The organism is Limimaricola hongkongensis DSM 17492, assembly GCF_000600975.2.
In the GTDB taxonomy this organism is placed as follows: domain Bacteria; phylum Pseudomonadota; class Alphaproteobacteria; order Rhodobacterales; family Rhodobacteraceae; genus Limimaricola; species Limimaricola hongkongensis.
This window is the reverse complement of record NZ_KK088652.1, coordinates 326,798-434,539: the sequence shown is the minus strand read 5'-3', so window position 1 is coordinate 434,539 and position 107,742 is coordinate 326,798. Positions and strand designations below refer to the sequence as shown.

The following is a 107,742-nucleotide window of genomic DNA, read 5'->3' as shown; positions in this document are numbered from 1 at the left end:
TGGCGCTCGGCGTGGTGCCGCGCAGCCAGTCGGCGATGGGCGCGGGGGCGGGCGCGCCGAGCATCTGCGACAGCCCCGGCGCGCGCATGTCGAGATCGAGCAGCACGGTGCGCCGGTTCTCGTAGCGGGCCATCGCGATGGCGAGATTGGCGGCGGTGAAGGACTTGCCGCAGCCGCGGGTCGGCGAGGTGATCGCCACCCGGCTCCAGCCATGCTCGTCGAGCGCCTGCAACGTCCGGGTGCGCAGCAGGTCGAAGGCGGCATGGGCCGGGTCGCGGCGGCTCGCGGTGATGACGAGATTGTCCTCGAGCAGCGCCTCGTCGACGGGGATGCGGCGCAGATTGTTCCACGGGTCATGCAGCTGCGGCAGATGCGTGTCGGGTTCGGCATCGCCCAGCACCGCGGCGCGCAGCGCGCGCAGGGTCGGATCGGGCGGTTCGGCGGCGGGCGCGGCGGGCTTGGGCGCGGCGGGCCGTTCAAGCGCCGCGATCCGGTCGAGGATCGCCGCGCGCGCGCCCGCCCCGAGCCGCTTGCGGCCATCCCGTCTGCTGCGCTCGCCCATTTTCGCCTATCCCGTAACCGGTTCATTCGCCGCCAAGAATAGACCGAAAACCGCGGCGAGAATAAGCCCCCCATCGCGCGGTGCGGCGGCGGTGCTGGGCGCGCCTACCTGTATTCGATCAATCGCATCTCGCCGCCGCGCAGGCGGCGCAGCCGATAGGTCAGCATGCCCTGCGCGTTGGGAAATTTCGACAAGACCAGAAGCCCGGCGAGGCCGATCGCCCGGCGGTGCGATTGACCGCCGCGCCGCAGGTTTCGCGCGGCGCGCGCCCAGCTCGCCCCGTAGAGCGCCGCCGCGCCAAGCAGCGGCGCGAGCCCCCAGATTCCCGCCGCCACCAGCGTCGCGCCGGGCAGCGCCACGCCCCAAAGCCGCACCCGGCGGCGTTCGCCTGCAAAATGGCCCGGATGGCGGTCGCCGACCTCGGCAAAGCCGTGGCCCGCGCGCACCGCCCGGCGCCACCACTGGCCCAGGCGGGTCATCGCGATGTCGTGCCGCGTCATGATCCGGGGCAGCCGGTGCACGCGCAGCCCGCGCGTGCGGACCCGCAGGCACAGATCCTCGTCCTCCGAACAGATGATCGCCCCGTCGAAACCGCCCAGGCTCTCGAACAGCGCACTGCGCAGCATCATGTCGCCGCCGCAGGCCGCGATGTCGCCCGCCGGGCGGTGCCATTCCCATTCGGCCATGGCGTTGTAGAGCGTGGCGTCGGGGGTGATCTCGCGACGCCAGCCGGTGACGATGCCGATGCCGCGATCCGCGTCGAGCGCCGCCATGCCCGCGTCGAGCCAGCCCGGCTCCAGCGTGCAGTCGCCATCGACGAACTGCAAGAATTCGGGCAGGCCCTCCTCGCGCAGCGCCGCCACGCCTGCGTTGCGGGCGCGCGCGGCGGTGAAGGGGGCGGTGCGGTCCAGCTCGACGATGCGCGCGCCCGCGGCGCGGGCGATGCCGAGGCTGCCATCGGTCGAGCCGGAATCGACATAGACCGCGTGCGCCCCGCTCGCCGCGATCGAGGCGAGACAGGCGGCAAGCCGCGCGCCCTCGTTGCGGCCGATGGCGATGACGGCGACGCGGGCGTTCATGGCGCGGGCTCCGGCCGCAGGGGCCCGCCGGGGCCATCGCGCAGGAGCGCGGCCAGCCGCGCTGCCTCAAGCCGCGCATCGAAGCCCGCTTTCACCGCCGCGCGCCCCGCTTCGCCCATCGCCGCGCGGCGTGCCTGATCGCCTGCGAGCGCCGCGATCGCCTCGGCCAGCGGGGCCTCCGCGCCCGGCGGCACCAGAAGCCCCGAGCGCCCGTCCTCGACCAGTTCGGAGACGCCGCCGACGCGGGTGGCGATGACGGGCCGCGCGGCGGCCATCGCCTCCATCAACACCACCGGCACGCCTTCGGCAAAGGAGGGCAGGACAAGGATGCCGGTGTCGCGCAGCAGCGCCGCCACCTCGGACTGGCCGCGATAGCCGTGAAACCGCACCGCATCCCCGAGGCCCAGATCGCGGGCCAGCCGCTCCAGCACCGCGCGGTCCGGGCCGTCGCCCACGAGATCGAGCGTGAGGTCGGGACGCGCCTGGCGGGCTTGCGCGAAGGCCCGCAACAGCACCGGCACGCCCTTGACCGCCGACAGGCGCCCGACGAAGAGCAGCCGGTCATCGGGCGGGGGTGGCGCGTCGGCATAAAGCGCCGGATCGACGCCGCAATGCACGACATGCAGCTTGGGCCAATGCGCCGGGTCGCTGAACAGCATGGCCTGCGCCCGTGCGAAATCCGAGATGCAGGCGACAAAGCGGGCGCGGGCGATCTTTTCGCCCATGGCCCAGTGCGCGGGCGCAAAGAAGATGTCGGGGCCGTGCAACGTGAAGCTGTGCGGAATGCCCGAAATCTCGGAAGCGAGCATCGCCACCGTGCCCGACGACTTGGCGATGTGGTTGTGCAGATGGGTGATGCCGCGCGCCTTCATGCGGTGCGCCAGCACCAGCGCCTCGCCGAAATAGATCATGTTGTAGAGCCGCCCGCGCAGCCCCCTGGGCGCCGTGCGCCATGCCAGCGCCAGCGCGCGCGCAAAACGGCGCGGCTGGCGCAGCGCGGCGATCTTGGCGCGGGTGATGGCGGCCGGGTTCAACGCCCGCTCCAGCAGGTGAAAGGTGGCGGCGGCCTCGGCGCGCTGCTCGGGGCCGACGTGATGGGCGGGATCGGTGCGCCGCACCGAGGCGGTCTCGACCTTGAGGCCGAGATCGCGCAGCGCCGCCACCTCGCGCTGGATGAAGGTGTCGGTGGCGCGGGGATATTCGCCGGTGAGCCACATGACCGGGCCGGGCGCGTTCATGCGGCCCCCCGCGCGGCGGCCATCGCCGTCTCGAAATCCGCCTCGGCCCGAAAGCCCAGGCGATGCGCGTGGGCGTTGTCGTAGCGCAGCGGCATCAGCCGTGCGCGCAGGATCTCGCGGCGCAGGAGCCCCGGCAGGCGGGGGCCGAGCGGCGCCAGAACGCCTGCCGCCGCGTCGAAGCCGCGCCAGCCCAGCGGCAGGCCGCGCCGGCCCAGTGCCGCGAGAAACCGCGCCCGATCGGGGCGGTCGTCATCGAGCGCGTGGATCACCTCGACCGGGTCGGCCTGCGGCGCGGTGGCCGCCAGCAACAGGATATGCGCCGCGTGCGGCAGCCAGCACAGCGGCAGCTCGCCCGCGTGGCGCGGCCCGAGCGTGAGTGGCCCGAGCGTGATCCCCATATGCGCGTTCCACAGCCGCCCCGGCCCGAAGATCGCGCCGGGCCGCACGATGCGCAGCGCCGCGCCGTGGCGCGCGGCGAGGGCACGGGCGTCGCGTTCCTGCGCGATCTTGGCGCGGGCATAGGCGTCGCGCCGCGCCGGATGCGACTCGATCGGGGTCGTCTCGTCGATGCGCGCGAAGGGGGCGATGCCGTCGGTGCCCAGCACCGCGATGGAACCCACCAGAACCAGCCGTGCCCCCGCCCGGGCGGCCTGTTCCAGCACCATTGCGCTTGGGGCCACCGTTTCGCGGGCCTGCGCCGCGTCGTCGCCGCCCATCCGCGCGGCGGCATGGATCACCGCCGCCGCGCCGTCCAACGGCGGCACCGCGTGGGTGAGATCGGCGCGCAGCACCGCGATGCCGGGATCGGCGGCCCATGCGGCGGGCGCCTCGCCGCGCAGGATCGCGCGCACCGGGTGGCCTTCGGCGCGGGCGCGGGCCACTACGGCGCGGCCCAGAAACCCGCCCGCGCCGGTTACGGCGATCACGTCGCCCATGGCATCGGTTCCATCGGCGCGCAGCGCGTCGTCATGTCGTGCGCGCCGCCCGCCTGTACCGCCAGGGTCACCTCGGTCAGGTGCAGCGCATAGGCCCCGGCGAGGCGGCTGTCGCGCCCCTTTGCGATGGCGTCGAGCATCTCGACCGGGCCGAGCGCGAAATCCATCCGCGCCGCGCCGCGCCGTGCGGGCCGGGGCTGTGGCGCGCCCTTGATCGAAAGATCGCGCGCCACCGGGCTTTCGAGCAGGCGGCGGCGCAGCCGCATCCGGCGGCGGTAGCGCACGGGGGCGTGGTTGTCCCAGGCGCGCGCCACCTCGATCACGCCCTCGTCGCCGAAGATCCGCAACCGGTGGTCATGCGGCGCCGCGATCGAGCAGGTGAGCCGCGCCACCGGCCCGCTGTCGAAATACAGCGCCGCGACCGAGAAATCCGGCGCCGCGCGGCGCACGCCCGGCTTGTCGGGGATCACCTCGGCGGTGGCCGAGACGACGCGGCGCACCGGCCCCAGATGCGCGATCATCCACGACAGCCAGTAGCCCGCATGTTCGAGCGTGCAGCCGGTGGCGAATTCGTCCTCGGCGGGCCATGGCGCGCCGCTTTCGCTCAGCCAGTCGTGATAGGGGGCCTGCGGGATGAAGCCGTCATCGAGCTCGGCATAGATCAGCCGCGGCGTGCCGCCCACGCCCATCCGCAGCGCCCGGCCCAGCCCCTGCGCCGATTGCGACAGCACCGAGGAGGGGGCGGAGGCGAGCTGCAGCCCGCGCGACCGCGCGAGATTGTGCAGCTCCCGCGCGATCTCCATGTCGAGCACCATCGGCTTTTCCGACCAGACATGGCGGTTGGCGCGCAGGCAGCCGCGGGTGATGGTGTCGTGGCTGCGCGGATTGGTGAGGTTGAGCACCAGCCCGTCATGCGGCAGCGCCGCGCAGGCGGCGGCCGGGTCGGGCAGGGGCGGCACGCCCCAATGGCTGCAAAAGGCGGCCTGCCGGGCCGGGTCGCGGTCATGCGCGCCGACCAGCCTGATGCCGGGATGGGCCCTGAGCCCCCGCATGTAGAGATCGGCGACATAGCCGCATCCGATCAGCGCGACCTCATGCATGCCCCGGTCTCCGCCGCATCCGATCAGCGCCCCGCCGGGGGCACCACGGGCCGTATGTCGCGCGCCGGGCCGACATATCCCGATGCCCCTGTATCCTCTCACACTGCATCGATATCCGGTCGTCCCTAATTTCGCCTACAATATCCGTAGGCTTCGCAATGCGGCTCGTCTATGGGGGGCTCCCGATGACCCGGCGCCGCCGCGGGTTACATCCGGCCCGGTGCCGAAGGATCACGCGGCCGCCATGCGAAACGGCGATGGCAAACGTAACAGGAGCAGCGACAGGTCATGGATTTTTGCCTCGGCGAGCAAGCTGTCCGGGTCACCGTGCCCGCGCGGGAGACGCTTTTGACCGATGTCGGGCGCCGGCTGGAGGCGCGCGAGGGGTTCGCGCTCGCCACGCTCAATCTCGATCACATGGTCAAGCTGCGGCGCGATCCGGGCTTTCGCGATGCCTATGGCCGCCACGAGCTCGTCACGGCGGATGGCAACCCGGTGGTCTGGCTGGCGCGGTTGTCCGGGCAACGGGTCGACCTGCTGCCCGGCGCCGATCTGGTCGTGCCGCTGGCGCGGCAGGCGGCGCGCAGCGGCGCGCCGCTGGGATTGATCGGCGCGACGGAGGAGACGCTCGCCCGGGCCGCCGCCGCGATCGAGGCGGCGGCGCCGGGGGTGCGGATCGCCGCGCGGATCGCGCCGCCGATGGGGTTCGACCCCGAAAGCCCCGAGGCCGACGCGATTCTCGACCAGGCCGCGCGCGCGGGCGCGCGGCTGATCTTTCTCGCGATGGGCGCGCCGCGGCAGGAGCGGTTCGCCGCGCGGGCCCGGCTGCGCCATCCCGGGCTTGCGCTGGTCTCGATCGGGGCCGGGCTCGATTTTCTCGCCGGGGCCCAGAAGCGCGCGCCGCGGGTCGTCCGCTGGCTGGCGCTCGAATGGCTGTGGCGGATGGCGCATGACCCGGCGCGGCTGGCCGCGCGCTATGCGAGCTGCCTCGCGATCCTGCCGGGGCTGGTGATGCGCGCCTTGCATGTGCGCCTGCGCCCATAGCGACGGCTTGGCACCCATGGGGGGCGCCGCTACCTTCAGCGCGACGTGCAAAGGCGAAAGGCCCCCCATGCCCCCCATCGTGTCGGTCAAGGACCTGACCAAGACCTATCCGGGCGGCTTCACCGCCCTTAGCGGCGTCTCGCTCGACATCGAGGAGGGCGAGATCATCGCCCTGCTCGGGCCGAACGGCGCGGGCAAGACGACGCTCATCTCCGCCATCTGCGGCATCACCATGCCCTCGGGCGGCACGATCGAGGTCGGCGGCCACGACGTGGTGCGCGACTATCGCCGCGCCCGCGACCTGATCGGGCTGGTGCCGCAGGAGATCGCGCTCGAACCGTTCTCGACCGTGTGGAACAACGTCCGTTTTACCCGCGGCCTGTTCGACCGGCCCCGCGACGACGCCTATCTCGAAGGGCTGCTGCGCGACCTGTCGCTGTGGGACAAGCGCGACGCCAAGGTGATGGAGCTGTCGGGCGGCATGAAGCGCCGGGTGCTGATCGCCAAGGCGCTCAGCCACGGGCCGCGGGTGCTGTTTCTCGACGAGCCCACCGCCGGCGTCGACGTGGAGCTGCGCAAGGACATGTGGCGCGTGGTCGAACGGCTGCGCGAGGAGGGGGTGACGATCATTCTCACCACCCATTACATCGAGGAGGCCGAAGCCATCGCCGACCGGATCGGCGTCATTTCCCGTGGCCGGATCATGCTGGTCGAGCGCACCGAGGAGCTGATGCGCCGGCTCGGCAAGAAAGAGCTTCGGATCGAGCTGTCCGAACCGGTCGGGCCGCTGCCCGACGGGCTGCGCCGCGACGGGCTGGAACGGGCCGCGGATGGCCAGGCGCTGATCTATACCTACGACACCCATGCCGAGCGCACCGGCATCACCGCGCTTCTGGCCGACCTGCAGGCCTCGGGGCTGCAGCTTGCGGACCTGTCGACATCCAACAGCAGTCTCGAAGAGATCTTCGTCGGTCTCGTGAAGGAGGACGGGCAATGAATTTCGGCGCCGTATCCGCGATCTACAAGGCCGAGATGGCCCGCTTCTTCCGCACGCTGCTGCAAAGCTTCATCTCGCCCGTCATCTCCACCTCGCTTTACTTCGTGGTGTTCGGCTCGGCCATCGGCGGCCGGATCCAGGAGGTCGAGGGCATCCCCTATGCCGCCTTCATCGTGCCGGGCCTCGTGATGCTGTCGGTGATGACGCAGGCGACCTCGAATGCCAGCTTCGCGATCTATTTCCCGAAATTCATCGGCACGATGTATGAATACCTCTCGGCGCCGATCAGCTTCTTCGAGGTGACGCTGGGCTTCGTCGGCGCGGCGGCGACCAAGGCGCTGTTCATCGGGCTCGTGATTCTCGCCACCGCGACGCTGTTCGTCGACCTGACGATCCTGCACCCGGTCTCGATGCTGGCCTTCTTGATCCTGACCTGCGTCAGTTTTTCTCTGCTGGGCTTCATCATCGGCATCTGGGCCAAGAATTTCGAACAGCTGCAGCTGATCCCGCTTCTGGTGATCACGCCGCTGGTGTTCCTCGGGGGGAGCTTCTACTCGATCTCGATGCTGCCGCCGGCCTGGCAGATCGTCACCCGGTTCAACCCGGTGGTCTACCTGATTTCCGGCTTCCGCTGGTCGTTCTTCGGGCAGGCCGACGTGCCGATCGGGGTGAGCCTTCTGGCGATCTCGGGCTTCACCGCGCTGTGCCTCGGGATCATCTGGCTGATTTTCCGCACCGGCTGGCGGATCCGATCCTGACCTTGTGATGGGGCCGGGCGGGGCCTAGATGTCAGCCATGATGAACTGGCTGCCGTTCCGCCCCAAGGGCCCCGTCGTTTCCGTCATCCGCCTGCAGGGCGCCATCGGCGCCGGCGGTCGCGGGCTCGACGATGCGGGCACCGCCGCGATGATCGAAAAGGCGTTCAAGCGCGGCAAGCCCGCCGCCGTCGCCATCGAGATCAACTCGCCCGGCGGATCGCCGGTGCAATCCTCGCTGATCGCCTCGCGCATCCGCAGGTTGTCGGAGGAAAAGAACGTCCCCGTCCTCGCCTTCATCGAGGACGTGGCGGCTTCGGGCGGCTATTGGCTGGCGGCGGCGGCGGACGAGATCTTTGCCGATCGCGGCTCGATCATGGGGTCGATCGGGGTCATCTCGGCGGGCTTCGGCGCGCATGAGCTGCTGGAGCGCAATGGAATCGAGCGGCGCGTGCACACGGCCGGGAAATCCAAGAGCTTTCTCGACCCGTTCCGCCCCGAAAAACCCGAGGACGTGGCCCGGCTCGAACGCTGGCTCTCGGAGATGCACGACTATTTCATCGACCACGTGAAGACCCGGCGCGGCGCCAAGCTGGCCGAGGACCCGGATCTGTTCACCGGGGAGATCTGGATCGGGGCGCGGGCGGTCGAAAAGGGGCTCGCCGACGGGATCGGGCATCTGGTGCCGATCCTCAAGGCGCGGTTCGGCGACAAGGTGCGGCTGCGCCGCTACGCCAGGAAGCGGCCCTTGCTGTCGCGCTTCGGCGCGACGCTGGCGCAGGACGCGATGGGCGCCGTCGAGGAGCGCGCGGGCTTCGCCCGGTTCGGCCTCTAGATGCTGATCAAGATCGTCACGCTGTTTCTGGTGGGCATGATCGTGCTCGCCATGTTCGGAAAACTGCGGCTGCCCAAGGGCAGGGGGCCGAAGGGTCTCTTGGGCGGCGGCCGCTGCGCCGCCTGCGGGCGGCCGAGGATAGGCAAGGGGCCGTGCCCCTGTGGAAAGGACAGGACTTGATGGATTGGCTGATGGTGGCGGCGGGGCTGGTGCTTCTCGTCTTCGCGGGGGACGCTCTGGTGAAGGGGGCGGTGAACCTCGCCCTGCGCCTTGGCATTCCGGCGCTGATCGTGTCGCTGACGGTGGTGGCTTTCGGCACCTCGGCGCCCGAGCTGCTGGTGTCGGTCGACGCGATCCTCAAGGGCACGCCGGGCCTCGCGCTGGGCAATGTCGTGGGCTCCAACGTCGCCAACGTGCTGCTGGTGCTCGGCATCCCCGCTCTCATCACCACGCTGCACGCGAGCGGCGGCGCCGACACCCGGTCGAGCTTCTTGCAGATGATGGGCGCCACCGTGCTGTTCATGGCGCTGGCCTTCACGGGCGTGTTTTCGTGGGGCGCGGGGCTTTTGCTGCTCGCCGCGCTGGCGGCGATGCTGATCTATGCCGCCCGCGTCGCCCACAGGCATCGCAACGGCAACGGCCATGGCACCGATGACGAAGAGGTCGAGGGCGCCGATCCGAAGATGCGCGGCTGGAAGGTCGCGGCCTACCTGCTGGCCGGCGTGATCGGCCTGCCGGTGGGGGCCGATCTGCTGGTCACCGGCGCGGTCTCGATCGCCGAGACCTTCGGTGTCTCCGACACCGCCATCGGCCTGACGCTGGTTGCCATCGGCACCTCCTTGCCCGAACTTGCCACCACGGTCATGGCCGCCATCCGGCGGGAGGCCGATGTGGCAATGGGCAACGTGATCGGATCCAACATGTTCAATCTTCTCGGCATTCTCGGCGTGGCGAGCCTCGTCGGCCCGATCCCGGTGGGCGCCGATTTCCTCGGCTTCGACCTGTGGGTGATGCTGGCGGCCTCGCTGCTGCTGGTGCCCTTCGTCTATTGGGGGCGCGACGTGACGCGTGGCTGGGGCGTGGCGCTGACCGCGCTTTATGTCGGCTACGGCGTGACGGTGCTGGCATGAGGGCGCGGGCGCTCGTCACCGGCGCGGGCGCGCGGCTCGGCCGCGCCATGGCGCTCGATCTGGCCCGGCGCGGCCATGATGTGATCGTGCATTACAACACCTCGCGCGGCCCCGCCGAAGAGGTCGTGGCCGAGATCCGCGCCACGGGCCGCGAGGCGCATGCGCTCGGGGCCGACCTGCTCGACGAGGCGGCGACCCGAAACCTGATCCCGCGCGCGATTGAGGCGCTTGGCGGGCCGGTCACCTGCCTCGTCAACTCCGCCTCGATCTTCGAATATGACAGCATCGAAAGCGGCACGCGCGAGAGCTGGGACCGCGCGATGGAGAGCAACCTGCGCGCGCCCGTCGTGCTGACGCAGGCCATGGCCGCGCATATCCCCGAACCGGCGCGCGACGGGCGCGGCGAACCGGTGGCACAGGGTCTCGTGGTCAACATCATCGACCAGCGTGTGCGCAAGCTGACGCCGGATTTCATGTCCTACACCATCGCCAAGATGGGGCTGTGGGCCTTTACCCGCACCGCCGCGCAGGCGCTGGCGCCAAGGCTTCGGGTCAACGCGATCGGGCCGGGCCCGACGCTGCAGGGCGCCAACCAGTCCGACGCGCATTACGCCGCGCAGCGCGCCAACACGGTGCTGGAGCGCGGCTCCAATCCCGAGGACATCTGCGCAGCACTTGGCTATTTCCTCGACGCGCCGGGCGTCACGGGACAGCTTCTGTGCGTCGATGGCGGCCAGCATCTGGGCTGGCAGACCCCGGATGTCCAGGGCCACAACTGATCTTGCGCACAGCCCCATCCACCGCCCCATCCACCGGGGCTGTGCGCAATTCGTCCCGAACCGGGCAAGGGGTGAAGTTTTCGCACTCCGGGCCGGTTTGCGTAGGGAAAACAGGGGCCTGGCCACTGCCCAAGATTTGGGCATTTCCGTCAAGCCCCTGACTCTCCACGCTTAATCCCCGCCGTCCCGGTGCTGTCCACCCGCTTATCCCCAGAAACGGTGGACAGCTTTGCACAAAACGCCGGGACAACTAGATTGCAGGACCAGTGCCCGATGCCGATATGGACCGCATGACCGACACCCAGACCGACACGCCCGAGACCCCGCTGACCGGCCATGAGCTGATCCGCTCGCAGCTGCGGCTGATCGACGGCTCGCCCGGCGTGTACCGCATGCTCGATGCCGAAAGCCGGGTGCTCTATGTCGGCAAGGCGCGCAACCTGCGCGCCCGTGTGTCGAGCTATGCCCGGCCCACCGGCCATTCGGGGCGGATCAGCCGGATGATCCGCGAAACCGCGTCGATGATGTTTCTCACCACCCGGACGGAAACCGAGGCGCTGCTTCTGGAGCAGAACCTCATCAAGCAGCTCAAGCCGCGCTACAACGTGCTGTTGCGCGACGACAAGTCGTTCCCGAACATCCACATCTCGGATCACGAGTTTCCGCAGATCGGCAAGCATCGCGGCGCGCGCAAGGGCGCGGGTCAGTTCTTTGGCCCCTTCGCCTCCGCCGGGGCCGTGAACCGCACGCTGAACCAGCTGCAGCGGGCGTTCCTTTTGCGCAACTGCACGGATTCGGTGTTCGAGGGCCGCACGCGCCCCTGCCTGCTGCACCAGATCAAGCGCTGCTCGGCGCCCTGCACCGGCGAGATCAGCGCCGAGGATTACGCGGCCTCGGTCAAGGACGCGGTGCGGTTCTTGTCGGGCAAGTCGACTCAGGTGCAGGAGGTGCTGGGCCGCCAGATGGCCGAGGCCTCCGACGCGATGGAGTTCGAACGCGCGGCGGCGCTGCGCGACCGGATCAAGGCGCTGACGCAGGTGCAAACCGCGCAGGGCATCAACCCGCGCGGCGTGTCCGAGGCCGACGTGATCGCGCTTCATGTCGAGGGCGGTCAGGCCTGCGTGCAGGTGTTCTTCATCCGCGGCAACCAGAACTGGGGCAACCGCGACTATTACCCCCGCGTCTCGGGCGAGGAGGACCCTTCCGAGGTCATGCAGGCCTTTGTCGGGCAGTTCTATTCCGACCGCGAGCCGCCGCGGCAGATCCTGTTGAGCCACGGGCTCGACGATCCCGAGCTGATGGCCACGGCGCTGTCGGACAAGCTCGGTCGCAAGGTCGAGGTGATCGTGCCCCAGCGCGGCGAAAAGGCCGAGCTGGTCGAGGGCGCGCAGCGCAACGCGCGCGAAAGCCTTGCCCGCAAGATGAGCGAGACGGCGACCCAAGGCCGGCTGCTGCGCGGCCTGGCCGAGGCCTTCGGCCTCGACGAGGCGCCGCGGCGGATCGAGGTCTACGACAACAGCCACATCATGGGCACGGATGCCGTGGGCGGCATGATCGTCGCCGGGCCCGAGGGCTTCGAGAAGGACCAGTACCGCAAGTTCAACATCAAGGGCACCGAGATCACGCCGGGCGACGATTTCGGCATGATGAAGGAGGTGCTGACGCGCCGTTTCGCGCGGCTCCTGAAGGAAGACCCCGACCGCGAAAGCCCGGCCTGGCCCGACCTTCTTCTGATCGATGGCGGCGCGGGGCAGGTGAGCGCGGTGCAGCAGATCCTCGACGAGATGGGCATCGACGACGTGGCGATGATCGGCGTCGCCAAGGGCGTCGACCGCGACCACGGCAAGGAGGAGTTCCACCGCACCGGGATGCGGCCCTTTGCGCTGCCCAGAAACGACCCGGTTCTCTACTTCGTCCAGCGGCTGCGCGACGAGGCGCACCGATTTGCCATCGGCACGCACCGCGCCAAGCGCGCCAAGGCGGTGGGCGCCACGCCGCTCGACGAGATCGCGGGGGTGGGGGCCACGCGCAAGCGCGCGCTTCTGGCGCATTTCGGCTCCGCCAAGGCGGTGAGCCGCGCCAACCTCGCCGATCTCAAGGCGGTGCAGGGCATTTCCGAAAGCCTCGCGGAAAAGATCTACGGTCATTTCCACGAGAACGGTTGATCCCCAAGGCCAAGGCGCTCCGCCCGGAGCCTGTGGCGCGCCATGCGTATTTGCGGAATGGTGAACGGGAAGGGCGCGCGTCCATTTCACCATTCCAAAAATACGCATGTCCCGCGGCCTCCGCCGGGCGGGGCACACAATGGCCGGGCGGCTATGGCAAGACCGGGGTTGCCGCGCTATCTCTTGGCGCATGACATGGACCCTGCCCAACATCCTCACCGTCCTGCGGCTTCTGGCGGCTCCCGGCGTCGCGGTGATGTTTCTGTTCTTCATCCGGCCATGGGCCGACTGGTTCGCGCTGGTGCTGTTCGTCACCGCCGCCGTGACCGATTTTCTCGACGGCTACCTCGCGCGGGCGTGGAAGCAGGAATCGAAATTCGGCGCGATGCTCGACCCGATCGCCGACAAGGCGATGGTGATCATCGCGCTTTTGGTCATCACCGGGTTTTCGGGCATGAACCCGTGGATCCTGCTGCCCGCGACGCTGATCCTGTTCCGCGAGGTGTTCGTTTCGGGCCTGCGCGAGTTTCTGGGGTCCAAGGCGGGGCTGTTGAAGGTCACCAAGCTTGCCAAGTGGAAGACCACGGCACAGATGGTCGCCATCGCGGTGCTGTTTTCCACCGGCGCGTTCGAGCATTATTTCGTCATGGAAAGCTTCGGCATGGACGAGGCCATGGTCGCGTCGATTCTCTCGGGCGGCACCCCTGACGAGCTGGGGCTCGTGTGGAAATACTGGGGCATGATCGTCAGCTGGTGGACCGGCATCGTGCTGTTGTGGCTGGCGGCGGTCCTGACGCTGATGACCGGCTGGGATTACTTCTCAAAGGCGCTGCCATTCCTGCGCGACGCGCCCGAACCCGAAGCCGACCGGAGCCGCGCGCCATGATCGAAATCGTCTACTTCGCCTGGGTGCGCGAGCGCATCGGCCTGCCGCGCGAGCGGATCGAGACCACGGCTGCCACGGTTGCCGATCTCGTGGAGGAGCTGCGCGGCCGCGAAGAGCGGTACGCGGCGGCGTTCTCGGACGTCTCGGCGCTGCGCGTGGCGCTCGATCAGGAGCTGTCGGAGTTCGAGGCGCCCTTGTCGGGCGTGCGCGAGGTGGCCTTCTTTCCGCCGATGACCGGGGGCTGAGATGAAGATCCGCGTGCAGGAGGCGCCGTTCGACGCGGGCGCCGAACTCGATGCCTTTGCGCATGGCCGCCACGAGGTCGGCGCGGTGGTGAGCTTTACCGGCATCGTGCGCGACCGCGACGGCGGGCTGGTGCACATGCAGATCGAACACTATCCGGGCATGACCGAAAAGGCGATCACGGCCATCGCCGAAACCGCCAAGGCGCGCTGGGATCTTGCCGATCTGGTGGTGATCCACCGTTTCGGCACGCTGCCGGTGGGCCAGCCGATCATGATGGTGGCGACGGCCGCGCCGCATCGCCGCGCCGCCTTCGAGGCGGCCGAATATCTGATGGATTACCTCAAATCGCGCGCGCCCTTCTGGAAGAAGGAGGTGACGCAGGCGGGCGAACACTGGGTCGAGGCGACGCCCGAGGACGAAGACGCCCTGTCGCGCTGGTAGGTCCCGTTCACCGCACCTTAGGACGAAGGCGGCAGGGTGGCGACATCGTCACGGACAGGGGCCGCCATGTCGCCACGGACCGATCCGCCCACCGATCCCTTCGCGCAGGTGCGCGCGCTCGACGCGGCGGATATTCCGCGGCTCGTGCAAGCGGCGCTGGCCGAGCGGCGCACCGAGCTGGCCTACCAGCCCGTGATCGTGGCGCGCAGCGGCATGCCCGTCTTTCACGAGGGGCTGATCCGGCTGCGCGATCACGCGGGCCGGCTGCTTCCGGCGCGGCATTTCCTGCCCGGTGTCGAGGATACGGCGCTGGGGCGCGATCTCGACCGGGCCGCGCTGCGCGAGGGGCTGGAGGCGCTGCGCCGCGCGCCCCGGCTGCGATTGTCGATCAACATGTCGGCCCGTTCGATCGGCGACGGGCGCTGGCGCCGCGCGCTGCATGACGGGCTCGGCCGCGCGCCCGGCATGGGCGAACGGCTGATCCTCGAAATTTCGGAAAGCTCGGCCATGGCCCTGCCGGAGGTGGTCTGCCGTTTCATGGCCGAGATGCGCCCGCGCGGCGTCAGCTTCGCGCTCGACGAGTTCGGGGCGGGGCAGACGGCGTTCCGCCATTTGCGCGATTTTCTGTTCGACATGGTGAAGATCGACGCGCATTTCGTGCGCGGCATCGGGGACGACCCGGACAACCAGGTGCTGTGCGGCGCGCTCATCGCGGTGGCGCGGCAGTTCGGCATGGCCAGCGTCGCCAGCGGCGTCGAAACCGGGGCCGAGGCGCGGATGCTCGCCGGGATCGGCGCGGATTGCCTGCAGGGCTACCTCTGGGGCCGTCCGGCGCGGCAGCCCCGCGCGCCGGTCCGAATGGCGTTGCCCTGAACCGAGAGGCTGCTAGGCTCTGCCCCGATCCGGGCCCCGGCGCGTGCCGGCCCCGACTGTCAGGGAGAGTTTCATGACCAATGTCGTTATCGCCTCGGCCGCCCGCACCGCTGTCGGCAGCTTCGGCGGCGCCTTCGCCAACACCCCCGCGCACCAGCTTGGCGCGACCGTGCTTGAGGAGGTCGTGTCGCGCGCGGGCGTCGACAAGTCCGACGTGAGCGAGACCATTCTCGGCCAGGTGCTGACCGCGGCGCAGGGCCAGAACCCGGCGCGGCAGGCGCATATCCTTGCCGGTCTGCCGCAGGAGGCGGCGGCCTGGGGGCTCAACCAGGTGTGCGGCTCGGGCCTGCGCGCCGTGGCGCTCGGCGCCCAGCACATCCAGCTTGGCGATGCGAGCATCGTCTGCGCCGGCGGGCAGGAGAGCATGTCGCTCGCCCCGCATGCCCAGACCATCCGTCAGGGCCAGAAGATGGGCGACCTGAAGCTCGTCGACACGATGATCAAGGACGGGCTCTGGGACGCCTTCAACGACTACCACATGGGCACCACCGCCGAGAACGTGGCCGCCCGTCACCAGATCACCCGCGAGATGCAGGACGAATTCGCGGTCGCCTCGCAGAACAAGGCCGAGGCGGCCCAGAAGGACGGGCGCTTCCAAAATGAGATCGTTCCCTTCACCGTCAAGACGCGCAAGGGCGACATCGTCACCGACGCCGATGAATACATCCGCCACGGCGCCACCATCGACGCCATGGCCAAGCTGCGCCCGGCCTTTGCCAAGGACGGCACCGTGACGGCGGCCAACGCCTCGGGGCTCAACGACGGCGCCGCCGCCACGCTGCTGATGTCGGTCGAGGAGGCGAGCCGCCGCGGCATCACGCCGCTGGGCCGGATCGCGGCCTATGCCACCGCCGGTCTCGACCCGGCCTATATGGGCGAAGGCCCGATCTATGCCTCGAAGAAGGCGCTCGACAAGGCTGGCTGGTCGGTCGACGATCTCGACCTGATCGAGGCCAACGAGGCCTTCGCCGCGCAGGCGCTGGCGGTGAACAAGGAAATGGGCTGGGATCCGGCCAAGGTGAACGTCAATGGCGGCGCCATCGCCATCGGCCATCCGATCGGCGCGTCCGGCTGCCGCGTGCTCGTCACGCTGCTGCACGAAATGCAGCGCCGCGACGCCAAGAAGGGCCTCGCCACGCTGTGCATCGGCGGCGGCATGGGGGTCGCGCTGTGCATCGAGCGCGACTGAGATGAGCTGGACCGCGCCCCGGCAACTCGTCTTTTCGGGGGGCGGTCTGCGCTGCTTCTGGCAGGGGGGCTTCATGGAGGTCCTCGGCCAGCACGCCGCCATAGCGCCCGAGCGCATCGCCGGTGTGTCGGGCGGCGCGCTGTCGGCGGCCTGTCACGTGGCGGGGCGCGAGCGCAAGCTGCTCGACGCGATGTGCGCCGCCTTCGAGGATCAGGGCAGCAACCTCTTTGACCGCGAGGCGGGCGGCATCAGCCCGCACCAGCGGATCTATTGCGAGGTCGTCTCGGAGACGCTCGACGCGGCGGCGGCCGATAAGGTCGCGCAGGGTCCGCAGCTGCAGATCCTGATCGCGCATCCGCCGGCGGGCGGGCTGCCCAAGATCAGCGGTATCGCCGCGACGCTCGCCTACGAGGCGGAGCTGCATTTGATCAATTCGCCGCATTTCTCATGGGCCGCGAAGCTGGGGCTGGATTGCCAGCTTGTCGATGCGCGCGTGGCGGCGCAGGCGGGGCGGCTGGTCGATCTCGTCTGCGCCGCCGCCGTGATCCCGCCGGTGTTCGAGCCGCCCGACTGGGAGGGGCGGCCCGTCGTCGATGGCGGCATGGCCGATCAGGCGCCGATGCCGGAGCCCGATAAGGGCGAGACGCTGGTGCTGCTCACCCGGCGCTATCGCAAGCTGCCGCAGGTGCCGGGGCGGCGCTACGTGATGCCGTCCGGCGAAACCCCCGCCGACAAGATCGATTTCACCGATCCCGACAAGCTGCGCCGCACCTGGGATCAGGGAGCGGCCGACGCAAAGACCTTTTGCGAAGAGGTTGGGCTTGTCTGACCCGACGTGATGCGAGAGGCTTTCCGCATACCATTTCGTATAGCGAGGGAGCGAAGGCATGGCGAGAACGGCACTTGTGACGGGGGGCAGCCGGGGCATCGGCGCGGCCATTTCCAAGGCGCTCAAGGCAGAGGGCTATACGGTCGTCGCGACCTATGCGGGCAATGACGAGAAGGCCAAGGCCTTCACCGAGGAAACCGGCATCGCCACCTACAAATGGGATGTCGGCGATTACGAGGCCTGCCAGGCCGGAATCGCGCAGGTCGAGGAGGCGCATGGCCCGATCGAGGTTCTGGTGAACAATGCCGGCATCACCCGCGACGCGCCGTTCCACAAGATGACGCCACAGCAATGGCGCGAGGTGATCGACACCAACCTCACCGGCCTGTTCAACATGACCCATTGTGTCTGGCCGGGTCTGCGCGAGCGCAAGTTCGGGCGGGTCATCAACATCTCCTCGATCAACGGCCAGAAGGGCCAGTTCGCGCAGGCCAACTACGCCGCCGCCAAGGCGGGCGACATCGGTTTCACCAAGGCGCTGGCGCAGGAAGGCGCGCGCGCCGGGATCACCGTCAACGCGATCTGCCCGGGCTACATCAACACCGAGATGATGAGCACCATTCCTGAAAAGGTGATGAACGAGGTGATCCTGCCGCAAATCCCGGTGGGCCGTCTGGGCGAGCCCGAGGAGATCGCGCGCTGCGTGGTGTTCCTCGCCTCCGATGCCGGCGGTTTCGTCACCGGTTCGACGCTCTCGGCCAATGGCGGCCAATACCTCGCCTGAACGACCGCGAGACAGGGGTGGGCGGCACCGGCCTGCCCCTTTTCGACATGCGCGGGCCTTTGGCGGCGGTTTCCTTTGCCAAGGCGCGCCCTTTATCCTGTGGCCGGGATGCGCCGTGACCGAAAGAACGTGACCGAAAGAAAAAAGGCGCCCGTCGCCGTGGCGCGGGCACCTTTCGGCGGGGGCGGGGCCGGATCGCGGAACCCGGCGCCGTCCCCGGGGGGAGGACGCGCGGCGGGGCGCACCCCGGCGCGCGGCAGGTCTAGTGCGGTGTGAGCCGCGTGATTTCTTCCTTCAGCATGAGCTTGCGCTTCTTCATCTGAGCGATTTCATGGTCGCTTGTGGAAGGCGTTCTCTGGGCCACCTCCACCTCCTGCGAAAGGGTCTGGTGTTTCCGGCGCAGTTCTTCCAGATGCGATGTCAGGCTCATGAAAATACTCCCGTGTCTGGTTGCGACAGGTCCAGTCGAGCACGGTTTTGCAAATCTGTCACCTGCTCGATGCGACGGATTGATCCTTTATCCATGGCTTCGGCGAAATATCGCAAGGCGCAGGGGGTCAGATGCGCAACTTCCCCCTGTGGCGCAGGATCTCTTCCGCCTCAGGGGTGAAATCGCCGGCATCCGACACGTGCCGCGCGCCCGCATGCAGCACCAGCGGCGCGGCGAGTCGAAAGGCCGCGCGACCGCTTTGCCGGGCGGTGACGACGACCCGTTCGGCGTCGCGGCCCGCGCGCGACACCAGCGGCCGCACCGCGATCCCGCCCATCCGCCCGTAAAGCGCCGCGATGATCTCGGGCAGGCGGTCGGCGCGCTGGATCATCGTCAGCCGCCCCAGCGGCGCGACCCGGCGCGCCATGGCATCGACCCAGTCAGGCAGCGGCAGCGGCGCGCCGAAGGCGGTTTCCTTGGCGGCGTCGGGGGCGGGGCGCGAATGGGCGCGGTCGAAATAGGGCGGGTTGGCGATGACATGGTCGAAGCGCCGCGCCCGGAGCTCTGGCGGCATCGCCCGCAGGTCGGCGCCGAATATCGACGCCGCCACGCCGTTCAGCGCCGCGTTGCGCCGCGCCAGATCGGCATAGGGCGGCTGGAGCTCGACCCCCCAGAGGTCGAGCCCCGGCACCCGCGCGGCAAGGCACATCAGCGCCGCCCCCGCGCCGCAGCCCAGCTCCAGCACGCTCTGCCCCGGTTCGGCCCCGGTCGCGGCGGCCAGAAGCACCGGATCGGTTCCTGCCCGGTAGCCGCGCCGCGGCTGCATCAGCGTCACCGCGCCGCCGAGAAAGGCATCGCGGGTCAGCGCCGCGTCAGGCCAGATCGATGTCATTGTCGCGCATCGCCCGCTGTGCAGCCGTCAGGTCGGCCGCGCGCACCATCAGGCGGCGCGGCAGGATGCCGATCGATCCTTCGAGGATGCTCGTGTTTACGTCCAACTCGAAGCAGTCTATACCCTCGCCGTTCAGAAGGGCGGTGGCAAAGGCGATGACCGTCGGGTCGTTGCTGCGCAGAAGCTCTTTCATCCGCAACCAGCTAGGGCGTTCCGTCGTCCTTGTCGAGAAGACCGACGCCCATGGATCTCGCCGCCGATACCGCCAAGCCGCATGACCGCCTCTCACGGGCCCTCGCAGGGGATATGGAGGCCGTCAACGCGATGATCCGCGACCGCATGGCGTCCGAACACGCGCCCCGCATTCCCGAGGTCACCGCGCATCTGGTCGAGGCGGGGGGCAAGCGGCTGCGGCCGATGCTGACGCTCGCCGCCGCGCGGCTGTGCGGCTATGATGGCCCCTTCCACGTGCATCTCGCCGCGACGGTGGAGTTCATCCACACCGCGACGCTCTTGCATGACGACGTGGTCGACGACAGCAAGCAGCGGCGCGGGCGCCCCACCGCGAACCTTTTGTGGGACAACACGTCGTCGGTGCTGGTGGGCGATTATCTCTTTGCGCGCTCGTTCCAGCTGATGGTGGAAACCGGCTCGCTGCGCGTGCTCGACATCCTCGCCAATGCCAGCGCCACCATCGCCGAGGGCGAGGTGCTGCAGCTCACCGCGTCGCGCAATCTCGACACCACCGAGGACACCTATCTGCGCGTCGTGCGCGGCAAGACGGCGGCGCTGTTCTCGGCGGCGACCGAGGTGGGCGGCATCATCGCCGGCGCGCCGGAGGGCCGGGTGGCGGCGCTGCGCGCCTATGGCGATGCGCTCGGCATCGCGTTCCAGATCGTCGACGACCTGCTCGATTACGGCGGCACGGCGGCGATCGGCAAATCGGTGGGCGACGATTTCCGCGAAGGCAAGCTGACCCTGCCGGTGATCCGCGCCGTGGCGCGGGCCGATGCCGACGAGCGGGCCTTCTGGGCGCGCTGCATCGGCCGGGGAAGGGTCGAAGAGGGCGATCTCGACCACGCGCAGGCGCTTCTGGCGCGGCATGGCACGCTGGAAAGCACGCGGCGCACCGCGCTCGACTGGGCGGGGCGCGCGCGCGACAGCCTGCGCGACCTGCCCGATCACGACCTGCGCGAGATGCTCGAGGATCTTGCCGATTACGTGGTCGAACGGATCAGCTGACCCGGCACCGCCGCCCTAGTTGAGCAGCGGCGCGGGCGCCACCCACCAGCCCATTTCCGACAGCTGGATCGCGCGGGCGACCTGCCGCGCGCGGCCCATGTCGCGGGTGAGACCGATGCAGGTCGCGCCCGAGCCGGACATCAGCGCCAGATCGACGCCGGGCATCGCCCGAAGTCGTTTCAACGCGCGGGCGATCTCCGGCGCGATCGCCTCGGCAGGGGCCTGCAAATCGTTGCGCTGCGCGCCCAGCCATTCGACCAGCCCGGCATAGTCGAGCCCGGCGGGCACGGCGTCCATGCCGCTGTTGTCCGACCGCTCCAGCTTGTCGAAGACCCGGCCCGTCGGCACCTCGACGCCGGGATTGACCAGCACCAGCCCGCAGGAGGGCAGGGCAGGCAGCGTTTCCAGATCCTCGCCGATGCCGCGCATCCGGGCCGGGACGGGAGCGTGCAGGCAGACCGGCACATCGGCGCCCAGCTCCAGCACCTCCGGGTCCGTGGGCGCGAAGTTCTCCACCCCCCAGACCTGTGACAGGAGCCTGAGCGCCGCCGCCGCGTCCGAGGAGCCGCTGCCGATGCCTGCGGCATGCGGCAGCGTCTTGGTCAGCCTGATCTTGGCCCCCTGCGTCACGCCGCGCGCCGCCTGCAGCATCCTTGCCGCGCGCAGCACCGAGTTGCCTTCATCCACCGGCACGCCCTGGGAAAACGGTCCCGTCACCTCGATCGTCAGCTCGGCGGCGGGGAGCGCCGTGAGCTGGTCGCCCACCCCGGCAAAGGCCACGAGGCTGTCGAGCAGGTGATAGCCACCGGCGCGCAGGCCGGTGACGTGGAGCGCGAGATTGATCTTCGCGGGCGCGAGCCCCTTGTCGAGCGGCATCAACGGTTCTCCGCGACCTGCCGCAGCGGCGAGCCGCCTTCGGCCGCCAGCACCGCGTCGAGACCTTCGGCCAGCTTGCGGCGGATCCGTTCGGCAGCGGCGGGCTCGGGGCCGAAGGACAGCGCGCGCTGCCACTGGAACCGCGCTTCGATCGTCCGGCCCACGGCCCAGTAGCCGTCGCCGAGATGGTCGTTGACGATCGGGTCAGCCGGTTCGAGCGCGGCGGCGCGTTCGAGGTTGTCGACCGATTCGCGGTAACGGCCCAGCTTGAACTGGGCCCAGCCGAGGCTGTCGACGATCGCGCCGTTGTCGGGCTGGGCGCGCACCGCCAGCTCGATCATCTGCAACGCCTCGTCGAGCTTTTCGCCGCGTTCGACCAGCGAGTAGCCCAGATAGTTCAGCACCTCGGCGCGCTCCGCGTCACGGTCGAGGGCGGCGCGGAAATCGGCCTCGGCGCCGGCCCAGTCGTCCATGCCGTGACGGGTGACGCCGCGCATGTAGTAGAGCCACCAGGGCGCCGTCTCGCCCGCGATCTGGATCGCGCGGCCATAGGCGGTCTCGGCCTCGGCCGGCGCGCTTTCGGCGCGGCGCAGATCGCCCAGCGCCACCTGCACCTCGGCGAGATCGGGGGCGGTTCGGGTCAGGCGTTCGAGCACCTCGAGCGCGCGGGCCGGCTCGCCCGAGCGGCGCAGCACCTCGGCACGGCCCAGCTCGGCGGTGACATGGGCGGGGTGGGTGTCGGGGACGCGGGCATAGACCGCCTGCGCGAGATCGTCGCGCTCGACCCGTTCGAGGATCCCGGCGGCGAGCAGCAGACCGTCGACCCGGTCGGGGTCGAGCGCCATCGCGCTGCGCGCATAGAGCAGCACGTAGGAATCGGGGGCTTCGCTGCTCAGCGCGCCCGCGACCGAGATATAAAGCTCGGACAGCCCGTCGGCGGGGGCGGTGACGCAATCCCATTCGACCGGGGCGCCGGAGGCGATCTTCTCGCGCATCGCGTCGAGCACCGGCGCGCCGCGGCCCGCCGCGTCGAGCAGGGCGACGGCTTCGTCGGGGCGGTCGAGCTGCGCGAGCACCTGCGCATGGGCCAGAAGCACCGGCTCGGTCATCGGCAGGCCGTTGCCGGGCGCCTCCGACAGGATCGTGTCGGCGCCTTCGAAATCCCCCGCAGAGGCCAGCGCCAGCGCCTTGTGATAGAGGCCGAAGCCGCGCAGGCCGGGGGTTTCGATCACCTCCTCGATGGCAAAGAGCGCCTGGTCCATGCGGCCCTGGCCGATCCGCGCCCAGGCGCGGGTCAGCCCGTCGACTAGCGGCCCGACGCCGCGATCGGCTTCGAGCAGTTCGAAGATCGCGTCCCAGTCGCCGCGCTGCGCCGCATCGAGATGCAGCACCATGTTGGCGACCTGGCTGCTGGCGCCGGTCTCGCGCAGCCGTTCGGCCAGCGGCAGGGCTTCGGAGATGTCGCCGGTGGCGACAAGTCCCGCGATGGCGCCTTCGAGCAACACGGGGTTGCGCGGATCGGCGCCAAGCGCGGTCTGGAACCAGTCGGCTGCGGCGGTGTAATCCTGAGCTGACGCTGCCGCGCGTGCCGCCAGATAGGGGCCTGCATCGGTCCGAGTCGTCTGCGCGGCCACAGGGAGGGCCGCAGCGAGTCCGGTCATGAAGGCCAAGACTCGCAGCTGATGGATCACCATGAATTTGCTCCTGCCGTTCCGGTCATCACATTGGCGGGTACGCTAGTGAGCGTAACGTGACCGCGCAATGCGGGTTCCTTCGGGCAGGCGGATATCCGCGATCACATGTTCGGGTAGTTCGGCCCGTCGCCCCCCTGCGGCACCGTCCAGACGATGTTCTGGCTGGGATCCTTGATGTCGCAGGTCTTGCAGTGCACGCAGTTTTGAAAATTGATCACGAATTCGGGTCCGTCATCCTTTTCAACGACTTCGTAGACCCCCGCCGGGCAATATCGCTGCGCGGGCTCGGCAAAGACCGGCAGGTTGCGCGCGATCGGAACGCTTGGATCCCGGAGCTTGAGATGGCAGGGCTGGCTTTCCTCGTGGTTGGTCCCCGAGAAGCTGACATTGGTCAGCCGGTCGAAGCTCAGAACCCCGTCGGGCTTGGGATACGCAATCTCCACGTGATCCTTGGCCGGTTCGGTCGCCTCGGCATCCGACTTGCCATGCCCCATCGTGCCCAGAAGCGAAAAGCCCAGCGTGTTGGTCCACATGTCGAACCCGCCCAGCGCCATCGACGCGGTGAGCCCCCAGCGCGACCAGAGCGGTTTGACGTTGCGCACCTTCTTGAGATCGGCGCCGATCGCGCCTTCGCGCACCGCGGTGTCATAGCCGTCGAGCACGTCGCCGGCGCGGCCCGCGGCGATCGCCTCATGCGCGGCCTCGGCGGCGTGGATGCCCGACAGCATGGCGTTGTGGTTGCCCTTGATGCGCGGCACGTTGACCATGCCCGCCGAACAGCCCAGCAGCGCGCCGCCCGGAAAGGCGGTCTTCGGCAGCGACTGCCAGCCGCCCTCGGTGATCGCGCGGGCGCCGTAGGCCACGCGCTTGCCGCCCTTCAGAAGCTCGGCCACCACGGGGTGGTGCTTGAAGCGCTGGAATTCCTGGTAGGGGCGCAGATAGGGGTTCTTGTAGCCCAGATGCACCACGAAGCCGACATAGACCTGGTTGTTGTCGAGGTGGTAGATGAACGAGCCGCCGCCGGCGTTCTTATTCAGCGGCCAGCCCATGGTGTGCACCACGCGGCCCTCGGAATGCTTGGCCGGGTCGATCTCCCAGATCTCCTTCATGCCGAGCCCGTATTTCTGCGGCTCGCGGCCCTCGTCGAGCCCGAAGCGCTCGATCGCCTGCTTGGACAGCGAGCCGCGCACGCCTTCGCCGAGGAAGACGTATTTGCCCAGCAGCTCCATGCCCGGCTCGTAGCCCGGTCCCGGCGTGCCGTCGGGGTTGCGGCCGAATTCGCCCGCGACCACGCCCGCGACGCGGCCATCCTCGCCCCAGACGATCTCCGAACAGGCCATGCCCGGAAAGATCTCGACGCCCAGCTCCTCGGCCTTTTCGGCCATCCAGCGGCAGACATTGCCCATCGAGACGATGTAGTTGCCGTGGTTGTTCATCAGCGGCGGCATCACGGCGTTGGGGATGCGCACCGATCCGGCCTCGCCCAGCATCAGGAACTGGTCGTCCTTGACCGGCACGGTGATCGGCGCGCCCATCTCGCGCCAGTCGGGCAGCAGCCGGTCGAGCCCGCAGGGGTCGAGCACCGCGCCCGACAGGATATGGGCACCGACCTCGGAGCCCTTTTCCAGCACGACGACCGAAGTTTCGGGGTCGAGCTGCTTGAGCCGGATCGCCGCCGAGAGGCCCGCGGGCCCCGCGCCGACGATCACCACGTCGTATTCCATCGCCTCGCGCTCGGGGCGGGTTTCGGTCTGGCTGGTGGCGTCGGTCATGGTGGTGTCCCTGCTGGCTCTCCTGCTCCGCGCCAAGGCCTATCGCATGCGCCCGGCACGCACAATTGCGACCCCGCGCCATGCTGTGCGGGCGGCGATGCGGGCCGGGCGGGCTGCGTCGCCGGGCGGGTCGCCGCCGCCGCCGGGGCGCGGGCTTGACTTCGTCCCGCCCCGCGGGGTTAGAACGTCCGGTGTTGCACGGGCCCCGGACGGGGGAAAGGCTAGAGAGAATGGAAAAGATCCCGCTGACGCGCGCCGGTTTCGCCAAGATCGACGCGGAGCTGAAGCACCTGAAGACGGTCGAGCGCCCGGCGATCATCGCGGCGATCTCGGAGGCGCGCGCGCATGGCGACCTCTCGGAAAACGCCGAGTATCATTCGGCCAAGGAGAAGCAGAGCTTCATCGAGGGCCGGATCAAGGAGCTCGAAGGCGTGATCGGTCTCGCCGACGTGATCGACACCTCGAAGATGAAGGGCTCGATCAAGTTCGGCGCGACCGTGAAGCTGGTCGACGAGGACACCGACGAGGAGAAGACCTACCAGATCGTCGGCGAATACGAGGCCGACATCGAGGCGGGCCGTCTCAACATCAAGTCGCCGCTGGCGCGGTCGCTGATCGGCAAGGACGAGGGCGACAGCGTCGAGGTGCGCACGCCGGGCGGCGAGAAATCCTACGAGATCCTGAGCGTCAGCTATTCTTGAGGCCGCGGCAGCGGCCCGAAAGGGCGGTATGAGCGACGATCCTGAGGGCCACGAAGCCCGGCCCGAGCCCAGCCTTGCGACGGACAGCGCCGCCCCGTGGGAGCGGATGGGCCGTGCCGAGCGCATCGCGGCGGGCGCGAGCCTTGCCTGGGTGCTGCTGGCGGGCGGCGCCATGGCGATCGGCGGTCAGCCGCTGGTCGGGCCGGTGCTGGTGGTCGTGGTGCCCGTGGCGCTGCTCTGGATGGGGCTGTTCGCCAGCCATGCCTCGCGCACCGCGCGCGAGGAATCGCACCGGCTTCGGGCCGAGATCCAGACCCTGCAGCGCAGCCTGCGCACCCAGTCGCGCGGCGGGCTGTCGCCCGAGATCGACCGCCGCCTCGCCACCATCGAGCGCGCCGCGCGGCAGACCGAAACCGCGTTGGCGGGCTTTGGCGTCAGCCGCCCCGTGGAGCCCGACCCCGAACCCGAGCAGCCCGAAGAAGCGCCCGCCCCGCCGCCCGCCCCCGCGCTGGGCCGGGCCGAGATGGCGCGCGCGCTGAACTTTCCCGACAACGACCAGGATCTCGAGGGATTCGCGGCCCTGCGCGCGGCGCTGCGCGACACCCGCGCGCGCCAGCTGATCCAGGCCAGCCAGGACGTGCTGACGCTGCTGAGCCAGGACGGCATCTACATGGACGATCTCGCCCCGCCCGCCGTCCCGACGGAGGCATGGCGCGCGCTGGCTCGCGGCGAAAGGGGCGCCGTGCTGGCGCCGCTGTCGGAGGGGCTCGATGCCGACGGCTTTGCCGGGGTCGCGGCGGAGCGGATGGCGGCGGACACGATCTTCCGCGACACCGCGCAGCATTTCCTGCGGCTCTACGACCGGATGCTCGACGAGTATTGCGACGGGGCCGAGGACGAGGAGATCGCGCTTCTGGCCGAAACCCGCACCGGGCGGGCCTTTCGCCTGCTGGGCGCCGCGGCGGGCAATTTCGCCTGATCGGTCAGCCGAGCCTGCGAATCATCGTCGTCGCCGCGCGAAAGCCGAAGATCATCCTGAGCGGTCCCAGCGGGTGATGCTCCGCCGCCACGAAGCCGCGCCGTTCGTACAGCGCGCGGGCGCGCGGGTTCTCGTCGATCACCTCGAGCCGGATCTCGGCATGGCCGCGCATGCGGGCTTCCTGCGCCAGCGCCTCGATCAGCCGCGAGCCGACGCCGCGCCCGCGCGCCTCCGGCGCCACGAAGATCCCGTCGATCAGAAAGCGGCGGTTGTCCACATCGGTCTCCAGCAGCGCCAGAAGCCCCGCCCGCCACGTCGCCCCCACGCCGCCATAGGCGGCACGCATGCCGCGCAGCCCGCCCGAGACCAGCGCGCCATGCGCCGTCTTGAACCCCGCCACGCCCAGAAGCGTGCCGTCGGCCTCGCGCGCGCAAAGCGCATGGGCCGGATCGAGCGCCACCTCGATGAAGCGCAGCGCCCGGGGCCGCGGGCCCAGCACCCGGCCAAGCTTGGGGCCGAAGGCCTCCCAGTAAAGCGCCGCGATGCGCGGGCGCTCGGCCGCGGCGAAGCCCGGCGCGATCTTCACGCAGGGGCCTCGGGCCGCGGATCGGCGCGGGCGACATCCTCGGGCGTGTTGAGGTTGGCAAAGGGGTCCGGCGTGCCGCCGGGAAACGCCGCGCGCGCCGCCCCCTGCGACAATGCCCAGTCGCCGATGCGCCGCGCGCCTCCCGCGATGTCGGAGGCGAGCCGGTCGTGCAGCCGCACCGGCCAGAGCCCGCAGACCGGGTGCAGCCGCCCGCCGCATTCCGCCACGGCAAATCCGTCCGCTCCTTCGGCGGCCATGATCAGGCGCGGCACCAGGTCGCCCGGCAGCCACGGCGCATCGCAGGGCACGGTGAGCACCCATGCCGCGCCGCGCGCGCGCGCCCAGCCCATCGCCGCCAGCACCCCCGCCAGCGGGCCGGGATGGCCAGGCAGGGGGTCGGGGATGACATCGAGACCGAATCCCGAAAACCGGGTCGGGTCGCCATTGGCGTTGAGCGCCAGCGCCGGCACCTGCGGCGAGACGCGGTCGATGACATGTGCCAGAAGCGACCGGCCCCGCAATCGCACGAGCCCCTTGTCGCCGCCGCCCATGCGGCCCGACAGCCCCCCCGCGAGGATCACTCCCGGCGGCGCCTCGATCGGATGGTCCATCGTCTCGCTCCCGCGCCGTGTCGCCCTTGCTGCGCACATAGCGGCGATGGCGGGCGCAGGCCAGTGCCGGGGGGGCGGTTCAGCTTTCGAGCCGGCGCGCGACGGCGCGGCGGGCGTCGGTCAGGCTGTCGCTGTCGTTCTCGTTGTGCTCGGTGGTCACCACGCCGGGCAGGGCGCCGAAATCGGCCATCAGCTTGTGCGGAAACCAGGTCCGGTCGATGCCTTCGAAGCCGGGAAGCTGCGCCAGCAGCCCGGAGGTGACGCGCGTGCAATGCGCCTGCGCCACCGGCCCCGCCCCGAGCGCCAGCCGAAGCGCCCGCTCGGCGGTGGGGGCCGGCACCTCGACGACCTGCTCCACCGTCACGTAGGAGGCACGGGAATGGTAGGAGGCATAGGCGTCGACCGCCTGCGGATGCATCCCGAACAGCACGTCGTTGCGCTCGGGGATCGAGCCGTGGCCGAAGCTGCCCGCCGGGTCGAACAGCACCCGCTCGGAGGCGTTGATCAAGAGCGCGGAATGCGCGCCGTTGCCGGTGCCGAGATTGTTGACGGTGTAGAGCGTCAGCGCCGGCGGGCCGTCATGGCGGTAGCGCGCGCGGGCGACCGCCGCTTCCGGCGCCCAGACCGCCTCGCCGCTGCCGCACCCGGCAAGCGCCAGCGGCGCGGCCATGAGAAAGACGCGCCGCCGCATGGGTCAGGCGTTGACCAGCGCCAGCAGGATCAGGGCGACGATGATCGCGATGGTGCCGCGCGTCACCAGCTTCATGAAGCCGTCGAAGGTGCGTTCCTGGTCGGTGATGTCCATGCTGCCATGGACGTGGTTGTGCTGATCGTCGGCCATCTGGTGATCCTCGAAACTGGCGTATCGGGCCGTGAAGTAGACCGAATCCACCGGCTTGTCACGATGCCTCGGGCGCGGCATCGGGTCCCTGTGCCCCGCGGTCCTCTCCGGCGGGCTCTTTCTCCTTCGCTTGCCCGTCCCCGTCTTCATCCTCCAGCTCGCGCGCGAGCCGGAAGCCGATCCGTTCGGGCGGGGCCTCGGGGCGCGGGCGCGGCGCCGCGCGCAGCATCACCGATAGCTGGCTGACATGCTGGATCAGCTGGGTCTTCGCGCCCGACGGGTCGATGCCGTAGAAGGTGACGATGTCGGGGTCGAAATAGCCCATGCCCTGGATGCGCAGCACGCCCGAATGGCCGCCGGTCATCGCCATGGCGACCTCTTCGCCCGGCTCCAGCCCGTCTTCGAAGCGGGAAATGTAGTGGATCAGCCGCTCATAGGCCCAACGGGCCGGGCTCTTGCCTTCGGCGGGGCGGCGCAGCGCCGGAGGCAGGGTTTCGGGCGTGCAGGGCGCGGCGACATCGGCGCGCACCTCGTGCAGCCGGGGCAGCGCCTCGGCCTCCAGCGCCTCGGCGGCGGTGGCGATGATGTGGTCGGCCATGGCGGTCCCTCCTTGCGCGCGGGGTGCGCCGGGACAGGATGGTCCCGGCGCGCCGGGCGTCAAGCGGCGGCGGGCGAGTTGCATGGGGCCGCGGGACGCGTCATATACGGCCACGAGCAACCGCAGGGGCCTTTGCATGACCATCTACCTCGAATTCGAGAAGCCGCTCGCCGAGATCGAAGGCCAGGCCGAGGAGCTGCGCGCGCTGGCCAAGCGCAGCCCCGAGATGGATGTCGAGAAGGAGGCCGCCGCGCTCGACCGCAAGAGCCACGACATGCTGTCGCAGCTTTACGGCAGCCTGACGCCCTGGCGCAAATGCCAGGTCGCGCGCCATCCCGAGCGGCCGCATTGCAAGGATTACATCGAGCGGCTCTTCACCGAGTACACGCCGCTCGCCGGCGACCGCAACTTCGCCGACGACCACGCCGTGATGGGCGGTCTCGCGCGTCTCAATGGCCGCCCGGTGGTGGTGATCGGCCACGAGAAGGGCAACGACACCAAGAGCCGCATCGAGCGCAATTTCGGCATGGCCCGCCCCGAGGGCTACCGCAAGGCGATCCGGCTGATGGATCTGGCGCATCGCTTCGGCCTGCCCGTCGTCACCCTCGTCGACACGCCCGGCGCCTATCCGGGCAAGGGCGCGGAGGAGCGCGGCCAGTCCGAGGCGATCGCGCGTTCGACCGAGAAGTGCCTGCAGATCGAAGTGCCGCTGGTCTCGGTGATCATCGGCGAGGGCGGCTCGGGCGGGGCCGTGGCCTTTGCCACCGCCAACCGCGTCGCGATGCTGGAGCATTCGATCTACTCGGTGATCTCGCCCGAGGGCTGCGCCTCGATCCTGTGGAAGGACGCCGAGAAGATGCGCGAGGCCGCCGAGGCGCTGCGCCTGACGGCGCAGGAGCTCAAGGAGCTGGGCGTGTGCGACCGGATCGTGGCGGAGCCGCTGGGCGGCGCGCATCGCGATTCGGAGGCCGCGATCGACGCGGTGGGTCGCGAGATCGAGAAGATGCTCGGCGAGCTGGAGGGCATGGACGGTCAGGCTGTGCGCGCCGACCGCCGCAAGAAATATCTCGATCTCGGCTCGAAGGGGCTGGCCGCCTGAGCGCGGCCCCCTTCACCTCACCATTCCGAAAATACGCATGGCGCGACGGCGACGCCGGGCGCTACCACATGGTGGTCTTCGCGCGTCCCGGCCATTCGGCATCGAATGCCGCGCCGTCGAACCCGGCCTTCGCCTCCTCGATCAGCGTGCCGAGGCCGGGCAGGTCCCCGCTCTCGTCGCCGCGGCTCCACAGCCCCGAGCGCATCAGCGCCTTGGCGCATTGCGGATAGGCCTCGGCCAGTGTCACCACGATTACCGATCTGGGATGCCGTCCCTCATGGGCGAAGCGCCCCGTCAGTTCGGGATCGTCGCTGATCACGGCGCGGCCGTTGACCCGCATCACGATGGTCGACCCCGCCACCATGAACATCAGGCTCACTCGCCCGTCGCGGACGATGTTGCGCAGCGAATCCATCCGGTTGTTGCCGCGCCAGTCGGGCATCAGCAGGGTGCGCGGATCGGCGATCTCGACCACCGGGCCGTCATCGCCGCGCGGGCTGGCATCGGTGCCCTCGGGGCCGACCGTGGACAGCACGCAGAACCGCGCGGCGCCGATCCAGCGCGCCTGAGCGGGCGTCAGCCGGTCGGTCACCTTGTCGAGCGCCGCGCCCGCGGGCTTGCGCTCGTAGAGCCGCTCCAGCGCCTCGATCGTCTCGATCCGGCGCATCAGCGCGGTCCCACGGCGATCGGGAACCCGGCCTCGGCCAGCAGCCTGTCGGAGCGCGTCTCGATCTCCTGCTCCAGCCGCGCCATGAAATCGGGCGCGGCGAGCCCCGCCGGGATCTCGGGCAGGAATTCGACGATGGCGGTGCCGGGGCGACGCAGCACGCCGCGCTTGGGCCAGAACACGCCGACATTGCAGGCCACCGGCACGCAGGGCTGGCCCAGCTCGCGGTAGAGCGCGGCGGTGCCCATCTTGTAGGGCGCGGCGACGCCGGGTGCGACGCGCGTGCCCTGCGGATAGATGATCAGCTGGCCGGGATCGGCGCGCCCCGCGCGCACATCGGCCATCATCTGCTTGATGGCGGCGCCGCGCTTGCCGCGATCGACCGGCACGCAGCCCAGCCGGAGCGCGATCTGGCCGAGGATCGGCGCGTAGACCAGCTCCTTTTTCATGATGAACCGGCCACGCGGCACGGCGCCGTAGATCAGGATGATGTCGAGAAAGCTCTGATGCTTGGCCGCGATCATCACCTCGCCCTCGGGCGGCGTGCCGCGCACCTCGCAGCGCAGCCCCAGAAGCACCCGCGCCAGCCATGTCACGAAACGGCACCAGCGATGCGCCGCGGCCACCGCGCCGTCGCGATGGGCGATGGTCCATGGCAGGTAGGCCAGCCCGATCGGCAGCATCGCGGCATAGATCGTCACGCTGAAGACGAGGCTGCGCAACCAGCGCCACGCATGGGCCAGCCCGCTCACGACTGCCGCTCCAGCATGCGCCGCGCGGCGCCGCGGGTCGCGGCAAAGGCCACGGCGGCGGCGAGCGGCGGGATCAGCGGCAGCCAGAGCCAGTCGCCGCCCGAAAAGCCGATCCCGGTGAGCACGCCGCGCGCCTCGTCGGACCCGCCCGGCAACAGCGCCACAAGCACCGCGCCCGCCAGCGTGCCCGCCGCCGCCCCGGTCAGCGCCCGCAGCGTGAAACGGCGCACGAAGGCGCGGGCGATATAGGCGTCGCGCGCCCCCACTAGCCGCAGCACCCGGATCACCTGCGCGTTGGCCGAGAGCGCCGATTGCGCCGCCAGCGTGATCATCGCCGCCGTCGAGGCGCCGATCAGCACGATCGCCAGCGCGCCCAAGCCGCGCAGCCGCCCGGCGGCGGCCACCAGCGGTTCGCGCCAGCGGGTATGGTCGTCGAGCACCGCGCCGGGCACCTCGGCCTGCAGCCGGGCGCGCAGGCCGGTGGCGTCGATGCCGCGCCCTTCTTCGGTGATCTCGATCAGCTTGGGGACCGGCAGCGTGCCGAGCGGCAGGTCCGGTCCGAACCATGGTGTCAGCAAGGCCTGTTCCTCTTCCTGGGTGAGCGCGCGGGCCGTGGCGACGCCGGGCGTGGTGCGCAGCACCTCCAGCGCCGCGGCGGTCTGCGCGTCCATCTGTTCGGCGGGGGCCGAGATGCGCAGGGTCGCGGTCTGCGCCAGATCGTCCGACCAGCGCGTGGCGAGCCGCCCCGCCGCCAGCGACAGCGACAGCGCGAACACCGTGAGCAGCGCCATGGCGGCGGCGGTGAACAGCGTCAGCCGCGCGGTGAAGCCGGTGGGCGGCACGGAGCGGTCGGCCTGCGCGTCACCGGCGAGCAGCGCCAGAGCGGTGCGGATGGCGGGTCTCACAATTCGGCCCCCGCGGCGATCAGCTGCCGGTCCTTGAGCCGAAGCGTGCGCACCGCGACCTGCGCCTTGGCCGAGCGGATCAGGTTCATGTCATGCGTGGCCACCAGCACCGCCTTGCCCATGCGGTTCAGCTCCACCAGCAGCGCCAGAAGCCGCTGCGACATGTCCCAGTCGATATTGCCGGTGGGCTCGTCGGCGATGATCACTTCGGGCGACATGATCACCGCGCGGGCGAGCGCCGCACGCTGCCGTTCGCCGCCCGACAGTTCGGGCGGGCGGCGGTCGGCGTGGCGCGACAGCCCGACCCATGCCAGAAGATCCGGCAGATAGGCCTCGGCCTCGTGATGGCGGCCCGCCACCGTGAGCGGCAGCGCCACGTTGTCGCGCAAGGGCAGGTGGTCGAGAAACTGGCAATCCTGGTGCACCACGCCGATCCGGCGGCGGTTGAGCGCGAGCCCGTCGCGCGCCATGCCGGTGGTCGCCTCGTCCCACAGCGCCACCTCGCCGGAGGTCGGCACGAGATCGCCGTAGCACAGCTTCAGCAGCGTCGTCTTGCCGGCGCCGGAGGGGCCGGTCAGGAAGTGGAACGACCCCGGCGCGAGCGACAGCGACAGGCCGGAGAACAGCTCTCCTCCGCCGTAACTATAGGCCACGTCCCGAAGTTCGATCACCTGCCGATCACCCGCTGTGTTGGTCGTTCCCCTCTTCTGCCCGACCGGGGCCGTGGTTGCAATTGCAGCGCTGCATCAGCCGGGTCCGCGTGTGATGCCCGTTCTTGGCGCGCCGTCGCGGGACCGCTAGGCTGGCCCGGCAGTGGCCCTGACCGGGCGCGAGGGGATGAGACGGATGCGATTGACCTGCCCGAATTGCGGGGCGCAATACGAGGTTGCGCGCGATGCGGTGCCCGCCGCGGGGCGCGACGTGCAGTGCTCGAATTGCAGCCTCACCTGGCTCGCCTGGCCCGCGCCCGAGACCATGGCCGAAGAGACCGACAGGCCGGCCGCGCCGCGCAGCACGATCACCCCCGAGATCGCCGAGATCCTGCGCGCCGAGGCCGAGCGCGAGGCCGCCGCCCGCCGCCGGTCCGGCCCGGTCGGGCCGCAGGGCGGCACGGCAGCGGGGACGGCCGTTGCAGAAAGCGCCGGGGACGCCCCGCCCGCGCTGCCGCCAGAGACGCCGGAACGGGAAGGCGGCTCTCCTTCCATCGACGGCCGCGACACCGGGCGGGCGGAACGGGAGGAGAGTTTCGAGCCGGACGCGGCCCCGGCGCGCAGCGAAGCCGAGGCGCTCGCCCATGGGGGCGAGGCGGAGGAACCGGCTCCGCAGGCCGATGACTTCCCCGCGCCCGAGGCCAAACCGCGAGAGGCCGGCCCCGCCGGTGCGGACCCTCGCGAAGACGAGGTGTCCACTCTTGCCATGCGCCCCGATCCCGGTGCGCCCGAGGTCGATGAGGTCGATGAGGTCGATGAGGTCGATGAGGTCGATGAGGTCGATGAGGTCGATGAGGTCGATGAGGCCGGAGCCCCGGAGGCCCGCGATCCGGCCCCGCCTGCCGCCGGCAGCGCGCCGTGGGCGGCGGAGCAGGGCGAGGATCGCGAATGGGCCAGCGCAGAGGAGCCGGATGATCGCTCCGTGATGTTCGCACCGGAAGACGATGATCCCGAGGAGGACCCGTTCCGCGACGATGTCGCAGGGGATGGGGCGGATGACTGGGACGCCGCCGCCGCGCCGCAAGAGGCGGCGGCGTCTCGCGCGGGGAGGGCGGCGGACGGGCGCGATTTCGATGCGCTGGACGAGATCGACGATCTCGAGGAGGAAAGCGACCGCGACCCGTTTCGCACCGGCATGCAGGATTTGTCCGGCGACGCGCAGGACGACGCTCCCGAGGCGCAGGACGAGAGCGCGGCCTTCGGACCGGACGCGGCTTTCGATCCCGGCGCCGACGAGCGGGGGCGGGCCGGGAGGGAGCCGCGCGCACCGGTCCATGCAGAGGCAGACGCGGACCCTTTCCCTTCCGGCGACGAGGATGAGGATGGGCGGCTCTTCGCGGCGCAAGAGGACGATCCCGATGCGGATCCGTTTCACCGGCAACCGACGCTGGATCACGCGCCGCGCGCCTTTGCCGCCGAACGCGATGGCGAGGATATGGATGACGCGCGCGATGCCCCTGCGACCGGCGCCCACATGGATGACGCCGCTGCGCCCGGACCCGTCCCGTCCCATGCGCAGGACGCGGCCCTTGCCGCCCACGATACGCCGCAAGAGCCGCAGGACGATCCCTTCGTCTATGCGCCCGGCCACGATGCCGCGGGGGCGCCGACCGAGGATGCCCGCGCCAAGCAGCGGCAGGACGAGGCCTGGAGGGGCGCGACGGAGGATGAGGACTGGACCGACCCGCACGAGGATTGGGCCGACACGCATGCCGCCGCGCGGGAACGGGCGACGCTCGCCGCCGCGTCGACCGGGGCGGTGACCCGGCGCGATCTCTTGCCGGATATCGAGGAGATCAATTCCAGCCTGCGCAATGCGCCGCTGCGTGGCCAGCCGGGCAGGGCGGTCGAGAGCTCCGACAGCCGGAGGGGGCGGGGCTTTCGGCTCGGCTTTGGCGTGGCGCTGCTGTTCGCGGCGGTGCTGGCGCTGGTCTATTCACATGCCGCGCGCCTCGGCGCGATGCTGCCGCCGCTGGCGCCCCTGCTCGACAGCTATGCGGCAATGATCGACGGGCTGAGGGTCGGGCTCGACGGCTGGCTGCGCCGCCTGCTCGACGCGCTGGGCTAGGCGCGCCGCCCGGGATCAGAACAGGTCAAGCAGCCGTTCGAGGTAGTCGCGCTCGGCGCGGGGCCGCTCGCGCTCCGCGGCCCGGCGGCGGATTTCGCCCAGCAGCTCCTCGGCGCGGCGCGCCGGGTCGGTGCCGTCGAGCATCGTCTCGTCGCTGCCCGAGCCGCCCCGCTCGGCCGGTGTCGCGGCCCAGCGGGTCGCGCTGGCCCGCCCCGGCGCCGCGCCGGTCGCCATCGCCGGGTCGGTCGGTCTCTTCCGCCTCGCCGCGCGCCAGCGCTTCGCCCAGTTCGCGCGCCGCCCCGCGCAGCGCCTCGGTCGGCCTCGGCCTGCCGGTCGATGGCGCCCGCGAGGTCGTCGCGCCGAAGCGCCTCTTCGGCACCATCCATGGCGCGGCCCGCCCGGTCGAGCGCCTCGGCCGCCCGCTCCGCCGCCTCGCCGTCGAGCCGGGGCAGGGCGCCGCGCTGGCGGTCCAGCTCTTCGCGCAGCGCCCGCTGGCGATCCGCGAGGCTGCGTTCGTCGCCGGGCGATGGCGGCGCCGTGCCGTCGGGCTGGCCTTGCCCCTGACTCTGACCCTGGCCCTGACCCTGCCGTTGTCCCGGATCGCGGCCATTGAAGCGGTCCTGCAGGTCGCGGAACGCCTCGTCCGAGAGATCCTGCTGATCGCGCAGCGAATCCTGAAGGTCCTGCATCGATTGCTGGCCCGGCGTGCGCGGGCCGCTGCCGCCTTCGCCCTGCGCCACCTGCAAATTCTCCATCATGCGGTTGAGCTGCTCCATCAGCTCGGCGGCCTCGGCCATGCGGCCCTCTTCCATCAGCTCCTGGATCCGGTCCATCAGCGCCTGAAGCTCGTCCGGCGTGACCTGCATGCTCTCGCCGCCGCCGGTCTGCGGTTCGTCTATTCCGCTTTCGCCCGGTTCGGCGTTCTCGGCCAGCATGCGCAGGTAGTCGTCGGTCGCGGCGCGCAGCTCGTCCATCAGCTCGGCGATCTCGTCGGGGCTGGCGCCGTCGCGCATCGCCTGCGCCAGCCGCTCCTGCGCCCGGCGCAGCCGCTCGCGCGCATCCGCGAGCGTGCCATCCTCGAGCTGCACGGCGAGATCCCACAGCGCCTTGGCGATTTCTTCCTGCGCGGCCTGCGACAGCCCGCCGGGGGCGCGGCGCAGCGTGTCGAGACGGCGCAGCGCCACGCGCAGGCGCAGATAGGTGGTCTGGTTCGGAAACACCTCCTGCGGCCGGTGCGAGACGGCGCGCAGCAGGTCGACCACGCGGGCCGCGTTGTCGCGGCTCCACAGCAGGTCGCGGCGCTGCTCGGCCACGACGCGGGCCATCGGCTGGAAGAAACGGCGGCCGGGCAGGGTGGTCGGATAGGGCTCGGCGGCGCCGCTCTGACCGGCGGCGTCGGTCACTTCAAGCGTGATCCGCACCGGCATGTTGGCGAAGGGGTGCTCAGAGAACTCGCCCGCGAGGATCTCCTCGATCTCGGCGCGGTCGCCGGTGAAGGGCACCGGCAGATCGACCGTGAGCGCCGGGCGCGGATCGGGATCGGTGGCAAGACCATGCTGCCGTTCCACCGCCTGGGTGTCGCGCGCGATGGTGGCGGTGCCGGAGACGACGCCGTGATCGTCAATGGCGCGGAAAGGCAGGGCCATCTGCCCCGGCCCGGTGGTGTCCATCGGGCCCGAGACCGACACTTGCGGGGCCATGTCCGGGATCACCTCGACCTGCCACGCGGCGCCGCCCGGCCCGTCGATCTCGATCCGCCCGTCGCGCGTCACCTCGAAGCTCTGCCGCGGCTCGGAGGCGGCGGGCAGCTCGCCGGTGCGGCCCGACACGGTCTCGGCCAGCGTCAGTGCCCCGACCTCGCCGTAAAGCCGCACGGTGATGGTGCTGCCGACCGGCACCGAAAGCGGGCCGGGCGGCTGGTCGGCGAGGTAGAGCACCGGCGCCCCGGTATGGGCGGGCGGCTCGATCCAGCCTTCCCAGACCGGGCCCTGCGCCAGCGCCGTGCCGCCGCCGGGCGCAAGGCCCGTGACGCTGCCCAGCCGCCAGACCGAGCCGAACATCAGCGCCGTCAGCAGCAACAGCAAGGCGATATAGCGCAGCCCGAACGGGTCGCGGGCGGCGAGCCGCAGGTTCGGCCGGGCCGGCGGGGCGTTTTCGCTGCGCGCCCGCATCCGCGCCTGATGCGCGGCCCAGAGCGCCTCGGAGCCCATGTCGCCGCGCCCCGTCGCCTGCGCGTCGCGCAGCGCCGAGACCGGGCGGCCCGGCAGGCTGCGATCAAGCCGGTCGAGCGCGTCCGCGCGCGACGGCCAGCGAAACCGCCACAGCCCCCAGCCCAGCCCCGCGACCGCGCCGAGGATCGCCAGCACCGCCCAGCCCCAGAACGCCTCGACCGGCAGCCGGTCCTGCCAGCCCGCGATCAGCGGCGCGAGGGCCAGCGCGACCACGCACCACAGCGGCCAGAAGGCGCGCAGCACGCGTTCGGCGATCATCCCGGCGCGGGTCAGCGCGACGGGGCGTTTCAGGTGCGACAGGGGATCGCGGGTCTCGGTCAGGGTGCCGGTGCTCCGTGTGCTCCGTGCGGCGGGGTGTGGCGCGGTGGGGCCGTCTCCATCATAGCCATTCGGGGATGCTATCGCGCGCGATCATTTCCTCATAGCTGGGCCTGCGGCGGATAACCGCGAATTGATCGCCGCTGACAAGCACTTCGGGCACCAGAGGCCGGGCGTTGTACTCGCTCGCCATCACCGCGCCATACGCCCCGGCCGAGCGGAAGGCGACGAAATCGCCCTCGGCCACGGGCGGCAGTTCGCGTTCCCGCGCGAAGGTGTCGCCGGTCTCGCAGACCGGGCCGACGATGTCCCACGGCTTCGTCTCGACGCCGGCCTCGGGCTCGGCCACCGGGATGATGTCGTGATGGGCGTCATACATGGAGGGGCGCACGAGATCGTTCATCGCGGCGTCGAGGATCAGGAAATCGCGGCCCTCGCCGGATTTGGCATAGGTGACGCGGCTGACCAGAAGGCCCGCATTGCCCGCCACGAGCCGGCCCGGCTCGATCTCGATCTCGCAGCCCAGATGCCCGACCGTGCGCCGGATCAGCGCGCCGTAATCGAAGGGCAGCGGCGGCGCCTCGTTGATCCGCTCATAGGGGATGCCAAGCCCGCCGCCGAGATCGAGTCGACGGATGTCGTGGCCGTCGGCGCGCAGGCTTTCGGTCAGCTCGGCCACCTTGGTGAAGGCCGCCTCGAAGGGCGCAAGCTCGGTCAGCTGGCTGCCGATATGCACGTCGACGCCGATCACCTCGATGCCGGGCAGCTTGGCGGCCATGGCATAGACGTCGCGGGCGCGGGCGATCGGGATGCCGAACTTGTTCTCGGATTTGCCGGTGGCGATCTTGGCGTGGGTCTTGGCGTCCACGTCCGGGTTGACGCGGATGGTGATCGGCGCGGCCTTGCCAAGGCTGCTCGCCACATCGGAGAGCGCGTGCAGCTCGGGCTCGCTTTCGACGTTGAATTGGCGGATGCCGCCTTCGAGCGCCATGCGCATCTCTTCGCGGGTCTTGCCGACGCCGGAAAACACGATCCGCTCGCCGGGCACGCCGGCGGCGCGGGCGCGGGCGTATTCGCCGCCCGACACGATATCCATGCCGGCCCCGGCTTCGCCCAGCAGCTTGAGCACCGCGACATTGCCGAGCGATTTCACCGCGAAGCACACCAGATGCGGCAGCCCGTCGAGCGCGTCCTCGAACAGCTTCAGGTGCCGCAGCAGGGTCGCGGCGGAATAGACATAGACCGGCGTGCCGGTCTCGGCGACGATCTCGGAGATGGCGACGTCCTCGGCCATGAGCTGGCCGCCGCGATAGAGGAAGTGGTCCAAGGTCTCGCTCCGCTGATAGGTCCGCGCCGCGTCTTAGCAGATCGCGGCGCGATCCCAAGCCCCGCGTTGTCGCAGGATCAACCGAGCGGGCGGGTGCGCAGAAACAGAAACAGCGGCAACCCGCAGCCGACGCCGATCAGCAAGGTCGCCGGGATCGCCGCCAGCGCCTCCCAGTTGCGGCGCACGCGCACCTCGGAGATCACCCAGACCGTCAGCGCCACGGCGGCGATGGTGGCGTCCCACATCAGCCCGGTGGTGGCCGGGTTGGCGCGCCACGCGGCAAAGAGACCGTCCCACGAATAGCCGTTCTGCGCGAACCACGCGATGAACCAGCGCGCCGGGTGCAGCGCGCCCCAGACCGCCAGCGCCAGCCAGACCCATCTCACTGCGCGGTCCCGAGCCGTCGGCCGGTGTCGGTTTCGCCGTAAGTCAAGCGCGCGTCGGGCGCCTGCGGCGCGCCGCCCGCGCCGCAGCCTGCCAGAAACACGAGAGCCAGCAGCGCCAGCCTCACTTCAGCGCGTCCCGCCAGCGCGCGATCTGCGCGCGCACATTGTCGGGGGCGGTGCCACCATAGGCGGTGCGCGAGGCGACCGAATTCTCGACCGTCAGCACGCCGAACACGTCCTCGGTGATGCCGTCATGCACGGCCTTCATGTCGTCGAGCGTCAGGTCGGGCAGGTCGCAGCCCTTTTCCTCGGCCCGCGCCACCAGCGACCCGGTGACGTGATGCGCGTCGCGGAACGGCAGGCCGAGCGCGCGCACCAGCCAGTCGGCAAGATCGGTCGCGGTGGAAAAACCCGAAGCCGCGGCGGCGCGCAGATTGTCGGGCTGGGCGGTCATGTCGGCCACCATGCCGGTCATCGCGGCCAGGCTCAGCATCAGGTTGTCGGCGGCATCGAAAACCTGCTCCTTGTCCTCCTGCATGTCCTTGCCATAGGCGAGCGGCAGGCCCTTCATCACCGTGAGCAGCGCGACGTTGGCGCCAAGGATCCTGCCGATCTTGGCGCGGATCAGCTCGGCGGCGTCGGGGTTGCGCTTTTGCGGCATGATCGAGGAGCCGGTCGACCAGCGGTCCGACATGGCCACGAAGCGGAACTGCGCCGAGGACCAGATCACCAGCTCCTCGGACAGCCGCGACAGGTGCATCGCGCAGATCGTCGCCGCCGACAGGAATTCGAGCGCGAAATCGCGGTCCGACACGGCGTCGAGGCTGTTGGCCATCGGCCGGTCGAAGCCGAGCGCCTGCGCCGTCGCCTCGCGGTCGATCGGGAAGGATGTGCCCGCGAGTGCTGCGGCGCCGAGCGGGCTTTCGTTCATCAGCTTGCGCGCATTGGCGAAACGCGCGCGATCGCGGGCGAACATCTCGACATAGGCCATCATGTGATGGCCCCATGTGACGGGCTGCGCGGTCTGCAGGTGGGTGAAGCCCGGCATGACCCAGTCGGCGCCCGCCTCGGCTTGGCCCAGAAGCGCCTCGATCAACGCCTTGAGCGCCGCGTCGGTGGCGTCGCACTGGTCGCGCACCCACAGCCGCAAATCGGTCGCGACCTGGTCGTTGCGCGAACGGCCCGTGTGCAGCCGGCCCGCGGGCTCGCCGATCAGCTGCTTGAGCCGGGCCTCCACGTTCATGTGGATGTCTTCCAGCGCGGTGGAGAATTCGAACGTGCCGCCTTCGATCTCTGACAAGACCGTGAGAAGGCCTTTTCTGATCTCTTCCGCGTCTTTAGCGTCGATGATGCCCTGCGCCGCCAGCATCGCGGCATGGGCGCGGGAGCCTTCGATGTCCTGTGGCGCGAGGCGCCGGTCGTAGCCGATCGAGGCGTTGATCGCCTCCATGATCGCATCCGGCCCGGCGGCGAAACGGCCGCCCCACATCGCGTTGGAGCTCTCGGTCATCTTTTGGTCCTTGAAGGAAATCACATGCGCAGCGTCGTTCTCATCGGTCTTTACATGGCGGCAACCGGCCTTGCAAACGCCGCCCCCGCCGAGCTGGAGGCGCTGCGCGAAGGCGACATGCGCAAGCTCGCCATCCATGCCGAGCCGCAGCGCGGCTCGGACGTCGCTTTCGAAAGCGAGGCGGGCGGCGAGATCACGCTCGCGCAATACGAGGGCAAGCCGGTTCTGGTGAATTTCTGGGCGACGTGGTGCGCGCCCTGCCGGGTCGAAATGCCCCAGCTCGCGGCGCTGCAGGGCGAATATGGCGGCGAGGATTTCGAGGTCGTCACCATCGCCACGGGGCGCAACGATCCGGCGGGGATGGAGCGGTTCCTCGCGGAGATCGGCGCCGAGAGCCTGCCGCGCCACAAGGACCCGCGCCAGGCTCTGGCGCGCGATCTGGGCGTGCTGGGCCTGCCGGTGACGCTGATCCTCGATGCCGAAGGCCAGGAGATCGGGCGGCTGCAGGGCGAGGCGGACTGGTCGTCGGACAGCGCGCGCGCCATCGTCGAGGCGCTGATCGCCGACGCGCGGGACGGCTGAAGCGACGGGATTTGCGTATTTGAAGAACAAAGTGGCCATCGCGCGCGCCATGGCCACTTTGTTCCGAAAATACGCAGGACGACCGGGCGGGGCCGGGCGACCGCTCGAAGGTCGGTCAGGCGGTGCCGGAGGTCGGCGACAGGCTCAGCGGATCGATGCCGAGCCCCTTGAGCGCCGCCGACCATTTGTGCTCGTTGGCCCGTCCGAAGACGACGGCGTGCTGCGCCTCGCCGATCAGCCAGCCATTCTGCGCCAGCTCGCTTTCGAGCTGGCCCGGCCCCCAGCCCGCATAGCCGAGCGCCAGCAGCGAGGATTTCGGCCCGCGCCCATGCGCGATTTCCTCGAGCACGTCGAGCGTCGCGGTCATCGCCGTGCCCTCGTCGACCTGCAGCGTGCCCTGGTCCGAGGTGTAGTCGGTGGTGTGCAGCACGAAGCCACGGCTTTCCTCGACCGGGCCGCCGACATGCACGCGGATGTCGCGGATGCCCGGGTCGGCGGTGATCTCGAGCTGCTCCAGCAGGTCGGAGAACCGGACCTCGGTCGCGGGCTTGTTGACGATCAGCCCCATCGCGCCTTCTTCGGAATGGGCGCAGACGAAGATCACGGCGTGATCGAAACGCGGATCGCCCATGCCGGGCATCGCGATGAGGAGCTTGCCGCTCAGGTCGGGGTTCATGGCTTCCATCTCTCAAGAATGTGTCGCGCGGCGCGCACGATCAAGGGGGCGGGTGCGGCTCTCTCGCGCCGACGTGACTTTCCTTCCGCCCGCGGCGGGGTCATCACTACGGCCATGATGTGCCGATCGCCCCTTGCCCCGCTCGCCCTGCTTGCCGTTCTTGCCCTGCCGGGGGCGGCGATGGCGGGGCCTGTCGACGATATCGTGCGGCTCGACCTGCTGCCGGGCTGGCGCGCGGCGGACGGCACGCAGATGGCGGGGTTCCGGGTCACGCTCGCGCCGGGATGGAAGACCTATTGGCGCGCGCCGGGCGATGCGGGCATCCCGCCGCAGGTCGACTGGACCGGCTCCGACAACGTCGCCGGGGCGGCGTTCCGCTGGCCGGTGCCGGAGGTGTTCGAGGTCGGCGGCTACGAGACCTATGGCTATTCCGAGCAGGTGGTGCTGCCGGTCGCGGTGATGCCGGCGCAGCACGGCGCGCCGGTGCGGGTCGAAGGACGGCTGGAGATCGGCGTGTGCCGTGATGTCTGCGTGCCGGTCTCGCTCGATTTCGCGGCCGATCTGCCGCAGCAGGACGGGCGCGACCCGGCTCTGGCGCTGGCGCTGGCGAACCGGGCGCAGACCCCCGCCGAGGCCGGGGTGGAGGGCGCGCGCTGCGCCGTGTCGCCGACGGAGGGCGGGGTCGCGCTCACCGCCGCGCTGCCGCTCGTCGACGGCACGCAGGCCGTGGTGGTCGAAACCGGCGACCCGGCGCTCTGGGCCGCGCCGGTGACGCTGCGCCGCGAGGGCGACAAGCTGCTGGCGAGCACCCGGATCTCGCATGTCGCGAAAGGGCCGGTGGCGCTTGATCGATCGGCGCTGGTGCTGACGATGATCGGCGATGGCGAAGCGGTCGAGTTCAGAGGCTGCGCCCCGGCCTAGATCCGGCCCGGGTCACTTGCGCCGCAGATGCTCGTCGAGCCGCGGCAGGATTTCCACGAAATTGCAGGGCCGGTGGCGGTAGTCGAGCTGCTTCACGAGGATCTCGTCCCAGGCATCGCGGCAGGCGGAGGGCGAGCCGGGCAAGGCGAAGAGATAGGTGCCCTGCGCCACGCCGCCGGTGGCGCGGCTTTGCACCGCGCTGGTGCCGATCTTGTTCATCGAGACGATGGTGAACACCGTGCCGAAGGCGTCGATCTCCTTTTCATAGACGTCGCGATGCGCCTCGACCGTCACGTCGCGGCCCGTGAGCCCGGTGCCCCCGGTCGAGATCACCACGTCGATCTGCGGATCGGCGCACCAGCCCCGGAGCCGCTCCGCGATGGCCGCGCGGTCGTCGCGCAGGATGTCGCGCGCGGCGAGGACATGCCCCGCCGCCTCGATCCGGTCGGCCAGCGTGTCGCCGGAGCGGTCGTCCGCGGCATCGCGGCTGTCGCTCACGGTCAGCACGGCGATGCGCACGGGAAGGAAGTCACGGTCCATGGTCAGGCTTTCTGCAAGAGGGCGAGGCGCAGCGCGAGGCCCGCGAAGATCGTGGCTGAGACGCGGCCCAGCCAGCGGTTGAAGGTGGCCGATCCCGCCAGCCGGCGCCCGACGCCGCCCGCGAAGACGCCGACCGCGCCGTTGACCAAGAGCCCGCCAAGGCTCAGCACCGCGCCGAGCGCGAGAAACTGCGGCAGCACCGGGCGCGCGGGATCGGTGAATTGCGGCAGGAAGGCCAGCACGAACAGGATTACCTTGGGATTGGTGAGGTTGACGACGAGACCCTGCCGGAAGGCGCGGGCGGGCCGCACCGCCGGGATGTCGCCCGCCGCCGTGCCGCCGCGCAGCGCCGTGATGGCGAGCCACGACAGATAGGCCACGCCGAGCCAGCGGATCGCGTCGAACAGCCATGGCATCGCGGCGACGGCGGCGCCGAGCCCGAGCCCGGCCAGCATCACGTGACCCATGATCGCCAGCGCGATGCCCGCATCGGCGGCGAGCGCCGCGCGCGGCCCGCCGCGCAGGCCTTGGCCAAGGCAGAACATCATGTCCGCGCCGGGCGTGAGGTTGAGCGCCAGCGCCGCGGGCGCGAAGGCGAGCAGGACGAGCGGGTCGATCATGCCCCATCCTCCAGCCGCGCCCGGAGCGCCAGCAGGTCGGCCCAGGCCTCGCGCTTGGCGGCGGGGGTGGCCATCAGATGCGCGGGCGAAAAGATCGGCAGGGCGGGGCGGCCCAGCAGCTTGTCCCAGCGGCCCGCGCAGCCGGTGCAGCCCGCCGCCCTTCATCAGCGCCGAACAGGCGACCGAGCCCATCACCACCAGAATGTCGGGATCGGCCAGTTCGACATGCCGGTCGAGAAAGGGCCGCATCATGGCGAGATCCTTGGGGTCGGGGGCGCGGTCGCCGGGCATGCGCCATGGCAGAACGGGGGCCATGTAGACCGAACGCTCCGCGTCGGGGGTGTCGGTGGACAGCCCGATCGCCGCGAGCATCCGCTCCAGCAGGACGGCCGCGCCGCCGGCCACCGGCGTCCCGGCCCGGTCCTCCTCGCGGCGCGGCGGATCGAGCAGCAGCATGACCCGCGCGCCGGGGCGTCCGCCCGAAAAGACGAAGCTGCGCGCGCCCCGCCCCAGATCGCAATGCTCGAAACGCTCCATCGCGACGGCGAGGCTGTCGAGATCCGCCGCCGCCTCGGCGGCGGCGCGGGCGACCGCGACCGGGTCGGGCTCTTCGAGCCGCACCGGAGCGGGGGCGGCCGCGGCGCCCGGCGCCGGCGTCATGGCCGGGCGGGCATCGGTGAGCGTGTAGCGGTCGAGGCCCGCGTCGAGCATCGCCTCGTCCGCGCCCATCTCGATCTGCCAGTCGAGCAGCGCGCGCGCGCGCCAGTAATCCAGTGCCGATTCCATGCGCCGCAGGCTATGCCGGATCGCACCGGGATGGCAGGGGGCGATTGGGGATGAAAGGCGCGCCGCCCCCTTTCACCATTCCCCAAATACGCATTGCGCCCGGCCCGCCACCGGCGCGCCGGTGCGGGCTACGGGGGCGGGATCAGCCGACGTTATGACGCTCGATCCAGCCGCGCAGCTCCTCGGCCTCGTGGCGCGATTCGCGCAAGGCCTCCATCGCGGCGCGCAGCTCGGCTTCGGATTGCTTGAGCTGGCCGGTCAGCTCGGCCTCGCGCTCCTCGGCATAGGAGATCGCCTGGTCGCGGGTTTCCTCCGCCTCGTGCAGCGCCTGCGCCATGCGGTCCAGCTCGCCGATATCGGCGCGGGTGACACGGGTGAAGCGGTTCACCAGCCAGCTGGCGAACCAGCCCAGCGCGAAGGCGGCAAAGAGGATGACCGCCGTGGCGATGATGAACTCGGTTCTGTTCACGTCCCTGTCCTTACTCGTCGTCCTCCGAGGGCCGGGCCCTCGGGCCCGTTCCGGGCTTGTCCATTGCTTGCGGCGCGTCGGCGTCGATTTCCGTCGCCTCTTCGGCCTCGCCTTGCGCGTCCTCTCCGGTTCCGGCGCTCTGTTCGGCGCTGTCGGCCTGCGCCCCCGTGAGCCGGAACTCGATCCGGCGGTTGGCCTCGCGGCCCGCGCTGGTGCCGTTATCGGCGATCGGGTCGGCCTCGCCATAGCCGACGGGGGTGAAGCCCGCCACCGGCACGCGGCTGCGGCGCAGCGCCTCGACCACCGCGTCGGCGCGCTTCTGGCTCAGATCGAGGTTCATCTCGTCGCGGCCCTGGCTGTCGGTATAGCCCGCCACCTCGATCTCCAGCTCCGGGCAGCGGCGCACGATCTCGGCGATGTCGTCGACCACGGGGCGCGCCTCGGCGGTGATCGAGGCCGAGCCGGGATCGAAGGTGATCTTGGTGTCGGCGGTGACATAGGCGATCTGGCGCAGGCATTCCTCGGGGGTCGGCAGGCCCGCGATCGGGTCGAGCGATTCCTCGTAGGTCACGTCGATGTCGAAGCTGGCGCCCTGGCCGAGTTTGTCGGCCATCAGGCGGGCGATGTCGGCGCTGGCGCTCTTGTGGCCGGTCAGGCCTTCGATCGCGACGTCGTCCGGGCCAACGGTGAGCTGCCCCTCGGACAAAAGCGACAGCCCTTCGAGCCCGGCCAGCACCCGCATCGACCAGTTGCCCGGCAGCCCCTCCGTCACCCGCGTCGCCATGGTGACGTCGCTGCCGAAGCGGGCGCGGGCGAAGGTTTCGACCGTGGTGCCGGCGAGCGGATCGGGCAGGCGGCCCGACAGCCGCACGCCGCCTTCTTCGGAGAGCCGGGCGATGAATTCGGGCGCGCCTTCGGGGCGGGCCTCGGGCGCTTCGGGCAGCACCGCTTCGAGCGCGAAGAAATCCGGCAGGTCGTTCTCGAGCCGCCCGACCGCGCGGCCGAAGGCTTCGGCATCGCTGCCCTGCGCGGCGACCAGCGAGACGTCGGCATCCGAGAAGGTGATGCTGCCGCGCCCGATCTCGGCCAGCGCCGCGATGCCGCGCGCCACCGCCTCGCCCCATTGGCCGGTCGGCACGCCGAGACCGAGCGTGCAGTCGAGATCGCCCTCGGCGCCCGCCTCCGCGGCGGCGGCGGTGATGGCGCTCTGCGCCTCGGGCGTGTCGGCCGAGCAGGCGTCGAAACGCGCACCCGCGCCGTCGATGACGAAGCGGGCGGTAAAGGGGGTGATGACCGGGCGCGGCGCGCTGACGCGCATCGTGAGCCGCACCGTGTCGGGCTTGAGCCGGGTCAGCGTGGATTCCAGCGCGCGCTGCGCCTCGGGGCTGTCCGAGATCGCCTCGATGCGGACCCGGCCGGGCCGCACCGAGAGCTTGGAATGCGGCAGGGTTTCGAGCGCGCGGGTCGCGTAGCGCAGCGCCGCGGACCAGTGATCGGGGACCGGGTGGTCGGCCATGTCGAGCAAATCGGTCACCGGCAGCCCGTCGGCGGCGTCCTCCAGCCGGGCGATCAGCGCGTCGCGGTCGGTGCCCGCCGGGATCAGCCCGATCAGCGACACGCCGCTGTCGTTGCGCAGGATCTCGATCGCGAAATCGGGCGGCGGCGGCAGCTCGGCCTCGACCACCCGCATGTTGTCGATCACCCGGCTGGCATCGACGATGCCGCCCGCCACCGACATGGCGCGAAAGCGCATCGCCTCGGTCGGGGCCGCGCCTTCGAGGATCACCTGCAGCCCGTCGGCCTGCACTTCGGCCCAGTCATGGCCCTGCGCGGCGAGCGCGGCGCGGACCTCGGTGAGCGAGACGTCCTCGACCACGGCGACGGCGGTGCGCGCGGCGATGACCGAGGCGCCGCCGGCGACGGCGAAGGCGGCGAGAGCGGCGGCGAAGGGCGGAAGGCGCATCCTGGGGTCCGGGGCTGTTGCGACCTGCGCCTTCTAGGGCGCGGGGGGCTTGGGATCAATCACAGCGCCAGCGCGGCGGCGGAAAACAGCACGGGCAGAAGCCCCGCATCGCGGTTGGAGCGGAACAGCCGCAACAGCCCGGCATCGTCCGCGGGATCGAAACGCGACAGCTGCCACGCCATGTGCCAGCCGATCGCCCATGGCCCGCCAAGGGCCACGACCAGCGACAGCACCGAGCGGTCGCGCGCCGCCAGCAGCACCGCGATCCCCATCAGCAGCACCGTGGCGACGAGAAAACCGCGCAGCCATGTCCTGGAGCGGTCGCCGAACAGCCGCGCGGTCGATTTCACGCCGATCAGCGCGTCGTCCTCGGCGTCCTGATGGGCATAGATCGTGTCGTAGAACAGCGTCCATGCGATGCCCGCGAGATAAAGCACCAGCGGCGCCCATGACAGCGACCCCGCCAGCGCCGCCCAGGCCAGGAGCGCACCCCAGTTGAAGGCCAGCCCGAGGAACACCTGCGGCCACCACGTGAACCGCTTGGCAAAGGGATAGATCGCCACCGGCAGCAGTGACAGCACGCCGAGCCAGATCGCGGCCCAGTCGAAAGTGAGCAGGATCACCAGCGAAACCAGCGATTGCGCCGCCATCCAGATCAGCGCCTGCACCACCCGCACCTGCCCCGACGGGATCGGCCGCGAGCGGGTGCGCGCCACCGAGCCGTCGATATGCCGGTCGGTCACGTCGTTCCAGGTGCAGCCCGCGCCGCGCATCAGGAACGCGCCAAGCGCGCAGCCGATGGCGATCCATGCGCCGGTGAGGCCGAAGCCGTCGGTCGAAAGCGCCGCCAGAAGCAGCCCCCACCAGCAGGGCAGCAGCAACAACCACGTGCCGATCGGCCGGTCGGCCCGGCTCAGCCGCAGATAAGGGCGCGCGGGGCGGGGCGCGTAGCGGTCCACCCAGTTGCCCGCCACCGCGTCGGCGACGCCTTCGTCTTCCGCCTCTGGCATCCGCTTCGCCGCTTTCATATGGTCCGCCCCATGGCATCCAAGGTCCGGCTGTTTGTAGATCACCCTCTGGCCGAAGGGCAAACCGTTCCGCTGGAGGCGGCGCAGGCGCATTACCTCTCGGGGGTGATGCGCCTGCCCGCGGGCAGCGTCATCTCCGTCTTCGACGGGCAATCGGGCGAATTCGACGCGCGTCTCGCGCAGGCGAACAAGCGCGGCGGGACATTGGAGATCGGCGCGCAGACGCGGCCGCTGCAACCGCCGCCCGATCTCTGGCTGTGCTTCGCGCCGATCAAGAAGGCGCGCACCGATTTCATCGTCGAGAAGGCCGCCGAGATGGGCGCGGCGCGGATCGTGCCTGTCCTGACCGAGTTCACCAATTCCGAACGCGTGCGGGTGGACCGGCTGCAGGCCCATGCGGTCGAGGCCGCCGAGCAATGCGGCGGCACCTATGTCCCGCAGGTGGCCGAGCCGGTGAAGCTGGCAAAGCTGCTCGATGGCTGGCCCGATGAGCGCAGCCTGATGTTCTGCGACGAGACACTGGTCGGCGAAACCGGGCGGCTGCCCGACATGCCGGGGCCTTGGGCGGTGCTGATCGGGCCCGAGGGCGGGTTCTCCGACCGCGAGCGGGGGCGGTTGCGCGGGCTGGAGCGCGCCCATCCCGTCAGCCTCGGGCCGCGGATCCTGCGCGCCGACACGGCGGCCGTCGCGGCCTTGACGCTGTGGCAGACCACGCTCGGGGACTGGCGGTGAGCCGCCCGGCCCCCGCGCGCCCGACCGTGGCCGGGTCTGCGTATTTGGGGAATAGTGAAAGGCAGGGGCATGGCTGAACTGCTGCGCCCGCAGGCGCGCGCGGCGCTGTGGCGCGGGCGCGAGGTGATCGCCGGGATCGGCGTCGCCGGGCTCGGGCTGTGGTGGGCGCTGACCAGCTTCGGCATCCTGCAATGGCTGGGCTGGGGGGCTCGCGGCGCTGGGCGCGGGGCTGGTGCTGGGCGGCGTGCAGCGCTGGCGCTTCCGGCAGGCCGGGCGCGGGCCCGGCATTCTCAGGATCGACGAGGGGCGCGTGGCCTATATGGGGCCGCTCACCGGCGGCACCGCCGATCTCGACGCGGTGCGCAGGCTCAGGCTCGACCGACGTGGCAGGCCGGCGCACTGGCTGCTGGAAACCGGCGACGAGGTGCTGGCCATCCCCGTCACCGCCGAAGGGGCGGAGGCGCTGTTCGATGCCTTCGTGGCGCTGCCGGGGCTCAAACGCGGGCGGATGATCGAGCTTCTCAACGGGGACGCTCGCGACGTCGTGACCGTCTGGACCCGGCCCGCGCGGCTCACCGTGGTGTAGACCGCCTTTGCGCCGTTCTGTGCGCCGATGCGGATCACCCCCGCGCGAAACCGCGCGCGCCCTCCATTGACTTATGCCCCCATGCGCGACACCTGTAGCCCCGCCTCGCACGATAGGAGCCAGCGCCATGTCCATCCCTCAATCCGGCGGCGGGCCGATCGAGCATCACTCCCAGCTCGCCGAATACCTCGCACAGGGCTGCAAGCCCGAAGCCGACTGGCGCATCGGGACCGAGCACGAGAAATTCGGCTATTGCCGCGACAGCCTCAAGCCGCTGCCCTATGACGGGCCGCGCTCGATCCGCGCGATGCTCGAAGGGCTGCGCGACCGCTTTGGCTGGAGCCCGGTCGAGGAGCAGGGCAAGCTGATCGGGCTGGAGCGCGACGGCGCCAACATCTCGCTGGAGCCGGGCGGACAGTTCGAATTGTCGGGCGCGCCCTTGGAGACGATCCACCAGACCTGCGACGAGGTGAACAGCCACCTCGCCGAGGTGAAGGAGATCGCCGACGAGATCGGCGTGGGCTTCATCGGGCTCGGCGCGGCACCCGAATGGTCCGAAAGCCAGATGCCGATGATGCCCAAGGGGCGCTACCGGTTGATGACCGACTACATGGACCGTGTCGGCACCCACGGGAAACAGATGATGTACCGCACCTGCACGGTGCAGGTGAATCTCGACTTCTCCTCCGAGGCCGACATGGTCAAGAAGCTGCGCGTGGCGCTGGCGCTGCAGCCGGTGGCCACCGCGCTTTTCGCCAATTCGCCCTTCTTCGACGGCAAGCCCAACGGCATGAAGTCGTGGCGTTCGCGCATCTGGCGGGGTTTGGACAATTCGCGCACCGGCATGCTGCCCTTCGCCTTCGAGGACGGCATGGGCTTCGAGCGCTATGTCGACTGGGTGCTCGATGTGCCGATGTACTTCGTCTACCGCGACGGGAAATACATCGACGCGCTGGGCCAGTCCTTCCGCGATTTCCTCAAGGGCGAGCTGCCGGCCCTGCCGGGCGAGAAGCCGACGCTCTCGGACTGGGCCGATCACCTGACCACGGTGTTCCCCGAGGCCCGGGTCAAGAAGTTCATCGAGATGCGCGGCGCCGATGGCGGCCCGTGGCGCAGGCTCTGCGCGCTGCCGGCCTTCTGGGTCGGGCTGACCTATGACCAGGGCGCGCTCGACGCGGCGTGGGACATGGTCAAGGGCTGGGACGCCGAGACCCGCGAGGCGCTGCGCGTCGCCGCCGCCGAGCAGGGGCTGCAGGGGCGGGTCGGCGATATCTCCATGCATGACCTGGCGCGCGAGGCGGTCGGGATCGCCGAGGCCGGGCTCAAGGCCCGCGCGCGCCCCGGCAATGGCGGGCTGGTGCCCGACGAGACGCATTTTCTCGCCGCGCTCAAGGAAAGCGTCGAGACCGGGCGCACCCCCGCAGACGAGCTTCTGGCCGAGTATCACGGCGATTGGGGCGGCGATCTGCGTCGGATCTACGCCGCACATTCCTACTGAGCCGAGGCTGCCGGGGGCATGACGCGCCCCCGGCGTCAGCTCAGCATCGGGAAACCATGCGAGCGGCTGCGATGCTCGATGTCGCGGCGCCGGTCGAGCAGGTCGTTATGGCGGCGGATCATGGCGGGAATCCGCGGCAGGTCGATCATCAGCCACACCACCGTCACCAGCAGCCCGACGATGGTGACCGCCAGCATCAGCATCATCGCCGCCGACCCCTTGCGCCCCATGTAGAAGCGGTGCGCGCCGAACGGGCCGAGAAACAGCGCCAGCAGCATCGCCGTCGACAGGCTCTTGGTCCCGGCGGGCGCTGTATCTGGCTGTTGCGGTGTGTCGGGCATGGTGGGGTCGATCCGCAGGCATGTTGACGCGCCACGCGGGCCGCGCGGTGCGTCGACAATCGCCGCATCGCGGCCCGGATGCAATTCACCGCCTGGAAACAGGCTATTTCGCGCCGATCTTCGGCTCCGTCCCGGCCCGAAGCCGCGCGATGTTGGCCGCGTGGCGCGCATAGAGGATGAGCGCGAGCACGATGCTCAGGATCGCGATCCGCCCGTCGCCCAGAAGCAGCGACCACAAGGGCGCGAGCCCCGCGGCAAGCAGGGCGGCGAGCGAGGAGTAGCGGAACGCGAAGGCGGCGGCGAGCCATGTCGCGCAGGCGGCGAGACCCACGGGCCAGCTCAGCGCGATCAGCAGGCCCAGATTGGTCGCCACCCCCTTGCCGCCGCGAAACCGCAGCCAGACCGGGTAGCAATGCCCGGCAAAGGCCGCGGCCCCCGCGATCTGCGCCGCGTCCTCGGCGGCGAAGATCCGCGCGAGAATGACGGCGGCGATCGCCTTGCCCGCATCGAGCAGCAGCGTCGCGACAGCCGCCGGTTTCGAGCCGGTGCGCAGCACGTTGGTCGCGCCGATATTGCCCGAGCCGATGGCGCGCACGTCGCCCAGTCCCATGGCGCGGGTGATCAATATGCCGAATGGGATGGAGCCCAGCAAATAGCCGATCACCGCCCAGAGGATCAGCAGGGCGGTCGTGGTCTCCATCAGCGGCATCAGGCGGTCTCCGTCACGCTCCGACCTGCAATCCAGGTCCCGAGGACCTTGCCCTCCAGCCGGGCCCCGTCAAAGGGGGTGTTACGCGATTTCGAGCGGAGTGTGGCCCGATCGAGCACGAAGGGCGCGTCCGGGTCGAACCAGACCAGATCGGCAGGCGCGCCCTTGGACAGCCGCCCAGTTTCAAGCCCCAGCCGCTTCGACGGGTTGAGCGACAGCGCCCGGAACAGGCCGGGCAGGTCGATCACCCCGCCATGCACCAGCCGCATCGAGGCGGGCAGCAGGGTTTCGAGCCCGACCGCGCCCGAGGCCGCCTCCTCGAAGGGCAGGCGCTTGCTCTCCTCGTCCTGCGGCGTGTGCATCGAGCACAGGATGTCGATCAGGCCGGAGGCCAGCGCCTCGCCCACGGCCTGCCGGTCCTCTTCGGACCGCAGGGGGGGCTTGAGCTTGAAGAAGCTGCGGTAGTCGGCGACGTCGAGCTCGTTCAGCGTCAGGTGATGCACCGAAACCCCCGCCGTGATGTCGAGCCCGTTGCGCTTGGCCCGCTCCAGCGCCGGCAGCGCCCGCGCGGTGGTGATCTGGTCGGCGTGGTAACGCGCGCCCGTCATCTCCAGAAGCGCGATGTCGCGGTCGAGCGCCATGCGCTCGGCCATCGGCGACACGCCCGGCAGGCCGCGCAGCGAGGCGAACTTGCCCGATGTCACGACCGCGCCCCTCGACAGGCCCGGCTCCTGCACATGCGCCATGACGAGCGCATCGAGCGAACGGGCATAGGAGAGCGCGCGGCTGAACACCTTGGTGTCGGTGGCGACCCGGTCGCAATCGGTGAAGGCGACGGCGCCGGCGTCCTTCAGAAACCCGATCTCGGTCATCTCGCGCCCGTCGCGGCCCTTGGTCAGCGCCGCCATCGGCAGCACGCGCACGGGGCTGTCCTCGCGGGCGCGGCGGACGACGAATTCCAGCGTTTCGGGCGTGTCGATGGCCGGGGTGGTGTCGGGGCGGGTGACGATGGTGGTGACGCCACCGGCGGCGGCGGCGCGCCCGGCGGAGGCAAAGCTTTCCTTGTGGCGCTCGCCCGGCTCGGAGACCTTGACCCCGAGATCGACGATGCCCGGGGCGAGGCATTTGCCCCGGCAATCGATCACCTCGGCCGCCTGCGGCAGCTCGCCGCTTTCGATCACGGCACTGACGCGACCATTCTCGATCAGCAGCGCGCCGCGTTTTTCCCCGGCCTCGGGGTCGATCAGCCGGGCATTGGTGAAAAGCGTGCTCATGCCGTCACTCCGGTCTCTTGGCGGGCGTCGCGGGCGTTGCGCGCCAGAAGGTCCATCGCCGCCATGCGCACCGCGACGCCCATTTCGACCTGCTCCTGGATCACGGAGCGGTTGATGTCGTCGGCGATGGTGCCGTCGATCTCGACGCCGCGGTTCATCGGCCCCGGATGCATCACGATGGCGTCTTCCTTGGCGTGGGCGAGCTTGGCGGCATCGAGCCCGTAGCGGTGGAAATATTCGCGCTCCGACGGGATGAAGCCGCCATCCATGCGCTCTTTCTGCAGTCGCAGCATCATCACCACGTCGACGTCGCGCAGCCCCTCTTCCATGTCGTCGAACACCTCGACGCCGAACTCGGCCACGCCCGACGGCATCAGGGTCGGCGGCGCGATCAGGCGGATGCGGTTCTCCATCTTGCCCAGGAGCATGATGTTGGAGCGCGCGACCCGGCTATGCGCGATGTCGCCGCAGATCGCGATCGACAGCCGGTGCAGCCGCCCCTTGGCACGGCGGATGGTCAGCCCGTCCAGAAGCGCCTGCGTCGGATGCTCGTGCCGCCCGTCGCCGGCGTTCAGCACCGCGCAGTTGACCTTCTGCGCGAGCAGGTCGACCGCGCCGGAATTGGGGTGGCGCACCACCAGAAGGTCGGGGCGCATCGCGTTGAGCGTCAGCGCCGTGTCGATCAGCGTCTCGCCCTTCTTCACCGAGCTGGCCTGCATCGCCATGTTCATCACGTCGGCCCCGAGCCGCTTGCCGGCGATCTCGAAGCTGGCCTGCGTGCGGGTCGAGTTCTCGAAGAACATGTTGATCTGGGTGAGCCCGGCCAGCACGTCGCGCGGGGCGCGGCCCTGCCGGTTCAGCTCGGCGTAATGCTGGGCGGTGTCGAGAAGCTCGGTGATCTCGGTGGGGTGCAGGGGCTCGATCCCGAGCAGGTGGCGGGCGCGGAAGGTCATGGGCAAGGCTCCGGGATGCTGCGCGCGCCTTATAGGGCGCGGGCGCGGTGCGGGTAAAGCCGGGCGGCCGGTCCAAAACCCTTGCAAGGGTTTTAGCGAATTCCTTGCAAGGAATTCGTCAGTCGCGCGGGGCGGCGGCCCGTCTCAGCCGGTCGTTGATCGCCCGGCCCAGACCGTGATCGGGGATCGGCGCCACCGCGATCCGGGTCGCCCCCATCGCGTCGAGCCGGTGCAGGCAGTCGAACAGCTTCGACGCCGCTTCCACCAGGTCGCCCGTGGGCGACAGGTTCAGATCCGCTCCCAGCGCGCCGAAGCCGAGATAGGTCTCGCCCGGTTCGGTCTCGGTCGCGTCGAGCCGCACGGTGCCGCGCGGCGCGTAATGCGACACGAGCTGGCCCGGCGCGCTGGGCGCGCTCGCAGGGGCCACGGGGCCCGGCGCCAAGGGCGCGCCGAGGCAGGCCTCGATCGCCTCCGCCGGCAGGCCGCCCGCGCGCAACAGCGCCGGTGTGTCGCCGCTGCAGTCGAGGATCGTCGATTCCAGCCCGACCCCACAGGCGCCGCCATCGAGCACCGCCTCGATCCGCCCCGCGAGGCCCGAAAGCACGTGCTGCACCGTTGTCGGGCTGACCCGTCCCGAGGGGTTGGCCGAAGGGGCGGCGATGGGCCGCGCCGTCTCGCGCAGCAGCGCCTGCGCGAGCGGATGGTCCGGCACCCGCACCGCCAGCGTGTCGAGCCCCGCCGTCACCAGCTTCGAGATCCCCGCATAGGGCCGGATCGGCAGCACCAGCGTCAGCGCGCCGGGCCAGAAGGTGGCGGCGAGACGGCGCGCGGTGTCGTTCATCACGCAATAGGCCTCGACCGCCTCGGCATCGGGCAGGTGCACGATCAGCGGGTTGAAGCTGGGCCGGCCCTTGGCTTCGAAGATCCGCGCCACCGCCGCGTCGTCGGTGGCGTCGCCGCCAAGGCCATAGACGGTTTCCGTGGGAAAGGAGACGAGCCCGCCCCGGCGCAGCATTTCGGCGGCGCGCCTGAGGCCGGTCTCGTCGGGATCGAGGTGTCGGGTCATGACGTGGCGTCCGGGCTTGCGAGATCGGGGGTCGGTGGATCAGGCTGCGGATGCAGCGGCGTCCGACCCCCGGAATGCCATGCGCCGGAGGAGACCCGCAATGCCCTTTCACGCCCCTGTCGAGGATTTTCGGTTCATTCTGGACAAGGTGATCGGGTTTTCCGACATCGCCGCGACCGGGCGCCACGCCGAGATGACCCCCGATGTCACGGATGCGATCCTGACCGAGGCGGGGCGGATGTGCGACGAGATCATCGCCCCGCTCAACCGCGCGGGCGACCTGACGCCGGCCCGGCTCGACAACGGCGTGGTGCGCACCTCGCCGGGCTATGCGGGCGGCTACCGCGCCATCGCGCAGGGCGGCTGGGTCGGCATGGCGGCGGGGCCGGATCACGGCGGCATGGGGCTGCCGATGGCGCTCGTCACCTGCGTCAACGAAATGATGGGCGGGGCCTGCCTCGCGCTGCAGCTCAACCCTTTGATGACACAGGCCGAGATCGAGGCGCTGGAGGCGCATGCCAGCCCCGATCTGCAGGCGCTCTATCTGCCCAAGCTGATCTCGGGCGAATGGTGCGGCACGATGAACCTGACCGAGCCGCAGGCCGGGTCGGATGTCGGCGCGCTCAAGGCCCGCGCCGAGCCCGCCGGCGACGGCACCTACCGGATCAGCGGCCAGAAGATCTATATCACCTGGGCCGACAATGATTTCTCGGACAACGTGGTGCACATGGTGCTGGCGCGGCTGCCCGACGCGGTGGAGGGCACCAAGGGGATCAGCCTGTTCCTCGTGCCGAAATACATCCCCGACGCCGACGGCAAGCCGGGCGAGACAAACTCCCTGCGCGTGGTCAGCCTCGAGCACAAGCTCGGCATCCACGGCTCGCCCACCGCGGTGATGGACTATGACGGGGCCACCGGCTGGCTCGTGGGGGAGCCGCATGCCGGGATGGCGGCGATGTTCACCATGATGAACACCGCCCGGCTCGGCGTGGGCAGCCAGGCGGTGGGCGTGGCCGAGGCGGCGACGCAGGCGGCGCTGGCCTATGCCAAGGAGCGCCGGCAGGGCCGCGCGGGCGGCTCGGGCGCGATCGTCGAACATGCGGATGTGCGCGCCATGCTGGCCCGGATGCGGGCCGAGACCTTTGCCGCCCGCGCCATCACGCTGGCCTGCGCCCGCGCGATCGACATGGGCCGCGAGGGCCACGCCGCCGAGCAGGCGCGCGCGGCGCTGCTGACGCCGATCGCCAAGACCTTCGGCACCGAAACGGGTATCAACGTCGCCGATCTGGGCATCCAGGTGCATGGTGGCATGGGCTTCATCGAGGAGACGGGTGCGGCGCAATTCCTGCGCGACGCCCGGATCACCGCGATCTACGAGGGCACCAACGGCATCCAGGCGATGGATCTGGTGGGGCGCAAGATGATGGATGGCGGCGAGGCGGCCTTTGCGCTGATCGACGAGATCGAGGCGGGGGCGGAGGCCGCGCGCGCCGAGGCGCCCGAGCTTGCCGGGCCGGTCTGGCAGGCCGCCGAATCGATGCGCGAGGCGACCGAGCGGCTCGTCGCCCAGCCGGTGACCGAACGCTTCGCGGGCGCGATGCCCTATCTGCGGGCCTTTGCGCGGCTTCTGGGCGCGCATTACCACCTGCGCGCGGCGCGGGCGGGCGATGGCCGCCGCCGCCGGCTTGCCGCCTTCTACATCCAGCGGATGCTGCCCGAGCAGGCGGCGCATCTGGCGGCGCTCAGGGCCGGGCCGGAGCCGGTGATGGCGCTCGATGCCGAGGATCTCGCGCCCTGACCGGCTGGACGCGGGGCCACGGCTGCGCCATCACATGACCATGACACAAAAGCTGCGCGTCCCGGATCACCCCTTTCCCGAACCGCCCGCACCCGGCACCGCGACCGAGGTCGCGCCCGGCGTGCTGTGGATGCAGCTGCCGCTACTATGGGCGCTCAACCACGTGAACGTCTATGCGCTCGACGATGGCGATGGCTGGACGGTGATCGACACCGGGCTCGACACCACGAAGATCCGCGAGGTCTGGGAGACGCTTCTGGCGGGCCCCCTGGGGGGGCGACCGCTGCGCCGCGTGGTGGTCACGCATCACCATCCCGATCATGTCGGTCTCGCGGGGTGGCTTTGCGCGAAGACCGGCGCCGGGCTGGTCATGCCGCGCACCGGCTACCTTCTGTCGCGGATGCTGCGGGCCGAGGAGCAGAGCCTGCCGCCGCGCGCGGTGGTGGAATTCTACAGGCGGGCGGGCATGGATCCCGAGCTTCTGGCGCAGCGCCGCACCGAGCGGCCCTTCAACTTCACCGATTGGGTCGCGCCGCTGCCGCTCGATTACGGGCGCATCCGCGAAGGCGACCGGGTCCGCATGGGCGGGCGCGACTGGATCGTGCGCATGGGCGAGGGGCACGCCGCCGAACACGCAACCTTCTGGCAGGAGGGCGGCGATCTGGTGATCGGCGGCGACCAGCTTCTGCCCGGCATCAGCCCCAATCTCGGCGTGCAGCCGACCGAGCCCGAGAACGACCCCGTCACCGACTGGATCGCGTCGTGCGAGCGGCTGGCCGCCTTCGCCCGGTCTGAGCAGCTCGTATTGCCCGGTCACAAGAAGCCCTATCACGGCCTGCCCGAACGGCTGGACCAGATGGCGCGCGGCCATCACGAGGCGCTCGATCGGCTTGAAAAACATCTCGCCGTGCCGCGGACGGGGGGCGATTGCTTCGCGCCGCTGTTCCGCCGCTCGGTGACGCGCGACAGCTATGGGCTCGCGCTGGCCGAGGCGCTGGGCCATCTCAACGCGCTGGTGGCGCAGGGACGGGCGATCCGCGAGATGGGCGATGACGGGGCGTGGCGCTGGAGGGCGGCGTGATCGAGGTCTTTGACGAAAGCTTCGCGCTCGCCCGCGCCTTCACCATCAGCCGCGGCTCCCGCGCGGCGGCGCAGGTGATCGCCGTGCGGATCAGCCGGGGCGGCCATGTGGGGCGCGGCGAATGCGTGCCCTATGCGCGCTATGGCGAAAGCCTCGCTGTGGTGCGCGCGCAGACCGAAGCCCTGCCCGAAGGCATCACGCGGGCCGAGCTGCAGGCGGCGCTGCCGCCGGGGGCGGCGCGCAACGCCGTCGATTGCGCGCTGTGGGATCTCGAGGCCAAGCAGGCGGGCGTGCCGGTCTGGCGGCTGGCCGGGCTCGACGCGCCGAAACCGCTGGTCACCGCCTACACGCTGTCGCTCGACGCGCCCGAGGCGATGGAGGCGCGTGCGCGCGAGGAGGCGCATCGCCCGTTGCTCAAGATCAAGCTCGGCACGCCCGACGACATGGCGCGGCTCGAGGCGGTGCGGCGCGGCGCGCCGGAAGCCACGATCATCGTCGATGCCAACGAGGGCTGGAATGCGGCGATCTATGCCGATCTCGCGCCGCATCTGGTGCGGCTCGGCGTGGCATTGGTCGAGCAGCCGCTGCCGGCGGGCGAGGACGACGCATTGATCGGTCTCGACCGGCCGGTGCCGGTCTGCGCGGATGAAAGCTGCCATGACCGCGCCTCGCTGCCCGGTCTCGCGGGCAAATACGACATGGCCAACATCAAGCTCGACAAGACCGGCGGTCTGACCGAGGCCCTCGCGCTGCGCGATGCGGCGCGGGCGGCGGGGTTCGACGTCATGGTCGGCTGCATGGTCGGCTCCTCGCTCGCCATGGCGCCGGCGCATCTGGTGGGGCAGGGCGCGAAGATCGTCGATCTCGACGGGCCGCTCCTGCTGGCCGAGGACCGCGATCCGCCGATGCGGCATGACGCGCGGGGGCTGCACCCGGCCGATCCGGCGCTCTGGGGCTGATCCCTCTGGCATCGCGCCTGTCCCTGCGGCAGAAGGGGCCCGACAGCCAACAGGAGAGCGCCATGACCCGCACCGTCTATGTCAACGGGGACTACCTGCCCGAGCACGAGGCCAAGGTCTCGGTCTTTGATCGCGGCTTCCTCATGGCCGACGGCGTCTACGAGGTCACGAGCGTGCTCGGCGGCAAGCTGATCGATTTCGAGGGCCACGCCAAGCGGCTGGAGCGCAGCCTGCACGAGCTGCAGATCCGCAAGCCGATGGAGGACGCGGCACTCCTCGAGATCCACCGCGAGCTGGTGGCCCGCAACGAGATCGAGGACGGGATGATCTATCTTCAGGTCACCCGCGGCGCGCCGGGCGACCGCGACTTCGCCTTTCCGCCCGCCGAGACCGAGCCGACGGTGGTGCTGTTCACGCAGGCCAAGCCCGGCCTCGCCGAGAGCCCGGCCGCGAAGACCGGCATCCGGATCATCTCGATCCCCGACATCCGCTGGGGCCGGCGCGACATCAAGACGGTGCAGCTTCTCTATCCGTCGATGGGCAAGATGATGGCCAAGGCGGCGGGCGTCGACGACGCGTGGATGGTCGAGGACGACCACGTCACCGAGGGCACCTCGAACAACGCCTATATCGTCAAGGGCAACACCATCGTCACCCGGCATCTCGGGACCGAGATCCTGCACGGCATCACCCGCGCCGCGGTGCTGCGCTTCGCGCAGGAGGCGCAGATGAAGGTCGAGGAGCGCGCCTTCACCATCGAGGAGGCCAAGCAGGCCGACGAGGCCTTCATCACCTCGGCCTCGACCTTCGTGATGCCGGTGGTGGAGATCGACGGCATGACATTGGGCGACGGCGCGCCCGGCCCGGTGGCCAGCCGCCTGCGCGAGATCTATATAGAGGAAAGCCGCCGCGCCGCGCTCTGACACCGGAAGGGATCGCCATGGACCACCCGTTGATCGACCTGATCGGACAGGCCATCGCCAAGGCCGAGAAGGAGGGCGCCTTCAAGGACCTGCCCGGCACGGGCAAGCCGATCCCCGATCTGCACGCGCCCGGCGACGCGGTGCTCGATCGCTTGATGCGCGAATCGGGCGCCAAGCCGCAGGCGGTCACGCTGAAGGCACAGATCGCGGAGTCCAAGGCCCGGCTGGCAAAGCTGACCGGCGAGGAGGCGCGGCGCGAAGAGATGCGCGTCCTCGCCGATCTGGAACTGCGGCTGTCGCTCGAGATGGAGGCGATGCGCCGCTACGGCTGATCTCAGCCCTCGCTCGCCTCGTGTTTCTGCGCCGCGTCGAAGGCGGCGCGCGTGGCCTCGGTGGCCTCGGTCTGGTGGGTGTCGCGCCACTGGTCGTAGGGCATGCCGTAATAGGCTTCGCGCGCCTCGTCCTTGGTCATTTCAAGGCCCCTCTCGGCGGCCGCCTCCTGCGTCCAGCGCGCGAGACAATTGCGGCAGAACCCGGCGAGGTTCATCAGGTCGATGTTCTGCACGTCGGGGCGGTCTTCCATCAGGTGCTTTTGCAGCCTGCGGAACGCCGCCGCCTCGATCTCGGTGCGGGTCGCGGCGTCGATCTCGTCCATCCTGCTCATCATCCGTCTCCTTACAGCTTCGACTCGGCAAGTATGTCGCGCAGCGCCGGTGCCAAGCGGTCGGCCCATGCGGCCTGCCCGGCCGCGTCCTCGATCAGGTCGTTGCGCACCTCGATCAGCACGTTCGGGCGGCCATGGGCGAGCGCGTGGCGGTCGATGGAATCGCCGGGCAGGTGGCCCGAATAGGGCTGGTTGTCGCCGACCGTCAGGTCGCCCTCCTCGCGCAGCCGCGCGATCAGCCGGTGCGCCAGCCGCGAATCCAGGTGGCTGTGCAGCACGCCGACCTGCCATGGCCGGGGCGGGCGGCCCCGAAGCTGCGGGGTGTAGCTGTGGATCGCCACCACCACCGTGTCGTCGCGCCGCGCCGCGAGATCGGCATAGGCCGCGTGATAGGGCCGGTGCAGCCGCGCCAGCCGCGCTTCGGTTTCCTCGGGGCCGGCATGGCGGTTGCCGGGGATGACCGAGCCGTCATAGAGCTTCATCAGCAGGGTGGGGTCGTCCTCGCCCCGGTTCGGGTCGACCACGAGGCGCGAGAATTTCGACAGGATCGCGGGCGCGTCGAGCCGTTCGGCCAGCGCCTGCGCCAGCCCGGCGGCCCCGACATCCCAGGCGATGTGGCGCGCCATGTCCGAGGCGGGCAGGCCGAGCGCGCCGCCCGAGACCCAGTCGGGCACGTGGTTGCTGGCATGGTCGCAGGTGACGAGCCAGCGGGAGCGGCGCTCCTCGCCGGTGATGCGGTAGGCTTCCGAAGTCATGTGTGCTGCTGCTCTCCCCAACGGTTCGATAACTTGTCTCAAGGGCAGTTGTGACGTAGCCCGTTTTCGGCAATAACGGCGCCCGAGCGGCGCTGGTAGCGGTAACGGAGCCGCATGCCCGCCCGAACTTATCGCGTCCATGGGGCCAGTCGAGAGGATCCACCTGATGAAGCGCCATCGCAATGTCAAAATCGTCGCCACGCTGGGGCCAGCGTCGAGCACCTACGAGGTGATCCGTGCCCTGGTCGAGGCCGGGGCGGACGTGTTCCGTCTCAACATGAGCCACGGCGCGCATGACGAGATCCGCGCCCGCCACGCCATCATCCGGCAGGTCGAGGAGGATCTCGACACGCCGATCGGCATTCTCGCCGACCTTCAGGGGCCCAAGCTGCGCGTCGGCGCCTTCGCCAATGGCGAGGAGGAGCTGGTCGCCGGTGCCGATTTCCGGCTCGATCTCGACGAGGCGGATGGCGACGCGACCCGCGTGCGCCTGCCGCACAAGGAGATCTTCGACGCGCTGGAGCCCGGCGCTTCGCTTTTGGTCAATGACGGCAAGATCCGCCTGCGGGTGAAGGATTGCGGTGCCGATTACGCCGATTGCGAAGTGGTCGTCGGCGGCACCATCTCCAACCGCAAGGGCGTGAACGTGCCCGACGTGGTGCTGCCGCTGGCGGCGCTGTCGGAAAAGGACCGCAAGGATCTCGAATTCGTCTGCGAGCTGGGCGTCGACTGGCTGGCGCTTTCCTTCGTGCAGCGCCCCGCCGATGTCGAGGAGGCGCGCAAGCTGTGCAAGGGCCGCGCCGCGATCCTGTCGAAGATCGAGAAACCCGCCGCCGTGAAGGCCTTCGACGAGATTCTCGCGGTCTCCGACGGCATCATGGTCGCGCGCGGCGATCTGGGCGTCGAGCTGCCCGTGCAGAACGTGCCGCCGATCCAGAAGCGGCTGGTGCGCCGCTGCCGCGCCGCCGCCAAGCCGGTGATCGTCGCGACCCAGATGCTCGAATCGATGATCGAGAGCCCGATGCCGACCCGCGCCGAGGTGTCGGACGTCGCCACCGCGATCTACGAGGGCGCCGACGCGATCATGCTGTCGGCCGAATCGGCCGCCGGGCAGTACCCGATCGAGGCGGTCGCCACGATGGACAACGTCGCCCACGAGGTCGAGACAGACGGCACCTATCGCGAGATCATCGAAAGCTCGCGCAAGGTGGCGCACAACTCGGTCGCCGACGGCATCGTCGCCGCGGCGCGCGAGATCGCCGAGACCACCAACGTCAAGGCGATCTGCTGCTTCTCGCAGTCGGGCACCACGGCGTCGCTGGTGGCGCGCGAGCGGCCCCGCGTGCCGATCCTCGCGCTGACCTCGATCCGCGGCACGGCGCGCCGGCTGTGCCTGACCTGGGGCACCAACTGCGTCGTGACCGGCGAGGTGGACCGCTTCAAGATGGCCGTGGTCAACGCCGCGCGCGCCGCGCGCGAGCAGGGGCTCGCCACCGAGGCCGACATGATCGTGGTCACCGCGGGCGTGCCGTTCAACACGCCGGGCACCACCAACATCCTGCGTGTCGCGCCTTGCGACGAGCGGCTGATCTTCTCGGCCGACAACGAATGAGGGCGGGGGGCGCAAGGCCCCCTTGCCATGCCCTCGCGCGCCGCTTATACGGCGCGCTCACCCCGCGCGTCCGGCCTCCTTGGCATGCCGAGGCACGCGGTCCCACCACCGTTCCGGAAGGGAGATGGAAATGCCCAAGATGAAGACGAAATCGAGCTGCAAGAAGCGGTTCAAGGTGACGGCCTCGGGCCGGATCAAGGCCGGCCAGGCGGGCAAGCGCCACGGCATGATCAAGCGCACCACCAAGTTCATCCGTGACGCCCGCGGCACCACGGTTCTGTCGAAGGCTGATGAGCAGATCATCAAGCCGATGATGCCCTACGCGCGCTAAGGAGGTCAGGACATGAGCCGCACCAAAGGTGGTACCGTCACCCATCGTCGTCACAAGAAGATCCTCGACCAGGCGAAAGGCTATTACGATCGCCGCTCGACGACCTTCAAGGTCGCCAAGCAGGCCGTCGACAAGGCCAACCAGTACGCGACCCGCGACCGCAAAAACCGCAAGCGCAACTTCCGCGCCCTGTGGATCCAGCGGATCAACGCCGGCGTCCGCGCGCATGACGAGCAGATGACCTATTCGCGCTTCATCAACGGCCTGTCGCTGGCCGGGATCGAGGTGGACCGCAAGGTTCTCGCCGATCTCGCGGTGCACGAGCCCGAGGCGTTCGGCGCGATCGTCGACAAGGCGCGCGCCGCTCTGGCCTGAGGCCAAGCGACAGACTGAATGGAAGCCGCGCCGCCCCCGTGAAGGGCCGCGCGGCTTCTTGCGTTTCGGGGCGGGGCTGCTAGTGCGGACCGATGGAAAAGGGTGACGACATGGACGATCTTCGGGACAGGTATCTGGGGCTGATCGCCGAGGCCGGCGACGAGGCCGGAATCGAGGATCTGCGCGTGCGCGCGCTGGGCAAGAAGGGCGAGATTTCCGGCCTGATGAAGACGCTGGGCGGCATGACGCCCGAGGAGCGTCAGGAAAAGGGCCCCAAGCTCAACGCGCTGAAATCCGAGATCGCGGACGCGCTCTCGGCGCGCAAGGCCTCGCTGGCCGATGCCGCGCTCGAAGAGCGGCTGAAGACCGAATGGCTCGACGTGACGCTGCCCACGCGGCCTGCGCGCCAGGGCACGATCCATCCGATCAGCCAGGTGACCGAAGAGGTCACGGCGATCTTCGCCGACATGGGCTTCGCGGTGGCCGAAGGCCCGCAGATCGAAAGCGACTGGTACAATTTCGACGCGCTGAACATCCCCGGCCACCACCCGGCCCGCGCCGAGATGGACACCTTCTACACCCACCGCGCGGCAGGCGACGACCGGCCCCCGCACGTGCTGCGCACCCACACCTCGCCGGTGCAGATCCGGTCGATGGAGCAGAATGGCGCGCCGATCCGCATCATCTGCCCGGGCCGCGTCTACCGCGCCGATTACGACCAGACCCACACCCCGATGTTCCATCAGGTCGAAGGCCTCGCCATCGGCACCGACATCACCATGGCGAACCTGAAATGGGTGCTGGAGGAGTTCCTTTCGGCCTTCTTCGGCAAGCCGGTGAAGACCCGCTTCCGCGCCTCGCATTTCCCCTTCACCGAGCCCTCGGCCGAGGTCGACATCCAGTGCTCGTGGGAAGACGGCACCGTGAAGGTGGGCGAGGGCGACGACTGGCTCGAAGTGCTCGGCTCGGGCATGGTGCACCCCAAGGTGCTCAAGAACGCCGGGATCGACCCGGAGAAGTATCAGGGCTTCGCGTTTGGTTTGGGCATCGACCGTCTGGCGATGCTGAAATACGGCATCCCGGACCTGCGCGCCTTCTTCGAGAGCGACCTGCGCTGGCTGAAGCATTACGGCTTCGCGGCGTTGGATGTGCCGACGCTGCGAGAGTGAATGCTAAATGGCGGCAAGCATTAGCGCATGTGAGAATGTATGCCAAGATTTTGGTTGGATATCAAAAATAGTGCCCATCATGGGCGATGTTGGTTCGTTCGCTGCCGGTATTGGTTTAATAATTGCTTTTATCCAATTGAGCAGATGGAGGCATGAGGCGCAATCTCGGAAAAGAGCTGAAGTGGCTGAAGAATGCTTGGTTGCCGTAAGGGGTGTCGACTATGCACTTAATAGTATTCGTCATCCCGTGCGGAGATTGGTTGAAGTAGAGCGTCTGACATCAGATTTAGTGTTTAAAGATTCGCTGAAAAAGATGGCCGATGCTGAGGGCGTGTTTCAAAAGTTGAAATCTGCGCAAGTCCGGTGTGATATTCACTTTGGAGATGCTGTCGTAACTAGCTCAATCAAAGAGCTGTTTTTTATACGAGCAAATATCATAAACGCGCTGCAAAAGTTGATCGAATTGTCAAAGGCGACTGCTAGTGTGCAAGACGAGCAGGCGGTAGAGCTGACTTCTATCGCATTTTCGTCCGCTGGGGGTGAGGATGAAATTTCTAAAAAGCAGAGCGAAGCTGTGGATGGAATTTTCAAGGTCTTGCTACCAATAGCGCAGCTAGAGAAAAGTGGAATAGTATAATGAAATTCACCCTCTCCTGGCTCAAGGACCATCTCGACACCACGGCGACCGTGGACGAGATCGCCGAGGCGCTGACCGATCTCGGGCTCGAGGTCGAAGGCATCGAAAATCCTGCCGCAGCACTCAAGAACTTCGTGCTCGGCAAGGTCGTCGCCGCCGAAAAGCACCCCGACGCCGACAAGCTGCAAATCTGCCGCGTCGAGCTGCCCGGCGGCGAGGACCAGATCATCTGCGGTGCCCCCAACGCGCGGCAGGGCATCACCGTCGTCGTCGCACGGCCCGGCACCTATGTCCCCGGCCCCGACTTCACCATCGGCGTCGGCAAGATCCGCGGCGTCGAGAGCCATGGCATGATGTGCTCCGAGCGCGAGCTGGGGCTTGGCGATGCGCATGAAGGCATCATCGAGCTGCCCTCGGGCGAGGTCGGGCAAAGCTTTGCCGACTGGCTGGCCGAGAACGATCCCGCCAAGGTCGACCCGGTGATCGAGATCGCGATCACGCCGAACCGCGGCGACGCGCTCGGCATTCGCGGCATCGCGCGCGACCTGTCGGCGCGCGGCGTCGGTACGCTGAAACCGCTGGCCGTGAATTCGGTGCAGGGCGGCTATGACAGCCCCATCGGCGTCGAGATCGCGCCCGACACCCGCGATGGCTGCCCGATCTTCGCGGGCCGCCTCATCCGCGGCGTGAAGAACGGCCCCTCGCCGGACTGGCTGCAGGACCGGCTGCGCGCCATCGGCCTGCGCCCGATCAGCTTTCTCGTCGATGTGACCAACTACGTCACCTACGACCTGAACCGCCCGCTGCATGTCTTCGACGCCGACAAGGTGGCGGGGAACCTGCGGGTGCACCGGGCGGCGGGCGGCGAAAGCTTTGCCGCGCTCGATGACAAGGAATATGCGCTCGAAAAGGGGATGATCGTCATCTCCGACGACAATGGCGTCGAAAGCCTCGCGGGCATCATGGGCGGGCTCGACACCGGTGTCACCGAGGAGACCACCAACGTCTTCGTCGAAAGCGCGCTGTGGAACCCGGTGCAGATCGCGCTGGCGGGCCGGGCGCTGCGCATCCATTCGGATGCGCGCCAGCGGTTCGAGCGCGGCATCGACACCGATTTCGTCACCACCGGCCTGCAGATCGCGGTGCGGATGATCGTCGATCACGCGGGCGGCGATGCCTCGAAGATGGTGATCGCCGGCGCCACCCCCGACAATTCCCGCGCCTATCGCCACGACCCCAAGCGCGTGACCAAGCTCGTCGGCATGGACATCCCCGCCAAGCAGCAGCGCGAGACGCTCGACCGGCTCGGCTTCCGGCTCGACGGCGACATGGCGCATGTGCCGGCGTGGCGCTCGGACATCATGGGCGAGGCGGATCTGGTGGAGGAGGTCGCGCGCGTGGCCTCCCTGTCCAAGCTCAAGGGCGTGCCGCTGCCGCGCCCCGAAGGCGTGGCCAAGCCGGTGCTGACCCCGATGCAGGCGCGGCTGTCCAAGGCGCGGCGCACGACCGCGGCGCTCGGCTACGACGAATGCGTCACCTACAGCTTCATCGACGCCGAGGCGGCGGCGCTGTTCGGCGGCGGCTCGGACGCGACGCGGCTCGAAAACCCGATCTCGTCCGAGATGAGCCACATGCGCCCCGACCTGCTGCCCGGCCTGCTGCGCGCCGCCGCGCGCAACCAGGCGCGCGGGGCCGGCGATCTGGCGCTGTTCGAGGCGGGCCACGTGTTCTTCGGCGGCGAGCCGGGCGAACAGCGGCTGGCGGTGGCCGGTCTGTTGACCGGCAAGACCGGGCCCAAGGACGTGCATGGCGCGTCGCGCCCGGTCGATCTGTTCGACGCCAAGGCCGATGCCGAAGCCGTGCTGGCCTCGATGGGCGCGCCCGCCAAGGTGCAGATCCTGCGCGGTGGCGAAGGCTGGTGGCATCCGGGCCGGCACGGGCGGATCTGCCTCGGGCCCAAGAAGGTGCTCGGCGTGTTCGGTGAGCTGCACCCCAAGGTGCTCTCGGCGCTCGACGTGAAGGGGCCTGCGGTCGCCTTCGTGCTGTTCCCCGAGGAGGTGCCGCTGCCGCGTCAGAACGGTGCGGCGCGCGCCGCCTTCACGCCGCCCTCGCTGCAACCGGTGGAGCGCGATTTCGCCTTCGTGGTCGACGCGAAGGTCGAGGCGCTGACGCTGGTGAACGCGGCGCAGGGCGCGGACAAGGCGCTGATTTCGGATGTGCGGGTGTTCGACCAGTTCCAGGGCGGCTCCTTGGGCGAAGGCCGCAAATCGGTGGCGATCACGGTGCGGCTGCAGCCCGTCGACAAGACGCTCACCGAAAAGGAGATCGAGGCCGTCGGCGCCAAGATCGTCGACAAGGTGGCCAAGGCCACGGGCGGCGAACTGCGCGGCTGATCGCGCCGGTCATGACGGGACAGGGGGCGGGCCATGCGTGGCCCGCCCCTTTTTCGTGGCCTGCGCGCCGCGCCGCGCCCGTCATTGTGCCCGCGCGGCTGCGCCCGGCCCGCGCGCCGCGCTAGGTGTGGGGCAAACCCATTCAGGAGACCCCGATGATCAAGGAATTCCGCAACTTCATCGCCAAGGGCAACGTCATGGACCTCGCGGTCGGCATCATCATCGGCGCCGCCTTCACCGCCATCGTCCAGAGCCTCGTGCATGATCTCATCAACCCGGTGATCGGGCTGATCCTGGGCGGCATCGATTTCACCTCGATGTATGTCGTGCTGTCGGGCGAGGTGGCGCCGGGCACCTCGCTCGAGGCGGCGCGCGAGAGCGGGGCCGCGATCTTCGCCTATGGCGCCTTTCTCACCGCCTGCATCAATTTCCTGATCATCGCATGGGTGGTGTTCCTGCTGGTCAAGGGCGTGAACCGGATCAAGGACGCGGCGGTGCAGCGCGGCGAGCCGGTGCCGAACGCCCCGAAGGGCCCGACGCAGGAGCAGCTGCTGACCGATATCCGCGACCTGCTGAAAGGCCGCGAGGTCTGAAGCGCGGCGCATGTCATGTGCGGGAATGACGAATTCACCGGAGCGAGGTGCGCCCTTACGTGTGGTGCATCTTCATTCCAGGGACGATCACAGATGACCATCCTGCATATCGACAGCTCCATCCTCGGCGCGAATTCGGTGTCGCGCGACCTGACCGCGGCCATCGTGGCCGAACTGACCGCGCAAGGCGACGCGCAGGTGCTGCGCCGCGACCTCGCCGACCCAAAGAGCGAGGCCGCCTTCGACGGCGACCCGGTCGACCAGCTCATGTCCGCCGACACGCTGGTGATCGGCGCGCCGATGTACAACTTCGCGATCCCGCACCAGCTCAAGGCGTGGATCGACAGCATCGCCGTGGCCGGCAAGACGTTCCACTACACCGCCGAAGGCCCGAAGGGGCTCGCGGGTGGGCGCCGGGCCATCGTGGTCTATGCCTCGGGCGGGGTGCATGACGGCACGACCGATTTCGTCGAACCCTACCTGCGGCAGGTGCTGGGCTTCATCGGCATCACCGATGTGACGGTGCTCCGGGTCGAGGGCGTGGCCTTGTCGCCCGAGGCGCGCGCCAAGGCGATCGAGGAGGCCCGCGCCAAGGTGCCGAGCCTCGTCGCCAAGGCCGCCTGATCCATCACCTTACGGACAAAAGAAAACGGCCGGCGCCATGCGCCGGCCGTTCTCGTTTTCGGCGGGCCTGTCAGCCGCGCAGCGCGTCCTGCGCCGAGATCGCCGCGCGACCCAGCCCCTCGCCGACGGCGAGGTTGGTGATCCGCCCTTGATGCACGTTGAGGCCTTCGGCCAGATGCGCGTCGTCGAGACAGGCCTGCTTCCAGCCCTTGCCCGCGATGGCGAGCACGAAGGGCATGGTCGCGTTGCCAAGCGCCAGCGTCGAGGTGCGGGCCACCGCGCCGGGCATGTTGGCCACGCAGTAATGCATGATGCCGTCGACCTCGTAGATCGGGTCCTCGTGGGTGGTCGCCTTCGAGGTTTCGAAGCAGCCGCCCTGGTCGATCGCCACGTCGACGATGGCCGCGCCCGGTTTCATGGTCGAAAGCTGCTCGCGCGTGACCAGCTTGGGGGCCGCGGCGCCGGGCACCAGCACCGCGCCGATCACCATGTCGGCCTGCGTGACGGCCTCGGCGGTGGCGCCGGCAGAGGCGTAGAGCGTGCGGAAGCTGCCGCCGAACACGTCGTCGAGATAGCGCATCCGCGGCAGCGACTTGTCGAGCACGGTGACGCGCGCGCCCATCCCGGCGGCGATCCGCGCGGCATGGGTGCCGACCACGCCGCCGCCGATGACGACGACATTGGCCGGGTTCACGCCGGGCACGCCGCCCATCAGCACGCCGCGGCCGCCATTGGCCTTCTGCAGCGTCCACGCGCCCATCTGCGGCGCGAGACGGCCCGCGACCTCGGACATCGGCGCCAGCAGCGGCAGGCCACCGGCGCGGTCGGTCACGGTTTCATAGGCGATGCAGGTCGCGCCGGAATTCACCAGATCCTCGGTCTGCGCCGGATCGGGGGCGAGGTGGAGGTAGGTGAACAGGATCTGCCCTTCGCGCAGCATCTTGCGCTCGACGGCCTGCGGCTCCTTCACCTTCACGATCATCTCGGCGCTGGCGAAGATTTCCTCGGCGGTGTCGGCGATGGCCGCGCCGGCGGCGCGGTAATCGTCATCGGTGAAGCCCGCGCCGAGACCGGCGCCGGACTGCATGGTGACGCTGTGGCCGTGGCCCACCGCTTCGCGGGCGGCGTTGGGGGTGAGACCGACGCGGAATTCCTGCGGCTTGATCTCAGTGGGGCAACCGATGTGCATGGGGGATCCTCCTTGTTTCCTCCATGCTGGCAACAGCGGCTTGCAATTGCTGACGAGATCATGGCCCCATATGGGCAATTCGTCGCAGGAATTTGCGTCTAACTCCAGAAATGCAGAAGGATCGTGCATGACCGAGATCGACCGCATCGACCGGGCCATTCTCGCGGCGTTGCAGGCCGACGGGCGGCTGTCGAACGCGCAGCTGTCGGAGAAGGTGAACCTGTCGCCATCGGCCTGCCATCGCCGGGTCAGGGCGTTGGAGCAGGTGGGGCTGATCCGGGGCTATGTCGCGCTGTTGAACCCGCGCGGGGTCGGGCGACCGGTGACGGTGTTCGTGGAAATCACCCTGTCGGGGCAGGCCGACGAGCTGCTCGATGCGTTCGAGGCGGCGGTGGCGCGGATACCGGACGTGCTGGAATGCCACCTGATGGCGGGCACGGCGGATTACCTGCTCAAGGTGGTGGCGCGCGACAGCGAGGATTTCGCGCAGATCCATCGCCGCCATCTCGCGCGGCTGCCCGGGGTGCAGACCATGCAGTCGAGCTTTGCGCTGCGCACGGTGCGTCACACCACGGCGCTGCCGATATGAGTCGCGCCGCCCCCCTTGCGGGAGGCGGCGCAACCGACGCAGCAGCATCCGTGGTCGATCAGGCGGCCATCTTGGTGCCGCGGATCGGGTAATCGTTCTCGCGGATGAAGTTCAGCCCGTTCAGCAGCCCTTCGAGGTCGGGGCGCGAGAAGGGGGCATTCGAGATGTCCGCGATGTGGACCGTGCCTCTTTCATTGATTACGAAGACGGCCGGTTCGGCGAAGGGGCGGTCGGTTTCCTGCGGCGAACGCGGCTCGGACACATACAGACCCAGCTCCAGCATCTGCGGCACGCTCAGATCGTAGGCCACCGGGGCGGAGGTGCCGGTCTCTTCGGCAAAGGCCTTGGCCTTGTGCTCGGGATCGCCCGAGACGAGCACCACGTCGATGCCGCTGTCGTGGTACTTCGACAAAAGCCCTTCGAGGCCCTCGACATATTTGTGGCAGATCGGGCAGTGCTTGCCGCGATAGACCACGACCATCTGCCAGTCGCGCCCCTCGAGCGGCTTGCCCAAGGTGATTTCGCCGCCACCGAGACGGGGCAGGGTGATCTCGGGAAGGGTGGCGTCGGGGGTCGGTTTGCCGGTCATGAAGCCTCCTTGGCGATATGGATTCACCCCACAACGCCCCATCCGCCATTGAGGTCGGCGCGATCACGCGAAGGCGACCTTGCGTGATCGCACGCTTCGGGCGGGCGTGCCGTCTGCCTCGTGACCCCCGCGCGCCTCTGGCACTTTGAATCCCGCGCGCCTCTGGCGCGACTTCAACGCGGGCGCAGGTCCGGTACGACGATCTCGACCACCTGCCGTGCGAACCCGGCCATGCCGCCGGGGCCGGAGGCGCGGTCCTTGAGGTGGATGGTGATGTCGGGCCGCCGTGCGGCGATCACGCCGACCAGCTCGCCGCGCAGCTGATCGTCGAGCCCGGCGCCGATCACCACGCAGGCGATCGCGGGCTCGGTGTCGAGCTGGCGGATGACCTCGGCGCGGTCATGCGCCCCCAGCCATTCGACCGGCAGATCCCCGAGCGCGCGGGCCACGGTCTCGACCACGCCGGGCAGCCGCCCGACGAGCAGGATAACGGGTTTCATCGCTCCCTCCATGCCATGAGGGGGCCAGTCTAGCGCGGTTTGGCATCGCGGTGGGGATCGGGCAAGAAAAAACCCCCGGAGCCGTCGCCTCGGGGGTTTCGTCGTTCGAAGGTGTCGCTTGATCTCAGAGGAGACCTTCGCGCTGGGCCTTCTTGCGGGCGAGTTTGCGCTGACGCCGGATGGCCTCGGCCTTCTCGCGCGCTTTCTTCTCGGAGGGCTTCTCGAAATGCTGCTTGAGCTTCATCTCGCGGAACACACCCTCGCGCTGCAACTTCTTCTTCAGAGCCCGGAGGGCCTGATCGACGTTGTTGTCACGAACGCTGACCTGCATGTGGTTTTCACCACCTTTCTAAGCTGGAGTTTCAAGATTGCAGGAAGCGGCCATATAGCAAAGCCCCGCCCGGTTGTCTAGGCTGGTGGCAAAGGGAGAGACGCATGACCAACCCCTATGTAGACGATCCGAAATCCCCGCCCGCCGAGGATCCGCAGATCGGCGCGCTGCTCGATGCGATTCTGCCGCATGTGGCGTTCGACGGCTGGTCCGATGCCGCGTTTCACGCCGCGATCCGCGATTCCGGCGTGACCGAGACCGAGGCGCGCGCGCTGTGCCCACGGGGCGCGATCGATCTCGCCGTGGCGCAGCACGACCGCGGCGACGCCGAGATGATGGCGGCGGTGCGCGCCGCCGATCTGGGCGAGATGCGCTACCGCGACCGCGTGGCTTTCGCGCTGCGCGCCCGGATCGAGGCGGTGCCCGACCAGGAGGCGCTGCGCCGCGCCACCACGCTGTTCGCGCTGCCGACCCATGCCGCCGAGGGCGCGCGGCTGTTGTGGCGCACCGCCGATTCGGTCTGGACCGCTCTGGGCGACAGCTCCGACGACGTGAACTGGTACACCAAGCGCGCGACCCTGTCGGGCGTCTGGGCCTCCGTGGTGCTCTATTGGCTCGGCGATGACAGCCTCGACCATCAGGCGACGTGGTCCTTCATCGACCGCCGCATCGACGACGTGATGCGCATCGAAAAGGCCAAGGCCAGCGCCAACAATTCAGTCCTGCTCAAACCGGTGACGGGGGCGTTGTCGTTCCTGCTGTCGGGCATGCACGCGCCGAACCGCAAGCCCCCCATGGATCTTCCCGGACATTGGAGCCCCCGCCGATGAACATGCGCGCCGTCGAGATCACCCGCCCCGGCGGGCCCGAAGTCCTGCGCGAAACGACCCGCCCGCGCCCCGCGCCCGGATCGGGTGAACTGCTGATCGACGTGGCCTTCGCGGGCGTGAACCGCCCCGATGCGCTGCAACGCGCGGGGGCCTATGCGCCGCCTCCCGATGCCTCCGACCTGCCGGGGCTGGAGGTGTCGGGCCATGTCGCGGCGCTGGGCGCGGGCGTCACCGGCTGGTCGGTGGGCGACGCGGTCTGCGCGCTGACCCCCGGCGGCGGCTATGCCGGGGCGGTCGCCACCCCGGCGGCGCATTGCCTGCCGGTGCCGCGAGGCATGGGGCTGAAAGAGGCCGCCTGCCTGCCGGAGACCTTCTTCACCGTCTGGTCCAACCTGTTCATGCGCGGTGGGCTGAAGGGGGGCGAACGGTTCTTGGTGCATGGCGGCTCGTCCGGCATCGGCACCACGGCGATCCAGCTGGCCCGCCATTTTGGCGCGCGGGTCTTTGCCACCGCCGGTTCGGCCGAAAAATGCGCCGCCTGCGAAGGGCTCGGCGCCGCGCGGGCGATCAACTACCGCGACGAGGATTTCGTCGAGGTGCTGCGGGCCGAGGGCGGGGCCGATGTGATCCTCGACATGGTCGGCGGCGATTACGTCGCGCGCAATCTCAAGGCGCTCGCCGATGACGGGCGGCTGGTGCAGATCGCCTTTTTGCAGGGGCCGAAGATGGAGCTGAACCTCGCGCCGCTGATGATGCGGCGGCTGACGCTGACCGGATCGACGCTGCGCCCGCAATCGGTGGCCGCCAAGGCCGCGATCGCCGCCGAGCTGCGCGCGCATGTCTGGCCGCTGCTCGAGGCCGGGCGGATCGCGCCGGTGATGGACAGCACCTTTCCGCTGGCCGAGGCGGCGGCGGCGCATGCGCGCATGGAAAGCTCCGAGCACATCGGTAAGATCGTGCTGGAGGTCGGCTAGGACGGGGGCGTCGATGCGGGCCTCATCCTGCTTGACGTGCGCGTAACGCGACGTCGCCTGCCCTGAAAGGTCGGTTTGGCCCTGTCGCGCGGGAATATCGCGCGCTACCAATCTGACGAAAGTCCGTCAGGAAAGGGTGGTTATGAAAATCCTCGTCCCCGTGAAGCGGGTGATCGATTACAACGTGAAGGTCCGTGTGAAGTCGGACGGGTCCGGTGTCGATCTTGCGAATGTGAAGATGTCGATGAACCCGTTCGACGAGATCGCGGTCGAAGAGGCGATCCGGCTGAAGGAGGCGGGCGTCGCCTCGGAGGTGGTCGCGGTCTCGATCGGCGTCAAGCAGGCGCAGGAGACGCTGCGCACCGCTCTGGCGATGGGCGCGGATCGCGCGATCCTCGTGCAGGCGGCCGACAGCCCCGATCAGGACATCGAGCCGCTGGCGGTGGCCAAGATCCTCGCCAAGGTCGTGGAGGAGGAGCAGCCGCAGATGGTGCTCTGCGGCAAGCAGGCGATCGACAACGACATGAACGCCACCGGCCAGATGCTTTCGGCGCTCTTGGGCTGGTCCCAGGCCACCTTTGCCTCGGAGGTGAAGATCGACGGCGAGCACGCGCAGGTCACCCGCGAGGTCGATGGCGGCCTGCAGACCATCTCGGTCAAGCTGCCGGCGATCGTGTCGGTGGATCTGCGCCTGAACGAGCCGCGCTATGCCTCTTTGCCGAACATCATGAAGGCCAAGAAGAAGCCCTTGGACGAGAAGACGGCGGCGGATTACGGCGTCGACGTCTCGCCCCGGCTGGAGGTGGTGAAGACCGCCGAGCCGCCGGCGCGCAAGGCGGGGATGATGGTCGGCTCGGTGGACGAGCTGGTCGAGAAGCTCAAAGATCTGGGGGTGGTGTGATGTCGGTTCTGCTTCTTGCCGAGGTGACGGATGGCGAGCTGGGCCATGACGCCACCGCCCGCGCCGTCGCCGCGATGGCGCTGCTTGGCGACGTGACGCTTTTGTGCGTCGGGGCGAGCGCGAAGGCCGCCGCCGAGGAGGCCGCGCAGATCGACGGCGTCGCAAAGGTGCTCTGCGCCGAGGACGGGCTTTACAGCCACCGGCTGGCCGAGCCGGTCGCGGCGCTGATCGCGCAGCTGGCCGAGGGGCACGATCACGTGGCCGCGCCCGCGACCACGGACGCCAAGAACATCATGCCGCGCGTGGCCGCGCTTCTGGACGTGATGATCATCCCCGACGTGCTGGCGGTGCATGAGGACGGCAGCTTCGACCGCCCGGTCTATGCCGGCAACGCGGTGCAGACGGTGCGGTCCAGGGACGCGACCAAGGTCATCACCATCCGCACCACCGGTTTCGAGCCGGCGGGCGATGGCGGCTCGGCCTCGGTCGAGGATGTGGCCGCGGCCTCCGATCCCGGCCTGTCGGCCTGGGTCGAGGACAAGCTCGCCGAGAGCGACCGGCCCGAGCTGACCAGCGCGGGCATCGTGGTGTCTGGCGGGCGCGGCGTCGGGTCCGAGGAGAACTTCGCGCTGATCGAGACGCTGGCCGACAAGCTCGGCGCCGCCGTCGGCGCCTCGCGCGCCGCGGTCGATTCGGGCTTTGCCCCGAACGACTGGCAGGTCGGCCAGACCGGCAAGGTGGTGGCGCCTGCGCTCTACGTCGCGGTCGGCATTTCCGGCGCGATCCAGCATCTTGCCGGGATGAAGGACAGCAAGGTCATCGTGGCGATCAACAAGGACGAGGAGGCGCCGATCTTCCAGGTGGCCGATTACGGCCTCGTCGCCGACCTGTTCACCGCGCTGCCCGAGCTGACCGAAAAGCTCTGACGCCGCACGACGTCAAACCGAGGCCCGGCGCGGAGCCCCGCGCCGGGTCTTTTCGTGCCCGCCTCATGGCCACTTTGTTCCTCAAATACGCAAACCGACCGGCCAGCCACGGGGGCGGCCCCAGGCCTTCATGCGCTGCTTTCAGGCGGCCTCCACCGCCTCCGGCTCGGCCTTGCGCATGCCCGGTGCGGTAATCCGCATCCGCCCCCTGATCCAGCCTGAAAGCCCGTCGATGCCGAGCGTCAGCAGCGCCGAGACCACGAGCAGCAGCACCGCGCGGTCGGTGCGCAGCTCCTGCACCGCCGCATCGACGTAGAAGCCGAGCGTGGCGATGCCCAGAAGCCCGAGGATGGCGCTGTCGCGGACGATGATTTCCCAGCGATACAGGCAGAGCGCGAAGAAATTGCCCGACAGGCGCGGCATGAGCTCCCACGCCGCGAGCCGAAGTCCGCGCGGCGCATCGGGGCGCAGCCGGGCGGTCATCGCGTCGCCCTGCCGTCCCATCAGATGCGCGATGATCGCGCCGTTGTGCAGCCCGAGCGCGAGGATCGCGGGCAGCATCGAGGGGCCGGTGACCTGCAGGATCAAAAAGGCCAGCATGTAGTCGGGGACCGAGCGGGCCAGCACCAGCACGAGATGACCGGCAAGCGCGCCCGCCCGGCCCGTCACGCGGGTCACGATCAGCGGAAACCCGGTGACGGCGATGGCGGCGGCGAGCGCCAGCGCGACCTGCGACAGGATCAGCGTGGCGACGATGCCGGGCAGGGCCTGCTCGCCGAGCATGCGTCCCAGCCATGGCCCCAGACCGGCCCAGTCGCCCGCCCGGATCGGCGCGGGCACCGCGTCCGACAGAAACCGCAACAAGGCGCCGTCGCCCATCGGCGGCGCCGGGTGACGCGCGAGCAGCCAGACCGAGGCGCCGAGCCAGAGCGGCGCGAGACGCAGCCGCATCCAGTGCCGGATCGGCAGGATCAGGGCGAGATAGACCGCGAGCGAGGCCGCCGCCGCGCCGTAATGCGCCTGCCGGAAATCGGTCTCCAGCAAATAGCCCAGCGTCGGCAGCCCGACGAAGCCGAGCACGGCGGAGGAGCGCAGCCCGCATTCGAGCCGGTAGAGCGTGTAGGCGCCAAGCTCTGGCAGCGCCAGCGGCAGGCGGCTCCATAGAAGGCGCGACAGCGGCGGGGTGCGGCGCGGCAGGGCGCGGGCGGCGGCGGGATCGGCCTCGGCGAGGTATTCGGCAAAGACCTTGGCGAAGATGCCCGCATAGGGCAGGGCGATGGCGAGAACGCCGGTCAGCGGGCCAAGCCCGGTGATGCCGAGCAGCAGCAGCGCCCAGAACAGCTCGTGCACCGACCGTACCGCGATGCACAGGCCCCGGACGGGCCCCCAGGCATAGCCGAAGCTGAGCACGAAGCCCGAGACCGCCCCGGCAAAGACGCCGCAGATCGCGAAGGCCACGGTGAGCGCCGCGGCATAGGCCAGCGCGCCGGGATCGCCGAAATCGGGCGCGGCGAGCCCCGCGCCGATCCGGCGCAGCGTCAGCCACGGGTCGGGATGCGCAAGCTCCAGATCGGCGAGGATCAGCGCCACGAGCGTGGCGAGGCCGAACCCCGCCAGCACGCGAGAGGCCCGCAGGCGGCGGGGGCGCGCGGCCATCTCAGCCCTCGTAGAGCGCGTGCAGATCGGCGAGCGACAGCGCCGATGCCGGGCGGTCGATGGCGATCCGCCCGGCGGCCACGCCGATGATCCTCGTGCCGAGCGCCAGCGCGCGGGCCGGGTCGTGCAGCGCCAGAACCATGGTGTCGAAGCGGTCGGCGAGCGCCGCGAGAAGATCGCCCGACTGGCGCGGATCGACCGCCGAAACCGGTTCGTCCGCGATCAGCACCTCGCCGCCGCGCAGCAGCGCGCGGGCCAGCGCCGTGCGCTGTTTCTGCCCGCCCGAAAGCGAGGCGACGCGCCGCCGCTCAAGCCCCGTCAGCCCGACGCGGGCGATGGCGGGGGCGGCGCGGTCGCGTTCGATGCGCGAGGGACGCAGCAGCACCCGCAGCCCGCGCGCCGCCGAATGATCGTCGAGCCGGCCCATCCAGACATTGTGAAACACCGACAGCTGCGGCACGAGGCCGGGATCCTGCGGCACCAGCGCGAGACGCGGCGCGGGCCGTGCCGCCTCCAGCCGGAGCCGGATCGCGTTGAGCAGCGTGCTCTTGCCCGATCCGCTGCGCCCCAGCAGGACCAGCCGTTCGCCGCGCGACAGCGCCAGCGTCACTTGCTCCAGCACGGCCATGCCGTCCCATGAGAGCGTCTCGTCCTCGAAGCGCAAAAGCGGCGCGGGCGGCATCAGTCGATCAGGTCGAGCTCTCGCGCCGTCTCCTCGATCGGCGCATAGAGCGCGTTCTCGGAGGCGATGAAGGCGCTGCGCGGAAAGCTGGCGAGAAGCTCGGCGTCGTCGATCCCGATCAGCGCCGCCTGCACCCGGTCGGCAAAGCCGTCGCCCCAGCGCGCGTCGACATCGCCGCGGATGGTCCAGTTGTAGTCGGGGTAGGGCGGCGAACGCCAGATCACGTCGGTGGTTTCGGTTTCCGCCGCCGCTTCGGCCACCGCCGTGTCGTAGACGCTGTAGTTCAGCGCGCCGAGATCATAGGCGCCGGAGGCCACGAGCCGCATCGTCTGGCCGTGATCGCCCGAATAGCCGATATCCGAGAAGATCTCGTCCGGCGCCTTGCCGGTGATCTCGCGCAGGAAATATTCCGGCATCAAGCGCCCCGAGGTCGAGCCCTGCGCGCCGAAGGTGAAGCTGCGCCCGCCGATCGCTTCGGGCAGGTCGCCATTGCCGGTGGCGGTGATGCCGGTGCCGGTGTTGGCGATGATGTAGCTGATGAAATATTCGTCCTCGGCGCCTTGGGCGATGGCGCGGCTGCCCGGCACCAGCCGGCGCGCCTGCACGCCCGAAAGCCCGCCGAACCATGCCAGCTGGATCTGGTCGTTGCGGAACGCGGTGACCGAGGCGGCGTAATCCTTGACCGGGACATAGTCCACCGGCACGCCGAGCGTCTCTTCGAGATAGTCCGCGACCTTGTCGAATCGCTCTTCCAGCTTGGTCTCGTCATCGTCGGGGATGGCCGAGAAATAGAGCGTCGGCGCGTCCTGCGCGGTGGCGGGCAGGGCCGCCGCGATCAGGAGGCCGAGCGCGAGGGCGCTGTGGCTGAGGCGGATCGTCATGAAGCTGTCTCCGGTGCTGTCCCCCCCTTCTAGGCGCTGCAGCGCGGGTGGCAAGACAGCAGGCGGCGGGCCGGCGGCGGCGCGGCGGCTCTGGTCGGCGGCAGGAGCGCGGTCTAGCTTCGGGGAACATGGGCGCAGCCGACAGCGAGGAGAGAACGAGATGGGCATGGCGAGCAGAACCTTCGGGCGCACCGGGCGGACGGTCGGCGAGATCGGCTTCGGCGCCTGGGCGATCGGCGGCACATGGGGCGAGGTGAGCGAGGCGGATGCCCGCGCGGCGCTGCACGCCGCGCTCGATGCGGGCGTGAATTTCATCGACACGGCGGATGTCTATGGCGATGGGCGCTCGGAACGGATCATCGGGGCGGTGATCGCCGAGCGCGGTGGCGAGGCCCCCTTCGTGGCGACCAAGCTGGGCCGCAGGCTCGATCCGCACGTGGCCGATGGCTACACCGCGCAGGCGATGGAGAACTTCGTCGATCGTAGCCTGACCAATCTGGGCACCGACACGCTCGACCTCGTGCAGCTGCACTGCCCGCCATGGGAGGTCTATTACCGCCCCGAGGTGTTCGGTGCGCTCGACGACCTGGTGTCGCGCGGCAAGATCCGCCGCTACGGCGTGTCGGTCGAGAAGGTCGAGGAGGGGCTGAAGGCGATCGAATACGACAATGTCGATTCGGTGCAGATCATCTACAACATGTTCCGCCAGCGCCCGGCGGAGCTGTTCTTTCCGCAGGCCCGCGCGCGCCACAAGGCGGTGATCGTGCGGGTGCCGCTGGCTTCGGGGCTGCTCACCGGCAAGATGGGCCGCGACACCCGTTTTGCCGAGGACGACCACCGCCATTTCAACCGCGACGGCGCCGCCTTCGACAAGGGCGAGACCTTCGCGGGCGTGCCCTTCGATGTCGCGCTCGACGCGGTGGAGGCGATCCGCGACCTGATGCCGGCCGAGGCGAACATGGCGCAGGTGGCGCTGCGCTGGATCCTGATGCAAGAGGCGGTGACGGTGGTGATCCCCGGCGCGAAGACCCCCGATCAGGCCAATTCCAACGCCGCCGCGAGCGGGCTGCCGGTGATCCCGCAGGAGCTGATGGACGGCGTGCGCGAGATCTACGAGGCGCGCATCCGCCCGCATGTGCACGACCGCTGGTAGGCGCCACGCGAAAAGGCCCGCCCGCGCGATGCGCGGACGGGCCCCGGTCGTGCCGTCGGGCGCGGTCTTCGATCAGGCGTCGAGCAGCTTCAGAAGCTCTTTCGCCGCGCCCTCGGACGAGGCCGGGTTCTGGCCGGTGACCAGCTTGCCGTCGGTGACCACGAAGGGCCCCCAATCCTCGCCTTTGCGGTAATCGCCGCCCTTTTCCTTGAGCATGTCCTCGAGCAGGAAGGGCACGACATCGGTGAGACCGACGCCCTCTTCCTCGCCATTGGTGAAACCGGTGACCTTGCGGCCCTCGACCAGCGGCGCGCCGGCTTCGGTCTCGGTGTGGCGGAAGATGGCGGGCGCGTGGCAGACCGCGCCGAGCGGGCGGTCATTGTTCACGAAGGCCTCGATGATGCGGCGGCTGTCGGCGTTCTCGGCGAGATCCCACATCGGGCCGTGGCCGCCGGGATAGAACACGGCGTCGTATTGCGTCGGATAGATCTCGTCGAGCCGCTCGGTCGCGGCAAGCTGTTCCTGCGCGTCCTTGTCGTCCTTGAAGCGGCGGGTGGCGTCGGTCTGGAAATCCTCGGCGTCGCTCTTGGGGTCGAGCGGCGGCTGGCCGCCCTGCGGCGAGGCGAGCGTGATCTCCGCGCCCGCATCCTTGAAGACATAGTAGGGGGCCGCGAACTCCTCGAGCCAGAAGCCGGTTTTCTCGCCGGTGTCGCCAAGGCGGTCATGCGAGGTGAGGATCATCAAAATCTTGGTCATGGGGTCTTTCCTTTGAATTCCGGGGGCGGTGCCGTTCAGGCGACGCGGATCACGCGCTTGCCGAAGGCTTCGCCGCGCAGCAGGCCAACGAAAGCCTCGGGCGCCTGTTCCAGACCGTCGATCATCTCCTCGCGGTACTTGATGCGGCCCTCTTGGACCCAGGGGCCGACCTCGCGGGCGAAGTCCTGGTAAAGATGACCGAAATCGTCAAAGATGATGAAGCCGCGCATGGTGATCCGCTTGCGCAGGATCAGCCCCATCAGCCAGTTCATCCGGTCCGGCCCCTCGGGCAGCGCGGTGGCGTTGTACTGGGAGATCAGGCCGCAGACCGGCACGCGGGCGTTGGAGTTGAGCTGCGGGATCACCGCGTCGAGCACCTTGCCGCCGACATTTTCGAAATAGATGTCGATGCCGTCGGGCGTCTCGCGCGCGAGATCCTCGGCGAAGCTGTCGGATTTGTGGTCGACGCAGGCGTCGAAGCCGAGCGTGTCGACCGCATGGGCGCATTTCTCCGCCCCGCCGGCGACGCCGACCACGCGCAGGCCGAGGATCTTGCCGATCTGGCCGACGGTCGCGCCGACCGGGCCGGTCGCCCCGGCGACGACGAGCGTCTCACCCTCTTTCGGCTGGCCGATCTGTGTCAGGCCCGCCCATGCGGTGAAGCCGGGCATGCCGAGCACGCCGAGCGCCCAGGACGGCTCGGGCATGTTCGCGTCGAGCTTGATCAGCCCGGTGCCGTCGGAGACGGCGTAATCCTGCCAGCCCGAAAAGCTGACCACGCGGTCGCCCTCGGCGAAGTTGTCGTTCTTCGAGGCCGCGACGCGGGCCACGGTGCCGCCGACCATCACCTGGTCGATCTCGACCGGGGCGGCATAGGAGGGCGCGTCGCTCATCCGGCCGCGCATGTAGGGGTCGAGCGACAGGAATTCGGTGCGCAGCAGCACCTCGCCATCCTTGGGCTCGGGCACCTCGGCGGTCTCGAGCCGCAGCGTGTCGTCGTTCGGCTCGCCCTTGGGGCGCTCGGCCAGAACCCAGCGGCGGTTGGTGTCCTTGGTCTGCGGCATCTGTGGTCTCCTTCAGTGATGATGGTCGAGCAGCCGGGCGGTCGTCGCCTCGGCGCTGTCGAACGGGGTGGCGTCATGCGAGAGCGCGGCCATCAGGCTCGCACCCAGCCAGATCTGGTAGAGCGCCGTGGCGATCCGGTCCGGCTCGGCATGGCGCGGCAGCGAGCCATCCTCGGCGCCGTCGCGCACCGCGCGGGCGAGGCGGGAGATGATCTCCGACACGCCGCGGTCGAGAATGTCGCGCATCCCCGGCGAAAGATCGGCGATCTCGGCCGAGAGCTTCACCACGAGGCAGCGGGCCTCGGGTGCGCCGCCGGTCTGGTTGGCGCGCCAGCGGGCAAAATAGGCCATCAGCCGGTCGCGCGCGGGCAGGTCCGGCGCGTAGAGCGTCTGGCCCAGATCGGCGCCATAGCCCTCGACGAAGCCTTCGAGCAGCGCGCAGCCGAAGGCCTCCTTCGATTTAAAGTAATGGTAGAAGCTGCCCTTGGGCACGCCCGCCTCGGCCAGAAGCTCGGACAGGCCCACCGCGGTATAGCCGCGCTGGGCCGCGAGGCGGCGGCCGGTGTCGATGATGTGCTGTCGCGTCTCGGTCATGGGCCCCAGATGGGGGTCACTAGACCGGTCGTCTAGGGGCGCTGACGCCAAGGCAGCCCGAAGGCTGCCCCAAGACGTTCAGAGTTTGGCGAAGCGCCCGGTGCGGGCCAGCACCTCGATCTGGTAGCCATCGGGGTCGGCCACGAAGAAGAACTTGGCGACCACTTCGCCGCCGGGCTGGAACTCGACGATGCTGCGCGGCTGGTGGCCCAGCTCGGTCAGCTTGTGGTGCAGCGGCTCCAGCTCGGCCGCCTCCACCGACACGGCGAGATGGCCATAGCCATCGCCGAGATCGTAATCCTTCGGTTCGCCCTTGTTGACGGTCAGCTCCAGCTCGAAGCTCGTCTCGTCATTCGCGAGATAGATCAGCGCGAAATCGTCGAAATCGAGCTTGTCGGCGACCTTGAGGCCGAATGCCTTGTCATAGAATTCGAGCGACCGCGCCTCGTCCTTCACGCGGATCATCGAATGGATCATCTTGGCCATCCCGGCCTCCTCTGTCGGAACACGTCTGCGTCAACCGAATGCCAAAGCCCCCCGGCGGGGTCCAGCGACCTCTCGACACGGGGGGCATGGCGGGCGAGTGTCGCGGCCCGGACGCAGGAGGCGGCATGACGGATCGGATCAGGCAACACGGCGACGGAACGAATGGGGTGTTTTCGTTCCGAATGGCGCGAAATCCCCTTATGCGCCGGGGGAGCGCATGACCGCGGCGACCGCGGGTCCCCTCGCGCCGGGCCGCTGGCGCGCGCTGGCGCTGATCTGCGCGGGCGTGGTCTGCGCGATGACGAGCTGGTTCTCGGCCACCGCGATCCTGCCCGATCTGGTGCGCGACTGGGATCTCGGCGCGAGCGCGCAGGCCTGGCTGACCAACGCGGTGCAGCTCGGCTTCGTCGCGGGGGCGGTGATGGCAAGCCTCGTCAATCTGCCCGACATCGTGGCGCTGCCGCGTCTCATGGCGGTGTCGGCGCTGGTCGCGGCGCTGGCCAACGCGGTGCTGCTCTTGGAGCCGGGGGCGGGCATGGCGATCGCGGCACGGGCGCTCACCGGCGCGGCGCTGGCCGGGGTCTATCCGCCCGCGATCAAGCTGATGGCGACGTGGTTCACCCGCGGGCGGGGTCTGGCGCTCGGCTTTCTGATCGGGGCGTTGACGCTCGGCTCCTCGATGCCGCATCTGCTGCGCGCGCTGACCGAGGGGCTCGACTGGCGCGCGGTGGTGATCGGCACCACGGCGGCCACGGGGCTGGCGGCGGCGCTGTTCGGGCTTGGGCTCACGGAGGGGCCGCATGGCTTCGGGCGCGCCACGTTCGATCCGCGGCAAAGCCTTGCGGTGCTGCGCGACCGGGGCGTGATGCTCGCCAATCTCGGCTATTTCGGCCACATGTGGGAGCTTTACGCCATGTGGGCGTGGTTTCTTGCCTTCGCGACGGCGGCAGAGGCGGAAATCATCCCGTTTCCAACGGGTTCCGCGTCGATGCTCACCTTTCTCGTGGTGGCGTCAGGCGCCGTGGGATGCGTGCTCGCCGGGGCCTTGTCGGATCGAATCGGGCGGTGTGCGACGACGGCGTGGATGATGGGCCTGTCGGGCGCCTCGGCGCTTGCCATCGGGTTTGCCTTCGACGGGCCGGGCTGGCTGCTCGCGCTGGTGGCGCTTGTCTGGGGGATCACCGTGGTTGCCGACAGCGCGCAATTCTCGGCCGCCGTGACCGAGCTGGCCAAGCCGCAGCTGGTCGGCACCTCCGTGACGCTGCAGCTCGGCATCGGCTTTGCGCTCACGGTCGTGGCGATCCAGATCATGCCATGGGTGGCGCAGGCGATGGGGGGCTGGCGCTGGGCGTTTCTCGTGCTCGTGCCGGGGCCGGTGATCGGCGCGGGCGCGATGCTGTGGCTGCGCCGCCTGCCGGAGGCGGCGCAGCTGGCGGGCGGGCGGCGCTAGGCCGCCCGCCCCAGATCAGAAGACGCGGGTCTCGACGCCGTCCTTGCGCACCCATGTGCCGAGGCCGATCTCGCTCAGCACCTTGAGGAACGGCTTGGGGTCCATCTCCTCGACATTGCGCATTTCCTTGGCGTCCCACTCGCCGGTGGCGATCAGCATCGCCGCGGCGACGGGCGGCACGCCCGCGGTATAGGAGATGCCCTGCGACCCGACCTCTTCATAGGCCTCCTTGTGGTCGGCCACGTTGTAGACGAAGACCTCGACCTCTTCGCCGCCCTTGGTGCCCTTCACCAGATCACCGATGCAGGTCTTGCCGGTGTAGTCGGGCGCCAGGCTCGACGGGTCGGGCAGGCAGGCCTTCACCACCTTGAGCGGCACGACCTCCTGGCCCTCGGCCAGCTTGACCGGCTGCTCGGAGAGAAGCCCGATGTTCTTCAGCACGGTGAAGACGTTGATGTAATGCTCGCCGAAACCCATCCAGAAGCGCACGTCGGCCTGCGGGTAGTTCGCGGCGAGCGAATGCACCTCGTCATGGCCCGACATGTAGGCGCGCTGGGTGCCGACGACGGGCAGGTCCCAGTCATGGCCCACCTCGAACATCTCGTTCGAGGTCCATTCGCCGTTCTGCCACGCATAGACCGTGCCGGTGAACTCGCGAAAGTTGATCTCCGGGTCGAAGTTCGTGGCGAAGTACTTGCCGTGGCTGCCGGCGTTGATGTCGACGATGTCGATGGACTTCACCTCGTCCATGTACTCGTCGATGGCATAGCGGGCATAGGCGTTGACCACGCCCGGATCGAAGCCCGCGCCGAGGATCGCGGTGACGCCCTTTTCGGCGCAGCGCTCGCGGCGCTTCCATTCATAGTTGCCGTACCACGGCGGGGTTTCGCAGATCTTGTCGGGCTCTTCGTGGATCGCCGTGTCGATATAGGCCACGCCGGTCTCGATGCAGGCTTCGAGCACGTGCATGTTCACGAAGGCCGAGGCGACGTTGATGACGATCTGCGCGCCGGTCTTGTCGATCAGCGCGGCGACCGCGCGGCTGTCGGTCGCGTCGACCTCGTGGGCCATCAGGGCGCCGTCGGTCTTGTGGGCCCCCTTGTCACGGACCGATGCGAGGATCGCCTCGCATTTCGCCTGCGTGCGCGAAGCGATGTGGATGTCTCCGAGCAGGTCGGCGTTCTGCGCGCATTTATGCGCCACGACCTGGGCGACGCCACCGGCGCCGATGATGAGGACGTTCTTTTTCAAGACCCTCGAGCCTCCTTTCATGTGTTGCCGCACCTCAGGACAGGGCGGCTTCGAAGTCACCATAACCGAATTCGCGCACCGTGCGCACCGTGCCGTCGAGATCGCGTACCGCGATGGCGGGCATGCGCACGCCGTTGAACCAGTTCTTCTTGACCATCGTGTAGCCCGCCGCATCGCGGATCGACACGCGGTCGCCGGGTTTCAGGGGCTGCTCGAAACGGAATTCGCCAAAGATATCACCCGCAAGGCAGCTGTTGCCGCAGACCATCCATTCGTGATCGCCGGTGTTCGGCGCGACCTTCGCGCTTTCGCGGTAGATCAGCAGGTCGAGCATGTGCGCCTCGATCGAGCTGTCGACGATGGCGAGGTTCTTGCCATTGTCGAGCGTGTCGAGCACGGTCAGCTCCAGCGTGGTCGAATTGGTGATCGCCGCTTCGCCGGGTTCGAGATAGACCTGCACGCCGTACTCGTCCGAGAAGCGTTTCAGCCGCTCGGCCAGCTTTTCCAGCGGGTAGCCTTCGCCGGTGAAATGGATGCCGCCGCCGAGGCTGATCCACTCCATGCGGGCGATCAGATGGCCGAAGCGCTGCTCGATCTGGCCCAGCATCGCGTCGAAGCGGTCGAAATCCGCGTTCTCGCAATTGTTGTGGAACATGAAACCGGTAACGCGGTCGCAGACGGTCTCGATCCGGGCCGGGTCATGTTCGCCCAGCCGCGAAAACGGGCGGGCCGGGTCGGCGATGTCGAACGAGGACGAGCTGATGCCGGGGTTCACGCGCAACCCGCGCACGTGGTCCTTCGCGGCCTCGCCGAACCGCTCCAGCTGGCCGATCGTGTTGAAGATGATCTTGTCGGAGTTTTCGAGCACCTCCGCCATGTCCGCCTCGTCCCAGGCGACCGAGTAGGCGTGGGTCTCGCCGGGGAAATGGCTGCGCCCGAGCTTGACCTCGAAGGGCGACGACGAGGTCGTGCCGTCCATGTACTCGCTCATCAGGTCGAACACCGACCACGAGGCGAAACATTTCAGCGCCAGCAGCGACTTGGCCCCCGAAAGCTCGCGCAGGCGGGCGATCTTTTCGAGATTGGGCAGCAGCGCCTGCTTGTCGATCAGGTAGTAGGGCGTTCTCGGCGACATCAAAGCTCCCTCGCGCGTCGGGCCACGGGCGGGTGGCGCGAGGGGCATATAGACATCGGCGGCGGCAGGCTCAACAGGAGCCGTTCCGTTCAACCGTCGCGGCCCCAGCGCAAAAGCACCATCTCGTCGGTCTCCGCGGCCTCGCGCGCCCGCGCGTCGCGCAGCTTGCGCAGCCGGGCGCGCGCGGCGACCGTGGCCACCGTCTTCATCTCGCGGAACCCCTCGCGCATCGCCTCTTCCAGCGCCTCGGCCTGCGGCTCCAGCTCCTGCCGCGCGCGGTCGAGCGCGCCGATCTGGGCGCGGGCATCGCGGATATAGGCGCCGACATAGGGCGCGGATTCGATGCTGGTGATGCGCCCGTCGCGCGCCAGCGCCTCGGCGGTCTCGCTGCTCTGGCGCTCCAGATCGGCCATGCGGTCGCGCAGCGCGCCAAGCTCGACCGCGCGCGCCTCGACCTCGATCCGGTGCAGCCGCTCGATCAGCCCGAGCGCGCGGTCGCGCCTATCGGCCATCGCGGGCCTGCTCCAGCGCCTTGAGCGCCTCGCGCATCCTCGCGAGGATCTCGGGCGGAAAGGCGTTGGCCTGCTCGGGCGGCAGCAGCGCATAGGGGGCAGGCGGGGCGCCGGGGACGGGCGCGGGCTCTTCTTCCTTCGCGGGTTCGGCCGGCCCCGCAGCGACGGCAGGCCCGGCCAGAAGCGTCAGCAGGAAGGCCGCGCGGATCATGCCGCCGGAAGCTCCTTCTGCGCGGCCTCGACGCGGTAGAAATCGGGCTGTTTGGAGGTGGGGATGTTGCCGCGGCCGATCTCGACGCAGATGTTCGGCGGGTGGTTGGCGACCATGGCGACGAAGATGTCGCGGATGATCATGTAAAAGGCGCCGTCCTCGTCCTCGATCTGCTTCAGCCGCCCCGAGATCGGCTGTACCATGCAATAGGCGAGGAACACGCCGAGGAAGGTGCCGACCAGCGCGCCGCCGATCATCTTGCCCAGCACCTCTGGCGGCTGGTCGATCGAGGACATGGTCTTGATCACGCCGAGCACGGCGGCGACGATGCCGATCGCGGGCAGGCCGTCGGCCATGGTCTGGATCGCGCCCGCCGCACCCAGCGCCTCGTGGTGGTGCTTCTTGATCTTGCGGTTGATCACGTCCTCGGTCTGGTACTTGTCATCGAACTGCATCGCCAGCATGCGAAAGCTGTCGGTGATCAGCTCGGTGGCGAAGTGATCCTTAAGGATGGTCGGGTAGCGCTGGAAGATCGCGCTGTCCTTGGGGGTTTCGATATGCTCGTCGAGCGCGAGGATGCCCTTCTGCTTGTAGAGCCGGCTCAGCTCGAACATCAGGTTCAGCAGCGCCTCGTAATCCGAGGCCTTCCATTTCGGCCCCTTCATCACCTTGCCGATGCCCTTCATGGCGCTCTTGATGACGGTCATGGAGTTGGCGATCACGAAGGCGCCGAGCGCCGCGCCGCCGATCATCATGCCTTCATAGGGCAGCGCGTAGAGCACGATGTCCATGTTGCCGCCCGACAGCATGAAGCCGCCGAAGACGAGCCCGAAGACCATGACAAGTCCGAGGATTAGGGTCATCGCAGCCCTCCGAAAACCTTGCGCCCGCGACACAGCATCGCGACTTTCCGCCCAAATCGGATAAGGATAATTGACACCATTTCAAGCATAAACAAGGATAGTTCCCAAGTTTGCCGCAAGGGTGTTTGAAATGAGCAGCGTCGAGACACTCGCCTATTTCCTCGAGGAAGACAGCCTGCGCGGCGTGCTGCGCGGCTGGCCCGACGGCATGCAGCTCATGGTGCGGCTCGACGGGTCGGGGCGCTGCGAGCTGATGGTGCATCACCGCGACGAGGCGGGGCGCGTGCTCGACACGCTGCGCGAGAGCCTTGGCGAGATGGCCGACACCCTTGCCGTTGTGCCGCAGGTCGAAGGCCATGCCACGCGCCGCGTGCGGTTTTCCGAGGAACAACAGCTTCTTGCGCTGGCCGCCTCGACCGAGGGGCTGAGCGAGAGCGCGCAGGATTACGCGATCAACTACCGCTTTGCCCGCGAGGAGGGGCTCGACCCCGAAACGGTGATCGGGCGCGATGCGCGCCGCTTTGCCGACGAGATCGAAAGCGACCTGCCGCAGGTCAGCGAACGCCGCGGCCCGCGCCGCGCCGCGCCGCCGCCCGCGCCGCGACTGTTTCCCGAAGGCTTCGAGGCCGCCGACGACCCGGCGCGGCGCGAATGCGCGCTGGTTTCGGCGCATCTGCACGGGCAGGGCGCGCGGGTGCGGCTGACGCTGGAGCCCGAGGCGGCGCAGGGCTCGGAGCTGCCGCTCACGGTCGGCAATGTCGGCCATAGCGAGGATTTCGGCTGCTTCGTGTTGCCGCGCGGCGCTCTGGCCGGCTGGAAACCCGGCATGCCGCTGGTGATCGACATGCCGCAGGAGCAGTTCCCCGAGGCCTGGGCCGCGCGGTTCCGCCGCCAGACCCACAACGCGCAGGTTTCGATCACCGCGGGCGGGGTCTTCGTGCGGCCGCTGCTGCCGGCCATGACCACACCGCCCGAAGCGCCGATGGTGCAGGTCGAGGAGGGCTGGAGCCTCGGGCGGCCGCTGCGTGCGGCGCTGCTGGTGGCCGGCGTGGCTCTTGCCGGAAGTTCGCTGATGATCGGCTGGAACCCGTTCGCCGTCGCCGAGGACGCGGCCGGCGCGCTGCAACCGGCGCGGGCCGGTCTCGCCGCGCTGGCGAATGCCGCGGGGGCGGGGCCATGAGCGCCGCCGCCGGATCAGGTCGCCCGCCACAACCTCCGGCGGTGCCGATCGAATCCAGCGTCACCCCCGACTACATCATCTGCCTCGAAACCGGCCGCAAGCTGGTGCTGCTGCGCCGTCACCTGCGCGAAACGCTGCACCTGACCCCCGACGAGTACCGCGCCCGCTGGGGTCTGCCGCCGGAATATCCGATGACGGCGCCGAACTATCGGCGCGCCCGGGCGCTCTGCCTGGCGCGGGGGGCAGGCAGTTGTTGATTGTTCTTGGAATGCATGCAAGGATAGAAACAGTGCTGTCGAAGAATTCGACCCGCCGCCTTCCGTGGCGGCCCGGCCCGTGGGGCCGGTATGCGCCGGTTGCGCGCATACCCTGATCGAAAGGGCGAACATGACCACACCGAATTCGAAGAGCGAACTTCTGAGCACTATCGTCGCCTCCTATGCCGCCCGCCCCGATGTCGGGTCGGATGACATCGTCGCGCTCGTCGCCAAGCTGCGCCGGGAGCTGGGACTCGGGGACGCCGCCGTGGCGGCGGCGCAGCCCGAAGCGCCGGTCACGGGCGGCCTGACGCCGGCGCTGCCGGTGTCGCGCGCGGTGACCCCCGACAAGGTGTTCTGCCTGTGCTGCGGCAAGGGGTTCAAGATGCTCAAACGGCATCTGGGCGCCGAGCACGGCATGACCGAGGCCGAATACCGCGCCGCCTTCGGCCTGTCCGAAGACATGCCGCTGGTCGCGCCGAGCTATTCGCAGCGCAAGGCGAACTATGCCCGCAAGGTTGGGTTCGGGCGCTACAGCCGCGATGCGGCGCGGCAGGGCGACGAAACCGTAAGCTGACCGGCACGGCGCCGGCTGCCGCCTTTTCATCCCCATGATCGCAACGACGCGGCCCCGGCGACGGGCCGCGCCATCGGGCGGCGCGCCGGGCGCCGCTGGCAGGAGAGACACGCATGGCCGCCGGTCAGACCATCATCATCAAGAAGATCGAAGACGACGGGCATGACGACCATCACGGCGGCGGCTGGAAGGTGGCCTATGCCGACTTCATGACGGCGATGATGGCGTTCTTCCTGCTGCTGTGGATCCTCGCGGCGAGCGAGGAGGAAACGCTTCAGGGTCTGGCCGAGTATTTCACGCCCTCGATGTCGGCGCTGCAGGGCGGCGGCTCCGAAGGCATCATGCGCGGGCAGGTGGTCGAGATGGCCGGCGACATGGCCGCCTCCGAGGGCGCGCCGCCCAACGACGCGCCGGACCTGCCCGATTTCGGCGCCGAAAGCCCGCTCGAGGTGTTCGACAGCCGGTTGCGCGACAAGCCGCCGGAGGTGGTGGTCGAATACCTGCCCGCCGACGCCGCCCCGCCCAGCGCCGAGGAGATCGCGGCCCGGCAGATGGCCGATGCCGCCGCACAGCTGCAGGCCCGGATCGACCGCCGCGACGCCGCGCTCGACGCGATCGAGGCCGAGATCGCCGCGCGGGTCGCCGCCATGCCGTCGCTGGCGGATATGGGCGACAACCTGCGGCTCGACCGCACGCCCGAGGGGCTGTTGATGCAGATCCTCGACGAAGAGGAGCGGCCGATGTTCGCCACCGGCTCGGCCCGCGTCGTGCCGCAGACCAAGGCGCTGATCGAGATCGTCGGCGAGACGATCCGCGACATGCCGCAGGAGCTGGCGATCTCGGGACACACGGATTCGCTGCCCTTTGCGAAACAGGACGGCTATGGCAACTGGGAACTGTCGTCGGATCGTGCGAATGCGACGCGCAGGGCCTTGATCGACGCGGGTTTTCCAGCCGAACGCATCAGCCGGGTCAGCGGTCTGGCCGACACCGTGCCGCTGTTCGAGGATCGCCCCGAAGCCCCGCAGAACAGGCGGATCGGGCTGCTGCTCGAATACCCCGAGCCGACCATGCCGCCCGCGCCGGAGCCGCGTTGAACCGGCCCGGTGCGCCGGGCGCGCCATGATGCACAATGGCCACGTTCATGGCCGGGTTGCGGCGATCGGCGGAACTTCGCCCCAAATCGGCCTCAATCTGATACGATCATGAATACGCCCCGACAGGCACCGCGGACAGGCCCGCGGCGGGGTGGTGACCAAAAGGCCCGGGCGAACCGCAAAGCGGCGCTGGGGCGGGACCAACGACCAGACCCGGTAACAGGGCGGATTGATGCAGAGCAGTGACCTTCTCGAAGCCATCTGGCGGGGCGATATCGCCTGCGCGGGCTCCAGTGACACCGAGGCGCGTTTTGGCCTCATTCTCGACGCGATGCTGCCGATGCGGCGCATCGCCCTGCAGCGGGGCGACCGCAGGGGCGGGCAGGTCCTGCCCGAGCAGACCGAGCTTCTGCCCGCGCTCGCGCTGGGCGACGTGATCGAAGAGGAGCTGGAGCTGGCCGCGCCGCATGGCGCGCTGGTGGTGATCCTCGACCGCGCCGCGCTGCGGCCGGGCGCGGGCGATGCCGCGCGCTCGCAGCTCGTCGGCCGTCTGGTCGGCGAGCTGCTGGTCGATACCGTGCAGCGCGGCGTCTTCGCCACCGACCGGGAAACCGATGCGCTCTACCTGATGGCGCAGGCCTATGACGCGCTGGCCCGCACGCCGCGCCTGCGGCGGCTGGGCCTGGTGGCGGCGTCGTTCCGCGCCGGGCTGGCGTCGGTGCTGGCGAGCCTGTGGACCGGCGCGGCGGTGCCCGGATCAGAGGCCGACAGGCTGCTGAACGGGCCGCTGTTCTTGTCCTGCGAACGGCTGCGCGCCTATCTCGCCACGCTCGATGCCTGTTTTACCGCGCCAAGCGCCGGGCTGGCCGGGGCCGGGCTGGTGGGCTTTGCCGAGGCCGGGCGCGGCCATGACGGCTGGCTGCGCGACATCGGCGGACGGCTTGACGCCATCCTGCGCGACAGCTCGACCGCGCAGGGCGAAACCGCCGACAGGGGCTGATGGGCCGCGGATGAACATTCTTCTTGCCTCGACGGTCTCGCAGGCGGCCCCGGGAACAGCGGTTCCCGGGGGCGCATCGCGTCAGGGCCCGCCGGGCGGGACCGGCTTCGCGGCGCTTGTCATGGCACAGCAGGATCAGGGCGCAGGGCAGGCGGGACCACCCGCCGCCGCAAGCTCCGCCGCCGCCTCGCCGCTCGACCGCCTGCTGGCCGCGGCAGGACAGATTTTGCGCGACGGTGCCGCGGGGCTGCGGGCCGCGGGCGACGCGCCAGAGGCCGGGGCCGCGATCCTGGCCGAAACGCAAACCGCATTGCAGGAGATGATCGCAGGCTTCGACGTCGCGCAGGGCACCGATCTGGGCGCCGGTGTCGCGGCGCTGCTGTCGGGCGGGCAGGGCGCCGATCCGGGCGCCGGGGTCGAGATGGCCGGGACGGTCGGGATGGCGGGCGCCACCATCGCCGCGATCGTCACGGCCATCGCCGATGCGTCCGGCGGCACGGTCGAGAGCGTCGTGGCGGCCATGAAGCTCGACGCGCCTGCTCCGGGCGCCGTGCCGGTCATGATGGCGGCGCCCGCGGGGCGCGAAGCCGCCGCGCGCCCGGCCCCGGCCCTCATGGCGCCGCTCGCCGCGCCTGCGGCCCCCCCCGCCTCAAAGGGCGCGATGCCGGGCGAGGCGGTGCAGGGGCTTTTGACGCGCGGCGCAGGACAGGCCCCCGGTGCCGTGACCCCGGCCGGGCCCGACACCATGGCCGCGCCCGGTCTTGCCCTGCCGGGCGGCGTCGGAGCGGGGCGGCCCCCCGAGGGTGTCGCGCAGGCGGCGGCCCCGGCGGCCCCGACGGTCCCGGCGGGGACGGGGTCAGAGACTGCATGGCCCGGCGCAGCCGCCCCCGCCGGCGCACCGCAGGCCGAGACGCCGGGCGCGCCGCGCGGCTTTGCCGCGCTGATCGGCGAGGCCATCGCCAGAAGCGCGGAGGCCGCGCCCGAAGCGCCCGTCTCCGGCACCGATGCCGCCGCGCGCGAAACGGAGCTGCCGGGTGGCGCCACGGCATCGCGGCCGCAGGAGGCCGTGCCCGGCCCGCGCGCGGCCATGCTGCCGCCCCCCGTGCCCGCCCCCGCACCCGCGCCGCCATCGCATGGCTTCGCGCGCGCCCTGACCGGGCAGATCAAGGGCACCGTCTTTGCCGAAGGGCGCACGCGGATCGCGCTGACCCCCGGCGGGCTGGGCGAGATCGAGATCGACCTGACGCAGGAGGCCGGTCAGCTTCGGGTGGTGATCCGGGCCGAGAACCAGGCCGTGCTGCAGGCGCTGCGCGACGATCGTGACGGGCTGGCGGCGCTGCTTGGCGAAGCCGGGGCCGGGGTCGATGACGACCGGCTGAGCTTCGACTCCTTCGAGCGGCGCGACGACGCGCCGCCGCGCCGCGACCGCCCCGGCGGATCGTCCGCCATCCTGACCGATGCCGCGCCAGAAGAGGCGGCAGCGCCCGACCCGGCGCAAGGCCCCGTTTCGCAAGGCGGCGAAGGCCGTCTCGACATGTTCACCTGATATCCCCGGAGCCCGCCATGGAAACGCTGTCCCCGCTCAACACCGCGACCGCCGCGACCGCGAAGACCGGCGGCGCGCGCGAAAAGCTCTCCACCGATTACGACAGCTTCCTGACGCTGCTGGTCGCGCAGGTGTCCAACCAGGACCCGCTGGAGCCGATGGATTCGACCGCCTTCGTGTCGCAGCTCGCGCAGCTGACGCAGGTGGAGCAGTCGATCACCTCGAACGAGACGCTCGACAAGATCTCTTCGCAGCTGAGCACCAGCGGCGCGCGCTCGGACGTGATGCTGCTCGGACATGACGTGCTGGTGCCGACCGACCAGTTGTCGCTGCTCGACGGCGAAGCGCGGTTCTCCTATGCGCTCGATGCGGCGGCCTCCAAGGTGTCGGCCCGCATTCTCGGCGAAGACGGCGTCGAGCTGCGCCGCATCGACAACCTGCCGCTGGGCGCCGAGGCGCGGCACGAGGTGGTCTGGGACGGGCACGATTCCGAAGGGCTGCCGGTGCCGTCGGGCAATTTCCGGGTCGAGATCACCGCCCTTGATGCCGAGGACGAACCGGTCTTTCACTCCACCTACGCCTCGGGCGTGGTCGAGCGGGTGGCCTTCCGCGACGGCTGGCCGATGCTCGGGCTCGACACCGGCGCCGAGGTGTCGCCCGACAGCGTCATCAGCGTGCGCTGACCGCGCGGGGGCCGCGCGCCCCGCCATCATTCTGCCTCAATGCGTGACGATCTGCGGCTCGGGTGCTGCGGGCTCTGCCGCGGCGCTGCGCTGCGGGATGTCCTGTCGCGCCACGTCCTGCTTGAACATGTTGGGAAACAGCACCTCGTCCACCGGCATGCCGATCGCCCTGAGATCGCCCAGCACCCGGGCCGAGAGCGCCTCGGTGTCGATGGTGGGGCCCGACATGGCCGGTGTGGTCGCCGCCTCGGTGAGCGAGGCAAGCACCGCGTCGCGCATCCGCAGCAGCGTCTCGGGCGTCTGTTCGACCTGCTTGACCAGATCCGCCTCCGGCATCGCCAGGGCGATGTCGGCCACGACGTAGGTGATGCTGCGGGTCTTGAGCACCGGCACCGTCAGCCGCCCGACCTGCAGGAGCGGCGCGGCCGGGGCGGCCTTGGCGTCGCCATACCCCTTGGCCGTCTCTGGCGCGGGGGCGCCGGCTTCGGGGTCGACGGGCGCGGGCGGAATGCCGAGCGCGGCCTGGTCGCCGGGCTGCCCCGGCGCCGCGTCGGTGAGGGTCGCGGGGTCGGCCGAGGCCACGCGGGTCTCGGCCGGGACAAGATACATCCCGGCGCCGTAACCGCCCGCGAGGCAGGCCAGCGGCAGGGAAATCATGAGGATCGTGGATTTCATCGGACCATCGCGTCGGTTGCGTTCGGTCCCTGTATCGCCGCGCATCGTGGCGGCAATTGCGTGTCAGTAGGGCAAGATGATGTCCATTGCGTCTTCGCCGTAGCCGCGCTCTTGCGTGCGCGACAGCTGGCCGCGCCCGCCATAGGTGATGCGCGCCTCGGCGATCTTCTCGTAGGGGATGGTGTTGTCCATCTGGATGTCCTGCGGCCGGATGATGCCCGCCACGCGCAGCTCGCGCAGCTCCTGGTTCACCTTGACCTCTTGCCGGCCCGCGATGACGAGGTTGCCGTTGGGCAGCATCTGCACCACCAGCGCCGCCACTTTCAGCTCGATCGATTCGTTGCGGGTGATCGAGCCCGAGCCCGCCACGTCGGTGGTCGAGCCGATATCGACGATGTCGCCCTGCGGCAGATCCTCGGGGCCGACGCCGGGCAGGATCCTGTCGATCTGCGTGCCGTAGCCGAACAGCGTCGGAAAGGCGATCGTGCTCTGCCCGTCGCGCGAGCGCTGGCCCGCATTGCGCAGCTGGGCGCGGTCGTCGATGCGGATGTCGACGGTGAGGATGTCGCCCACCTGGCTGGCGCGCTGGTCGGCGAAGAAGCCGCCCGATCCGCCGCGCTCCCACAGCGAGGCGGCCTCGGCGCGCTGGAAGACGCGCGGCGGGGCGGGGGGCGGCATCGGCACCGACACGGCGGCGGCCTCGGGGATCGTCACCGGGTTCACGGCGATCGCCGTGGTCTGCGGGTCGCGGTCGAAACGGTCGCGCACCCCGCCGCAGCCGGAGACGAGCGCCGCCCCCAGCATCAGGACGGGCAGGGGGCGCAGATGGGTGCGGCTCAACGAAAGACCTCCACGATGCCCTCGGCGGTCGCGATACCGGTGAGGGTGGTGTTGCTGGATGTGTTGACGATGCGGACGTCCTGCCCGCGATGCGCGTCCGACAGCGCCCGGCCCGGCGCCTTGAGCCGGAGCGCGCCATCGGCGAAATGGATGCTGACCTCGTCGCCGCGCTCGATCACCAGCGGCTGCATCACCGACTGCACCATGACCGGGCGTCCCTCGGGCAGCATCCGGCGCACCTGCATGCCGATCACCGCCTCGGGATCGATCACCGCATAGGCGCCGAGCCGGGCCTGCGGCAGCCGCAGCTCGTCGAGATCGCTCTCGGCGACGATCTCGCCGGGCATCAGGCGCCGGTTCGGCACCGGCAGCGGCACCATCACCGATGCCAGCCCGCTGACCCGGTGCAGCCCGCCGCCATCGTCGATGGCGTTGGCCACGAAGCGCCCCGAGGCCGGGTCCATCCAGAACTCGGCGATCAGCGCCGCCTCGCCGGGCGGGTTGCCGGCAAAGCCGATCTCGAACTCGGCCCGGTCGGGCAGGGTCGGCCCGAGATGGTCGCGCGCGCGCTCCTCCACCAGAAGCGGCAACGGCGCGGCGGCGGCGGCCAACGGCGCCGCGAAGGCGATGAAAAGGGCGGCGAAGCGCATCACTTGATCTGGTTGGCGGCGGTCATCATCTGGTCGGCGGTCTCCAGCGACTTGGAGTTCATCTCGTAGGCGCGCTGCGCCGAGATCAGGTCGGTGATCTGCTGGATGATGTTGACGTTGGAGTTCTCCAGGTAGCCCTGCCGCAGGATGCCGATGCCCGGATCGCCGGGATTGGCGGGGACCGCATCGCCCGAGGCGGTGGTCGCCTGCAACAGGTTGCCGCCAAGCTGGCGCATGCCCGCCTCGTTGGTGAAGGTCGCCATGGTGATCCGGCCCAGCTCCACCGGCACCGGGTCCTGGCCGACAAAGGCCATGACCACGCCCTGCTCGGAGATCTCGACCTGCGTGGTGTTCTCGGGCACGACGAGACCGGGATCGAGCTCGTAGCCCTGCAGGGTGACGAGCTGGCCCTCGGCCGACAGCTGAAACGCGCCGTCGCGGGTGAAGGCCTGGCCGCCATCGGGCAGGTTCACGGTGAAGAAGCCGCGCCCGTCGATCGCCAGATCGAGCTGGTTCTCGGTCGCCATCAGCCCGCCTTGGGTGTTGAGCCGCACGGTGCCCGCCGTCTCGACGCCGAAGCCGATATCGATGCCGGTGGGCCGCATCGTGCCCGCCTCGGAGGTGAGCGCGCCCTCGCGGCGGACGGTTTCGTAGATCAGGTCCTGGAACGCCGCGCGGCTCGACTTGAAGCCGGTGGTGTTGGCGTTGGCGATGTTGTTGGAGATGACATCCACGTTGGTCTGCTGCGCCAGCATGCCGGTGGCGGCGATTCCGAGGGCTTTCATGGTCGGGCTCCTGTGTCGGGTCCGGGAAAAGAGGTCAGGTCTGGCTGCCGATGCGGCGCAGCATGTCGCGGGTCAGGTCGTCCTTGCTGCTCACCAGCTTGAGCGCGCGCTCATAGGCCTGCTGGATCGCCATCAGTCGGGTCATTTCGACCACCGGCTGCACGTTGCTGCCCTCGACCGCGCCCTGCACGACGCGGGTGCCGTCAGCCGCGGCCCGGGCGGTGTCGCCGGCCTCGGGCGCGACGAACATGCCCGCGCCGATGCGCTCATAGCCCTGCAGGTCGGGCAGCTCGAACAGGCCGACCCGCCCGATCACACCGCCGCCCAGCGTCGAGATGGTGCCATCTTCGGAAATCGTCACGTCGCCGCCGATATCGGGCGGCAGCGCGATCGGCGCGCCGCCGGGATCGAGCACCCGCGCCCCCGACAGCGTTACCAGCGCGCCCTCGGGATCGAGCGCGAAGCGCCCGTCGCGGCCATAGGCGGTGCCGTTGTCGGTCTCGTAGCCGAACCAGCCATCGCCCTGCAGCGCCAGATCGAGCGGGTTGCCGGTCCGGCTCATCGCGCCCTGGTTGGGGTCCATGTAGGAGCCCTGGTCGATCAGGAAATCGGTTTCGTGGTTCTGTTGCGTGCCGCTGGCGCGGTGCAGGTAGCTGTCGAACACCACGCGCTCGCCCTTGAACCCGGCGGTGTTGGCGTTGGCGATGTTGTTCGCGGTCACGTCGAGCGCGTTGCGCATCGCCGTGGCGAGGGACAATGAAACATAGGTGCTGTTGTCCATCCCGGCCTGTCTCCCGATTCCCACGATTCCCGACGCTTGCACATCGTTGTTGCGACTGTTGTTGCGCCGTTGCGGAAACCGATCAAGGATAGTCTAGATCAATTCATGGGGTCGTGGCGGATTTGCCAAGATTAATGAGCATATGTCTGGGGGTTGCCCTGCTGGGTGACGTCGCTGCCGCCGAGGCGCCGGTGACGGCGCCCGCGCCCGTGGCGGCGCATGAGGCGGGCGGGGGCTACATCGACCGGCGCGCGGCGTTGATCGAAACGCTCGCCATGGCCTCAGACGAAGGGACCCGCGCCGGGCTGCTGCTCGATCTGGCCGCGCTCTCGGCCGATCACGCGCTCGGGCCGGAGGCGCTGTCTTTCCTGTCGGGCCTGCCCGGGACAGGCAAGGCCGGGCTTGCCCCCGCGCTTGCCGCGCGGCGCGACCGGATCGCGCTCGCGGCATGGGGCCTGTCCGGCGACGAGACCCCGCCCGAACCGCTGCGCGCGCTGATCGAAGGTCGGGGTGACACGGCAAGCGGCTGGGTCGAAGCCCCGCTCTGGCGGGCGTTGGCGCAGGCGCGCGCGGGCGATGTGGAGCGCGCGGCCGAGCACCTGCCGCATCTGGACGCGGCGCTCGACGCGATGGCCCCGGCGCTGGCCGCAGCGCTGTTGCCCGAGCTGCTGGAGGCCGCGATCGAGGCGGGCCTTTGGGACGCCGCGCATGGCCTCGCGCAGCGGTTCGACCGGCACCCCGAGCTGCGCGGCGGCAGCGCCTACCGGTTCCTGCTGGGCCGGGCCGCGCAGTCGGGCGGCAACCCGGTCATGGCCTTCGACAGCTATGCCATGGCCGCGGGGGGCGGTGATGTCTGGGCACAGCGGGCGCGGCTGGCGCTGATCGATCTGGGCCGCGCCACCGGCACCCTGCCGCCCGAGGACGCCGCCGTGCTGCTGCGCCAGAGCTGGCGGCTGTGGCGCGGCGACGCGCTCGAGGTGGCGACGCTGGAGCGGCTGGCCGAGGTTGAATACGGGCGCGGCGAGATCGAAGCCGCGATCACCGCCCTGACCGAGGTGCAAAGACGCCACCCGCGCAGCGATGCCGCCCGCCAGTCCGGCGACCGGCTCGACCAGATGATCGCCGATCTCTACGCGCAGGGCGCCTCCGGCGCGCTGCCGATCGCCGAATTCGTCGCCGCGCACCGGCACCTGTCGCCCGAGCTGACATTTCGCCCCGGCTTTGCCGCGCAGGCCGAACGGCTGGCGGGGCGGCTTCTGGAGATCGGCGCCACCGACGCGGCGGCGCGCGAATACGCCGCGATCCGCGACCAGCTCGCGGTGATGCATGATCTCGAGCTCGAAGAGGTGCCGCCGGGCCGGATCGACGCGCTGCGGCTGGCGCAGGCCGAGGCGCTGCTGCGCGGCGGCCAGGTCGCGGCGGCGGCGCGGGCGCTGGGCACGGCGCCCGCCTCGGTGCCCGAATTGCGCGACCGGCTGGCGCTGTTGCAGGCCCGGCTGTCGAGCGCGACGGGGGATGGCGACGGGGTGATCGCCACGCGCATGGAAATCCCGTCCGAAGGTTATCTGCGGCTGCGCGCCGAGGCGCTGTTCGACCGGGGCGAATGGGGGGCCGCGCGCGATGCCTATGTGTCGCTGTGGCGCGATCTGGGGCCGGATCTGGGCACCGCCGGGACGATCCGGCTGCTTCTGGCGGCGCATCGCGCCAATGATGCGGCGCTGGTGGCCGAGCTGCTCGACCGGCTGCCGATGCTGGCGGGCAGCCCCGAGCTGGCGGAGGTGGCCCGCTCGCTGGCGCCGGTGGCGCCCTTGTCGCTGCCGATCGGCCAGAAATCCGCCACGGACCGGATGCAGGGGGCCGATGCCGCGCTGCGCCGTCTCGAAACCGTCACGGGAGATGGGTGATGACCATGCCCGTTCACCACCGGCCTTGGCCGGACATCACGACCGGCCGGGGCGCCAAGACTCCCGGTGAAATCAATAACGAGGGACAGGCAGGATGAGCATTTCCTACGCGATGCAGACCGGTGTGAGCGGTCTGCGGGCGAACTCCACGGCGGTGGGCCGGATTTCGGAGAACATCGCCAACGCCAACACCGACGGCTACCGGCGCAGCTTCGTGCAGATGGTGACGACCAGCACGCTGAGCGACAATGCCGGGATCTCGCCTTCGGGGGTGCGCGCCTTCCAGAGCGCCGATGTCAGCACCGAGGGCGCGGTGCGCGCCACCAATTCGGCCACCGACATGGCGATCGGCGGGCAGGGGTTCTTCGTGGTCAGCGCCCAGCCCAACGAGACCAATGAAAGCAACTTCTTCCTGACCCGCGCGGGCTCGTTCCTGCCCGATGAGAACGGCGACCTGCGCAACGCGGCGGGCTATTACCTCGCCGGGTTTCCCTATGACCAGACCGCCTCGATCGGCAATGTCGACCGCAACCAGTTCGGCGATCTGAAGACCGTCAATCTCGGCAGCCTGTCGCAGACCGGCTCGCCGACCAAGGAGATGACCGTCAGCGGCAACATCCCCGCCCAGCAGACCGGCCTGGCCACGCCGGGCGAGCCGTTTCTCAGCTCGGCGGAGTATTTCTCGCCGCTGGGCGAGGCCGAGCGGATGCAGTTCTCGTGGCAGCCGACCGCGACGGCCAGCCAGTGGACGCTGAGCATCGCCGACGCGGATGGCACGCAATACGGCGACGTGACGGTGGATTTCCACGACAGCGGCCCGCTGGCCGGGGCGCCGCGGCTCTATTCCAACCCGGTTTCGACCGCCACGGCGCCGGCGGGCTTCGCCTTCGATCCGGCGACCGGCACCGCGACGCTGACCGTCGACAACGGCGCCGTGCCGCAGGTCATCGAGCTGGCGATCGGCGAGCCCGACACGCATGGCGGCATGACCCAGTTCGCGGGCGACTACTCGCCGCTCAAGACGGCGTCGGACGGGGCCGAGAGCGGCGTTCTGGTGCGCACCGAGATCGACGAGCGCGGCGATGTCTACGGCGTGTTCAACAATGGCAACCGCAAGCCGCTCTACAACATCCCGCTGGCCGAGGTGGCCAATCCCGACGGGCTTTTGAAGGCCGACGGCAACGCCTATGCGCTATCGCGCGGATCGGGCAAATACAGCCTGAACCAGGCCGGCCAAGGCTCGGCCGGGGCACTGACGGCGGGGGCGCTGGAAAGCTCCAACGTCGAGATCGCGCAGGAGCTGACCGAGCTGATCAGCACCCAGAGGGCCTATTCCTCGAACGCCAAGATCGTCACCACCGTCGACGAGATGCTCGACGAGACGATGCGCCTGAAGCGCTGATCGCGGCAAAGGGGGCGGGCCTGTCCTGTCCCCGATGAAGTGTTCCCCCCGCCGGTGATCCGGCGGGCGGTGGCGTTCGGTGCGGGTGAGGCGGCCCCGCGACATGCCGCGCATCCTTCGCGATGGCATGAGAGGCGCACCGGCCACCGGGAGCGTGGCGCTGCCCCCTGAAGGCAGGGCCACGCTGCAGATTTCGCGGGTGGGCGCCATGTGGCCCATCACTCTCGGAAGCGCCCGGATCGGGGCGCAATTCGCGGGGTGGCCGGCAGCCTAACCGATCGTTTCCCATATGGCGGGTTTTACCCCACGACGCTGTGGGTTCGCCGTGAATGTCGGGTATTCAGGCGTCGTTTTGGTAGGCCCGGAGGGACTAACGCCCATGATTTTCCGTCCTTCTTTACAATGCGTTGCGGGGCGCGTGGGGTAGTTTTTGCGGCGTGGGGTAGTTTATAGGTCGAGCCCGCCCATCCTCGAGGTCAGCAATTCCGCGATCTCACCCCGCTTTGCGTTCGCCACGTAGACCTGCGATTCCGCGCTTCCCATCCGGTGCCCGAGCAGCACGTCGATCTCGTAGCTCGACGCGCCGAGCTGCGGCAGGATGGACGAGAGCCCCTTACGGACGCCGTGCAGCGAGCCCTTCACGCCTGCCTCATCGAGCCACGCGCGCACTGCGTTGCCGATCCCGCCGTGGGTATAGAGCCTGCCCCAAGCGTTGAGCAGGTAGGGTCCGCCCGTGTGGCCTTCCAGCTCGCGCTGGAGCGTCGGCAGCATCGGGATCTCGACATAATCGTGCGGCGGTTTCGACTGCCTCCAGCGCAACCAGACGATGCCCTTGTGAATAGCCCCGTGTCTTGTGGACGCCTTCTTCGCTAATTTTGAGGCAAGGAGGCCATGATGAGCAGCAGCAAGTTCAGCGACGAGTTCAAGCGGGACGCGGTCGCGCAGATCACCGAGCGAGGCTACCCGGTCAGGGAGGTGTCGCAGCGGCTTGGGGTCAGCCCGTATTCGCTCTACGCTTGGAAGAAGAAGTTCGCGAAGAACTCTTCGGGCGAGGTGGAGAAGGACACCGAGATCCGGCGCCTCAAGAAGGAGCTGGCGCGGGTTTCGGAGGAGCGCGACATCTTAAAAAAGGGCGAGCCATTGTCCGCCATCGGTCCGAGGACGATGGCGAGCGCGTATTTCGCCAGGGATGCAAAGTGAGATACGCGTTCGTGGCCCGGCTGGACAGTCGCAAGCCTCAACGCGACCTTGGGCACCAAGGCTTATGGCTTCGTCGGCAGCGTCGAGGGAAACACGACGGATACCGGCATCGCGAACGCCTTCGGATTCACGGCAGCCGATATCCCCTCGGGCGCCACCATCGACGGCATCGAGATCCGCACCCAGGTCGGTTCGCAGCACGGCACCCGGTCTGTCCGCACGCTCTCTGCCTTTCTGACCAAGGATGGCGGCGCCACGGCTGTCGGCATGTCCCAGGCCAACCAAACCGAGGTGTCCGGCTCCGGGCAACTCCTCGTGCACGGCGGTGCGGCGAACCTCTGGGGCGCTGCGCTGACGCAGGCTGATGTCGTGTCGAGCGGCTTCGGCGTCCGGCTGGTCTTCGAGCGCTTCTTCGGGGTGGCAGGCGGCAACAACACCGCTGCACAGGTCGATAGCGTCGAGATGCGTGTCCACTACACCGAGGGCGGTGGGGGCGGCGTCACCGGGGCGGGTTCTGGCGGGTTCGATGCCGGGGCTACGGCCACGGGCGAGGTAGCTGCCTCCGGGCAAGCCTCGGGCGGCTTCGGCCTCGATGGGGAGGCTGCGGGCGCTGTCGGCGTCACCGGCTCCGCATCCGGCGGGTTCGACGCGGACGCCACTGGCAGCGGTGACGCGCCCATCACCGGCACGGGCGCGGGCGGCTTTGCCACGGGCGTCACGTCCGAAGGCTCTGCGCAGCAAACGGGCGGCGGCTCGGCGGCGGGATCGTTCACGACCACGGCGGGCGGCACGGGCGAGGTTGCTGCCGCGGGGCAGGGTGATGCGGGCTTTGCGTCTGCCGCTTCCGCCTCCGGCAGCTCCGCCGTTTCCGGTGTTGCGGCAGGGGGGGTCTCGACCGAGGGCGGGGCTACCGGACAGGTGGCGACAGCCGGACAGGGGGCAGGCGCGTTTTCGACCTCGAGCAGCGCTACGGATGGGGCCGCGATCTCCGGCAGCGGATCCGGAGCATTCGAGCCCTCAGCATCCGGCGTAGGGATCATCGGAGGCGATATCGCCCCGCGCGCGCCCATCGCAGCGCACATCGCCAGCCATCCGGCTGAGACACGCATCACCAGACATCCCGCGGAAAGCCGCATTACGAGGAAAAGCGCATGAACTGGCCGAACAAAGACCCCGACGACATCCTCGATTACGGCCGCGACTTCTCTGACGAGTTCCCCGCCGCGACCATCACGGCGGCGCGCAGGGCGTCGAAGTCCGCGAGGATGGTGGTCAGCTTGGCGCGGCCGTAGCGGAGGGGTTCGACAGTCACGGCGCCACCCCCACGGCCCGATCATGAGTTCCGACATTCACCAATCGTTCTTGGTATGTCTGGGGGCTCGTTCCGACGCTAAGGGCTGATTTAGCGAGGGTTTTAACCGGATTTGCAATCCGCAGCATAACTTTGATCGTAGCCGAGCTATCCCGTGAAAGTCTGAAGAACGTACAAGTCGGGTGCTGTGCATTAAGCACAATATTTACATATTTCCTCCTTATAGATGTCAAATTCGGTCGCAGATATATCCTTAAAGTACAAGAGGGTCAGTGATTTACAACCATAGAAAGTCAATGCGAATTTGGCTTGCTGGAAGGAGTAAATTATGGCGACGTTCGAAGGCGACAACTCTGGCAACATCCTCCCACCTCTTTTGGGAGTGCCCTTTGCTCTCGGAAACGATTGGCTGTACGGCTACGGCGGAGACGATCTGCTAGCTGGCTATGCCGGAGATGATACATTGGAAGGAGGGACTGGTTCCGACGTTTTGATCGGTGGCAGTCTCGACATTGTCGGTGGTCTGGGAACCACGAGCCTCGCAGGCACAGACACCGCATCCTATGTATTTTCCAGTGCGGGAGTCGGGGTAGATCTCTCCAACACCACCGATGTCGTCAGTCTCAGTCTTTTGGGTATCGATCTTCAACTTCTAAACGCAGCTGAAGGTCAGGGCGGAGACGCAGCCGGAGACTTGCTTGTAGGAATAACGAACCTTACGGGTTCAGATTACGCAGATGTTCTCACAGGCAATATTGAAGGAAACACTCTGATAGGTAGCGGAGGAAGCGACAATATCCGGGGTCTGGGTGGCAGTGACACGCTGCTAGGCGGCGAGGATGTCGATCGGCTCGATGGTGGGGCTGGCAACGACCATCTTTTTGGAGGATCGCATCGAGACAAATTGATCGGAGGGCTCGGCGATGATCTTCTCGATGGTGGCAGCGGGCAGGATCAGGCCATCTATCACAGCCTCGGTGCTAGCGTGGTGATAAATCTCGAACATGGCACAGCGAGCGGAGGTGGAGGAGAAGATGTTCTGCTGAGCATCGAGGATGTTTTCGGATCGGCATTCGATGATGTCATTTACGGCAGCAATGAAAGCAGCAATGTCTTGCAAGGATCTTTTGGAAATGACAGTATCTACGGCTTGGCTGGAGACGACGATCTGTACGGGGATGATGGCGACGATGTTGTTAAAGGCGGTGATGGAGGGGACAATGTATATGGCGGCCTAGGCCAAGATGTTCTGCATGGAAATGATGGACGCGATTTCATAGTCGGTGGTTCCGGCAATGATATTGCGCATGGCGGAAATGACGTCGACTACTTGTATGGCGGCACTGGCGATGACATGCTGTATGGAGGCGGTGGCACAGACTTCCTCTATGGCGGCTCTGGCGCTGATAAGTTTGTGTTTACTCAGGCTTCCGACACGGGGGTTGGTCAGTACTTCAGAGACGAGATCCGAGATTTTAGTAGCTCTGAGGGTGATGTCATCGATTTGACGCTACTAAGCGAAGGAAATATCAAGTTCGCTGGTTCCACTTTCACCGGGCGCGCTGACGAGTTCATTCTGAATAGTTACGAACGCATCGACGCAAGATTTTCGATCGCATCTCTCGATTTCGACGGGGACGCCAAAGTCGACGCGCAAATATATATCGAGACAGATCTAGTTAGCGCGTCGGATTTCATTTTGTAATGTCCCGACAATATCCAATCTGGACATAGCAGCAGAGTGCCAGTGATCGTGTGAATGTCACTGGCATTTTGGCGAGCGCGCGGAGTTTGTTTCTGTCTCGCTTCCACGTTACAATACGGGGGCCGCGCCTATCGGGTCGAGAAGGCGATCGGACAGGGCTCCAATGCGAACATTCTGAATTGCGCGGCCCTTCGTTTGCATAACCAACTCGGTTGCAGCTCAAAGCGAAGATACGACATTCCAAGTTTCATGTCGGTCACTTGATGGTGCACAATGCGGTGCACATGATGGTGCATAGTTGGCGGAGCATGCATAACTTATCAGTTGCTTGCGAAGAATCTCGTTGCGCAGGTAATCCCTCTCGCTCCGCCACTTCCATGATTCCGGCGCAGCGGCAAGGGTTGCCCTGCTCGGGCGAACCCTTGGGCAACGCGCAGTCTTCGAAGGGCTCCGCCTCTGGACAATCGCGGGTCCCCACGTCTTGGATGCGGCCGCAGGCATTGCAGCGGTCCATGAGGATCTTGCTGTCGCAGAGGCGGGTGGTGATCATGTCGCGCGAGCCGCAACCGCCGCAGCGGCCAGCTTCGTCACCTTCGTGGTCAGGGCACATGGCGGCCTCCTTGGTCGCAGAGTGGGGGTGCGTTTTCCGGCGCAGCTGGCCCCAGCAGGATCGCGTCTAGCTGCTCCTGATTGCGAGGCATGTCTCGGCCGGGCTCAGACTCGCGCCAGGCGGCGACGCGACGCAGGGCATCGCACCGCGCGATCCACCGGCCATGGGCGATACCGGCAGCATAACGTCTCGTCGTGAGCCGCCTGAGCTTCGTCGAGTCGAGCGCGGAGGCGGA

General features: G+C 69.3%; 118 protein-coding genes and 3 pseudogenes (2 of these 121 only partly in view). 58 read left to right on the top strand and 63 right to left on the bottom strand.

The genetic code is table 11. The features are described from left to right. From LOKHON_RS10475 to LOKHON_RS10455, 5 genes are all read right to left on the bottom strand, one after another. On the bottom strand, positions 1-562 hold the 5' portion of the coding sequence (locus LOKHON_RS10475; RefSeq protein WP_017929611.1) for a CpsD/CapB family tyrosine-protein kinase. Its footprint begins 362 nt before the window's first position; the window shows 562 of its 924 coding nt (coding positions 1-562); its start codon is at positions 560-562; its stop codon lies beyond the left edge, outside the window. A gap of 104 nt (positions 563-666) precedes the next feature. Next, the gene (locus LOKHON_RS10470; RefSeq protein WP_017929610.1) at positions 667-1,641 is read right to left on the bottom strand and encodes a glycosyltransferase family 2 protein; all 975 of its coding nucleotides are present in this window, start codon (positions 1,639-1,641) and stop codon (positions 667-669) included. Further along, positions 1,638-2,879: a glycosyltransferase gene (locus LOKHON_RS10465; protein ID WP_017929609.1), complete on the bottom strand. Its 1,242-nt coding sequence runs from the start codon at positions 2,877-2,879 to the stop codon at positions 1,638-1,640. Before LOKHON_RS10465 ends, LOKHON_RS10470 begins: the two co-directional genes overlap by 4 nt. Further along, a complete protein-coding gene (locus LOKHON_RS10460; protein WP_017929608.1) occupies positions 2,876-3,814 on the bottom strand; it encodes an NAD-dependent epimerase/dehydratase family protein in 939 nt (312 codons plus the stop codon). The genes LOKHON_RS10465 and LOKHON_RS10460 overlap by 4 nt, the downstream gene beginning before the upstream one ends. Next, positions 3,802-4,914, bottom strand: a complete 1,113-nt coding sequence (locus LOKHON_RS10455) for a Gfo/Idh/MocA family protein (RefSeq protein WP_017929607.1) — start codon at positions 4,912-4,914, stop codon at positions 3,802-3,804. The genes LOKHON_RS10460 and LOKHON_RS10455 overlap by 13 nt, the downstream gene beginning before the upstream one ends. A gap of 288 nt (positions 4,915-5,202) precedes the next feature. On the opposite strand from LOKHON_RS10455, the gene LOKHON_RS10450 reads away from it, so the two are divergent. From LOKHON_RS10450 to phbB, 15 genes are all read left to right on the top strand, one after another. Then, entirely contained in the window at positions 5,203-5,958 is a 756-nt protein-coding gene (locus LOKHON_RS10450; RefSeq protein WP_017929606.1) for a WecB/TagA/CpsF family glycosyltransferase, read from the top strand. 67 nt (positions 5,959-6,025) lie between these two features. Further along, on the top strand, positions 6,026-6,955 hold the full coding sequence (locus tag LOKHON_RS10445) for an ABC transporter ATP-binding protein (RefSeq protein WP_017929605.1): 930 nt from the start codon (positions 6,026-6,028) through the stop codon (positions 6,953-6,955). Continuing rightward, positions 6,952-7,713 carry an ABC transporter permease gene (locus LOKHON_RS10440; RefSeq protein WP_017929604.1) on the top strand — a complete coding sequence of 254 codons (762 nt, stop codon included), beginning with the start codon at positions 6,952-6,954 and terminating at the stop codon, positions 7,711-7,713. The genes LOKHON_RS10445 and LOKHON_RS10440 overlap by 4 nt, the downstream gene beginning before the upstream one ends. A gap of 37 nt (positions 7,714-7,750) precedes the next feature. After that, a complete protein-coding gene (locus tag LOKHON_RS10435) occupies positions 7,751-8,545 on the top strand; it encodes a S49 family peptidase (RefSeq protein ID WP_017929603.1) in 795 nt (264 codons plus the stop codon). Beyond that, on the top strand, positions 8,546-8,725 hold the full coding sequence (locus tag LOKHON_RS10430; protein WP_017929602.1) for a hypothetical protein: 180 nt from the start codon (positions 8,546-8,548) through the stop codon (positions 8,723-8,725). It abuts the gene before it with no gap. After that, positions 8,725-9,675 carry a calcium/sodium antiporter gene (locus LOKHON_RS10425; RefSeq protein WP_017929601.1) on the top strand — a complete coding sequence of 317 codons (951 nt, stop codon included), beginning with the start codon at positions 8,725-8,727 and terminating at the stop codon, positions 9,673-9,675. Before LOKHON_RS10430 ends, LOKHON_RS10425 begins: the two co-directional genes overlap by 1 nt. Continuing rightward, positions 9,672-10,454: an SDR family oxidoreductase gene (locus LOKHON_RS10420; RefSeq protein ID WP_017929600.1), complete on the top strand. Its 783-nt coding sequence runs from the start codon at positions 9,672-9,674 to the stop codon at positions 10,452-10,454. Before LOKHON_RS10425 ends, LOKHON_RS10420 begins: the two co-directional genes overlap by 4 nt. A gap of 290 nt (positions 10,455-10,744) precedes the next feature. Next, positions 10,745-12,619, top strand: coding sequence for an excinuclease ABC subunit UvrC (gene uvrC / locus LOKHON_RS10415; RefSeq protein ID WP_026147613.1), 1,875 nt, complete (start codon positions 10,745-10,747; stop codon positions 12,617-12,619). 190 nt (positions 12,620-12,809) lie between these two features. Beyond that, positions 12,810-13,505 carry a CDP-diacylglycerol--glycerol-3-phosphate 3-phosphatidyltransferase gene (pgsA, locus tag LOKHON_RS10410; RefSeq protein ID WP_017929598.1) on the top strand — a complete coding sequence of 232 codons (696 nt, stop codon included), beginning with the start codon at positions 12,810-12,812 and terminating at the stop codon, positions 13,503-13,505. Then, positions 13,502-13,750 (top strand): molybdopterin converting factor subunit 1, encoded by a 249-nt coding sequence (gene moaD, locus LOKHON_RS10405; RefSeq protein ID WP_017929597.1) that lies wholly within the window; start codon positions 13,502-13,504, stop codon positions 13,748-13,750. The genes pgsA and moaD overlap by 4 nt, the downstream gene beginning before the upstream one ends. 1 nt (position 13,751) lies before the next feature. Beyond that, positions 13,752-14,192: a molybdenum cofactor biosynthesis protein MoaE gene (locus LOKHON_RS10400; protein WP_017929596.1), complete on the top strand. Its 441-nt coding sequence runs from the start codon at positions 13,752-13,754 to the stop codon at positions 14,190-14,192. Positions 14,193-14,258: 66 nt separating this feature from the next. Beyond that, positions 14,259-15,065: an EAL domain-containing protein gene (locus LOKHON_RS10395; RefSeq protein WP_017929595.1), complete on the top strand. Its 807-nt coding sequence runs from the start codon at positions 14,259-14,261 to the stop codon at positions 15,063-15,065. 73 nt (positions 15,066-15,138) lie between these two features. Next, positions 15,139-16,314: an acetyl-CoA C-acetyltransferase gene (locus LOKHON_RS10390; protein ID WP_017929594.1), complete on the top strand. Its 1,176-nt coding sequence runs from the start codon at positions 15,139-15,141 to the stop codon at positions 16,312-16,314. A gap of 1 nt (position 16,315) precedes the next feature. After that, positions 16,316-17,143 carry a patatin-like phospholipase family protein gene (locus LOKHON_RS10385; RefSeq protein ID WP_017929593.1) on the top strand — a complete coding sequence of 276 codons (828 nt, stop codon included), beginning with the start codon at positions 16,316-16,318 and terminating at the stop codon, positions 17,141-17,143. Between the two features lie 58 nt (positions 17,144-17,201). After that, the gene (phbB, locus tag LOKHON_RS10380; protein ID WP_017929592.1) at positions 17,202-17,927 is read left to right on the top strand and encodes an acetoacetyl-CoA reductase; all 726 of its coding nucleotides are present in this window, start codon (positions 17,202-17,204) and stop codon (positions 17,925-17,927) included. A 262-nt stretch (positions 17,928-18,189) separates the two neighbouring features. Here the strand turns inward: phbB and LOKHON_RS15535 are convergent, their stop codons facing one another. The 3 genes from LOKHON_RS15535 to LOKHON_RS10370 all read right to left on the bottom strand — a co-directional run bounded on the left by LOKHON_RS15535 (position 18,190) and on the right by LOKHON_RS10370 (position 19,442). Further along, complete coding sequence (locus LOKHON_RS15535) at positions 18,190-18,357, bottom strand: YdcH family protein (protein WP_017929591.1); 168 nt, start codon at positions 18,355-18,357, stop codon at positions 18,190-18,192. A 127-nt stretch (positions 18,358-18,484) separates the two neighbouring features. Beyond that, entirely contained in the window at positions 18,485-19,249 is a 765-nt protein-coding gene (locus LOKHON_RS10375; protein ID WP_017929590.1) for a tRNA1(Val) (adenine(37)-N6)-methyltransferase, read from the bottom strand. Next, a complete protein-coding gene (locus tag LOKHON_RS10370) occupies positions 19,230-19,442 on the bottom strand; it encodes a putative signal transducing protein (RefSeq protein WP_017929589.1) in 213 nt (70 codons plus the stop codon). Before LOKHON_RS10370 ends, LOKHON_RS10375 begins: the two co-directional genes overlap by 20 nt. 50 nt (positions 19,443-19,492) lie before the next feature. Between LOKHON_RS10370 and LOKHON_RS10365 the strand changes: the two genes are divergently transcribed. Beyond that, the gene (locus tag LOKHON_RS10365; RefSeq protein WP_017929588.1) at positions 19,493-20,491 is read left to right on the top strand and encodes a polyprenyl synthetase family protein; all 999 of its coding nucleotides are present in this window, start codon (positions 19,493-19,495) and stop codon (positions 20,489-20,491) included. Positions 20,492-20,506: 15 nt separating this feature from the next. On the opposite strand, the gene LOKHON_RS10360 is transcribed toward LOKHON_RS10365, so the two are convergent. The 3 genes from LOKHON_RS10360 to LOKHON_RS10350 form a co-directional block, all read right to left on the bottom strand. Continuing rightward, the gene (locus LOKHON_RS10360) at positions 20,507-21,367 is read right to left on the bottom strand and encodes a 4-(cytidine 5'-diphospho)-2-C-methyl-D-erythritol kinase (protein ID WP_017929587.1); all 861 of its coding nucleotides are present in this window, start codon (positions 21,365-21,367) and stop codon (positions 20,507-20,509) included. Beyond that, positions 21,367-23,028: a tetratricopeptide repeat protein gene (locus LOKHON_RS10355; RefSeq protein WP_033315674.1), complete on the bottom strand. Its 1,662-nt coding sequence runs from the start codon at positions 23,026-23,028 to the stop codon at positions 21,367-21,369. Before LOKHON_RS10355 ends, LOKHON_RS10360 begins: the two co-directional genes overlap by 1 nt. A 134-nt stretch (positions 23,029-23,162) precedes the next feature. Beyond that, the gene (locus LOKHON_RS10350) at positions 23,163-24,833 is read right to left on the bottom strand and encodes an electron transfer flavoprotein-ubiquinone oxidoreductase (protein WP_017929585.1); all 1,671 of its coding nucleotides are present in this window, start codon (positions 24,831-24,833) and stop codon (positions 23,163-23,165) included. Between the two features lie 230 nt (positions 24,834-25,063). Here LOKHON_RS10350 and greA point away from each other — a divergent pair, with 230 nt between their 5' ends. Next, entirely contained in the window at positions 25,064-25,534 is a 471-nt protein-coding gene (gene greA / locus LOKHON_RS10345; RefSeq protein ID WP_017929584.1) for a transcription elongation factor GreA, read from the top strand. Between the two features lie 28 nt (positions 25,535-25,562). Further along, the gene (locus tag LOKHON_RS10340; RefSeq protein ID WP_026147610.1) at positions 25,563-26,513 is read left to right on the top strand and encodes a hypothetical protein; all 951 of its coding nucleotides are present in this window, start codon (positions 25,563-25,565) and stop codon (positions 26,511-26,513) included. Positions 26,514-26,517: 4 nt separating this feature from the next. On the opposite strand, the gene LOKHON_RS10335 is transcribed toward LOKHON_RS10340, so the two are convergent. The 5 genes from LOKHON_RS10335 to LOKHON_RS10315 all read right to left on the bottom strand — a co-directional run bounded on the left by LOKHON_RS10335 (position 26,518) and on the right by LOKHON_RS10315 (position 29,149). Next, entirely contained in the window at positions 26,518-27,099 is a 582-nt protein-coding gene (locus LOKHON_RS10335; protein WP_017929582.1) for a GNAT family N-acetyltransferase, read from the bottom strand. Continuing rightward, positions 27,096-27,710: a molybdenum cofactor guanylyltransferase MobA gene (mobA, locus tag LOKHON_RS10330; protein ID WP_017929581.1), complete on the bottom strand. Its 615-nt coding sequence runs from the start codon at positions 27,708-27,710 to the stop codon at positions 27,096-27,098. The genes LOKHON_RS10335 and mobA overlap by 4 nt, the downstream gene beginning before the upstream one ends. Before the next feature lie 79 nt (positions 27,711-27,789). Further along, entirely contained in the window at positions 27,790-28,401 is a 612-nt protein-coding gene (locus tag LOKHON_RS10325) for a hypothetical protein (RefSeq protein WP_017929580.1), read from the bottom strand. A gap of 3 nt (positions 28,402-28,404) precedes the next feature. Then, complete coding sequence (locus LOKHON_RS10320) at positions 28,405-28,602, bottom strand: aa3-type cytochrome c oxidase subunit IV (RefSeq protein WP_425412389.1); 198 nt, start codon at positions 28,600-28,602, stop codon at positions 28,405-28,407. 7 nt (positions 28,603-28,609) lie between these two features. Beyond that, on the bottom strand, positions 28,610-29,149 hold the full coding sequence (locus LOKHON_RS10315; protein ID WP_017929578.1) for a hypothetical protein: 540 nt from the start codon (positions 29,147-29,149) through the stop codon (positions 28,610-28,612). A 136-nt stretch (positions 29,150-29,285) separates the two neighbouring features. On the opposite strand from LOKHON_RS10315, the gene LOKHON_RS10310 reads away from it, so the two are divergent. Next, a complete protein-coding gene (locus tag LOKHON_RS10310) occupies positions 29,286-30,248 on the top strand; it encodes an acetyl-CoA carboxylase carboxyltransferase subunit alpha (protein WP_017929577.1) in 963 nt (320 codons plus the stop codon). 61 nt (positions 30,249-30,309) lie between these two features. On the opposite strand, the gene LOKHON_RS10305 is transcribed toward LOKHON_RS10310, so the two are convergent. The 4 genes from LOKHON_RS10305 to LOKHON_RS10290 are packed head-to-tail and all read right to left on the bottom strand — an operon-like array spanning position 30,310 to position 33,243. Further along, positions 30,310-30,915, bottom strand: a complete 606-nt coding sequence (locus LOKHON_RS10305; protein WP_017929576.1) for a pyridoxamine 5'-phosphate oxidase family protein — start codon at positions 30,913-30,915, stop codon at positions 30,310-30,312. Next, entirely contained in the window at positions 30,915-31,667 is a 753-nt protein-coding gene (locus LOKHON_RS10300) for a lysophospholipid acyltransferase family protein (RefSeq protein WP_017929575.1), read from the bottom strand. Before LOKHON_RS10300 ends, LOKHON_RS10305 begins: the two co-directional genes overlap by 1 nt. Then, positions 31,664-32,572 (bottom strand): cell division protein FtsX, encoded by a 909-nt coding sequence (locus tag LOKHON_RS10295; protein ID WP_017929574.1) that lies wholly within the window; start codon positions 32,570-32,572, stop codon positions 31,664-31,666. Before LOKHON_RS10295 ends, LOKHON_RS10300 begins: the two co-directional genes overlap by 4 nt. Further along, a complete protein-coding gene (locus tag LOKHON_RS10290; RefSeq protein ID WP_017929573.1) occupies positions 32,569-33,243 on the bottom strand; it encodes a cell division ATP-binding protein FtsE in 675 nt (224 codons plus the stop codon). Before LOKHON_RS10290 ends, LOKHON_RS10295 begins: the two co-directional genes overlap by 4 nt. A 175-nt stretch (positions 33,244-33,418) precedes the next feature. On the opposite strand from LOKHON_RS10290, the gene LOKHON_RS16345 reads away from it, so the two are divergent. Then, positions 33,419-35,350 carry a zinc-ribbon domain-containing protein gene (locus LOKHON_RS16345; RefSeq protein ID WP_017929572.1) on the top strand — a complete coding sequence of 644 codons (1,932 nt, stop codon included), beginning with the start codon at positions 33,419-33,421 and terminating at the stop codon, positions 35,348-35,350. 15 nt (positions 35,351-35,365) lie between these two features. Here the strand turns inward: LOKHON_RS16345 and LOKHON_RS16640 are convergent, their stop codons facing one another. The 5 genes and pseudogenes from LOKHON_RS16640 to argH form a co-directional block, all read right to left on the bottom strand. Beyond that, positions 35,366-35,494, bottom strand: a complete 129-nt coding sequence (locus LOKHON_RS16640; protein ID WP_342670100.1) for a DUF4175 family protein — start codon at positions 35,492-35,494, stop codon at positions 35,366-35,368. A gap of 188 nt (positions 35,495-35,682) precedes the next feature. Then, positions 35,683-37,839, bottom strand: a pseudogene (locus tag LOKHON_RS10280) (DUF4175 domain-containing protein); the annotation flags it as partial. Positions 37,840-37,960: 121 nt separating this feature from the next. After that, the gene (gene lysA, locus LOKHON_RS10275) at positions 37,961-39,226 is read right to left on the bottom strand and encodes a diaminopimelate decarboxylase (protein WP_017929570.1); all 1,266 of its coding nucleotides are present in this window, start codon (positions 39,224-39,226) and stop codon (positions 37,961-37,963) included. A 77-nt stretch (positions 39,227-39,303) separates the two neighbouring features. Next, a complete protein-coding gene (locus tag LOKHON_RS10270; RefSeq protein ID WP_017929569.1) occupies positions 39,304-39,612 on the bottom strand; it encodes a DUF2834 domain-containing protein in 309 nt (102 codons plus the stop codon). A gap of 121 nt (positions 39,613-39,733) precedes the next feature. Beyond that, entirely contained in the window at positions 39,734-41,122 is a 1,389-nt protein-coding gene (argH, locus tag LOKHON_RS10265) for an argininosuccinate lyase (protein WP_026147606.1), read from the bottom strand. A 24-nt stretch (positions 41,123-41,146) separates the two neighbouring features. Between argH and LOKHON_RS10260 the strand changes: the two genes are divergently transcribed. Continuing rightward, on the top strand, positions 41,147-41,704 hold the full coding sequence (locus tag LOKHON_RS10260) for a TlpA family protein disulfide reductase (protein ID WP_017929566.1): 558 nt from the start codon (positions 41,147-41,149) through the stop codon (positions 41,702-41,704). Between the two features lie 115 nt (positions 41,705-41,819). Here LOKHON_RS10260 and LOKHON_RS10255 read toward each other — a convergent pair whose 3' ends face one another. After that, on the bottom strand, positions 41,820-42,389 hold the full coding sequence (locus LOKHON_RS10255) for a YqgE/AlgH family protein (protein ID WP_026147605.1): 570 nt from the start codon (positions 42,387-42,389) through the stop codon (positions 41,820-41,822). 108 nt (positions 42,390-42,497) lie between these two features. On the opposite strand from LOKHON_RS10255, the gene LOKHON_RS10250 reads away from it, so the two are divergent. Then, complete coding sequence (locus tag LOKHON_RS10250) at positions 42,498-43,301, top strand: protein-disulfide reductase DsbD domain-containing protein (protein WP_026147604.1); 804 nt, start codon at positions 42,498-42,500, stop codon at positions 43,299-43,301. Between the two features lie 12 nt (positions 43,302-43,313). Here the strand turns inward: LOKHON_RS10250 and moaB are convergent, their stop codons facing one another. The 6 genes and pseudogenes from moaB to ubiA form a co-directional block, all read right to left on the bottom strand. After that, the gene (gene moaB, locus LOKHON_RS10245; protein ID WP_017929563.1) at positions 43,314-43,841 is read right to left on the bottom strand and encodes a molybdenum cofactor biosynthesis protein B; all 528 of its coding nucleotides are present in this window, start codon (positions 43,839-43,841) and stop codon (positions 43,314-43,316) included. 2 nt (positions 43,842-43,843) lie between these two features. After that, on the bottom strand, positions 43,844-44,461 hold the full coding sequence (locus tag LOKHON_RS10240) for a LysE family translocator (protein WP_017929562.1): 618 nt from the start codon (positions 44,459-44,461) through the stop codon (positions 43,844-43,846). Then, positions 44,458-45,247 (bottom strand): annotated as a pseudogene (locus LOKHON_RS15690) (uracil-DNA glycosylase). The gene LOKHON_RS10240 and the pseudogene LOKHON_RS15690 overlap by 4 nt, the downstream one beginning before the upstream one ends. A 142-nt stretch (positions 45,248-45,389) precedes the next feature. Further along, positions 45,390-45,716, bottom strand: coding sequence for a hypothetical protein (locus LOKHON_RS10235; protein ID WP_017929560.1), 327 nt, complete (start codon positions 45,714-45,716; stop codon positions 45,390-45,392). 10 nt (positions 45,717-45,726) lie between these two features. Next, on the bottom strand, positions 45,727-47,679 hold the full coding sequence (locus LOKHON_RS10230) for an OmpA family protein (RefSeq protein ID WP_017929559.1): 1,953 nt from the start codon (positions 47,677-47,679) through the stop codon (positions 45,727-45,729). Between the two features lie 59 nt (positions 47,680-47,738). Next, positions 47,739-48,707, bottom strand: a complete 969-nt coding sequence (ubiA, locus tag LOKHON_RS10225; protein ID WP_017929558.1) for a 4-hydroxybenzoate octaprenyltransferase — start codon at positions 48,705-48,707, stop codon at positions 47,739-47,741. A 12-nt stretch (positions 48,708-48,719) separates the two neighbouring features. On the opposite strand from ubiA, the gene LOKHON_RS10220 reads away from it, so the two are divergent. The 3 genes from LOKHON_RS10220 (at position 48,720) to LOKHON_RS10210 (ending at position 51,523) form a co-directional block, all read left to right on the top strand. Further along, positions 48,720-49,439 carry a 16S rRNA (uracil(1498)-N(3))-methyltransferase gene (locus LOKHON_RS10220; RefSeq protein WP_017929557.1) on the top strand — a complete coding sequence of 240 codons (720 nt, stop codon included), beginning with the start codon at positions 48,720-48,722 and terminating at the stop codon, positions 49,437-49,439. A gap of 244 nt (positions 49,440-49,683) precedes the next feature. After that, positions 49,684-50,025, top strand: coding sequence for a hypothetical protein (locus LOKHON_RS10215; protein ID WP_245631454.1), 342 nt, complete (start codon positions 49,684-49,686; stop codon positions 50,023-50,025). A gap of 127 nt (positions 50,026-50,152) precedes the next feature. Then, entirely contained in the window at positions 50,153-51,523 is a 1,371-nt protein-coding gene (locus LOKHON_RS10210; protein WP_017929555.1) for a glutamate--cysteine ligase, read from the top strand. Between the two features lie 35 nt (positions 51,524-51,558). On the opposite strand, the gene LOKHON_RS10205 is transcribed toward LOKHON_RS10210, so the two are convergent. From LOKHON_RS10205 to LOKHON_RS10185, 5 genes are all read right to left on the bottom strand, one after another. Continuing rightward, a complete protein-coding gene (locus LOKHON_RS10205) occupies positions 51,559-51,864 on the bottom strand; it encodes a TM2 domain-containing protein (protein WP_064483979.1) in 306 nt (101 codons plus the stop codon). Positions 51,865-51,967: 103 nt separating this feature from the next. Next, positions 51,968-52,573 (bottom strand): glycerol-3-phosphate 1-O-acyltransferase PlsY, encoded by a 606-nt coding sequence (plsY, locus tag LOKHON_RS10200; RefSeq protein WP_017929553.1) that lies wholly within the window; start codon positions 52,571-52,573, stop codon positions 51,968-51,970. Beyond that, entirely contained in the window at positions 52,573-53,847 is a 1,275-nt protein-coding gene (gene pyrC, locus LOKHON_RS10195) for a dihydroorotase (RefSeq protein WP_017929552.1), read from the bottom strand. The genes plsY and pyrC overlap by 1 nt, the downstream gene beginning before the upstream one ends. Then, entirely contained in the window at positions 53,844-54,800 is a 957-nt protein-coding gene (locus LOKHON_RS10190; RefSeq protein ID WP_017929551.1) for an aspartate carbamoyltransferase catalytic subunit, read from the bottom strand. The genes pyrC and LOKHON_RS10190 overlap by 4 nt, the downstream gene beginning before the upstream one ends. A 118-nt stretch (positions 54,801-54,918) precedes the next feature. Next, complete coding sequence (locus LOKHON_RS10185; RefSeq protein ID WP_017929550.1) at positions 54,919-55,866, bottom strand: L-threonylcarbamoyladenylate synthase; 948 nt, start codon at positions 55,864-55,866, stop codon at positions 54,919-54,921. A gap of 100 nt (positions 55,867-55,966) precedes the next feature. On the opposite strand from LOKHON_RS10185, the gene LOKHON_RS10180 reads away from it, so the two are divergent. The 5 genes from LOKHON_RS10180 (at position 55,967) to LOKHON_RS10160 (ending at position 60,959) form a co-directional block, all read left to right on the top strand. After that, positions 55,967-57,664 (top strand): acyl-CoA dehydrogenase, encoded by a 1,698-nt coding sequence (locus LOKHON_RS10180; protein ID WP_017929549.1) that lies wholly within the window; start codon positions 55,967-55,969, stop codon positions 57,662-57,664. Between the two features lie 40 nt (positions 57,665-57,704). Further along, positions 57,705-58,745 carry an MBL fold metallo-hydrolase gene (locus LOKHON_RS10175; protein WP_017929548.1) on the top strand — a complete coding sequence of 347 codons (1,041 nt, stop codon included), beginning with the start codon at positions 57,705-57,707 and terminating at the stop codon, positions 58,743-58,745. Beyond that, positions 58,724-59,704 carry an N-acetyl-D-Glu racemase DgcA gene (gene dgcA / locus LOKHON_RS10170; protein WP_017929547.1) on the top strand — a complete coding sequence of 327 codons (981 nt, stop codon included), beginning with the start codon at positions 58,724-58,726 and terminating at the stop codon, positions 59,702-59,704. The genes LOKHON_RS10175 and dgcA overlap by 22 nt, the downstream gene beginning before the upstream one ends. Positions 59,705-59,766: 62 nt before the next feature. After that, positions 59,767-60,627 carry a D-amino-acid transaminase gene (locus LOKHON_RS10165; RefSeq protein WP_017929546.1) on the top strand — a complete coding sequence of 287 codons (861 nt, stop codon included), beginning with the start codon at positions 59,767-59,769 and terminating at the stop codon, positions 60,625-60,627. A gap of 17 nt (positions 60,628-60,644) precedes the next feature. After that, positions 60,645-60,959 carry a DnaJ family domain-containing protein gene (locus LOKHON_RS10160; protein WP_017929545.1) on the top strand — a complete coding sequence of 105 codons (315 nt, stop codon included), beginning with the start codon at positions 60,645-60,647 and terminating at the stop codon, positions 60,957-60,959. A 2-nt stretch (positions 60,960-60,961) separates the two neighbouring features. On the opposite strand, the gene LOKHON_RS10155 is transcribed toward LOKHON_RS10160, so the two are convergent. Both LOKHON_RS10155 and LOKHON_RS10150 read right to left on the bottom strand, forming a co-directional pair. Continuing rightward, entirely contained in the window at positions 60,962-61,294 is a 333-nt protein-coding gene (locus tag LOKHON_RS10155) for a DUF1244 domain-containing protein (protein WP_017929544.1), read from the bottom strand. Between the two features lie 8 nt (positions 61,295-61,302). Next, on the bottom strand, positions 61,303-62,046 hold the full coding sequence (locus LOKHON_RS10150; RefSeq protein ID WP_017929543.1) for an N-formylglutamate amidohydrolase: 744 nt from the start codon (positions 62,044-62,046) through the stop codon (positions 61,303-61,305). A 166-nt stretch (positions 62,047-62,212) separates the two neighbouring features. Here LOKHON_RS10150 and pyk point away from each other — a divergent pair, with 166 nt between their 5' ends. From pyk to LOKHON_RS10115, 8 genes are all read left to right on the top strand, one after another. After that, positions 62,213-63,658, top strand: coding sequence for a pyruvate kinase (gene pyk / locus LOKHON_RS10145; protein WP_017929542.1), 1,446 nt, complete (start codon positions 62,213-62,215; stop codon positions 63,656-63,658). Between the two features lie 130 nt (positions 63,659-63,788). Then, the gene (gene rpmI, locus LOKHON_RS10140) at positions 63,789-63,989 is read left to right on the top strand and encodes a 50S ribosomal protein L35 (RefSeq protein WP_017929541.1); all 201 of its coding nucleotides are present in this window, start codon (positions 63,789-63,791) and stop codon (positions 63,987-63,989) included. 12 nt (positions 63,990-64,001) lie between these two features. After that, a complete protein-coding gene (gene rplT / locus LOKHON_RS10135) occupies positions 64,002-64,364 on the top strand; it encodes a 50S ribosomal protein L20 (RefSeq protein ID WP_017929540.1) in 363 nt (120 codons plus the stop codon). A 110-nt stretch (positions 64,365-64,474) separates the two neighbouring features. Continuing rightward, entirely contained in the window at positions 64,475-65,533 is a 1,059-nt protein-coding gene (gene pheS, locus LOKHON_RS10130; RefSeq protein WP_017929539.1) for a phenylalanine--tRNA ligase subunit alpha, read from the top strand. Positions 65,534-65,540: 7 nt separating this feature from the next. Beyond that, positions 65,541-66,170 (top strand): hypothetical protein, encoded by a 630-nt coding sequence (locus LOKHON_RS16175; protein ID WP_162561786.1) that lies wholly within the window; start codon positions 65,541-65,543, stop codon positions 66,168-66,170. Next, a complete protein-coding gene (pheT, locus tag LOKHON_RS10125; RefSeq protein WP_017929538.1) occupies positions 66,170-68,563 on the top strand; it encodes a phenylalanine--tRNA ligase subunit beta in 2,394 nt (797 codons plus the stop codon). Before LOKHON_RS16175 ends, pheT begins: the two co-directional genes overlap by 1 nt. A gap of 155 nt (positions 68,564-68,718) precedes the next feature. Then, a complete protein-coding gene (mscL, locus tag LOKHON_RS10120; RefSeq protein WP_017929537.1) occupies positions 68,719-69,156 on the top strand; it encodes a large conductance mechanosensitive channel protein MscL in 438 nt (145 codons plus the stop codon). 93 nt (positions 69,157-69,249) lie between these two features. Continuing rightward, positions 69,250-69,780 carry an FMN-dependent NADH-azoreductase gene (locus tag LOKHON_RS10115; protein WP_017929536.1) on the top strand — a complete coding sequence of 177 codons (531 nt, stop codon included), beginning with the start codon at positions 69,250-69,252 and terminating at the stop codon, positions 69,778-69,780. A gap of 70 nt (positions 69,781-69,850) precedes the next feature. Here LOKHON_RS10115 and ald read toward each other — a convergent pair whose 3' ends face one another. After that, the gene (ald, locus tag LOKHON_RS10110) at positions 69,851-70,969 is read right to left on the bottom strand and encodes an alanine dehydrogenase (protein WP_017929535.1); all 1,119 of its coding nucleotides are present in this window, start codon (positions 70,967-70,969) and stop codon (positions 69,851-69,853) included. Between the two features lie 127 nt (positions 70,970-71,096). On the opposite strand from ald, the gene LOKHON_RS10105 reads away from it, so the two are divergent. Next, positions 71,097-71,558, top strand: a complete 462-nt coding sequence (locus LOKHON_RS10105; protein WP_017929534.1) for an Lrp/AsnC family transcriptional regulator — start codon at positions 71,097-71,099, stop codon at positions 71,556-71,558. 58 nt (positions 71,559-71,616) lie between these two features. Here LOKHON_RS10105 and LOKHON_RS10100 read toward each other — a convergent pair whose 3' ends face one another. The 3 genes from LOKHON_RS10100 to rpsU all read right to left on the bottom strand — a co-directional run bounded on the left by LOKHON_RS10100 (position 71,617) and on the right by rpsU (position 72,978). After that, positions 71,617-72,147, bottom strand: coding sequence for a peroxiredoxin-like family protein (locus tag LOKHON_RS10100; RefSeq protein WP_017929533.1), 531 nt, complete (start codon positions 72,145-72,147; stop codon positions 71,617-71,619). A 173-nt stretch (positions 72,148-72,320) separates the two neighbouring features. Then, on the bottom strand, positions 72,321-72,647 hold the full coding sequence (locus tag LOKHON_RS10095) for a hypothetical protein (protein WP_017929532.1): 327 nt from the start codon (positions 72,645-72,647) through the stop codon (positions 72,321-72,323). A gap of 124 nt (positions 72,648-72,771) precedes the next feature. Continuing rightward, complete coding sequence (gene rpsU, locus LOKHON_RS10090; protein ID WP_007255353.1) at positions 72,772-72,978, bottom strand: 30S ribosomal protein S21; 207 nt, start codon at positions 72,976-72,978, stop codon at positions 72,772-72,774. Positions 72,979-73,082: 104 nt separating this feature from the next. Here rpsU and LOKHON_RS10085 point away from each other — a divergent pair, with 104 nt between their 5' ends. The 4 genes from LOKHON_RS10085 (at position 73,083) to LOKHON_RS10070 (ending at position 76,609) form a co-directional block, all read left to right on the top strand. Then, complete coding sequence (locus LOKHON_RS10085; protein WP_017929531.1) at positions 73,083-73,808, top strand: COQ9 family protein; 726 nt, start codon at positions 73,083-73,085, stop codon at positions 73,806-73,808. Then, the gene (locus LOKHON_RS10080) at positions 73,805-74,782 is read left to right on the top strand and encodes an NAD(P)H-quinone oxidoreductase (protein ID WP_017929530.1); all 978 of its coding nucleotides are present in this window, start codon (positions 73,805-73,807) and stop codon (positions 74,780-74,782) included. Before LOKHON_RS10085 ends, LOKHON_RS10080 begins: the two co-directional genes overlap by 4 nt. Positions 74,783-74,924: 142 nt before the next feature. Continuing rightward, positions 74,925-75,683 (top strand): electron transfer flavoprotein subunit beta/FixA family protein, encoded by a 759-nt coding sequence (locus LOKHON_RS10075; protein ID WP_017929529.1) that lies wholly within the window; start codon positions 74,925-74,927, stop codon positions 75,681-75,683. Further along, positions 75,683-76,609 (top strand): electron transfer flavoprotein subunit alpha/FixB family protein, encoded by a 927-nt coding sequence (locus LOKHON_RS10070; protein WP_017929528.1) that lies wholly within the window; start codon positions 75,683-75,685, stop codon positions 76,607-76,609. The genes LOKHON_RS10075 and LOKHON_RS10070 overlap by 1 nt, the downstream gene beginning before the upstream one ends. Before the next feature lie 141 nt (positions 76,610-76,750). Here the strand turns inward: LOKHON_RS10070 and LOKHON_RS10065 are convergent, their stop codons facing one another. From LOKHON_RS10065 to LOKHON_RS10055, 3 genes are read right to left on the bottom strand one after another with little or no spacing between them, the layout of a single operon-like run. Further along, entirely contained in the window at positions 76,751-78,265 is a 1,515-nt protein-coding gene (locus LOKHON_RS10065) for a PhnE/PtxC family ABC transporter permease (protein WP_017929527.1), read from the bottom strand. A 1-nt stretch (position 78,266) separates the two neighbouring features. Next, a complete protein-coding gene (locus LOKHON_RS10060) occupies positions 78,267-78,947 on the bottom strand; it encodes an ATP-binding cassette domain-containing protein (protein WP_017929526.1) in 681 nt (226 codons plus the stop codon). Further along, on the bottom strand, positions 78,947-79,828 hold the full coding sequence (locus tag LOKHON_RS10055) for a putative selenate ABC transporter substrate-binding protein (protein WP_017929525.1): 882 nt from the start codon (positions 79,826-79,828) through the stop codon (positions 78,947-78,949). The genes LOKHON_RS10060 and LOKHON_RS10055 overlap by 1 nt, the downstream gene beginning before the upstream one ends. 166 nt (positions 79,829-79,994) lie before the next feature. Between LOKHON_RS10055 and LOKHON_RS10050 the strand changes: the two genes are divergently transcribed. Beyond that, positions 79,995-80,981, top strand: coding sequence for an aldo/keto reductase (locus LOKHON_RS10050; RefSeq protein WP_026147603.1), 987 nt, complete (start codon positions 79,995-79,997; stop codon positions 80,979-80,981). 72 nt (positions 80,982-81,053) lie between these two features. Here LOKHON_RS10050 and LOKHON_RS10045 read toward each other — a convergent pair whose 3' ends face one another. The 4 genes from LOKHON_RS10045 to LOKHON_RS10030 form a co-directional block, all read right to left on the bottom strand. After that, a complete protein-coding gene (locus LOKHON_RS10045) occupies positions 81,054-81,737 on the bottom strand; it encodes a type 1 glutamine amidotransferase domain-containing protein (protein WP_017929523.1) in 684 nt (227 codons plus the stop codon). A gap of 35 nt (positions 81,738-81,772) precedes the next feature. Then, the gene (locus LOKHON_RS10040) at positions 81,773-82,801 is read right to left on the bottom strand and encodes an NADP-dependent oxidoreductase (RefSeq protein WP_017929522.1); all 1,029 of its coding nucleotides are present in this window, start codon (positions 82,799-82,801) and stop codon (positions 81,773-81,775) included. A 12-nt stretch (positions 82,802-82,813) separates the two neighbouring features. After that, a complete protein-coding gene (locus LOKHON_RS10035; protein WP_017929521.1) occupies positions 82,814-83,395 on the bottom strand; it encodes a TetR/AcrR family transcriptional regulator in 582 nt (193 codons plus the stop codon). A 78-nt stretch (positions 83,396-83,473) separates the two neighbouring features. Then, positions 83,474-83,881: a VOC family protein gene (locus LOKHON_RS10030; RefSeq protein ID WP_017929520.1), complete on the bottom strand. Its 408-nt coding sequence runs from the start codon at positions 83,879-83,881 to the stop codon at positions 83,474-83,476. 217 nt (positions 83,882-84,098) lie between these two features. Between LOKHON_RS10030 and LOKHON_RS10025 the strand changes: the two genes are divergently transcribed. Further along, positions 84,099-85,331: an MFS transporter gene (locus LOKHON_RS10025; RefSeq protein ID WP_017929519.1), complete on the top strand. Its 1,233-nt coding sequence runs from the start codon at positions 84,099-84,101 to the stop codon at positions 85,329-85,331. A 15-nt stretch (positions 85,332-85,346) separates the two neighbouring features. Here LOKHON_RS10025 and LOKHON_RS10020 read toward each other — a convergent pair whose 3' ends face one another. The 5 genes from LOKHON_RS10020 to motA all read right to left on the bottom strand — a co-directional run bounded on the left by LOKHON_RS10020 (position 85,347) and on the right by motA (position 89,303). Next, complete coding sequence (locus LOKHON_RS10020) at positions 85,347-86,582, bottom strand: saccharopine dehydrogenase family protein (RefSeq protein ID WP_017929518.1); 1,236 nt, start codon at positions 86,580-86,582, stop codon at positions 85,347-85,349. Positions 86,583-86,616: 34 nt separating this feature from the next. Further along, a complete protein-coding gene (locus LOKHON_RS10015; RefSeq protein WP_017929517.1) occupies positions 86,617-87,717 on the bottom strand; it encodes a carboxynorspermidine decarboxylase in 1,101 nt (366 codons plus the stop codon). A gap of 89 nt (positions 87,718-87,806) precedes the next feature. Continuing rightward, positions 87,807-88,229 (bottom strand): flagellar export protein FliJ, encoded by a 423-nt coding sequence (locus LOKHON_RS10010; RefSeq protein WP_017929516.1) that lies wholly within the window; start codon positions 88,227-88,229, stop codon positions 87,807-87,809. Further along, positions 88,219-88,440, bottom strand: a complete 222-nt coding sequence (locus tag LOKHON_RS10005; protein ID WP_017929515.1) for a hypothetical protein — start codon at positions 88,438-88,440, stop codon at positions 88,219-88,221. Before LOKHON_RS10005 ends, LOKHON_RS10010 begins: the two co-directional genes overlap by 11 nt. Continuing rightward, complete coding sequence (motA, locus tag LOKHON_RS10000) at positions 88,437-89,303, bottom strand: flagellar motor stator protein MotA (protein WP_026147601.1); 867 nt, start codon at positions 89,301-89,303, stop codon at positions 88,437-88,439. Before motA ends, LOKHON_RS10005 begins: the two co-directional genes overlap by 4 nt. A gap of 130 nt (positions 89,304-89,433) precedes the next feature. Between motA and LOKHON_RS09995 the strand changes: the two genes are divergently transcribed. The 7 genes from LOKHON_RS09995 to LOKHON_RS09965 all read left to right on the top strand — a co-directional run bounded on the left by LOKHON_RS09995 (position 89,434) and on the right by LOKHON_RS09965 (position 95,643). Further along, the gene (locus LOKHON_RS09995) at positions 89,434-90,483 is read left to right on the top strand and encodes a hypothetical protein (protein ID WP_017929513.1); all 1,050 of its coding nucleotides are present in this window, start codon (positions 89,434-89,436) and stop codon (positions 90,481-90,483) included. Then, the gene (locus LOKHON_RS09990) at positions 90,480-90,740 is read left to right on the top strand and encodes a MucR family transcriptional regulator (protein ID WP_081610627.1); all 261 of its coding nucleotides are present in this window, start codon (positions 90,480-90,482) and stop codon (positions 90,738-90,740) included. Before LOKHON_RS09995 ends, LOKHON_RS09990 begins: the two co-directional genes overlap by 4 nt. A 130-nt stretch (positions 90,741-90,870) precedes the next feature. Beyond that, positions 90,871-91,317 (top strand): Ros/MucR family transcriptional regulator, encoded by a 447-nt coding sequence (locus LOKHON_RS09985; RefSeq protein ID WP_017929511.1) that lies wholly within the window; start codon positions 90,871-90,873, stop codon positions 91,315-91,317. 113 nt (positions 91,318-91,430) lie between these two features. Continuing rightward, the gene (locus tag LOKHON_RS09980; protein ID WP_017929510.1) at positions 91,431-92,414 is read left to right on the top strand and encodes a flagellar motor protein MotB; all 984 of its coding nucleotides are present in this window, start codon (positions 91,431-91,433) and stop codon (positions 92,412-92,414) included. Positions 92,415-92,646: 232 nt separating this feature from the next. Beyond that, complete coding sequence (locus LOKHON_RS16170; protein ID WP_017929509.1) at positions 92,647-93,414, top strand: hypothetical protein; 768 nt, start codon at positions 92,647-92,649, stop codon at positions 93,412-93,414. A gap of 121 nt (positions 93,415-93,535) precedes the next feature. After that, positions 93,536-94,960: a flagellar hook-length control protein FliK gene (locus LOKHON_RS16580; protein WP_162561785.1), complete on the top strand. Its 1,425-nt coding sequence runs from the start codon at positions 93,536-93,538 to the stop codon at positions 94,958-94,960. A gap of 17 nt (positions 94,961-94,977) precedes the next feature. Further along, positions 94,978-95,643 (top strand): flagellar hook assembly protein FlgD, encoded by a 666-nt coding sequence (locus LOKHON_RS09965; protein ID WP_017929508.1) that lies wholly within the window; start codon positions 94,978-94,980, stop codon positions 95,641-95,643. 36 nt (positions 95,644-95,679) lie between these two features. Here the strand turns inward: LOKHON_RS09965 and LOKHON_RS15920 are convergent, their stop codons facing one another. The 5 genes from LOKHON_RS15920 to flgF form a co-directional block, all read right to left on the bottom strand. Further along, positions 95,680-96,318, bottom strand: a complete 639-nt coding sequence (locus tag LOKHON_RS15920) for a hypothetical protein (RefSeq protein WP_017929507.1) — start codon at positions 96,316-96,318, stop codon at positions 95,680-95,682. A gap of 63 nt (positions 96,319-96,381) precedes the next feature. Beyond that, a complete protein-coding gene (gene flgH, locus LOKHON_RS09955) occupies positions 96,382-97,158 on the bottom strand; it encodes a flagellar basal body L-ring protein FlgH (RefSeq protein ID WP_017929506.1) in 777 nt (258 codons plus the stop codon). Further along, positions 97,155-97,808, bottom strand: coding sequence for a flagellar basal body P-ring formation chaperone FlgA (flgA, locus tag LOKHON_RS09950; RefSeq protein WP_017929505.1), 654 nt, complete (start codon positions 97,806-97,808; stop codon positions 97,155-97,157). Before flgA ends, flgH begins: the two co-directional genes overlap by 4 nt. Next, entirely contained in the window at positions 97,808-98,593 is a 786-nt protein-coding gene (gene flgG / locus LOKHON_RS09945) for a flagellar basal-body rod protein FlgG (protein WP_017929504.1), read from the bottom strand. Before flgG ends, flgA begins: the two co-directional genes overlap by 1 nt. Before the next feature lie 34 nt (positions 98,594-98,627). Then, positions 98,628-99,374 (bottom strand): flagellar basal-body rod protein FlgF, encoded by a 747-nt coding sequence (flgF, locus tag LOKHON_RS09940; RefSeq protein WP_017929503.1) that lies wholly within the window; start codon positions 99,372-99,374, stop codon positions 98,628-98,630. Positions 99,375-99,508: 134 nt separating this feature from the next. Here flgF and LOKHON_RS09935 point away from each other — a divergent pair, with 134 nt between their 5' ends. Then, on the top strand, positions 99,509-101,278 hold the full coding sequence (locus LOKHON_RS09935; RefSeq protein WP_017929502.1) for a hypothetical protein: 1,770 nt from the start codon (positions 99,509-99,511) through the stop codon (positions 101,276-101,278). A 94-nt stretch (positions 101,279-101,372) separates the two neighbouring features. After that, positions 101,373-102,680, top strand: a complete 1,308-nt coding sequence (locus LOKHON_RS09930) for a flagellar hook protein FlgE (RefSeq protein ID WP_017928487.1) — start codon at positions 101,373-101,375, stop codon at positions 102,678-102,680. Positions 102,681-103,127: 447 nt separating this feature from the next. On the opposite strand, the gene LOKHON_RS09925 is transcribed toward LOKHON_RS09930, so the two are convergent. After that, positions 103,128-103,451 carry a site-specific integrase gene (locus tag LOKHON_RS09925; RefSeq protein ID WP_162561784.1) on the bottom strand — a complete coding sequence of 108 codons (324 nt, stop codon included), beginning with the start codon at positions 103,449-103,451 and terminating at the stop codon, positions 103,128-103,130. 120 nt (positions 103,452-103,571) lie between these two features. Between LOKHON_RS09925 and LOKHON_RS09920 the strand changes: the two are divergent. The 4 genes and pseudogenes from LOKHON_RS09920 to LOKHON_RS15915 all read left to right on the top strand — a co-directional run. Further along, a pseudogene (locus LOKHON_RS09920) lies at positions 103,572-103,897 on the top strand (transposase); the annotation flags it as partial. 31 nt (positions 103,898-103,928) lie between these two features. Further along, complete coding sequence (locus LOKHON_RS09915) at positions 103,929-105,035, top strand: hypothetical protein (RefSeq protein ID WP_017928490.1); 1,107 nt, start codon at positions 103,929-103,931, stop codon at positions 105,033-105,035. Beyond that, the gene (locus tag LOKHON_RS16165) at positions 105,032-105,172 is read left to right on the top strand and encodes a hypothetical protein (RefSeq protein ID WP_017928491.1); all 141 of its coding nucleotides are present in this window, start codon (positions 105,032-105,034) and stop codon (positions 105,170-105,172) included. Before LOKHON_RS09915 ends, LOKHON_RS16165 begins: the two co-directional genes overlap by 4 nt. Positions 105,173-105,520: 348 nt before the next feature. Beyond that, entirely contained in the window at positions 105,521-106,897 is a 1,377-nt protein-coding gene (locus tag LOKHON_RS15915) for a calcium-binding protein (protein ID WP_110549236.1), read from the top strand. Positions 106,898-107,153: 256 nt separating this feature from the next. Here the strand turns inward: LOKHON_RS15915 and LOKHON_RS09900 are convergent, their stop codons facing one another. Both LOKHON_RS09900 and LOKHON_RS09895 read right to left on the bottom strand, forming a co-directional pair. Then, entirely contained in the window at positions 107,154-107,447 is a 294-nt protein-coding gene (locus LOKHON_RS09900) for a hypothetical protein (RefSeq protein ID WP_162561783.1), read from the bottom strand. A 164-nt stretch (positions 107,448-107,611) separates the two neighbouring features. After that, on the bottom strand, positions 107,612-107,742 hold the end of the coding sequence (locus LOKHON_RS09895; protein ID WP_017928497.1) for a hypothetical protein. The gene runs 211 nt beyond the window's last position; the window shows 131 of its 342 coding nt (coding positions 212-342); its start codon lies beyond the right edge, outside the window — the gene reads right to left on this strand; the stop codon is at positions 107,612-107,614.

Bases quoted from the DNA above. Each gene is read 5' to 3' on its own strand.
- LOKHON_RS10470 (WP_017929610.1), bottom strand. From the start codon at position 1,641: ATGAACGCCCGCGTCGCCGTCATCGCCATCGGCCGCAACGAGGGCGCG.
- LOKHON_RS10465 (WP_017929609.1), bottom strand. From the start codon at position 2,879: ATGAACGCGCCCGGCCCGGTCATGTGGCTCACCGGCGAATATCCCCGC.
- LOKHON_RS10460 (WP_017929608.1), bottom strand. From the start codon at position 3,814: ATGGGCGACGTGATCGCCGTAACCGGCGCGGGCGGGTTTCTGGGCCGC.
- LOKHON_RS10455 (WP_017929607.1), bottom strand. From the start codon at position 4,914: ATGCATGAGGTCGCGCTGATCGGATGCGGCTATGTCGCCGATCTCTAC.
- LOKHON_RS10450 (WP_017929606.1), top strand. From the start codon at position 5,203: ATGGATTTTTGCCTCGGCGAGCAAGCTGTCCGGGTCACCGTGCCCGCG.
- LOKHON_RS10445 (WP_017929605.1), top strand. From the start codon at position 6,026: ATGCCCCCCATCGTGTCGGTCAAGGACCTGACCAAGACCTATCCGGGC.
- LOKHON_RS10440 (WP_017929604.1), top strand. From the start codon at position 6,952: ATGAATTTCGGCGCCGTATCCGCGATCTACAAGGCCGAGATGGCCCGC.
- LOKHON_RS10435 (WP_017929603.1), top strand. From the start codon at position 7,751: ATGATGAACTGGCTGCCGTTCCGCCCCAAGGGCCCCGTCGTTTCCGTC.
- LOKHON_RS10430 (WP_017929602.1), top strand. From the start codon at position 8,546: ATGCTGATCAAGATCGTCACGCTGTTTCTGGTGGGCATGATCGTGCTC.
- LOKHON_RS10425 (WP_017929601.1), top strand. From the start codon at position 8,725: ATGGATTGGCTGATGGTGGCGGCGGGGCTGGTGCTTCTCGTCTTCGCG.
- LOKHON_RS10420 (WP_017929600.1), top strand. From the start codon at position 9,672: ATGAGGGCGCGGGCGCTCGTCACCGGCGCGGGCGCGCGGCTCGGCCGC.
- uvrC (WP_026147613.1), top strand. From the start codon at position 10,745: ATGACCGACACCCAGACCGACACGCCCGAGACCCCGCTGACCGGCCAT.
- pgsA (WP_017929598.1), top strand. From the start codon at position 12,810: ATGACATGGACCCTGCCCAACATCCTCACCGTCCTGCGGCTTCTGGCG.
- moaD (WP_017929597.1), top strand. From the start codon at position 13,502: ATGATCGAAATCGTCTACTTCGCCTGGGTGCGCGAGCGCATCGGCCTG.
- LOKHON_RS10400 (WP_017929596.1), top strand. From the start codon at position 13,752: ATGAAGATCCGCGTGCAGGAGGCGCCGTTCGACGCGGGCGCCGAACTC.
- LOKHON_RS10395 (WP_017929595.1), top strand. From the start codon at position 14,259: ATGTCGCCACGGACCGATCCGCCCACCGATCCCTTCGCGCAGGTGCGC.
- LOKHON_RS10390 (WP_017929594.1), top strand. From the start codon at position 15,139: ATGACCAATGTCGTTATCGCCTCGGCCGCCCGCACCGCTGTCGGCAGC.
- LOKHON_RS10385 (WP_017929593.1), top strand. From the start codon at position 16,316: ATGAGCTGGACCGCGCCCCGGCAACTCGTCTTTTCGGGGGGCGGTCTG.
- phbB (WP_017929592.1), top strand. From the start codon at position 17,202: ATGGCGAGAACGGCACTTGTGACGGGGGGCAGCCGGGGCATCGGCGCG.
- LOKHON_RS15535 (WP_017929591.1), bottom strand. From the start codon at position 18,357: ATGAGCCTGACATCGCATCTGGAAGAACTGCGCCGGAAACACCAGACC.
- LOKHON_RS10375 (WP_017929590.1), bottom strand. From the start codon at position 19,249: ATGACATCGATCTGGCCTGACGCGGCGCTGACCCGCGATGCCTTTCTC.
- LOKHON_RS10370 (WP_017929589.1), bottom strand. From the start codon at position 19,442: ATGAAAGAGCTTCTGCGCAGCAACGACCCGACGGTCATCGCCTTTGCC.
- LOKHON_RS10365 (WP_017929588.1), top strand. From the start codon at position 19,493: ATGGATCTCGCCGCCGATACCGCCAAGCCGCATGACCGCCTCTCACGG.
- LOKHON_RS10360 (WP_017929587.1), bottom strand. From the start codon at position 21,367: ATGCCGCTCGACAAGGGGCTCGCGCCCGCGAAGATCAATCTCGCGCTC.
- LOKHON_RS10355 (WP_033315674.1), bottom strand. From the start codon at position 23,028: ATGACCGGACTCGCTGCGGCCCTCCCTGTGGCCGCGCAGACGACTCGG.
- LOKHON_RS10350 (WP_017929585.1), bottom strand. From the start codon at position 24,833: ATGACCGACGCCACCAGCCAGACCGAAACCCGCCCCGAGCGCGAGGCG.
- greA (WP_017929584.1), top strand. From the start codon at position 25,064: ATGGAAAAGATCCCGCTGACGCGCGCCGGTTTCGCCAAGATCGACGCG.
- LOKHON_RS10340 (WP_026147610.1), top strand. From the start codon at position 25,563: ATGAGCGACGATCCTGAGGGCCACGAAGCCCGGCCCGAGCCCAGCCTT.
- mobA (WP_017929581.1), bottom strand. From the start codon at position 27,710: ATGGACCATCCGATCGAGGCGCCGCCGGGAGTGATCCTCGCGGGGGGG.
- LOKHON_RS10325 (WP_017929580.1), bottom strand. From the start codon at position 28,401: ATGCGGCGGCGCGTCTTTCTCATGGCCGCGCCGCTGGCGCTTGCCGGG.
- LOKHON_RS10315 (WP_017929578.1), bottom strand. From the start codon at position 29,149: ATGGCCGACCACATCATCGCCACCGCCGCCGAGGCGCTGGAGGCCGAG.
- LOKHON_RS10310 (WP_017929577.1), top strand. From the start codon at position 29,286: ATGACCATCTACCTCGAATTCGAGAAGCCGCTCGCCGAGATCGAAGGC.
- LOKHON_RS10305 (WP_017929576.1), bottom strand. From the start codon at position 30,915: ATGCGCCGGATCGAGACGATCGAGGCGCTGGAGCGGCTCTACGAGCGC.
- LOKHON_RS16345 (WP_017929572.1), top strand. From the start codon at position 33,419: ATGCGATTGACCTGCCCGAATTGCGGGGCGCAATACGAGGTTGCGCGC.
- LOKHON_RS16640 (WP_342670100.1), bottom strand. From the start codon at position 35,494: ATGCTCGACGGCACCGACCCGGCGCGCCGCGCCGAGGAGCTGCTGGGC.
- argH (WP_026147606.1), bottom strand. From the start codon at position 41,122: ATGACCGAGAGCTCCAACGCGATGTGGGGCGGCCGTTTCGCCGCCGGG.
- LOKHON_RS10260 (WP_017929566.1), top strand. From the start codon at position 41,147: ATGCGCAGCGTCGTTCTCATCGGTCTTTACATGGCGGCAACCGGCCTT.
- LOKHON_RS10255 (WP_026147605.1), bottom strand. From the start codon at position 42,389: ATGGAAGCCATGAACCCCGACCTGAGCGGCAAGCTCCTCATCGCGATG.
- LOKHON_RS10250 (WP_026147604.1), top strand. From the start codon at position 42,498: ATGTGCCGATCGCCCCTTGCCCCGCTCGCCCTGCTTGCCGTTCTTGCC.
- moaB (WP_017929563.1), bottom strand. From the start codon at position 43,841: ATGGACCGTGACTTCCTTCCCGTGCGCATCGCCGTGCTGACCGTGAGC.
- LOKHON_RS10240 (WP_017929562.1), bottom strand. From the start codon at position 44,461: ATGATCGACCCGCTCGTCCTGCTCGCCTTCGCGCCCGCGGCGCTGGCG.
- LOKHON_RS10230 (WP_017929559.1), bottom strand. From the start codon at position 47,679: ATGCGCCTTCCGCCCTTCGCCGCCGCTCTCGCCGCCTTCGCCGTCGCC.
- ubiA (WP_017929558.1), bottom strand. From the start codon at position 48,707: ATGAAAGCGGCGAAGCGGATGCCAGAGGCGGAAGACGAAGGCGTCGCC.
- LOKHON_RS10220 (WP_017929557.1), top strand. From the start codon at position 48,720: ATGGCATCCAAGGTCCGGCTGTTTGTAGATCACCCTCTGGCCGAAGGG.
- LOKHON_RS10210 (WP_017929555.1), top strand. From the start codon at position 50,153: ATGTCCATCCCTCAATCCGGCGGCGGGCCGATCGAGCATCACTCCCAG.
- LOKHON_RS10205 (WP_064483979.1), bottom strand. From the start codon at position 51,864: ATGCCCGACACACCGCAACAGCCAGATACAGCGCCCGCCGGGACCAAG.
- plsY (WP_017929553.1), bottom strand. From the start codon at position 52,573: ATGCCGCTGATGGAGACCACGACCGCCCTGCTGATCCTCTGGGCGGTG.
- pyrC (WP_017929552.1), bottom strand. From the start codon at position 53,847: ATGAGCACGCTTTTCACCAATGCCCGGCTGATCGACCCCGAGGCCGGG.
- LOKHON_RS10190 (WP_017929551.1), bottom strand. From the start codon at position 54,800: ATGACCTTCCGCGCCCGCCACCTGCTCGGGATCGAGCCCCTGCACCCC.
- LOKHON_RS10185 (WP_017929550.1), bottom strand. From the start codon at position 55,866: ATGACCCGACACCTCGATCCCGACGAGACCGGCCTCAGGCGCGCCGCC.
- LOKHON_RS10180 (WP_017929549.1), top strand. From the start codon at position 55,967: ATGCCCTTTCACGCCCCTGTCGAGGATTTTCGGTTCATTCTGGACAAG.
- LOKHON_RS10175 (WP_017929548.1), top strand. From the start codon at position 57,705: ATGACACAAAAGCTGCGCGTCCCGGATCACCCCTTTCCCGAACCGCCC.
- LOKHON_RS10165 (WP_017929546.1), top strand. From the start codon at position 59,767: ATGACCCGCACCGTCTATGTCAACGGGGACTACCTGCCCGAGCACGAG.
- LOKHON_RS10160 (WP_017929545.1), top strand. From the start codon at position 60,645: ATGGACCACCCGTTGATCGACCTGATCGGACAGGCCATCGCCAAGGCC.
- LOKHON_RS10155 (WP_017929544.1), bottom strand. From the start codon at position 61,294: ATGATGAGCAGGATGGACGAGATCGACGCCGCGACCCGCACCGAGATC.
- LOKHON_RS10150 (WP_017929543.1), bottom strand. From the start codon at position 62,046: ATGACTTCGGAAGCCTACCGCATCACCGGCGAGGAGCGCCGCTCCCGC.
- pyk (WP_017929542.1), top strand. From the start codon at position 62,213: ATGAAGCGCCATCGCAATGTCAAAATCGTCGCCACGCTGGGGCCAGCG.
- rpmI (WP_017929541.1), top strand. From the start codon at position 63,789: ATGCCCAAGATGAAGACGAAATCGAGCTGCAAGAAGCGGTTCAAGGTG.
- rplT (WP_017929540.1), top strand. From the start codon at position 64,002: ATGAGCCGCACCAAAGGTGGTACCGTCACCCATCGTCGTCACAAGAAG.
- pheS (WP_017929539.1), top strand. From the start codon at position 64,475: ATGGACGATCTTCGGGACAGGTATCTGGGGCTGATCGCCGAGGCCGGC.
- LOKHON_RS16175 (WP_162561786.1), top strand. From the start codon at position 65,541: ATGGCGGCAAGCATTAGCGCATGTGAGAATGTATGCCAAGATTTTGGT.
- pheT (WP_017929538.1), top strand. From the start codon at position 66,170: ATGAAATTCACCCTCTCCTGGCTCAAGGACCATCTCGACACCACGGCG.
- mscL (WP_017929537.1), top strand. From the start codon at position 68,719: ATGATCAAGGAATTCCGCAACTTCATCGCCAAGGGCAACGTCATGGAC.
- LOKHON_RS10115 (WP_017929536.1), top strand. From the start codon at position 69,250: ATGACCATCCTGCATATCGACAGCTCCATCCTCGGCGCGAATTCGGTG.
- ald (WP_017929535.1), bottom strand. From the start codon at position 70,969: ATGCACATCGGTTGCCCCACTGAGATCAAGCCGCAGGAATTCCGCGTC.
- LOKHON_RS10105 (WP_017929534.1), top strand. From the start codon at position 71,097: ATGACCGAGATCGACCGCATCGACCGGGCCATTCTCGCGGCGTTGCAG.
- LOKHON_RS10100 (WP_017929533.1), bottom strand. From the start codon at position 72,147: ATGACCGGCAAACCGACCCCCGACGCCACCCTTCCCGAGATCACCCTG.
- LOKHON_RS10095 (WP_017929532.1), bottom strand. From the start codon at position 72,647: ATGAAACCCGTTATCCTGCTCGTCGGGCGGCTGCCCGGCGTGGTCGAG.
- rpsU (WP_007255353.1), bottom strand. From the start codon at position 72,978: ATGCAGGTCAGCGTTCGTGACAACAACGTCGATCAGGCCCTCCGGGCT.
- LOKHON_RS10085 (WP_017929531.1), top strand. From the start codon at position 73,083: ATGACCAACCCCTATGTAGACGATCCGAAATCCCCGCCCGCCGAGGAT.
- LOKHON_RS10080 (WP_017929530.1), top strand. From the start codon at position 73,805: ATGAACATGCGCGCCGTCGAGATCACCCGCCCCGGCGGGCCCGAAGTC.
- LOKHON_RS10075 (WP_017929529.1), top strand. From the start codon at position 74,925: ATGAAAATCCTCGTCCCCGTGAAGCGGGTGATCGATTACAACGTGAAG.
- LOKHON_RS10070 (WP_017929528.1), top strand. From the start codon at position 75,683: ATGTCGGTTCTGCTTCTTGCCGAGGTGACGGATGGCGAGCTGGGCCAT.
- LOKHON_RS10065 (WP_017929527.1), bottom strand. From the start codon at position 78,265: ATGGCCGCGCGCCCCCGCCGCCTGCGGGCCTCTCGCGTGCTGGCGGGG.
- LOKHON_RS10060 (WP_017929526.1), bottom strand. From the start codon at position 78,947: ATGCCGCCCGCGCCGCTTTTGCGCTTCGAGGACGAGACGCTCTCATGG.
- LOKHON_RS10055 (WP_017929525.1), bottom strand. From the start codon at position 79,828: ATGACGATCCGCCTCAGCCACAGCGCCCTCGCGCTCGGCCTCCTGATC.
- LOKHON_RS10050 (WP_026147603.1), top strand. From the start codon at position 79,995: ATGGCGAGCAGAACCTTCGGGCGCACCGGGCGGACGGTCGGCGAGATC.
- LOKHON_RS10045 (WP_017929523.1), bottom strand. From the start codon at position 81,737: ATGACCAAGATTTTGATGATCCTCACCTCGCATGACCGCCTTGGCGAC.
- LOKHON_RS10040 (WP_017929522.1), bottom strand. From the start codon at position 82,801: ATGCCGCAGACCAAGGACACCAACCGCCGCTGGGTTCTGGCCGAGCGC.
- LOKHON_RS10035 (WP_017929521.1), bottom strand. From the start codon at position 83,395: ATGACCGAGACGCGACAGCACATCATCGACACCGGCCGCCGCCTCGCG.
- LOKHON_RS10030 (WP_017929520.1), bottom strand. From the start codon at position 83,881: ATGGCCAAGATGATCCATTCGATGATCCGCGTGAAGGACGAGGCGCGG.
- LOKHON_RS10025 (WP_017929519.1), top strand. From the start codon at position 84,099: ATGACCGCGGCGACCGCGGGTCCCCTCGCGCCGGGCCGCTGGCGCGCG.
- LOKHON_RS10015 (WP_017929517.1), bottom strand. From the start codon at position 87,717: ATGTCGCCGAGAACGCCCTACTACCTGATCGACAAGCAGGCGCTGCTG.
- LOKHON_RS10010 (WP_017929516.1), bottom strand. From the start codon at position 88,229: ATGGCCGATAGGCGCGACCGCGCGCTCGGGCTGATCGAGCGGCTGCAC.
- LOKHON_RS10005 (WP_017929515.1), bottom strand. From the start codon at position 88,440: ATGATCCGCGCGGCCTTCCTGCTGACGCTTCTGGCCGGGCCTGCCGTC.
- motA (WP_026147601.1), bottom strand. From the start codon at position 89,303: ATGACCCTAATCCTCGGACTTGTCATGGTCTTCGGGCTCGTCTTCGGC.
- LOKHON_RS09995 (WP_017929513.1), top strand. From the start codon at position 89,434: ATGAGCAGCGTCGAGACACTCGCCTATTTCCTCGAGGAAGACAGCCTG.
- LOKHON_RS09990 (WP_081610627.1), top strand. From the start codon at position 90,480: ATGAGCGCCGCCGCCGGATCAGGTCGCCCGCCACAACCTCCGGCGGTG.
- LOKHON_RS09985 (WP_017929511.1), top strand. From the start codon at position 90,871: ATGACCACACCGAATTCGAAGAGCGAACTTCTGAGCACTATCGTCGCC.
- LOKHON_RS09980 (WP_017929510.1), top strand. From the start codon at position 91,431: ATGGCCGCCGGTCAGACCATCATCATCAAGAAGATCGAAGACGACGGG.
- LOKHON_RS16170 (WP_017929509.1), top strand. From the start codon at position 92,647: ATGCAGAGCAGTGACCTTCTCGAAGCCATCTGGCGGGGCGATATCGCC.
- LOKHON_RS16580 (WP_162561785.1), top strand. From the start codon at position 93,536: ATGGCACAGCAGGATCAGGGCGCAGGGCAGGCGGGACCACCCGCCGCC.
- LOKHON_RS09965 (WP_017929508.1), top strand. From the start codon at position 94,978: ATGGAAACGCTGTCCCCGCTCAACACCGCGACCGCCGCGACCGCGAAG.
- LOKHON_RS15920 (WP_017929507.1), bottom strand. From the start codon at position 96,318: ATGAAATCCACGATCCTCATGATTTCCCTGCCGCTGGCCTGCCTCGCG.
- flgA (WP_017929505.1), bottom strand. From the start codon at position 97,808: ATGCGCTTCGCCGCCCTTTTCATCGCCTTCGCGGCGCCGTTGGCCGCC.
- flgG (WP_017929504.1), bottom strand. From the start codon at position 98,593: ATGAAAGCCCTCGGAATCGCCGCCACCGGCATGCTGGCGCAGCAGACC.
- flgF (WP_017929503.1), bottom strand. From the start codon at position 99,374: ATGGACAACAGCACCTATGTTTCATTGTCCCTCGCCACGGCGATGCGC.
- LOKHON_RS09935 (WP_017929502.1), top strand. From the start codon at position 99,509: ATGAGCATATGTCTGGGGGTTGCCCTGCTGGGTGACGTCGCTGCCGCC.
- LOKHON_RS09930 (WP_017928487.1), top strand. From the start codon at position 101,373: ATGAGCATTTCCTACGCGATGCAGACCGGTGTGAGCGGTCTGCGGGCG.
- LOKHON_RS09925 (WP_162561784.1), bottom strand. From the start codon at position 103,451: ATGCTGCCGACGCTCCAGCGCGAGCTGGAAGGCCACACGGGCGGACCC.
- LOKHON_RS16165 (WP_017928491.1), top strand. From the start codon at position 105,032: ATGAACTGGCCGAACAAAGACCCCGACGACATCCTCGATTACGGCCGC.
- LOKHON_RS15915 (WP_110549236.1), top strand. From the start codon at position 105,521: ATGGCGACGTTCGAAGGCGACAACTCTGGCAACATCCTCCCACCTCTT.
- LOKHON_RS09900 (WP_162561783.1), bottom strand. From the start codon at position 107,447: ATGATCACCACCCGCCTCTGCGACAGCAAGATCCTCATGGACCGCTGC.